Here is a 115,343-nt window from a genome sequence, read left to right on the forward strand (position 1 = left end):
CCGGGTCCTCGGCGTAGCGGAACTGGGTGTACAGGTCGTTGGAGGAGGCGAAGAACAACTCGCCGCGCACATGGTAGGTGGCCATGGCGTTGTCGTCGGCAGAGTGACCGGAAGCCGGGATATCGGATCCGTACGGGTCGGACGGGCCAGCCGCTACAGCACTGCCTCCGCGCGAACCCGTCGAGGACTCCACGGTGCGCTCCACCGTGACCACATGAGCTACGCGGCGTGCGAAGCCGATCATCGCCGCCAGGACACCCGCACCCACGCCGAGCGCCAGGTTATGGGTGGCCACCGTGACGGCAACCGTCACGAGCATGACCACGGTTTCGGACAGCGGCATGCGGCGCAGCGTGGACGGGCGGATGGAGTGCCAGTCGAAGGTTGCCCAGGCCACGAAGATCATGATGGCGGCCAGCGCGGCCATGGGAATGGTGCCCACGATCTCGCCCAGTAGCACCACCAGGAGCAGCAGGAACACTCCGGAGAGGAACGTGGAGATCCGAGTGCGCGCTCCCGAGGCCCGCACGTTGATCATCGTCTGCCCGATCATGCCGCAACCGCCCATGGTGCCGAACATGCCGCTGACCACGTTGCCCACACCCTGACCCCAAGTTTCGCGGGTCTTGCTGGAGGGGGTGTCGGTGATGTCGTCCACGAGCTTGGCGGTCATGAGCGATTCCATGATGCCCACCACCGCCATGGTCAGGGCGAACGGAGCGATGATTTGCAGTGTCTCCAGCGTGTAGGGCACGTCCGGGACGATCAGCTGGGGCCATGAGTCGGGGAGTTTGCCCTTGTCACTCACGGTGGGCACGTTCAATCCGAGCAGCACCACTACCGGGGTGAGCACCAGGATCGCCACGAGTGGTGCGGGCACGGCGGTGGTGAGCCGGGGCAGACCGAACACGATCAACAAGGCGACTGCCGCCACCGGGTACACCGCCCACGGCACGCCGATGAGTTCCTCGAGCTGCGGGATGAACAGCAGAATGCCCAGGGCATTCACGAAGCCCACCATGACCGAGCGCGGCACGAACCGCATGATCCGTGCGAAACCTACCGCGCCCAGCACGATCTGGAAAACGCCCGCCAGAATCACCGCGGCAATTAGATAGTTCACACCGTGCGATGCGACCAAGGGGGCCATCACGAGTGCCGTGGCACCGGTGGCTGCCGAAATCATGGCGGGGCGCCCACCCGCCAGAGCCAAGGTCATGGCCATGAGTGCGGCGGCGAACAGCCCCACCTGTGGGTCCACGCCGGCGATCACGGAGAAGGCAATGGCCTCGGGAATCAGGGCCAGCCCCACCACCAGGGCGCCCAGGACTTCGGTCTTGAGCCACGAAGGGGTGCGCAGGGCGCGTGTAACGGACTGGCGTTGGAGCGGTGTGACGTGGTTGGTGTGCACGGAGGAGGACACAGAACTCCCGGGTGAGATCAAGGGCGAGGAACAAGGGTGGAATCGGCGAGCGGTCGGAACCGAGCACTGCGCAGAACACGGCCCGAGCGTGCCGCGGCGACCCCCAATAGGGTAGCGCCCCGGTCACAGGTGGTCTTTACCGCGCTCACCCCCTACCTTGAGAAGAAGGTTCTTCAACCATTCAATCCACACACGCAAGGGGCGATATACCGCTGCACTGACCGGAAGGAGCATTCTCATGCTGAGAGGTGTCCTGGCCTCCGTTTTGGCCTCCGTATTCTTCGGGGTTCTGTATCTCTATCCGGTGCTGTTGCAGCCGATGAACGCCAATCAGATTCTGGCGTTCCGTATGCTCCTCACCTTTCCCGCGGTCACACTGATCCTGTTAATGACCGGCAGGCGCTGGGCCATTCAACGGGTGCTGGTGCTGGCGGGGGAGAAACCTCTGGTGGGCCTGTCCCTGCTGGTCACCGCCGGGATTCTGGCCATGCAGATGTGGTTGTTCGCGTGGGCCCCCTTGAACGGCTACGCCCTGGACACCTCCCTCGGCTACTTCCTCCTGCCGCTGGTCATGGTCGTGATCGGGCGGGTGCTCTACCAGGAACCAATGTCCTGGTGGAAGATCGCCGGTGCCGCGCTGGCCACGATCGGGGTGATCCACGAAGTCTGGCGGGCAGGCGGCATGTCCTGGCCCACCGTGGCGGTGGCCGGCGGTTACGCCGTGTACTTCGTGGTGCGTCACCAGGCCGGCACCTCGTTCTCGGGCGGCTTGTGGGCGGAGATGGCGCTCATGCTCCCCATTGCCGCGTTCCTGCTGGGCGCGGAGGACGGTCTGACCGCCATTGACGACCAGAGCTTGTTGATCGCCGCGATCCTCGGACTGGGTGCGCTCAGCGCCGGCGCCCTGGTCGCGTACACAGTGGCCAGCAAGCTCCTGCCGTTCAACGTGTTCGGCCTGCTCGGCTACCTGGAGCCGGTGCTACTCGTGTTCGTTTCGCTCGCGATCGGCGAGACCCTGGCCCCGGGTCAGATCTTCACCTACCTGCCGATCTGGCTGGCACTGGGAGTGCTTGTGGTTGAGTCGGCCGTGGACATCGTCCGCCGACGCCGCTCGGTCACCACCCCTGCCGAAGATTACGAATCCGAGCGGGAACCGGTCACCGCGGGCATCCCCATCGTGGACCAGCCACTCGCGGAAATGACCGCCGGTTCCCACCCGGTGACCGCGGGGATTCCCCTCGTGGACCGACACGAGCGTCACGACTGACGCGGCGTCGTCGGCTAGGACAGCTCCTCCAGGTATGCCGCATTCTGATCGACGGTAACGCCCGGGTGCGGAGCCGGGCGCAGAGTGATCGACGTTAAGTCCAGGAATCGGCTTGTTCCTGGTTACAAAGTCGATCAGATTGAAGGGTGCGTGGGCACTGGGCGCTACTACGGCAGCGGCACCGGGCCCTCGGAACCGGCGGGGTACTCGAGCAGGGGTGCGTCCGTGGCGTAGGCGTGCTTGATGAGGTCGATGATCCGCCAGCCCTCCTCGGTTGCATCCGCGCGCACGGTGAAGGTGGGGTCCCCGTCCAAGATCCACCGCATCACGGAGCCGTAGGCGGTGAGCCCCGGGGTGGGCGTGCCGCTGGACAGTGTCAACCGGTTCATGCCTCGTGAGTCATATGGGCTGCCCACGTTGAGTTCGATCTGCACGTTTTCGTCCTCGAATCCCACCGAGATGGCGTTGGGAGCCAGCGGGTGCGGCCAGCCTTCGTAGCCGTGCGGCGGTTGGCGGAAGGTCACGCGGATGTGCTGGACCGGATTGCCAATGGCCTTGCCCGAGCGCAACGTCACGGGCACGCCGTTCCACCGCCAGGTGTCCACCTCGAGGGTGACCTGCGCGAACGTTTCCGTCTCGCGCGAAGGATCCACGCCCTCCTCGGAGGTGTAATCGGGGAGCTCGTGAGCGTCCACTGTGCCCGCGGTGTACCGGCCGCGGACCACGGGCGTGATCTTGCGGTACTGGGGAGAGCGGGTCGAAGAATCCTCACTCCACAGGCGCGTGGCGCGGAGAATGTGCGCGGTGTTGGCCGGCACCTCCACGGGGTCGAAGCGGGAGGGCGGTTCCATCATGACCAACGCCATGACCTGCAGCAGGTGGGACTGGATCATGTCTTCCGCAGCACCCGTGGAATCGTAGAAACCGGCGCGGCCTTCCAACGCCAGCGTTTCATCAAAGACGATCTCGATGGATTCCACGTGCTCGCGGCTCCACACCGGCTCGAACATGCGGTTGCCAAAGCGCAGGCCGCTCACGTCCAGCACGCCGGGCATGCCCAGGAAGTGGTCCACGCGGAAGGTGTGATCCTCGTCGACCAGCTCACCCACCAGTGCGTTGAGCTCTCGCGCCGAGTCGAGGTCCGTGCCCACGGGCTTTTCGAGTGCGAGGCAGAGGTCGTCGGGCAAAGAGTCGAGGCTCTTCAAGGCCTCGCAGGCCTTGCGCGTGACGGCCGGTGCCAACGCGAAGTACAGGCAGACGGGCCCCTCCACGTCGTCGAGCAGTGCGGCCAGTTGGTCTGCCTCGGCCACGTCGCACTCGATCCAGCGGGTGGAGTCTTTGACCCGCTCGACCGAAGGCCCGGTCGCACCCACGGAATCGAAGGCTTTGGCAACCGTTTGGGGCCAATCGGCGCCCCGAACGTCGTCGTCGGGTCCCGAGGGGCCTGGGAAGTCGTCGCGAGCGGAACCAATCACCGTGATCTCCCGGTCCGGCTGTTCGTTGAGCAGCGTGCCCAGTCCGGGAAGGAGAAGACGAGCGGTGAGGTCCCCGGAGGCACCCAGGATGACCAGTGTCCTGATGTTCTGCATACCTCTACGTTAGATCAGGCGTCTGAATCCTCGATGAGGCTCGCTTCCAGGCGTTTGCAGGGTGCTGATGATTGAATTCTGCCTATGAGTACCCCTCTTGAGGACTATGCGCTGTTGGCCGATCTCCACACCGGACCGTTGGTGTCACGGGAGGGGAGTGTGGACTGGTTGTGCTTCCCGCGCTTCGACTCTCCGGCCGTGTTCTGCTCGATCCTGGGGGATGAGAGTAACGGGCGGTGGAAGCTCAGTGCCGTGGACGGGGAAGTGGTCTCACGGCGTTACGTCCCCCAAACATTCATCGTGGAGACGGAGTGGTGCACGCCCACGGGCAGAGCCGTGGTCACGGACTTCCTCCCGCCCAGCGATGACACCGCCAACCTGATCCGTCGCGTGAAGTGCCTGGAGGGCACCGTGAAGGTCGAGCACGACCTGCGCATGCGATTCGATTACGGCAGCGTTACGCCGTGGGTGCGTCGTGTGGACCTGGGCCCGGAGGACGACGGCGCGCAAGACGGCCCCACCGCGGACTTGGGTGATGACCCTTCGGATCCGCATCCGGTGGGTACCTCCGAGGATGTGGGTCGCCGGCCCGAAGACTCGGGTGAGGATCACGGAGCACGCAGCCATGCCGGCTCCTACAAGAAGTTCCGAGAGAGAGTGCGCGAGGCGGCGTCGCAGTGCAGTTCACAGGTCACCGTGGACCGGGGGTTGCTGGCTGTGGCCGGTCCGGACGCGTTGCTGCTGACGGGTCCTTCCTTGGAGCCGTACGAGACCAGCGTGGACGGTAAGACCAAGGAGCTCACTGACGGGGACACGCACGGACCCGATGCGGACATATGCGCAGCGGAGGAGGTGCAACGTGGCCACGGTGGACAATTCACTGTTCGCGAGGGCGAGGAGCTCGCCTGGGTCCTCACCTGGTGCCACGCCTATGAAAACCTCCCGGCCCCCGCGGACCCGCAGTCTGCCCAGCAGGCCACGGAGAAGTTCTGGCGCGAGTGGGCCTCGGACGTTTCCTGGGACGGGGGTAGGGACTACGAATACGCCGTGGGCCGGTCCTTACTGGTGCTGCGTGCGCTCACCCACTCCAACACCGGGGGAATCGTGGCGGCCCCCACCGCGGGCCTGCCGGAGGACTTCGGTGGGGAACGCAACTGGGACTATCGGTACACGTGGCTGAGGGATGCCGCGCTGACCATTGAAGTGCTGGTCCAACACGGGCACACGGACGGTGCATTGTTGTGGCGTGACTGGCTGTTGCGCGCGGTGGCCGGGGACCCGGAGCAGCTGCAGATCATGTACGGCATTGACGGTCGCCGTAATCTCATGGAATACGAGCTGGACCATCTGACGGGCTACGAGAACTCCACCCCGGTGCGCGTGGGCAACGGGGCCGCGGGCCAATTCCAGGCGGATGTCACCGGTGAGGTGATGATGGCGCTTGCCGAGCTGCGTGCCGCGGGGATCGAGGAAAACGATTACTCGTGGGGTTTGCAGATGAACCTCATGAAGTACTGCGAGATTCACATGGAGGACCCGGATCACGGGATCTGGGAAATGCGCGGTGACAAGCACTTCTTCACCCACGGTCGGGTCATGATGTGGGCCACGTTCAACGAGGGAATCCGCGCCGCAGAGCAGTTCGGGCTGCAGGGAGACGTGGAGCGGTGGCGCCACCAGCGAGACCGTCTGCACGACGAGATCTGGGAGAAGGGCTACAACGAGGAACTCGGCATTTTCACCCAGACCTACGACAACACCGAGGTGGACGCCTCCCTCCTGCAGTTACCGCACACCGGGTTCATCGAACCGGACCACCCGGCCATGCTGCGCACAGTCGCGCGGATTGAAGAGGACCTGCAGGGCGATTACGGGCAGGTTTGGCGTTACCGCACCTCCGATTCCGGTGAGTCCATGGACGGCCTGGAAGGGCACGAATACCCGTTCGTGATCTGCACGTTCTGGCTGGTCGAACAGTACGCACGCTCCGGTCGCGTGGACGATGCACGGGAACTCATGGACACCACCGTGGGCTTCTCGTCCGACCTCGGCCTGCTGGCTGAAGAGTACGACGTCGCCCAGCACAGGATGGCGGGCAACTTCCCTCAGGCGTTCAGTCACCTGGGCTTGATTCGAGCGGCGGACGCGCTACGGGAGGCGCAAGGGTGAGGCCGTGCGCCTCCCTGACTACGACAGGTGTCTTGCTCACTATGTGAGACACGCGTAGCTTTGGCCATACCCCGGCGGATCGAAGCAGGTCAGGGAAAATTCGTGAATCTGGAGGAAGTGTCGTGGCACTGAGCGCATTGGATCTGTTCTCGGTCGGAATCGGCCCGTCCTCATCGCACACCGTGGGACCCATGCGGGCTGCACGGTTGTTCGTCGAGGGGCTCGAGGAAGACGGCTTGCTGGAATCCGTGGCGCGCGTGCACTCTCAGCTGTTCGGTTCTCTGGGAGCCACGGGTTGGGGCCACGGATCGGACAAGGCAGTGATCCTGGGCCTGATGGGCGAGGATCCCGAGACCGTGGATACGGACTCCGCAGACGATCAAGTACGCCAGGCCACCGACGATCAGAAGCTGATGCTCGGCGGTCGGCAGGGGATCGGCTTCGACCGCTCTCACGATGTGATCATGCACCGTCGCAAGTCTCTGCCCACTCACCCCAACGGGATGAGCTTCGAAGCCTACGACGCCGCTGGCGACCTGGTGCGCGAACGGATCTACTATTCGGTGGGCGGCGGTTTCGTGGTGGACGAGTCGGCCTCCGGCTCGGACAAGATCGTCGCGGACACCACCCCGGTGAAGTACCCGTTCAACACCGGCGACGAGTTGCTGGCCGTGTGTGAGACCGAGGGGCTGTCCATTGCAGAGGTCATGATCGCCAACGAGGAGTCCTGGCGGCCCGCCGAGGACACCCGGGCTCAACTACTGCATATCTGGGACGTGATGCAGGAGTGTGTGGAGAACGGGTGCATGCGCGAAGAGAAAACGCTGCCCGGGGGACTGAAAGTGCGGCGTCGGGCGCCGGAACTGCGACGTCGTCTACGCGCCAAGGAAGCCGACAACGACCCCATGCGAGGCATGGACTGGGTCAACCTGTGGGCGCTCGCGGTCAATGAGGAGAACGCCTCCGGTGGCCGTATCGTCACGGCACCCACCAACGGTGCAGCGGGCATCATCCCGGCGGTGCTGCATTTCTACACGCGCTTCATGGAAGATGCCAACGATGACCAGGTGCTCAACTACCTGATGACCGCCGCCGCGATCGGCATCATCATCAAGGAGAACGCGTCCATCTCCGGCGCCGAGGTCGGCTGTCAGGGTGAGGTGGGATCGGCGTGCGCGATGGCCGCGGCCGGATTGTGCGCCGTGATCGGCGGGTCTCCCCGTCAGGTGGAGAACGCCGCCGAACTGGGGATCGAGCACAACCTGGGTCTCACGTGTGATCCCGTGGGTGGCCTCGTTCAGATTCCCTGCATCGAGCGCAATGCGATTGCCAGCGTCAAGGCCATTAACTCGGCCCGACTGTGCATGCATGGCGACGGCGAACACAAGGTCTCGTTCGATCAGGTCGTGAAGACCATGCGCGAAACCGGCGCGGACATGAAGGTCAAGTACAAGGAAACATCCCGCGGTGGCCTGGCGGTCAACGTGATTGAGTGCTGACCGGGACAATAGGACCGTGAGCACATCCATTCTTCTCATTGCCGATACGCACCTTCCCAAGCGCGCAAAAGCCCTGCCTGACCAGGTGTGGGAGCAGGTCGACTCCGCAGATGTGGTGATCCACGCTGGGGACTGGGTGGATCTGGACACCTATGAAGCTCTCAAGAGCAGGTCCAAGCGGTTGATCGCCGTGTGGGGCAATAACGACGGTCCCGAGCTGCGCGAGCTTATGCCCGAAACCATCCACTGGGAGATGGAGGGTCTGCGGTTCGCCATGACGCACGAATCCGGTGCGGCCACCGGACGCGAGAAGCGTATGGACAAGGCCTTCCCGGACACTGACGTGCTGATCTTCGGGCACAGCCACATTCCGTGGGATTCGGTGTCTCCCGCAGGCATGCGGTTGCTCAACCCGGGGTCGCCCACGGATCGGCGCCGCCAGCCGCACTGCACGTACATGCGGGTCACCGCCGACGACGGCGCGCTCGCCTCGGTCGAGCTCATCAAGTTGCCACCGCGAACCTAGCCTGTTCAAGGCGCGCGTTTCTGGATTGATGTTTGTCTATACGACCATTACGCTCACGTATAGACAAATATCAATCCGAAGGATTAGTTGCCCCATGACCGACACCGTTAAGGACCGTCCCGCCACACAGCACGGGGTGGTCAAGGACATGTCCTTCCTGGACCGCTGGCTTCCCGTGTGGATCATCGCGGCCATGGTGCTGGGCCTTCTGCTGGGTCGGCTGGTTCCCGGCCTGGACACCGCCCTGGAAGCGGTGAAGATCGGCGAGGTCTCGCTCCCCATCGCCATCGGGCTGCTGGTCATGATGTACCCGGTGCTGGCCAAGGTCCGCTACAACGAGACCCACCGGGTCACCGGCGACCGCAAGCTGCTGGGGCTCTCGCTGGTGCTCAACTGGCTCGTGGGCCCCGCGTTGATGTTCGCGCTGGCCTGGATCTTCCTACCGGATCTACCCGAATACCGCACTGGGTTGATCATCGTGGGCCTGGCCCGTTGCATCGCCATGGTACTGATCTGGAACGACCTGGCCTGCGGTGATCGTGAGGCCGCGGCGGTTCTGGTGGCCATCAACTCGGTGTTCCAGGTGATCGCGTTCGGCCTGCTGGGCTGGTTCTACCTGCAGCTCTTGCCGTCCTGGCTGGGTCTGCCCACCACGAGTGCCGAGTTCAGCATCGGCGCCATTGTGCTGTCCGTCCTGGTGTTCCTGGGGATCCCGCTGCTGGCCGGATTCCTCACGCGCACCTTGGGCGAACGCGCCAAGGGCCGTGACTGGTACGAAAACACGTTCCTGCCCAAGATCGGCCCGTTCGCTCTCTACGGTTTGCTGTTCACCATTGTTCTGCTGTTCGCACTCCAGGGCGATGCCATCACGTCCAACCCGTGGGACGTCGCTCGGATCGCGCTGCCGCTGCTGGTGTACTTCTTCGTGATGTTCGGGATCGGCCTGCTGGCCTCGCGCGGCATGGGCCTGAACTATGCCAAGTCCACCACCGTGGCGTTCACTGCCGCGGGCAACAACTTTGAACTCGCCATTGCGGTGGCCATCGGTACGTTCGGGGTGACCTCGGGCCAAGCGCTCGCAGGCGTGGTGGGTCCGCTCATCGAGGTGCCCGTTCTCGTGGCACTGGTCTACGTTTCACTCTGGGCCGGCCGCAAGCTGTTCCCCGGCGACCGCACCGTTCCCACTCGCTGACACATCAAGACATCGATTCAGGAGACCCCATGGCCGATCACAAACCGTCCGTCTTGTTCGTGTGCGTCAAGAATGGCGGAAAGTCTCAGATGGCTGCCGCGCTGATGGAGCTGAAGGTCCGCGGCGCCGTCGACGTCTATTCGGCCGGTACCAAGCCCGGCAGTGTGATCAACGCGCAATCAGCCGAGGCTGTGGCCGAGGTGGGTGCGGACATGTCCGCCGGGACCCCCAAGGCCATTGATCCGGACCTGTTGCGACGCGTCGATCGCGTGGTGCTCGTGGGCGGGGAAGCCCAGGTCGAGCCGGTGGAAGGCATGGCCGGGGCCATTGAAACGTGGCTCACGGACGAGCCGTCCGAACGCGGCATCGAGGGCATGGAGCGGATGCGGTTGGTGCGCGACGACATTGCGGCTCGCGTGGACAACCTTCTCGCCGAGCTCACCCGGTAGCCGCCGCCCACCATTTAGGGTGGGTCCATGAGGCTGTTCGCCGCTGTTTATCCCACGCGAGCCGCACGCGAGCACTTGGTGAGTGCATTGCGTGAGGTCCGCGAGCTCACGGGTACGGCCCTGCGCTGGGGAGATCCCGAGCAATGGCATGTCACGCTCGGCTTCTACGGTGACCAGCCGGAAGGTGCGGTGCCGGACCTCAAGGAGCATCTGAGCAGCGTCGCCGGCGAGACCGCACCGTTCATCTCGTGCTTGCGTGGGGCCGGCTCGTTCTCCGGGACCACACTGTGGATGGGGCTGGGCGGTCAGTCCGAGTGCATGGTCGATCTCATGCGGGCGTGTTCACTTGACGTGGCCGAGCGCGCCCGGCAGCGGGCCCACCTCACGGTCGCGCGGATGTCTCGTGCGGAGCGGACTCGAAAGGCCCGCGAACAACGACGCCGTTCGCGAACCATTGCGCGCCCCGCACCCGAACTGTCGGACGTCGTCCACGCCCTGTCCGTGTACAAGGGCCCCGAATGGACCGTCAGCGAGATCAGGTTGGTGGCCTCGGTGCTGGGTGAGGGCCGGGGCGGGGGTGCGCTGCATCAGGAGGTGGAACGCTTTCCCCTGCGGGGGCGGTGAACCAGCAGGCTGAGGCCCCGGTCAGGGGCGGGTAGCGTCGGGATGACCACGGGTGCCTCGCGGTCAGCGAACAGCCCTCGGGTTATAACCCCGTAGGGTGGGTATGAAGAGGCGGCCTAAGCTGCCATCCTGGTTGAATGGCACGAACCTGGTTATCACTCACGGTGGAGTTGCTCGGCGGGCGCGGCGAGGTGCTGTGGCCACCGCCGGGGCGGATTTTTGCTGTGGGGCCCCGGCATACTTTTGCGGATTTCGAGCAGTCGATCAATGACGCCTTTAGTCGCTGGGATCGCTCGCACCTGTCGATGTTCACACTCGCCGATGGGCGGGTGGTCACGGACTCGATGACTGGTGAGGAGATGGCTGGTTCGATCAGAGGCCCTATCGTCGCGCCCGTTGACATTGCCACGGCCAAGGTGACCCGCACAGTGAAGCCTGGGGACGAGTTCCAATTCACTTTCGACTTCGGTGACGACTGGACGCATCGGTGCGTGGTCGGAGATCAAAAGGTCGATCCGCTGGACGTGCTGGGTATTCAACCCGCAGCACCCCTGCCGTACTGGGGTTGGGGCAGCGTCCCCGATCAGTACGGGCGCAGATGGAGCGATGATGACGGAGAAAGTCCTGCGCCCGAGATGCCCGGGCAGCCGAATTCCATGCTGACCCATGAGTGGCCTCCGCATGATCAGGTGCCCGCCCTCGACAAAGTCCGGGTCCGTGAGGCTATCGCGGCTCAGGACGCCAATGGTTTTATTGTCGCGGTGACGGGATGTGAGATCGACGATGCGCTGGAAATTGTTGCGGAGGGTATCCCCATGGCGCTGGCGAAACATCATCAATTGGCCGAGCCAGTGGCACTGTCCGTCATTAACAGGCTGACCTGGCGCAGCGCACCGGGTGATGAGCAATTGGCCGAAAAATTGTTGACCGCCCTACGCGGCGGATAGCCAACAGCCATCGCCCCAGCGCGGTGTCGCGCTCGAAGACGAGCATCCTGAGCAGGACGTCCGAGTCAGGGGGCGCGAGTAAGCTGGAGGCGTGAGCATTTCACCCGACCCCGCCATTGTCCTCGATGACCGGTTCGCCCGGGAACTCAACGAGATGGCCGTCCCCTGGCACGGCCAGGAGGTGCCCGATGCGCGCCTGCTCGTGCTCAACGAACCCCTGGCCGCTGACCTGGGCCTGGACCCGGCATGGCTGCGCACCTCCGACGGGCTGCGCCTGCTGGTCGGGAACCTTATCCCGCCGGGTGCCGCCCCGGTGGCGCAGGCGTACTCCGGGCACCAGTTCGGCGGGTTCTCCCCGCGCCTCGGTGACGGGCGCGCATTGCTGCTGGGCGAGATCACCGATACCGCCGGCCGGCTGAGGGACATCCACCTCAAGGGCTCCGGTCCCACGCCGTTCTCGCGCGGCGGTGACGGGCTGGCGGCCGTGGGGCCGATGCTGCGTGAATACATCGTCAGCGAGGCCATGCACGCGCTGGGGATTCCCACGACCCGTTCCCTGGCCGTCGTCGGCACCGGGCGACAGGTGCGCCGGGACACCATGCTGCCCGGGGCCGTGCTGTCGCGGGTCGCGAGCAGCCACCTGCGGGTGGGTAGCTTCCAGTACGCCCGGGCCACGGGCAATGTCAATCTGCTGCGCCGGCTCGCGGACCATGCGATCGACCGGCACTACCCCGACGCCGCCGATGCGGAGCGGCCCTACCTCGCGTTGTTCGAGGCGGTGGTCGCAGCGCAGGCGGAGCTGGTTGCGCAGTGGATGCTTGTGGGTTTCGTCCACGGGGTGATGAATACCGACAACATGACCATTTCGGGGGAAACCATTGACTACGGGCCGTGCGCCTTCATGGACGCCTTCGACCCGCGGGCGGTGTACAGCTCCATTGATGCGGCCGGCCGGTACGCGTACGGCAACCAGCCGTTCGTCGCGGAGTGGAACCTCGCGCGTTTCGGCGAGACCCTCCTGCCCCTCATGGGTGATGACCAGGACGACGCGGTGTCCCGGGTGAGCGAGGCGCTCGGGGCGTTCCGGGCGCAATACAGTGACGCGTGGTCGGCGGGTATGCGGGACAAACTCGGCCTGCCCGAGGATCTGGACCGCGAGGTCACCGCGCCCCTGATTGACGAGATGATCGCCCTGCTGCGAGAGCACCGCGTGGACTACACCTCGTTCTTCCGGGGCCTCGGTGCGGCGGCCCGCGACACCTCCGGGTCCGCTCGCAACATGTTCACGGACCCGGCGGCCTTCGACGCTTGGGCCGAGCGCTGGCGCGCCCTGGGTCCGGACGCGGAGCGCATGGACCGGGTCAACCCCGTTTACATCCCTCGTAACCACTTGGTCGAAGAGGCCCTCACGGCCGCCGAGAAGGGTGACACGGGCCCCCTCGGCCGGCTCCTGGACGCCGTGACCCACCCCTATGACGACCGCCCCGACCTGCAACGCTACGCGGCACCCGCGCCCGAGGACTTCGGCCCCTACCGCACCTTCTGCGGGACCTGAGCCCCGGGGCGGCTCTGTAGTCGCGTCATCCCGCATCCGGCCGTAACTTCTTATTCCGGTTGATGCCTCGCGGTGTGTCTTCCAGCAAATGTCCTACGGGCGTGCCACCCTGATGGTCACGTGCTGTGTTGCTGCAAATTTATGTACTTGGTCGTCCCCCTCTTGCGGCCCGGGCATGGTGCGGAGGTGGTGGGCCATGGCACAAATGAGTTGGGTGCAGCTGTCTCATGCTTCCCGGTCGCTGTGGGCGAAGTCCGGGGACGAGAGCGGGTGGCTCAACTTGCCTCAGCATCTGCGAGACAGCGCTGGAGTTGCGCGGCAGCTTTGGGACGAGTGGCTCTCCACGGCCACGAAGCAGTGGATCTCTAATCAGGTTGGCCTGGATACCGAGGGCACCCGCGCCCTCGTGGCGTGGCTCGCCGGAACCCACGACATCGGCAAGGCCACCCACCCCTTCGCCGCCCAGTTGGAGAAGCGCCGCGAACTGTCCGACTTTGCTCGGCGGATCCGGGACGCGGGTCTTGACCTCCCCGCCTCGGTCCCCAAGCTCGATTGGTTTCCGCATTCCTGGGGCAGTGCGGTAATCATCGAGCAGTGGCTGTGCAATCGCTTCGAGGCAAAACCGCGGAATGCACGGACCGTCGCGGCTATCAGCGGAGCCCACCACGGCATCCCCATCATGAGCACGGACCATCGCCAGGTGGAGAGCAATCTTCCCACCCACGGGCCCGAGTGGGAATCCGTGTGGGCGGAGTTGTTGGAGCTCATCACCCAGGACACGGGCGCCGAACAGGCCCTCGCCGCCGTGCTCCGGCGCAAGCTGCCCGTCAAGACCCAGATGATCCTGACCGGCATCGTGATCGTCACCGACTGGATCGCCTCGAACCCCGATGCCTTCCCGATGGCCGTGGACCCGGATCAGGAGAACCGCCGACGGGAGGGGATGGCTGCCATCGACCTCAACCGCCCGTGGCAGACGGAGCAGCACGCGGCGGAGACGGCCGAGGAGGCCTACCGCCGCCGCTTCGGTTGGCCGCAGAGCACCGTGCCCCATCCCATGCAGGTCGTGGCCCTGGACGCCGCCCGCTCCATGAGCGGCCCGAGCCTCATGTGCATCGAGGCACCGATGGGCCAGGGCAAAACAGAGGCAGCCCTCCTCGCCGCCGAGGTCATGGCCGCCACCACCGGTAGGGGCGGCCTCATGGTGGCCGCTCCCACGATGGCCACGTCCGACGCCCTTTTCACCCGGGTCCAGCGCTGGGCACGTACTGCCGTGGGGGAGGGGCAGCTGGCCTCGATGTACTTGGGCCACTCCAAGAACACTCTCAATGAGTCCTTCACGCGCATGCCGCGCCGCGCGTGGATCCGGGGTATTGAGGAGAATGCGGGAGGCCGCGGCCAGGGGGATGTGATCGCCCACCAGTGGCTCTGGGGCCGGAAGAAGGGAATCCTGGCGAACTTCGTGGTGGGCACCGTGGACCAGGTTCTCTTCCTGGCCCTGCAGTCCAAGCACGCAATGCTGCGCCACCTGGGCCTGGCGGACAAAGTGGTGGTTGTGGACGAGGTCCACGCTTATGACGAGTACATGTCCTCCTACCTGGAGAGGGCCCTGGAATGGTTGGCCGCGTACGGCGCACCCGTGGTGCTGCTCTCGGCCACGCTTCCTCGGGGCACCCGGACGCGGCTGCTCGCTGCCTACCGGAGGGGGCTGGATCCGGCCGTCCCGCCCACGAAGATCGGTACGGGCGACGCTACGTATCCCCTCGTTACCACGGTCAGCGCAGCCGGAACACGGACCTGGGAGGTCGAGCCACCGTCCGCCCAGACCTCCGTTGAGTGCCGGGTGATCGATGACGACGGGCGTGCGCTACTCACCGCGTTGGCCCCCGTGGTTGCCGGGGGCGGCTGCGCGCTGGTCCTGTGCAACACCGTGGCGCGGGCCCAGTCCGCCTACGAATTGCTGCAGCCCGTTGTGGGCGAGGATCTCCGCTTACTTCACGCCCGCTTTATCGCCTCCGACCGCGTGGCCGCGGAGCAGGAACTCGTTAAACAGTTGGGGCCGAAAGCGCATCGGGATGACGGGCGGCCACGGCGGCGCGTGGTCGTGGCAACCCAGGTGGTGGAGCAGTCGTTGGATTTGGACTTCGATGTGGTCGTCACCGACGTGGCCCCCACCGACCTTTTCCTGCAACGCATCGGCCGTCTGCATCGTCACCGTCGACCGGCGTCGGACCGCCCGGACCACGCGCGGGTACCCCAAGTCATGGTCCGCGGAGTGATCTCCGAGGGGGACGAGCGGACGGCGCCGACGTTCGACGAGCACTGCACGCTGGTCTACACGGAAGCCGTGCTGCTCCGCAGCTGGGCGGCGCTGCGGCCGCACCTGAATGGGGAACTACTGGCTATCCCCGAGCGGATTCCGCACTTGGTCCAGCAGACGTATGTAGAGTCACCCATCGTGCCGGACGCGTGGACAGAGCGCCATGACGCGGCGTCGGCGGAGCTGGACGCGGCCCGCACGGAGGCACGCCGGCGCGCCGGGACCTTCCAGTTCCCCGGTCCGCACTCCGCCCACCGGGTGATGGGCGAGATCTTCGAGGAACAGGCGGCGGAGATCGACTCCGGCCCGTTGGCCGAGGTCAAGGGGGCGGCGCAGGTGCGCGACACCGATCCAACTTTGGAGGTCCTGCTCGTCCAGGGTGCGCCCGGCGGATACCGGCCGCTGCCCTGGCTGGGCGAAGAATCGGGGGATGTCGTTTTCTACCCCGACCAGTGCCCCGAGCCCGGAACGGCCCGGGTTCTCGCAACCTCCTCGGTGCGCCTCCCGCGGGCCTTCTCGAAACCGTGGGTTTTCGATCCTGCGCTCGAGCACTTGGAGCGCACCACGCCCGTGGGCTGGGCGCAGTCGCCGGTGCTGCGCGGTCAGCTGGGGTTGGTGCTGGACGAAGACCTGCGTGTCACCCTGGCCGGACGCGACCTGCAGTACACCCGTGAGCTCGGTCTTGTGGACTTGGGCCCTTCCCGGAAGGACAACGCATGACGACCGACTCGCCACCGCAGTTCGATCTTGTAGAGCAGCCGTGGCTCCCGTGCACGATGCTAGACGGCTCAGTGACGGAGCTTTCCCTGGGGGAAGTTTTCGAACGATCGCGTCAGATCCGGCGGATCTCCGGTGAGCTGCCCACCCAGGATTACGCGCTGCTGCGCGTGCTGCTGGTGATCTTCTGGCGCGCCCACCGCGATGACCCCGGTCTTGTCGGTCCCGGGGCGGACGTCGACGAGTGGTGGGAGGATGCCTTCGACGCCGCCGGCGGAGAGACCCAGGTCCAGCGGATCAGGGCCTATCTGGAGCAGTGGCGGCACCGGTTCGACCTGTTCGACGCCGCGGCGCCCTTCATGCAGGTGGCCGATCTGCACACCAAGAAAGGCGAGCACGGTGGCGTGCGCCGGTTGTTGACCGACGCCGAGTCCGACTACCTCTCGGTGCGAGCCGGAGTGTCCTTCGACGCGCTCGGGTTCGCTGAGGCGGCGCGCTGGCTCGTCCACGTGCAGGCGTGGGATTACTCGGGTATCAAGTCCGGTGCGGAGGGCGATCCCCGCGTCAAGGGCGGCAAGGGATACCCGATCGGCACTGGATGGGTCGGCTCGACCGGTGGTGTGGTGCTGCATGGGCGAACCCTCGCCGAGACCTTGGTTCTTAACACGGCACCTCATGCAGTGATTGCGGAGCGAGAGGAGGAAGACCTGCCCGCGTGGGAGCAGGAGCCGCATAACGCCGCCCCGCGCGGCGTCGAGTTCCCCACCGGTCCGTGCGATGTTCTCACCTGGCAGTCCCGCCGCGTGCGGCTCTTCCCGGACGATGACCGGGTCACGGGTGTCCTGGTCTCCAACGGGGACCGGATCGAGACGAAGAACCAGTTCGCCGATCCCATGACCGCCTATCGCTACAGCCGCAACCAGTCGAGCAAGGCACGTACCGTGCATATGCCGCAACAGCACGACGCGGCGAGGACCCTGTGGCGCGGTCTGACGCCACTGCTGGTCCGCGAGGGTGTGCTGCAGGAGGCTCCGCGGGAACTGCAGCCCAAACCGCCAGCAACGATCGCCTGGTTGCACACCGTGCGCCACGATCGAGCGCTCCCCCAGGATCACCTCGTGGGGGTCGAGCTGGTGGGGATGGTCTACGGCACACAGAGCTCGTCAGTTGCCGACACAGTGCATGAGACCCTCACCGTCCGTCTCGGAACCCTCATGAGTAAGGATTCCCGCACGGCCAAGGCCATCGTGGACGCCGGGCGCGCCACCACCGAGGCCGCCGTCGACCTCGGACGGTACGCCGGCCGCCTGCTGCAGGCCACAGGCGGGGAGTACGCATTCCAGCCACATCGGACGGAGGGCATCCTGCACCGGCTTGACGCCCCGTTCAAGGACTGGTTGTCCGAGATCGACGAGAACAGCGACCCGGTGGTGCAACGGGGACGGTGGTTCGGCCTGGTCGAACGCGTCGTCCTGGAAGAGGCGGCCGTCCTGCAAAAGGGAGCGGGCCCCAAGGCGGTCGTCGGACGGATGGTCCAAGACGCCAAGGGAAGGCCACATCTCATCTCCTCGGCAACCGCCGAAGGCGCCCTCCGCGCGGATCTCCGACAGCATCTCCCGGGCGAACCATTGCCGGATGCCACGGCCGCGACAGACACACCGACAGAAGGAGAGGACCAATGACCGACAACCCAATCCCACCGTTGATGGCCGTCGTGGGACGCGCCGCTCGGAGCCTAGAGAACGACCTCCTGGGACAGGACCACGGTAGGGCCGCGGCGGCTCGGAGGGACCTGGCCGTCCTGCGCCGCGCCGCCGGCGCTTCCCCGGAAAAGGACCCGCTGGCCTGGGGGCTCGTCCTCGAACGGGTCCTCCCCGACTTACCCGAGACGTATCTGGGGCGGGGGGATGCCCCCTCCCGATCGGAGTGGGCCGCGTTCACGGCGCTGACCCTCTTTGCCGTGCACCAGCAGTCACAGTCGAAGGCCATGCACGAGAACCGGATGGGAATCGGCTACGCGGTTGGGCGGCTGGCGCAGCGTCGGGACAGTGAGTCCATCAAGCCTCGCTTCGACGCTCTGCTTCTGACCCGGACCACCGGTGGGCTAATGCACAACCTCCGGTCGCTGGTCACCCTGCTCCGGGCCGAACAGATCCCGGCGGATTACGGGCGCCTGGCCCAGGACCTCGCCCGGACCCGGGACCGCGGCGGTTGGGATCGCGTTGCGCTCTCCTGGGGTCGAGAGTTCGCCCGCGGCCTCTCCTTGACCCGTTCCGAGTCCCAGTCCCAACCTGTCGCCTGACCTTTGCCCAGACCCCTCTCCGAAAGGATCATGACATGAGCCTGTTCATCGACGTTCACGCCCTGCACACCCTTCCCCCGAGCAACGTCAACCGGGACGACACGGGAGCTCCTAAGACCGCGACCTTCGGTGGGGTTCCTCGCCAACGGGTCTCCTCACAGGCCTGGAAACGGACCATCCGCCGGGACTTGGGCAAGCACCTTCCCGCCGACCAACTGGGGGTTCGCACCAAACGCGTGGTCGGGCAAGTAGTGGACGTGATCAAGCAGATTGCCCCGGACTGGGAACGGGACAGGGCCGTCACCGCCGTGGAGGCGGCGTTCTCCGCCGCTGGGATCAAGGTCGAGAAGAAGACGGTGAAGAAGGGCGAGGATCAGGTTCAGCGCGACCCCGAGGCGGGCTACCTGTTGTTCCTCAGCGCCCGGCAGATCCAACGCCTAGCCGAGGCCGTTGTGGCAAACGAGGGTGCCAAGCTGAGCAAGAGAGAGGCCGCGGCCCTGCTCGATTCAGAGCACAGTGTGGACATTGCCATGTTCGGGCGCATGGTGGCGGAGGCCCCCGACTACAATGTGGACGCCGCGGTGCAGGTGGCCCACGCCATTGGCGTTCACGCCTCGGAGCCGGAGTTCGATTACTTCACCGCCGTAGACGACGCTGCGGAGGCGGCAGAGGAGAGCGGCGCCGGGATGATCGGCACGATCCAGATGATGTCTTCGACCCTTTACCGCTATGCCACGGTGGATTTGCAGGCGCTCATTGAGAACCTGGGTGATATCCGCGCGGCCACGGAGGCCACCGTGGCGTTCGTGCGCAGCTTCGTAGAGTCCATGCCTACAGGCAAACAGAACACCTTTGCGAATCGCACACTTCCCGAGGTCGTGTTGGTCTCCGTGCGCGAGGACCGGCCCGTCTCCTACGTCAACGCCTTCGAGACTCCCGTGGTCACGGACGGCGAGCGTGGCCGCCGATACGATGCCGCCGCTCGCCTGGCCAGAGAGGCCACCGAGATTGACGCGGCCTACGACACCCGGCCGGTGGCCTCGTGGTTCGTGGCGGTCGGCGATCTGGCACAGTCCCTGTCCGAGGTGGGGGAGAAGGTCACCTTGAGTCGGCTCCTCGACGGTCTTCGCGCCACCCTGCCGGTGAACGATGAACGGGAGCGGGCATGACGATGTCGCTACTGCTCAAGTTCAAGGCTCCGATGCAGGCCTGGGGCGTGCAGAGTCGGTTCGCCACCAGGGCGACGCACCACGAGCCGACCAAGTCGGGCGTCGTCGGCCTATTGGCGGCGGCGCAAGGTCGTCGACGGTCGGATCCCGTCGAGGACTTGGCGGACCTCCAATTCGGGGTGCGCGTTGACCAACCGGGCACCCTGGTGCGCGACTTTCAGACCGCCATCGACTGGCGGACCGGTAAATCACAGGCATTGACCCATCGGTACTATCTCTCGGATGCGGTGTTCCTCGGAGCGGTGTCCGGTCCAAAACCTCTGCTCGCCGGCCTGGTCGACGCCGTACGACGGCCGACTTTCCCGCTGTTCCTCGGTCGACGCTCGTGCCCGGCCGGGCCCGATCTCCTCGTGGGACTGCGGGACGGGAACGTCGAAGAGTCGCTGCGGGTAGAACCCTGGCAGGCCGCGGACTGGTACCGCCGGACCAAGCCGCGGCTCGTGCGTCTGGCCCTGCTGCGAGACGCCACTCCCCACGAGGAGGGGGACAGCCTTCGGGACCACCCGGTCAGCTACGACCCCCAGCACCGGCAGTACTCCTGGCGGACCGTGCACGCCGCCGATCCTGTGGATATCGACAACCCCTGGGGCGTCGGTGAGGGAGATCCGTTCATGGAGGCGGTGATGACCTCGTGACCAGCTTCTCGCGTTTGTATCTCAACCCGCAGAAGCGTGGTGGTCGAAAGCTCCTGAGCAACCCCCAGGCCATGCACGCAGCGGTCATGGCCGCCTTTCCACCCGGAGGAGGAAATGAGGACGGGCGAGTGCTGTGGCGCCTAGATGCCCAGCACCCGCAGTACACGCTCTACGTGGTGAGCCCGCGCGAGCCTGACCTCACACACGTGGTCGAGCAGGCAGGATGGGCCACCAGCCCGTGGGAGAGCGCCGACTACGACAGGTTACTCGGGCGGCTGACGCTCGGGCAGGAGTGGGGCTTCCGCTTGCGGGCCAATCCGGTGAAGAACGCCCGCCGGAAAGGCGAGCGGGGTAAAGTGCTGCCGCACGTGACCGCAGACCAACAGACCGCTTGGCTGCTGGAGAAAGCGCCCCGGCACGGGTTTGAAATCCGGCACTCGGCCCTCGGTGCTCCCGCGGCGGACGTCGAAAAGCCGGTCCCCGAGGTTGCGGTGTCCCAGCGCGACGACGTCCGGTTCGGCCGGGCGGACCAGCACGCCGGGACGCGGCGGGCGGTGACGCTGCGGCAGGCCCAGTTCGACGGTGTCTTGCGTGTGACCAATGTGGAACTGTTGAGGTCAGCTATGACCGGCGGGATCGGTCGCGGCAAAGCCTATGGGTGTGGCTTGCTCACCCTCCAGCGCGTGGCGGGGTGAGACCGTGGGACGACCAAGAGGAACACCACCGCCGGATCTGACGGAGCTGCTGAGAGTGGAGGACCGGCTCTCCTTCGTCTACGTGGAACGCTGTACGGTGCACCGCGACGCCAACGCGATCACGGTCACCGACCAGGAGGGCACGGTGCACGTGCCCGCGGCGACACTCGGTGCGTTACTCCTGGGTCCGGGCACACGAGTGACTCATGCGGCGATATCCCTCCTGGGGGACTGCGGCGCCACGGCTGTGTGGGTGGGCGAGAACGGCGTGCGCTACTACGCCCACGGCCGGTCCCTCGCCCGCAGCTCGAGGTTGCTGGAGGCCCAAGCAAGGTTGGTCTCCAACCAAAGGACCCGGCTGGCCGTGGCCCGGGCAATGTACGAACAGCGGTTCCCCGGGGAAGATGTATCTTCATTGACCATGTCACAGCTCCGGGGCCGGGAGGGCGCTCGGATCCGCAAGGTCTACCGGGTGCACTCCGAGCGCACCGGAGTCCCGTGGACCAAGCGGGAGTACCGGCCGGGGGAAATGGAGCTTGATGACTTCATCAACCAGGCGTTGACCGCCGCTAACTCGTGCCTGTACGGAATTGTTCACTCCGTTGTTGTTGCATTGGGGTGCGCGCCGGGTCTTGGATTCATTCACACGGGCAACGACAGGTCTTTCGTCTATGACGTGGCTGACTTGTACAAGGCGGAGGTCGTGATCCCGGCCGCGTTCGACGTGGTGGCCGCGGGCGCGGCCGAGCCCGCTCAGGACGTCCGCCGAGCGGTGCGTGACGCGGTAGTCAAGCACCGCCTGCTGGAACGGGCCGCCCGCGATGTTTCTCGCTTACTGTTGCCGGTCCTTGATGAGGAGTGGTACCAGGAGGACCGAGTTTCTCTCTGGTCGGACAGCGGTGAAGTTCCGTCGGGTGCTAACTATGAGGGGGACGCGTCATGATCGTCATGGTGCTGTCCGCCTGCCCAGCCGGCCTGCGTGGGGACCTCACCAAGTGGCTGCTGGAAATCAGCCCCGGGGTGTTCGTGGGGCAGGGCAGCGCACGCGTCCGAGGGCTCCTCTGGGAGCGGGTGACGGAGCTGTCCAAGGACGGGCGAGCCATCATGGTTTATTCCTCAGATGGTGAACAGCGCCTACGCTTTAAAGTCCACCGACACGACTGGACCCCGATTGACTTGGACGGTCTCACCCTGATGAAGCGTCCGGCTACTCCGGGGTCGGGTCCTACTCGAAGACGAGGCTGGAGTGTCGCCAGCCGTCAGAAGTCCGCTCGACAACCGTCATGGCGGCGCCAATCTAGGAACGAATGAAGTGTTGGTAAGCTGCACGCGGAATGGCACATATCGCGGCATCGCCGCAGGTTAGCAAGTGTGCTCCCCGCGCTCGCGGGGATGAGCCCAGGGTGAGCACCTGGAACCATTTACCGATGGGGTGCTCCCCGCGCTCGCGGGGATGAGCCCGCGGCCGACGCCCTCGACCAAGCCGTAACCGAGTGCTCCCCGCGCTCGCGGGGATGAGCCGGCAAGGAGCTCTACCCAGCATCACAAATAGGTGTGCTCCCCGCGCTCGCGGGGATGAGCCCGTGTCAGTCTCGCGAGCGAAGTTGCCTTGAGAGTGCTCCCCGCGCTCGCGGGGATGAGCCCCACGCCTGCTTGTACTGGTTAGACGTAGGCAAGTGCTCCCCGCGCTCGCGGGGATGAGCCCCCGGAACTCTTTGCAGAACCAGATGACACCAGGTGCTCCCCGCGCTCGCGGGGATGAGCCCAGCTCGACAAGAAATGGGGGTCACGATGACCGGTGCTCCCCGCGCTCGCGGGGATGAGCCCAAACGATATGGGCACTACCTCGCGGGGTATCCGTGCTCCCCGCGCTCGCGGGGATGAGCCCGTCACGCGGGATGCCGTAATACGCGGCGATCTGTGCTCCCCGCGCTCGCGGGGATGAGCCCAGGTAGCCGCCCACCACGTGCGCCACGACGCCGTGCTCCCCGCGCTCGCGGGGATGAGCCCAACCTTCTTGCCGTCCTCAATAACACCCAAGAGTGCTCCCCGCGCTCGCGGGGATGAGCCCGAGTCGCACCTATGGCTGCATCAGCGGACCGTGTGCTCCCCGCGCTCGCGGGGATGAGCCCCAGTCCAAGGTGGTGTGGGCGATCATCTCCACGTGCTCCCCGCGCTCGCGGGGATGAGCCCGTCAGCGCGGTCTCGTCGTATCCAGGAACGTGGTGCTCCCCGCGCTCGCGGGGATGAGCCCAAGCCCAAGCGCATACCGCGCCCGGGTGTTGAGTGCTCCCCGCGCTCGCGGGGATGAGCCCACATATCCAGGTGGATCTGGGAGTGTCCCTCTGTGCTCCCCGCGCTCGCGGGGATGAGCCCCCGGTGGATTGGACGCGTACGGCGTTCAAGGAGTGCTCCCCGCGCTCGCGGGGATGAGCCCCACTCGCTGTCCGCGCCGGGATCGACGTAAACGTGCTCCCCGCGCTCGCGGGGATGAGCCCGTTGAGGTGTTACCAATCCGCGGTTGGTACACGTGCTCCCCGCGCTCGCGGGGATGAGCCCAATAGTGTCCGAGTGATCAGCGAGGAACCCGAGTGCTCCCCGCGCTCGCGGGGATGAGCCCGCACCCTGAAGCTGGGCCACACGGTTCTCGGTCGTGCTCCCCGCGCTCGCGGGGATGAGCCCCGTCAACGGGTCACCATCAGTGTCCAACACCGGTGCTCCCCGCGCTCGCGGGGATGAGCCCGCTAAATGGTTACCGGTCAACTACGACAAATCAGTGCTCCCCGCGCTCGCGGGGATGAGCCCCACAGCCACACGGTGGGCCACCGTCGCCGCCAGTGCTCCCCGCGCTCGCGGGGATGAGCCCGTCCTCACCCCCGCGCGCTCGCAGCCGGGGGAGTGCTCCCCGCGCTCGCGGGGATGAGCCCCCCGCACGTGGACGAACTTGGACGCTATTCCCGTGCTCCCCGCGCTCGCGGGGATGAGCCCGGGGAGATATCTACGAGCGAATCCTTACGGGAGTGCTCCCCGCGCTCGCGGGGATGAGCCCAACCAAGCCAATCAGCGTTGCGGGAACAAATGGTGCTCCCCGCGCTCGCGGGGATGAGCCCTCGCCGTCGACCTTTTCCGCGCCCATCGCCAGGTGCTCCCCGCGCTCGCGGGGATGAGCCCGGAACCAGCTCATCAATCGCTTCCCGGTAAATGTGCTCCCCGCGCTCGCGGGGATGAGCCCTGACAACTGAGGATCGTAAGGCGTTGCAGGACGTGCTCCCCGCGCTCGCGGGGATGAGCCCAGAACACCCCCGCCCCGGGCAAGCCCGGCCCCGTGCTCCCCGCGCTCGCGGGGATGAGCCCCATCTGAGCGACACGATCCGCCTGACCGACCCAGTGCTCCCCGCGCTCGCGGGGATGAGCCCACCAATCACGCAGAGAAGGATGAAGCTACCTCGTGCTCCCCGCGCTCGCGGGGATGAGCCCAAGCCCAAGCGCATACCGCGCCCGGGTGTTGAGTGCTCCCCGCGCTCGCGGGGATGAGCCCACATATCCAGGTGGATCTGGGAGTGTCCCTCTGTGCTCCCCGCGCTCGCGGGGATGAGCCCTGACAGCTGAGGATCGTAAGGCGTTGCAGAACGTGCTCCCCGCGCTCGCGGGGATGAGCCCGATAAGGTCACGATTGGTATTGGTCAGAACCTGTGCTCCCCGCGCTCGCGGGGATGAGCCCGGGTCTGAGGGTGGTGAGGCCGGTGTGCCGCAGGTGCTCCCCGCGCTCGCGGGGATGAGCCCGGCAAGACCTCCCGCTGGGACGGCAAGATCCCGTGCTCCCCGCGCTCGCGGGGATGAGCCCCGCAGCCTGGCGGGGTGAAGCTGGACAAGTCGGTGCTCCCCGCGCTCGCGGGGATGAGCCCCGCAGCCTGGCGGGGTGAAGCTGGACAAGTCGGTGCTCCCCGCGCTCGCGGGGATGAGCCCGTGCAACAAGCTCGGGCATAGCCTCCAACAGGGTGCTCCCCGCGCTCGCGGGGATGAGCCCGCTGGGTGACCCTGGTGTGTTGGACCTGCATGGTGCTCCCCGCGCTCGCGGGGATGAGCCCGTCTGCGCGGTCGAAAATGTATTGGCCGTTGTGTGCTCCCCGCGCTCGCGGGGATGAGCCTGTCAGCCCATGAGTCAGCCACGGCAGGGGTCAGTGCTCCCCGCGCTCGCGGGGATGAGCCCTGGCTCGTGTGGTCCAAGACTAAGGACGGCGAGTGCTCCCCGCGCTCGCGGGGATGAGCCGCCCTGCAGGCCGAGCATCGCGGCCGCCGACTCGTGCTCCCCGCGCTCGCGGGGATGAGCCCGGCAAAGACTTCCGCGAGATACCCGGACACCAGTGCTCCCCGCGCTCGCGGGGATGAGCCTTTTCGGGATCTCCGGCGCCGTCTCCGATACCCGTGCTCCCCGCGCTCGCGGGGATGAGCCCCCGCCGCTCTAGGTGAACCATCTCATAAGCCAGTGCTCCCCGCGCTCGCGGGGATGAGCCCGATAAGGTCACGATTGGTATTGGTCAGAACCTGTGCTCCCCGCGCTCGCGGGGATGAGCCCGGCAAGACCTCCCGCTGGGACGGCAAGATCCCGTGCTCCCCGCGCTCGCGGGGATGAGCCCGTGCAACAAGCTCGGGCATAGCCTCCAACAGGGTGCTCCCCGCGCTCGCGGGGATGAGCCCGCTGGGTGACCCTGGTGTGTTGGACCTGCATGGTGCTCCCCGCGCTCGCGGGGATGAGCCCTCATGGGCCAGTTCAAGGGCCTCGCCCAAGACGTGCTCCCCGCGCTCGCGGGGATGAGCCCTGGCTCGTGTGGTCCAAGACTAAGGACGGCGAGTGCTCCCCGCGCTCGCGGGGATGAGCCGCCCTGCAGGCCGAGCATCGCGGCCGCCGACTCGTGCTCCCCGCGCTCGCGGGGATGAGCCCTCCTGTGCCAACACGGGCACACGTAACAGTGCGTGCTCCCCGCGCTCGCGGGGATGAGCCCATGCGCCAAGTATGAGGCACGCGACGACTGGGGTGCTCCCCGCGCTCGCGGGGATGAGCCCCCCGAGGGCGTTCGCCAGCGACAAGAGTCCGTGTGCTCCCCGCGCTCGCGGGGATGAGCCCCCCTCACGGGACAACAACGAGAGCTTGTCAGCGTGCTCCCCGCGCTCGCGGGGATGAGCCCACTCAGGGCACTTGCCCGTAAGTCAGCCACGAGTGCTCCCCGCGCTCGCGGGGATGAGCCCTTGGACGCTATCCCCAGCACCGTGAAAGCGATGTGCTCCCCGCGCTCGCGGGGATGAGCCCGCGGCGTGGTCTGGCATCGTCACCGGGGCGCAGTGCTCCCCGCGCTCGCGGGGATGAGCCCACGTGAGGAGGAGCCGTGATGCTCTGGACTGAAGTGCTCCCCGCGCTCGCGGGGATGAGCCCATCCGCAATGCTGAACCGATGACCCCACCGACGTGCTCCCCGCGCTCGCGGGGATGAGCCCCGGGTCACCCTCAAACGTGGGTTCCGGGTTCTGTGCTCCCCGCGCTCGCGGGGATGAGCCCCGGGTCACCCTCAAACGTGGGTTCCGGGTTCTGTGCTCCCCGCGCTCGCGGGGATGAGCCCGGCATGGCTAGCCGGACGTTGCGTTTCATGGCGTGCTCCCCGCGCTCGCGGGGATGAGCCCGGCAGAGGCGGGGTCGGAAACACGACGACCGCCCCGACCTGCAACGCTACGCGGCACCCGCACCCGAGGACTTCGGGCCCTACCGCACCTTCTGCGGGACCTGAGCCCCGGAGCGGCCACGCTCGGAGTGGGGTCCATAGCGTCTAGACTCGGGTCGTTGTCCGCGGCCGCCCTCGGGCTCGCCGTGCCCGTACCCGATCCGTATCCCGGAGGAGCGACCGTGATCGACTCGCAGAACATCAGGGCCTACGTCGAGCGCATGGCCTCGGACGAGCCCGCCCCGGGCGGGGGAGCCGCCGCGGCCTTGCAACTCGCGCTGGGTGCGGCCCTGGTCGGCATGTCCGCCCGCTACACCACCGCCCCGGAGCATGCCGAGGATGCCCGGCACGCGGCCGGGCGCGCCGAGGAGCTCATCCCCGCGGCCCTGCACCTGGCCGACGCGGACGCCGATGCTTTCGGCGCTCTCTCCGCGGCGTACGCACTGCCCAAGGACTCGGACCAGGAACAGTCCGAGCGGTCCGGTGCGATCCAGGAGGCAACCGTGGGCGCCGCGCGGTCACCGCGGGATCTCGTGGACGTGGGCGCCGAGGTGCTCGAGCTGACCCGCGAGCTGGAGACGTGGGTCAACCCCAATGTTCTCAGCGACGTGGCCGCGGCCGCCGAGGCTATCCGGGCCGCCATTGCCACGGCCATGGCGACGATCGAGACCAACCTGGCCTCGCTCAAGGACCATGCGACGCGGGAGGAGCTGAACGCCGACGTCGAGCGCGCGGAGGAACTGGTCGACGGCGCCGTGCGGCTCGCACGTCGGATCAGGGAGCGGATCCGCGGTTGATCATGGCCGGGCCGGGTGTCGTGACCGGTAGGCGCAGGAAATGGGTGGGTACCGGTGATTGATTCCACCCGCGGTTCTGGTTCAGCGGTGTGGTTGTGGCTCTTGGTGGCCTGCGCGGTGCTCACCCAGTCCACGGTGAACCTGTTACGCCCGGTCACCTCCTACAAGCTGCTCGCGCTGCACGCGGACTCCGTGACCATTGGTCTCACCACGGCCGCCTACGCCCTGGTTCCGCTTTTCACCGCCGTGTGGCTCGGTCGGTACTCGGATCGGGCCCCGCAATTGAAACTCCTGACGCTGACCGGGGTGGGACTGCTGGTTGCCGGTGGGGCACTGTTGGCAGCTTCTCCCACGGTGTGGGCCATTGTGGCCGCCAGCGTGGTGCTGGGTATGGGCCACTTATGTTTCACTATTGGCGGGCAGGCGGCTATTGCCCGTTACGCCGCAGATCGTGATTTGGACAAGGGGTTCGGATGGTTCACCGCAGCCTTTTCCGCCGGGCAGATGATTGGGCCCCTCTTGGGTGGCTGGTTGGTGGGTCGGAGCACCGGGGTCGATTCCGCAGAACGCTTAGCTGATGTCAATCAGGCCCTGTCGATAGGCACCGCGCTGTCGCTTTTCGCCGTGCCGCTCCTGATCTTCCGGTTCACGCCACCCAGATCGACGACATCGCTCCCCGGCCAACCACGCACCGGCCAGATCGGCCAGGCCTCGGCGGAAAAGCCCACGGTGCTCGGAGTGCTCAAGGTTCCCCGCGTGGGTTCCCACATGCTCGCGGCACTGTCCTTGCTGGCCATGCTGGACATCCTCACGGCGTTCCTCCCGGTCATTGGCGAAGAAGCGGGTGTGGCACCCGTTGTGGTCGGTGTATTGCTGGGTGTCAGAGGGTTGGCGTCCATTGCCTCCCGAATACTTCTGCCGTGGTTAGCCGGGCGTTTCTCCCGACGCGCGCTCCTGCTGACATGCTTATTCGGTGCGGGCATCACCTTGATCATCCCGCCCTTGTTCTTTGAGCATTTCTGGATCACGGCCGCATTCTTGGCCATCGGCGGTTTCCTTCTGGGTTTGGGACAACCGTTGACGATGACCATGATCACCACGTCCGTGCCGTCCAATTGGCGTGGCTCCGCTCTGGCCGTGCGGCTCATGGGCAACAGGCTGGGACAGGTGGTGCTCCCGCTGCTCGCCGGTGTGGTCGCCGCTCCGTTGGGCCCTGCCGCCGCGGTGTGGATGTGCTGCGGTGTCCTGCTGGTGAGCGGTACCGAGAAGCTCTGGGGGGACAATCGTTCCGCTCGCTGAGCGCGTGCCGCCCCACGCGTACGATGACCGCAACTGGTTCCTATCCCGGGAGAGCTCATGTCCGCACTGCATCGGTCGTTCCTGCATGATTTTCAGCTCATGTCCCGCAATGGCGGGCTGGACTCCGGCGGTGTCGAACGCCAGGCCGCCACGGCCGCGGACGGTCTGAACCGTCAGTGGTTCGCCGGCTGGTTGGCGGCGCGCGGTGCCACGGTGCACTACGACGAGATCGGGAACCAGTTCGGCACGTTCGAAATCCACCCCGGCGCCCCCTACGTGCTGGTCGGATCGCACCTCGATTCCCAGCCCAGGGCCGGCCGGTTCGACGGCGCCTACGGCGTGCTCGCCGGGGCGAGCGTGTGCTCGGAACTGTACCGAGCGGCGTCGGCGGGGGAACTGGAGCTCACGTACAACCTGTGCGTCGTGAACTGGTTCAACGAGGAAGGCTGCCGGTTCAAGCCCTCCATGATGGGCAGCCTGGTGTACACGGGCAAACTCGAGCTGGAGACCGCGCTGGCCACCGAGGACGTTCACGGCGTGACCGTGCGGGACGCCCTCGACACCCTGGGTCAGCGTGGCACCGAGAGCATTCCCGAGGCGGCGGCGTACGTGGAGATCCACATCGAGCAGGGCAAGTCCATGGAGGAGAACGGGCAGACCATTGGCCTGGTGGAGGCCACGTGGGGTGCGCGCAAGTACGAATTCCGGGTGACCGGCGAGCAGTCCCACACCGGTGCCACGCTGATTGAGGATCGCAAGGACGCGCTGTTGGGTGCCTCGCTGCTCATTGCTGCGGCGCGCCGGATCGCGCTGGAGCACGACGTGATCACCTCATGCGGTGAGCTGCTGATCCTGCCCAATTCTCCCGTCGCGGTCGCTCGGGAGGCGCGCTTGTTGATCGACCTGCGCAGCCCGGATGCCGCCCGGCTCGACGCCGCAGACGCGGCCTTCGCGCAGGAGGTCACCAAAGCGGCGTCGGAGGCGAATGTGGAGATCGAAACTCTGAGCCGTAACGCCTGGGACGTGAAGAACTACGCGCCGGAGGGTGTGGAGCTCGCCGAGCAGGTTGTGCAGGAACTGGGTCTGCCGTACACGCGGATCATGACGCTGGCCGGCCATGATTCCACCAACGTCAAGGACGTGATGCCCGCGGTCATGCTGTTCGTGCCGTCCCACAAGGGCACCACGCACAACGAGTACGAATTCACCTCTGACCAGGACATGCTCTCCGGGCTGGACATGCTGATCGGCGTGATGACGCGGGTGGCGAAGGGCGAGCTGGCTTGAGTGCTGCGCACGAGCTTGCCGTGGGTTGGTAAAGCGGTTTATGCCTGTCCGCGCTGAGTCATAGAGTGTGTGGTGAAACACAACTCAATGAGGAGGCGCAGTGTCCCAACCCACGCAAGCTCAGGAAACCGCAATCCGTGAGGCGGTCGCGGAAGCGTTCGATCAGCAGGTCGAGTTCCTGCAGCGGTTGGTGTCCGAGCCCTCGCGGCGCACCGAGGAGCGCGCGGCTCAGGACATGATGGCGGCGGCCTTCCAGGACGCGGGCCTGAGCGTCGACCAGTGGACGCTGGACGCCGCCGAACTCGCGACCCACCCCGCCGCCGGTGCGGTCACCGTGGACTACTCGAACACTCCGGTGGTCGTGGGCACGTACGAACCTTCCGCCCCCGCCGACGGCGCTCGCAGCCTGATCCTCAACGGTCACGTTGACGTTGTACCCGAGGGTCGCGAGGACACGTGGACCACCAGCCCGTGGGACGGCCGGATCGAGGACGGCTGGATGTACGGCCGCGGTGCCGGCGATATGAAGGCCGGGTTGGTGGCCAACCTATTCGCGTTCAAGGCGCTGCAGGCTGCCGGGCTGGAACCCACCGGCCGCGTGCACCTGCAGTCCGTACCGGAAGAAGAATGCACCGGTAACGGCACCGTAGCCGCCATGCAGCGTGGCTACACCGCAGATGCTGTGCTGATTTCTGAGCCCATTGCCGAGACCTTGGTGCGCGCCAATCTGGGTGTGATCTGGTTCGACGTTGACGTCACCGGAACCGCCGCTCACGCGCACGAGATGGCCAAGGGATTCAATGCGCTGGATGCCGCGTACTCCCTGATCGGTGACCTGCGGGAGCTCGAGGACAGGTGGAACCAGATCACGGTGGGGGATCCGAACTTCGGGGACCTGGAGCACCCCATCAATCTCAACGTCGGCGTGCTGCAGGCGGGCGAGTGGCCGTCTTCGGTGCCCGACCGCTGCACGTTCACGGTGCGGGTCTCGGTTCCGCCGTCGCTGGGCTCTGCCGCGGCGTGGCAGGAGCTCGAGGAGTGCGTTGAACGCGCCGGCCGCGTGAACCCCGTGGTGTCCCAGGGCAAGGTGTCGGTGAGTAAGTCCGGCTTCTTCTCCGACCAGTACGTCCTGGAACCGGGCACGGAGGCAGAAGGGTTGCTGTCGGAGCTTCATGCGTCCGTGACCGGTGCGCCGCTGGAGTCCTACCCGTCGCCGGCGTACGTGGACTCCCGGGTCTACGGCACGTTCCAAGGCATCCCATCCATGGTCTACGGACCCCTCGCGGAAACCCTGCACGGCAAGGACGAACGCGTGAACCTGGAATCCGTGAAGCGCTGCACCGAGATCTACGCGCTCTACATCGCCCGCTGGTGCGGCGTGCGTGAGGCAGGTCAGAAGTGACCGCGCAGCCAGATCCATCGCGTACTGATCTCGGACAGGCTTCTCCGGAGCAGTCCGGCACGACAGCCGACGCCCAGGGCGAGAACCCGACCGGCACAACCCTCCCGCTCGACGGCGTTCTGGTCGCAGACTTCTCGCGAGTACTCGCGGGCCCGCTGGCCACCATGACGCTGGCGGATCTGGGCGCGCGAGTCATCAAGGTGGAACGCCCCGGTGCCGGCGACGACACCCGCAGCTGGGGGCCGCCGTGGTCCGACACCGGAGCCACATACTTCGAGTCCGCCAACCGCAACAAGGAGTCCGTAGCCCTGGACCTCACGGATCCGGAGGATCTGGCGCTCGCCAAGAAGCTGGCTCTCAAGGCCGATGTGTTGGTCGAGAACTTCAAACCCGGTGGGCTGGCCAAGCTGGGGTTGGGTTACGAGGACCTGCGGGATGAGAATCCGGGACTGATCTATGCTTCCATTTCCGGTTTCGGCTCCGCCGGCGGACGGAATCTGGCTGGTTATGACTTCCTGGTGCAGGCCGTGGGCGGGCTCATGAGTATCACCGGCCCAGCGGATGGCTCGCCGTATAAAGCCGGCGTGGCGTTGGTGGACGTGCTGTGTGCCAAGGACACGACCATTGGAGTGCTGTCCGCGTTGGAAGCTCGCCGGCGGAACAACGGTCGCGGATCCCACCTGGAGATCAACTTGCTCTCCAGCTTGCAGGGTGCGCTGGTCAACCAGGGGCAGGCCTACCTGGGGGCGGGCAAAGTCCCGTCACGCATGGGCAACGATCACCCCTCGATCGTCCCCTACCAGTTGCTGCAGTGCTCGGACGGCCCTCTTGCGGTGACCATTGGCAATGATGGTCAATTCGCCCGCATGGCCGGAGCTCTTGGCGTGCCAGACCTCGCTAAGGACGAGCGATTCGCCACCAATTCCGCCCGAGTGGCCCACCGCGAAATCCTGGTTCCTCTGCTCGAAGAAGCCCTCTCGGGTGATACCGCCCAGCACTGGGAGGACGTGCTCACGGGTGAGGGGCTGCCGGCGGGCAAGGTGGGCGGCATCGATGATGGGGTCGCACTGGCCGAAGACCTTGGACTAGAACCCACCGTTGATGTCCAGGACGCCTCCGGGCAGACCGTGGGCCGGCAATTCCGGCACCCCGTGACCTGGAACCCGCCGCTTGAATCACCCACCACGGCCCCGCCGCAGCTCGGGGAACACACCGAGTCGGTGATCGAATGGCTCAAGGGAACTTCTTAGGCGAGTGAAATAAAAAGGGGGCTGGCGCGGCGAGGTTTCGCGAGCGGCGTCGTCCCCGTAACGTGAGTCACAAATACACAATGGGTGCGGTGGCAGTCTGTCCCGGCCCCTGGCACTACCAGCACGAGCAATGATGCAAAGGAGCACCATGACCACCCCAGAGCTGTCCGCGGATCCCTCGGATCTGATCAGTTTCGATTCTCTGCTCACCCCCGAGGAACTCGAGCTGCGCGGAACCGTGCGCGAGTTCGTGAATGCGCAGATCAAGCCGAATATCGCCAAGTGGTTCGAGGCTGCCGAGTTCCCGCTGGAGATCGTGCCGGAGATGGCCAAGCTTGGTCTGCTGGGCATGCACCTCAAGGGTTACGGCTGCGCGGGTCGTTCGGCTGTGGAGTACGGTCTGGCCGGTGCTGAGCTGGAGGCCGGAGATTCGGGCCTGCGCACGTTCGTCTCCGTGCAGGGCTCGCTGGCCATGAGCGCCATTTACAAGTGGGGCTCCGAGGAGCAGAAGCAGGAGTGGCTGCCCCAGATGGCCGCCGGTGAAGCAATCGGTTGCTTCGGCTTGACCGAGCCGACCGCGGGTTCGGATCCGTCCTCGATGACCACCAACGCCAAGCGCGACGGTGACGACTGGGTGCTCAACGGCACCAAGCGGTGGATCGGCCTGGCCAACGTGGCCAAGGTGGCCGTGATCTGGGCGCAGACCGATGACGGGATCCGTGGCTTCGTGGTGCCCACCGACACCGCCGGTTACAAGGCCACACCCATCGAGCCCAAGCTGTCGATGCGCGCGTCCATCCAATGTGAGATCGAACTGACGGACGTTCGCCTGCCCGCCAGCGCGATGCTCCCCGAGGCCAAGGGCCTGCGCGGTCCCTTCTCGTGCCTCAATGAAGCCCGCTACGGCATCATCTGGGGCGCCATGGGCGCGGCTCGCGATTCGTTCGAGGCCGCCCTGGACTACTCCAAGCAACGCATGCAGTTCGACAAGCCCCTGGCCGGCTACCAGATGACCCAGCAGAAACTCGTGGACATGGCATTGGAGATCAACAAGGGCTTCCTGCTCGCCCTGCAGATCGGCCGCATGAAGGACGCCGGCACACTGCAGAATCACCAGATCTCGGTGGGCAAGCTCAACAACTGCCGCGAGGCCATCGCGATCGCCCGCGAGGCTCGAACCATCTTGGGTGGCAACGGCATCACGCTGGACTACTCACCGCTGCGTCACGCCAACAACTTGGAGTCCGTGCGCACCTACGAGGGCACCGACGAGGTCCACACCCTGATCCTCGGCCAGTACCTCACCGGTGAAGCGGCCTTCCGCTGATCGACACGTTCTACCTGGCGCTCGCGGCGGTTTTCGTCGCGGGCGCCCCCATTTCAGGACTGAGTTCGAATCCGATTCCGAATCCGAGTTCGAGGGAGACTTCCGCATGAGCACCACCATCGACAGCATCAAGAACATCACCGTGATCGGCGCCGGCGCCATGGGTCGCCAGATCGCGATGACCGCCGCGCTCGCCGGGTACCAGACCACAGTGCAGGACATCAGCCAGGACATGCTTGACGCCGCATCCGCCGAAATGAGCGGCTGGGCAGAATCCCGCGTGGCCAAGGGCAAGCTCGAGCAATCTGCCGCCGACGCCGCTCTGGGCAACTTGGCGTGGGAAACGGACCTCGAGCGTGCGGCAGCCAACGCTGACTTCGTGATCGAAGCCGCCACCGAGCGTCTGGACATCAAGCGTGGGATCTTCGAATCCCTGGGGTCCCTGGCGCCGTCGCACGCGATCCTGGCCACCAACTCCTCGACCCTCGGTTCGTCCAAGGTGGCCGAGGCCAGCGGGCGTGCGGAGCAGGTCTGCAACATGCACTTCTTCAACCCTGCCCTGGTCATGAAGTGCGTGGAAGTGGTCCGCCACGAGTCCACCAGCGACAACACCGTGGACGTCACCATGGAACTGGCTCGCCGCTTCGGCAAGGAACCGGTGCTCATCAACCGTGAGATCCCCGGGTTCATCGCCAACCGCGTGATGGGCGCGATCAACGACGAGTCCTTGTTCCTCTACGAGAACGGGTACGCCTCCAAGGAGGACATCGACGCCGCCATCCGCAACGGCCTGGGCCACCCCATGGGCCCGTTCGAGCTCATGGACATGGTGGGCCTGGACGTCATCGACTTCATCGCCCAGGCCACCTACGAGGAGACCGGCGCGGAAGAGGACAAGCCCAACGAGTCCATCTCCAAGCTCGTGGCCGAGGGCAAGTTCGGCCGCAAGTCCGGTGAAGGGTTCTACGAGTACAAGAAGTAGCCCCTCAACCCCATATCGCTCGGGCCAGGACCGGCGCGCCCAGCACCGGTTCCTGGTCCAGGGCAGTCACGTCCGTGAGGCCGGATTCAGCAAGTAGCCCTCGGAGGGTTTCGCCAACAATCGTTGGTGCCAGCCCACCTCCTAGCACCACGGGGAGGGGCCCGGTGAGCTGCTGGGCAACGGCGGTGGTGAGGGAGCGCAGTTCGGAAGCCGCGCGTTGCACCAACTCCTGTGCCACGGCGTCACCGTGCGCGGCGAACTTCACCACTGTGCGTGACAACCCTGCCCAGAACGAGCGGTCCGGTCGGTCGTGGAACGCTGCAATGAGCTCAACCGCGGAACTAACCTGAGACTGCTCCAGGATTGCCCGAGCAAACGCCGTGGGAGCAGCATCAGGGTCGCGCTGGTCGGCGCGTAGAACGGTGCGGACCGCTTCACGGCCCAGCCAGTAACCGCTGCCCTCATCACCGAGCAAGTATCCCCAGCCGCCGGAGCGGCGCTCGCGGCCGGTGGAATCGATGCCCCAGGCCACGGAACCGGTTCCTGCAATGACCGCGACTCCGGTGGTGTGACCGCCCGCGGCAAGAATTAAACGGGTGTCGTGCACCGCCGTGACTGGTACTTCAGGTGAGGCCCCGGAAACGGAGCGAATGAGGTGTTCGAGCCGAACGGCGTCGGCGGGAGTGTCCACACCACCGGCACCGGCGACCACCGGAACGCAAGGCCCAGCCCCCAGTTCGCCGAACACGTCGCGCAAGGCTGCAGCGGCGGCGTCGGTGGAGACGTTCTGAACGTTGGTGCTGGGGCCCCTGGCGTGGCGAACGGCCCGGCCATCGCGGAACAGCATCCCGCGAGTGGTGCTGCCGCCGATGTCCAGGCCGATCAGTTCGCCGGAGTGGGTCACCGGACCTTCAGCTCGCCCATTTCATCCCACCCGTCGCCGTCGATCTGGCGGGAAATGATGCGGGGAGTGGAGCCGAGGTACTGCGGAAGCTGCTCGGTCATCGCGGTGAAGTGGTCGGATTTCACGTGGGCCTCGGCGGCGTCGTCGTTGAAGGCCTCCACGAGCACGTACTCGTTGGGGTTGTCGATGCTGCGTGACCAGTCGAACCACTTGTTGCCGGCCTCGGCGCGGGTGGCCCGCGTGAACTCCTCGACCAGCTGCGGCCAGTTGTCCGCGTGCTCGGGCTTCACATCGAATTTCACAACGATAAAAATCATGGTGGGTGTGCCTCCTTGGGTTGCGGTTCTCCCCTCCAGCATATGGGCAGCAACTGGTGAAAATGTGAACAACGAGACTCTCCGAGCCCCTGAAAATACGCATATCATGGGCGAATAATGAGTGTGAACACCGCGGCTCCGAGGAGGACTTTCGTTGACTGAAACGCAACAGGCGCAGGATTGGGATCCGAGCGACCCGCGCGTGCGCGTGAATCAGACCGCCGCGTACGACCGCATGCGCGGCACGTGCCCCGTGGCGCATTCCGAGGCCCTGAACTGGTCCCTGTTCCGCCACGAGGACGTCTCGCGCGCTCTCCACGATCCCGAGACGTTTTCCAGCGCGGTTTCCCACCACGTTGCCGTGCCCAACGGCATGGACCCCCCGGAGCACACGGTCTTCCGAAAGGTGGTCGACCGCTATTACACGCCCGAGAAAATGGCCGAGTTCGAGCCCGCCCTCCAGGCACTCACGGCGCAGCTTCTTCAGGAGCTCACCGACGACGCCGTCCCGGTGACCTCGGGCGCGCGAGGCGAGGCGGCGGCGGCGGGCGCCGGGGGATCTGTGACCGTGGAGGTCATGTCCGAACTGGCGAACCCGTTCGCCCTGCGCTGCCAGTCCGCATTCATGGGCTGGCCACGTGAATTGGAGCCGGAGTTGGAGCGGTGGGTGCACCGTAACCACGAGGCCACTACGTCGCGGGATCGTTCGCGCACGGCCGAGGTGGCGCTCGAGTTCGACGGCTATATCCGGCAGCTGCTCGACGAGCGTCGTAACGCCCCGGCGGATCAGGACAACACCTCGCGGCTACTGCATGAAACGGTGTACGACCGGAAACTCACCGAGGACGAGATCGTGAGCATCGTGCGTAACTGGACGGTGGGTGAGCTGTCCACCATCGCGGGTGCGGTGGGGATCGTGCTGGGGTACTTGGCCGAGCATCAGGACGTGCAGCGCCAGTTACGGGAGAACCCGGAGCAGATTGTGGCCGCCACGGATGAGATCCAGCGCATTGAGGACCCGTTCGTGACTAACCGACGCGTGACCACCGAAGATGTGGAACTGTCCGGTCGGAAGATTCCCGCGGGATCCAAGATCACCCTGATGTGGAGCTCAGCCAACCGCGATGACACTGTGTTCAGCGATCCTGATGATTTCCGCCTAGATCGAGACCCTGAACAGAACCTCGTGTACGGGGCAGGTATTCACGTGTGCCCCGGGGCTCCCATGGCGCGGCTGGAATTAAAAGTGCTTTTGGAGCAGATCTTCGAACTGACCGAGCGAATCGAATCCGCGGGCAAGTCGGTTCGTGCCGAGCACCCCGCCGGAGGGTTCCACACCGTACCGGTGCGTTTGGTGCTGCGTTAGGGGTTTCACCCATGCGTAAGGCCCCCGCCAATGGCGAGGGCCTTACGGTCAAAAAATTGCGTGGTGCGGAACCTAGTTGAGTCCGTCCTTCAGGTTCTTGCCGGCGTCTTTGACGTTTTCCACGGACTGCTTGGCGCCACCAGAAGCCTTCTGGGATGCACCTTCAGCCTGCATATCGCGGTTTTCCGTGGCATCACCAAGCTTTTCCTTGGCGGATCCGGACGCTTTCTCCGCAGCATTACTGATTTTATCGCCGATTCCCATAGGCACTTCCTCTCGTAGAACGAACAGGTATCCATAATGTAAACGGACTTCCCTGGGAGGGGAAGAGGGGGAGCCTGGTATTTCGCCCAGAGCGTGCGCCCACCCCGCCTGTTCGGGCCATCAACCCAGGTCAGGGGTGGTTACTGGTAAGACACAAACCACGGCTTGGGTTCTAGGTTGTACGTCTGCTCCGGGGTGAACGTGGGGGTGTCCTCGTCGTAGAAGTTCTTCCACGCCATGTGGATCCCCTCGGGCAGGCCCTGCTGCAGTACGCCCCAGGTTTCCTTTTTCATTTCCGGAGTGCCGTGACCGTCAGCGTGGAGAATGATTTCCAGCTCGGGGTGGTCGGTCTTGATGTTCTCGCGGTTCTGAATCATGGCCATGGAGAACTGGTGCAGGATCACGGCCTTCTGGGGCAGGTTGTTCTCGGCAGTGAGCTCGGCCAACCACTCTGTGGTCTCGTTGATCTCTTCTGCGGAGACCGAGCCGATCTGCTGCAGGTGCACCTGTCCGGGAGCCAAGCGCCACTCGGGATCCAGGGCCAGACCAACGTTGGGGCGCTTGAGGAGCTCCTCGTACTGCTTGGCCTGACTCAAGAAGTCACTCTGACCTGGCTGCAGGTCCAGCACCACGTACACGCCGTTCTTCTCAGCGGCCTCGATGTAGGGGATGAAGTGGTCCACGGGGACTTCATTGGAGTAATTGCCGTCAGGACCGGGATCAGAAGATGCTGAGGTCACGATGATCTCGAACGACGGGATCACTTTTTCCTCGCTGTACGGCTGGTACTGCTTGGCCAGCTCGATGGCGCGTTGAGCCGATTCTTCCGGTCCCTGCTCACCCAGGACGCCCAATCCGGGGGTGCCCGGATGACCGTAGAGCGCGACGAAGCGCCGGTCCGGGAAGAGTTCGGTTCCGCCGCCGATCAGTTCGGGCGGTTCCGTGGGCGATGGCGTTGCCTCGGGCGCCGACGACGCTCCGGAGCCACTCTGAGTGGCCGCTGCCTGATCGGGGGTTTCGGTGGCGGCGTCACCACACCCTGTCAGCAAGAGGGCGGCGCAGGCAGCGGTGGCGATGGCGGTGGAGAGTCGGCGCATGGCGCAAATACCTCAGGGGGTCGGTCGGTCACGGGGTAACGCCCATGGTCAGCGTGCTGTCCAAGTGGCGGTACTGCCAGCCTATGCGCAAACGGTTAGTGGGCATGGCAACATGACAGTACCGACCCCCGGAGGTTCTCATGAGCTCGCCCTACACACCCCCAACGGGTCCATCGGGCCCTCACGAGCCCTCCGAGGACGGTTCACGCGTTGAAGGGCCGCAGGAGTATGCCCCGGCGTACGGTTCGGCCAAGCCTCGAGAAGGAACCTCGGTCAAGACGGCCATCCTGTTGATCGGCGTTGCCGCACTCATCGGCCTGCTCGTGCTGGGCGCCCTGCTCTGGGCAATCACCAGAACGGTTCCCACACTATTCGGCGGTGGTGAAGAAGATCCGCCCGCGCCGCCTCCCACTACGGCGGTCGCCCAACCAACTCAGGAACGCGAGCCGACGACGTCGCCGTCGGCCGCAGCGTCGAGCGCCCCGACCCGCGGGGAGACCACGGAACCCGAGCGTCCTGTGGCCCAGGGCGGAAGTTTGCAAGCGCCGACCGGGGACCCCTTGCTCAGCAAGGAAGGCGAGTTCACGGAGACGGTCCTGGAGGAAAGTGACGAGATCGCGATCGAGGTTCCGGATCATGACGGGCCGCTCCTGATCACGTGGTCCGTGACGAGTGACCGCGAAAGTGGCGGGGTTTTCCTCAACGCCCACGAGAGCAAGAGTGGGGAGATGACCGAGCACATGGGCTCCGTCAGTGACGGCCAAACGGGCATGTGGCTCATCGACGCGGATCCGGATGAGCCCAAGACCACGGTGATCTACCCCCAGGGCAACGGCGATACCCAGTGGAAGGTGCAAGGGTTCCCGGTCTCTGAGGTCCCCCGCGTGGAGCGGGGAGCCGAAGTGACCGGCAGTGGACCCGGAGTCTTCGCGGTTCCGGCCGGTGATGAACAGGATTACCGCTTCACGTCCGAGGAGGGTGTGCCGCGAGTCGAGGTCTACGACGCGGACGACCTGAGCTCATGGCATCAGTTTGAGTACGGAACCGGCCCCGTCGAGTTGGACGTCACGGCGGGTTCCAGCGACCAGATCCTGATGGTGCACGCGGACGGCGGATGGACGCTGGAGCCGCGCAACGGTTGGTTCTGAGGAGGGTCAGTCCAGCGAGATCTTCCGCAGCATGGCTAACAGGTTGGCGCGCTCCTCGTCGGAGAGGTTTGAGAGCGTCCGGTCCGAGGAAGACTCCACGGCGACCTTGGCCTTTTTGTAGAGCTTCTGGCCCTCGGTGGTCGGCACGATGATCTTGGAGCGACGGTCGTTGGGATCAGTCTGGCGCTGCACCAGCCCCCTCTTTTCCAGCGCGTCCACGATCAGCACGATCTGACTGGGGTCCAGCACCAAGTGGTAGCTCAGCTCACGCTGCGTGGGGTTCTTCTTGCCGCACACCAGGGACAACACCGAGTAGTGGCGTACCTTCAGCCCCAGGTCGGCCAGGGCACGGTTTGCCGTGGCGGAGCCCAGCGAACTGGCGCGCGCCATGAGAAACACGGGCTCTTGCGATAGGTCGGATTCTCTCAGTGTGTGCGGCATGGCTCCATCGTAACCGGAAATCACCATGTCATGGAGAATCTTAATCATTGACAATCTCAACGAAATGCGATGCCATGGTTTCAGCACATCGTGAACCGCATCACTTACTTGGGAGCAGACATGACTCAGACACCTCTCGCTGGCAAGGTCGCCATCATTACCGGCTCCGGCCAAGGCTTGGGCCTGGCCTACGCGCAGGAACTCGCCCGCCAGGGCGCGTCCGTCGTGATCAATGACGTCAACCAGGACACTGCAGACGCCGCCGTGGAATCCATCGTGGCCGAAGGCGGCAAGGCCGTGGCCGTCGTCGCCCCCGTGGGTGATACCGAGGCCGCAACCGCGCTGGTCAACGGGGCCGTGGAGGCTTTCGGCCGCCTGGACATCCTGGTCAACAACGCCGGCGTGCTGCGCGACAAGTCACTGTTGAAGATGACCGATGAGGACTTCGACCTGGTCATCAAGGTCCACCTGCGCGGCACCTTCACCTGCGTGCGCGAGACCTACCGCTACTTCAAGGAGAACGGCGTGGCCGGCCGCATCATTGCGATCGGCTCGCCCACCGGTCAGTACGGCAACTTTGGCCAGACCAACTACGCCGCCGCCAAGGCCGGCATCGTGGGCATGATCCGCACCTTCGCACTCGAGATGAAGAAGGCCGGCGTGACCGCCAACGCCGTGATCCCCGTGGCCGCCACGGCCATGACCAAGACCGTCCCCTTCTTCCAAAAGGCCGTCGAGGCCGATGAGCGCGGCGAGGCTATGCCCTCCTTCTTCCGTCACGACCTGGGCTTCGGCACCGCCGCTGACGTTGCAGGCTTGATCACGTGGTTGGCTTCCGACGACGCCGCTGACGTCACCGGCCAGGCCATCGGCGCCGGTGGCGATCGCCTCCAGCTGTTCAGCCACCCCACGCCCCTGGTCACCGAGTACCGCGAAGGCGGCTGGAACTACGATGCCCTGGCCGAGCAGGCTCACAGCCTGTTCGAGGGCAAGTTGCAGACCTGTGGCGAGAAGATGCCCCCGCTGCCCGAGGAACTCCAGCCCGCACAGGGCTGAGCCACGTTCCGAACCGGTAGAACTGAAGGGAAATCACCATGCCTTATGAATTCGGTACAGAGCTCGCCCAGCGCGACGGCATTGACATGCACGTGCACATCGAGTGCTCGGACCACGGCCACGCGTCCTTGCCGCAGGCCCTGACGGAGGCGTCCGCCAAGTACTTCAAGGCGGAGGACCGCTCCCCGTCGCTGGACACCATTGCCGAGCGCTACCGCGAGTGGAACCTGGCCGCGGTCGTGTTCACCGTGGACGCCACCACCGCCCTCGGTCACGAGCCCAACTCGATCGAGGAGATCGCGGAAGGCGCGGCGCGCAACAACGACGTGCTGATTCCCTTCGGTTCCGTGGACCCGCTCCAGGTTCCCCAGGCCGTGGAGCGCGCCAAGCAGCTGGTCGAGGAATTCGGGGTCAAGGGCTTCAAGTTCCACCCGTCGCTGCAGGGCTTCGACCCCTCGGACGAGAAGTACTACCCGATCTACGAGGCCATCCAGGAACTGGGTGTCCCCGCCCTGTTCCACACCGGTCAGAACGGCATGGGCGCGGGCCTCCCGGGTGGTTACGGCATCAAGCTGGGCTACTCCAACCCGTTGCTGCTGGACTCGGTGGCCGCTGACTTCCCGAACCTGCAGGTCATCATGGCCCACCCCTCGGTGCCGTGGCAGGAAGAGGCCAACTCGATCGCCACGCACAAGGCGAACGTGTGGATCGACCTGTCCGGCTGGTCGCCCAAGTACTTCCCGGAGCCCCTGGTGCGCGCCTCCAACTCGATGCTTCAGGACAAGGTGCTCTTCGGCACCGACTACCCGCTGATCACCCCGCAGAAGTGGCTGGGTGCTTTCGAGCAGCAGCGCTTCAAGGACGAGGTCAAGCCCAAGATCCTCAAGGGCAACGCCCTGCGGCTCTTCGGCCTCGGGGAACTCGAGGGGGCCTACGAACCCAGCGAGGGCGGCGTGGTCGTCGCGGCCAAGGAGTACGCCGCTGAGAAGGCGGCCCAGGCGCAGAAGGTGGAGCGGGCATGAGCGAGCTGTACCCGGACTGCGACCCGTACGGCATTGCCGACCGGCTGACCGAGGCCGAGCGCGCACCCATCCTGCGCTTGCGGACAGTGCTCGATAATGAGATCAAACCGCTCGTTGCCAAGTACTGGGAGAAGGGTGAGTTCCCCTACCAGATCGCGCCGTCCCTGCACGGGCTGAACCTGATGACCCCGGAGGAGATCGACGGTGAGCCGCGCTCGCTGTACCACGGGTTCCGGATCTTCGAACTGGCCCGCACGGATGCGTCGATGGCCACGTTCTACACGGCGCAGGCGGGCTTGTTCCGCACCTCGTGCCGCGTGGGTGCGTCCCCGGAACAGTTCGCCGAACTGGACCCCAAGATCACCTCGTTCGAGACCACCGGTGTGTTCTGCCTGACCGAACCGGACCACGGTTCGGACATCGCCGGCGGCCTGGCCGCGACGGCCGAGCGCCAGGGCGATGAGTGGGTCATCAACGGTGCCAAGCGCTGGATCGGTGGTGCATTCACCGCCGATTACCTGGCCGTGTTCGCCCGCGACGTGGCCGACGGCCAGGTCAAGGCGTTCCTCGTGGACCGCGAGGCGCCCGGCGTAACGCTCGAGAAGATCTACGGCAAAACCGCCCTGCGCATGATGCAGAACGCGGACATCTCGCTCGAGAACGTGCGCGTTCCCGAGGCGCAGCGACTGCAGAACTGCAACTCGTTCAAGGACGTTGCGGCCATGCTGCGCGTCATGCGCTCGGACGTCGCGTGGATCGCCACCGGCATTCAGGCCGGAGCGTACGAGGCCGCGCTGCGTTACGTGTGTTCCCGCGAACAGTTCGGCAAGTCGCTGGGCAGCTTCCAGCTCGTGCAGGAAAAGCTTGCGCGCATGCTGGGCAACGTCACGGCGAGCCTCTCGATGGTCTCCGACCTCGCCGCGAAACAGGACCGCGGCGAGTACCGGGACGAGGATTCCGCGCTCGCCAAAATGTGGATCTCACTGCACATGCGCGAGACCGTGGCCCTGGCCCGCGAAGTGGTCGGAGGCAACGGGATCACGCTCGCGACCGACGTCGCCCGCTTCCACGCGGACGCCGAGGCCGTCTATTCCTACGAAGGCACCCACGAGATCAACGCGCTCGTGGTCGGCCGATCCATCACGGGCAAGTCAGCTTTCGCCTGATTCGCCGACGACGCCGCGCGCCGTTGCGCTCTCTTTACTCATTACCCCAAGGAGAATTTCATGACCGCCAAGACCGTTGTTTCCTTTGACGAAGTTGCCGACCTCGCCGGTAAGGACCTGGGCTTTTCCGAGTGGCGCGAGATCACTCAGGACCAGGTGAACTTGTTCGCTGACGCCACCGACGATCACCAGTGGATCCACACCGATCCCGAGAAGGCCGCGTCCGGTCCGTTCGGTGCACCGATCGCCCACGGCTTCCTGACCCTGTCCTTGCTGATCCCCATGTGGGGCGAGCTCTTCGACGTGTCCGACGTGAAGACCAAGGTCAACTACGGCCTGGACAAGGTCCGCTTCACCTCACCCGTGAAGGTCGGTGCGCGAGTGCGCATGACCGTGACCATTACGGAAGTCTCCGAGGTCAAGGGCAACGGCCTGCACCTGGTGGCCGACGCGACCATCGAGATCGAGGGCGAAGAGCGCCCCGCAGTGGTGGCACGCTTCTTGAACCGCTTCTACAAGTAAGCGTTCTCTGCGGCTTTGCACCTCAGGGCCCGTTAGAATCCTCCGCTACATGTGACGGCTCGTAAGAGCCCTTGCGGCGTGGCTTGAAGGTTCTAATGAGCCCTGAGGTGTGTTCGAGGGTTCTAGCGGAACGTGGTGTGTGCGGCGCTCACAGTTTCTACTGCTCGGTGGCGTGTGACCCGTGGCGTGCGGCCCGTGTGCCCGGTACCTAATGAGCGCTAAGTCGTAGCGGCGCCATCAGTCCTTGGGCGTACCGCGCTCCGCAACCCACTTCTGGAACACTGCGGAGTCCTGTTCGCCCAGCCCCGCGTCGATGAGCTGCTCCGCGGCGCTCGCAATGGGTCCACCCAGTACCGACTTGGTTCCGGTGGCGCGGGCCGCGTCCAAGTAGGCGGAGACGTCCTTGTGGACGAACGCCGCCTGCGCGGACACCGAGTAGTCGTGGGCCACGAGCTTGGGCGTCTTATCGTTCATGATCACCGATCCCGCATAACCGCCCTGGAGCAGGTCCAGCAGCTTGGCCAGATCCAGCCCGGCGCGTTCGGCCACCACGCTGGCCTCGGAGATCGCCACGATCTCGGCCGCGCAGATCAACTGGTTGCACGCCTTGGCCACCTGCCCCGATCCCAACGGCCCCAGATGAACGGGGCGACCGCACGAGGACAGGACGTCCGAGACCAGGCCGACGGCGGCGTCGTCGCCACCCACCATGATGGACAGGTCCCCGCGGATCGCGCCGGCCTCCCCGCCGCTGATGGGAGCGTCCACGAACTTCACGCCCGAAGTGTCCCGGTGCCAGCGAGTGATATCAACGGGGGAGACCGTTGAGCTGATCGCCAGGATCAGGCGGTCGTGGTCGGCGTCGCGCTCGCGGGCGCCCTCGACGAGTTCATCGAGCACCCCGTCGATCTCCGGGGCGCCGGGTACAAGCAGGATGACGACGTCGCACTGGCGCGCCATGTGTCGCGGCGAATCCACCGCGCGTGCCCCCTCCGCCTTGTGGAGGCTGCGATGCAGGACCACCACGTCGTGCCCGGCGTCGATGATGTGCCCGGCCATGGGCTTGCCCATGGATCCGAGACCGATGATTCCCACGGTGTGCGGTGATGGGCTCATGCTGTGGCTCCTGGCGACGGTGACGGCTGGTTCCATCATGCCCTGAAGACCGCTGTCAGCGTCCAGGGGCGTGAGGGCCGGCGCCCCAACTTGGAGAATTTCGGAGCTCAACTTGGAGATTTTCGGAACCAAACTTGGAGGTTTTCGGATGATGAGAAGAGCAGCCTGCTGCGGTGAATCTGGCGATGCAAGGCTGTCCAGAGGGCTTATATGAGAATGATAATCACTTAAGATAAAGTGCTCGCATGCACAACATCGAACGCATTGCCCCCGAAGGGGCTCACTTGCCCATGTCCGGATCCACCAAGGGACGCCGTCGCGCGCCCATCACCATGGCTGCGATGGCTATCGGGGCACTTGCTCTCACCGCGTGTGGGGCGGGTGGCAATGGTGAGGCGGGAGCGACGTCGTCGTCCCCGAGCGCCAGCGAAACCGCGAGCGAGGCCGCCGCGAAGGAAGTCTCGAGCCTAACCCCGCGCGCCGTGGTGTCCTACGACGGCGGGCTGCTGACCGTAGACGCCGAATCCGGTGAGGTGGTGGATGACACCAAGAAGGACGGTTTCCTGCGACTCAACAACGCTGGCGACGGACGGCACGTGATGGTCAGCGACAGCGACGTGTTCCGGGTCCACGACACCGGACTGGACGCGCACAAGCACGGGGACCACTATCACTACCGCGAATCTGCGCCGCAGCTGACCGACGTGACCTTCGATGCCCCGCACGCCGGGCATGTGGTGGTTCACAACGGCAAGACCACGCTGTTCGGCGACGGTGACGGCTCCATCAAGACCTTCGACTCCGAGGCGCTCAAGGAGGGCAAGCCGGAGATGAAGGAAACCAAGACCGAGAGTCCGCACCACGGTGTGGCGCTCGAGCTGGCCGACGGCACGCTGTTCACCACGCAGGGCACCGAGGACGATCGCAACACCGTGCAGGTGCTCAACAAGGACGGCTCGGTCAAGGCCGAGACCCAGGACTGCCCGGGCGTGCACGGCGAGGCTGCTGCGGAACCGGGTAAGACCACCGACACCGTGGTGGTGGGCTGTGAGAACGGGCCCGTGATCTATCGCGATGGTGAGTTCCACAAGGTCGCTGTGGCTGACTCTTATGCGCGCTCGGGCAATCTGGCGGGTTCGGAAGAATCGCCGATCGTGCTGGGTGACTACAAGGTGGATGAGGACGCGGAGCAGGAGCGGCCCACCCGCGTTGCGCTCTTCGACACCCGTGATGACTCGCACCAGCTGGTCGACCTGGACTCCTCCTACTGGTTCCGTTCGCTGGCCCGCGGGCCCGAGGGTGAAGGTCTGGTCCTGACCTATGGCGGCAAGCTCAACGTGATCGACGAGGAGACCGGCAAGGTCACTCAGAAGATCGACGTAATCGAGCCGTGGGAGGAAAAGGAGGACTGGCAGGAGGCCGGTCCCGCAATCAAGGTGGCCGGTTCCAACGCGTACGTGACCGACGCGGAGAACAAGAAACTCCACGTGGTGGACCTGTCCAAGGGCGAGGTGACCAAGTCCATCGACCTGCCGGAAACCCCGGTGGAGATGGCCGTGGTGACGGGCAAACCGGAGGCGCCGGCGCATGACGAGGAGTCGGGCGACCACGGTTCGCACGAGGGCCATGATCACGCCCACGACGACGCCGCTCCCTCCGCGGGTGCCGAGGGTCATGAAGGGCACAATCACTGAATAGCCACTCCTCGAATGAGATAGCTCAGGCTCCAAGAGGCGCGTGCGATCGGTTCACCTTCCTAGGTGGCGGTCGTGCGCGTTTCTCTTGGGGGTTCAAAAATGAATGACGATCATTTAGAGTGATCCACACAACCCGACGGCTCGAAGCACAGATTTCCGTGCATCACGAGACGATGACGGCACGGGCAACGTGAGACGCACTCACAAGCAGGAGGATTTCCATGGCAGAGGTGCTGCAGAATTACATCAACGGCCAGTTCGTGAAAGCTCACGGGCAGGACACTATTGACATCGTGAACCCCATCGACGCGCAGACGGTCGCGGTGGCTCCCATCTCCGACGAGGACGACGTGAACGCAGCCTTTGAGGCGGCGGTGGCTGCGGCCAAGATCTGGAAGCGGTCGACTCCGGCCGAGCGCCAGGACGCACTGCTCAATCTTGCCGAGGGCCTCCGGGAACACCGTGACGAACTTGTGGAGGCTCAGCACCGCAACACCGGTCAGCCCAAGGAGCAGATCGGTGTGGAAGAAGTGGACGCGGGCATCGACAACCTCAAGTTCTTCGCCGGCGCGGCCCGAACTCTCGAGGGCAAAGCAGCCACCGAGTACATGAGCGAGCACACTTCCTACGTTCGCCGTGAACCGGTGGGTGTAGTCGCTCAGGTGACTCCGTGGAACTACCCACTGATGATGGCAATCTGGAAGATCGGCCCGGCGCTCGCCGCGGGTAACACGATCGTGTTGAAGCCCAGCGATACAACCCCGGAGTCCACTTTGTTGCTGGCCAAGATTGCTGGAGAGGTTCTCCCAGCCGGAGTGCTCAATGTGGTTCTGGGTGATGGCGGCACAGGGGCTCTGCTCACCGAACACCCTGTGCCAGCCATGGTGTCCATCACCGGATCGGTGCGTGCGGGGCAGGCGGTGGCCAAGAGTGCCGCTGCAGGAGTCAAACGCACCCACCTGGAGCTGGGAGGCAAGGCGCCGGCAGTTGTTTTCGCAGATGCGGATCTGGAGCGCGCGGCGGAACAGCTCATCGGCTTCGGTACTTTCAATGCGGGTCAGGATTGCACGGCCGTCACCCGGATCCTGGTGCAGGACAGTGTTCACGACAAGTTCGTGGAGTTGCTGGCCGCGGAGGCTAAGAAGGTTTCGACCGGCAGCGCGGACGACTCTGAGAACGATTACGGCCCGCTCAACAACAAACGTCACTACGCGGATGTGTGCAGCAAGCTGGAGAACATCCCGTCTCACGCCACTGTGGTGACTGGTGGGAAGCCGGTTGAAGGCTCAGAAGGTTTCTTCGTAGAGCCCACGGTCATTTCTGGCTTGCGTCAGGATGACGCGCTTGTTCAGGAGGAGACCTTCGGACCAGTACTTACCGTGCAGTCCTTCTCATCCGAAGAAGAGGCTGTCGAGCTCTCCAATGACGTTCCCTACGCTCTGGCTTCCAGTGTGTGGACCTCGGACCACGGCACAGCAATGCGCGTGAGCCGTGACCTGGACTTCGGTTGCGTGTGGGTCAACACCCACGTGCTCCTCGTGTCGGAGATGCCCCACGGCGGCTTCAAGTACTCCGGCTACGGCAAGGACCTGTCCCTCTACTCGGTCGAGGAATACACGCGCGTCAAGCACGTGATGCACTCGCTCGAGGTCTGACGGTCCAGATCTAGTCGGCCGTGGTGCCGTTCTGCAGGGCTTCCAGGGCCAGGCGAAATCCAGCCAGCAGGCTCCGCAGGCCCACATCGAAAGCGACATCAGCCGGTGACGGTGCCCGGGGCGCCTCGGCGGCGTCGTGGTTCAGCGCAGAATGCAGGAGGAGATCACGGTGAGCAACGGCTGCGGAAAAAACCGGGGCGATCTCGCTGAGTTCGCCGGGATCAAAGATATTCTCGGGCGCCACGGCGTCATAGGCAGCTCCGAAGACCAGGGACTCGACGGCCACGATCGTATTAACCACCCAGGACTCGGGCCAGCCGGCGCGGGTGAGTCCCGCGGCAACCTTCTCGTACATACGCAGCGTGTGTGGGGAGTTTGCCACGGGCAGTACGGCCATCACCGGAATCAGTGGGATGTTGCGAGCGTAGACGTCGCGGTAGGAGCGGGCCCATTGGTCCAGAGCCAGGTCCCAGGGCTCCGACTCAAAGGCGCTGCAGTCGATATCCTGGTTCACGCGGTCCTGGATCAGGATCATGATGTCCCGTTTGGAGCCCACATGGTTGTACAACGCAGACGCAGAGACACCCAATTGTTCAGCCATCGCGGACATGGTCAGGGCGCGGTAACCCCGGCTTTGGATCAAGGACACGGCTGCGGAAGCGATCTTGCGCTTGGTCAGCACTGGGCTCAGGGGCCTCCCTCGACCGCGTGCGCGACTGTCCTGACTCACTGATCCTCCTGATACCCCGGGCTCCACACACGGTGACCCGCGGGGATGGATAACAACAACAGTAAACATGACGTGCTGGAGTGCACGACTTCAATAAATGAATTTCATTCATAAAAGGTGAAAGGAACACACCATGTCTGAACAGCGAACCATAGGATCCCCCGATGCGATCGAGCGCGACGTTGTCATCGTCGGCGCTGGCCCCGCAGGACTCATGGCGGCCCGCCGCCTGTCGCAGGCTGGCAAGTCGGTGGCCGTGCTGGAAGCTCGTGATCGCGTGGGCGGTCGCACCTGGTCCGACGTGATCGACGGTGCCTTCTTGGAAATCGGTGGCCAGTGGATCTCCCCAGACCAGACCGAGTTACTGTCCCTCGTGGACGAGTTGGGCCTGTCGACCTTCGAGCGCTATCGCGAAGGCGATTCCGTGTACATCGCTCCGGACGGCATCCGCCATACCTACACCGGCCACATGTTCCCGGCCTCGGATACCACCAAGGCCGAGATGGAGAAGCTTATCGATCTCATGGACGGGCTCGCCGCAGAAATCGGCGCCAAAGAACCGTGGGCCCACGAGAGGGCTCGCGAGCTGGACACCGTCTCCTTCCAGGACTGGCTGCGTCAGAACAGCTCGGACGAGGAGGCGTGTAACAACATCGGCATTTTCATCGCCGGTGGCATGTTGACCAAGCCCTCGCACGCGTTCTCCGCGCTGCAGGCCATCCTCATGGCCGCCTCTGCAGGTTCGTTCTCGAACCTCGTGGATGAAGACTTCATCCTGGACCGCCGTGTGGTGGGTGGCATGCAGTCCGTGTCCATCACTATGGCCGAACAGCTGGGTGTGGATGACGGGACAGCGATCCTCACCGGACCTTCGGACGCCTCCGTGTTCCTCAACTCCCCGGTGCGCACCATTAATTGGGCTGGCGAAGGTGAGACCTATGACGAGCACGACCCGAACTACACTGTCACCGTCTTTTCGGACCGGGTGACCGTCCAGGCCAAGGATGTCGTGGTTGCCGTTCCTCCGAATCTGTACTCGCGTATCTCCTTCGAGCCGCCCCTGCCGCGATTCCAGCATCAGATGCACCAGCATCAGTCGCTGGGCATCGTGATCAAGGTCCACGCAGTGTACGAAACTCCGTTCTGGCGTGAGAAGGGTTTGTCCGGTACCGGATTCGGCGCCTACGAGCTCTCACAGGAGGTCTACGACAACAGCAATCACGGGGATACTCGTGGCACTTTGGTTGGTTTCGTGTCGGACGAGAAGGCTGATGAAGTCTTCCGTCTGCCCGCTGAAGAGCGCAAGCGCCAGATCCTTGAATCCCTTTCCCACTACTTGGGTGAGGAAGCCAAGAACCCGGTGGTCTACTACGAGTCCGATTTCGGATCCGAGGAATGGACCCGCGGTGCGTATGCAGCTTCCTACGATCTGGGTGGCCTGTCCCGTTACGGCGCCATTCAGTCCGAACCCGTTGGTCCCATCCGCTGGGCCTGCTCAGACCTTGCTGCTGAGGGCTACCAGCACGTGGACGGCGCCCTGCGGCAGGGCACACTCGTGGCCTCGCAGATTATCGAAGTGCGTGATCAGGCATGACAAGGCAGGACAACAGCTCCGGCGGCACATTGCCAGGCCCCGAGACGGGAGACAGGACGTCGCCGACGTTTCGTTACGTGGTGGGCTACGGCGGTGACAAGCGCAGTAAAGAGGCCGTAAAACTTGCCGTGGCCATGGCGCGAGCCTTCAACGCGCAGCTGGAAATCGTGTGCGTGCTACGCGCTGATGATCCCTATCAGCAGGTGTACCCGCCCGTGGGTGATATTTCCCCCATGCTGCGTCAGCAGGCCTCGGGGTGGCTCCAGGAGGGCCTCGAACTCGTTCCCGACGACGTCGCTGCGTGCACCCACATTCGCACCTCGCCTTCGATTGCAGGCGGCCTTCTGGATGCCGTGACTGAATTCGGCGCTGGACTGATTGTGGTTGGCGCCGCGAGCGGGAAGTACACGGCCAAGTTCTCCGTGGGGCCCGTGGCGGATACGTTGCTTCACCGCGCCTCCGTTCCCGTGGCTCTAACGCCCCGCGGTTTTAAGGGGACCGAGCCCATCACCCGCATGTACGCGGGAGTGGGGTTGCGCCACGGGGCCCAGCGGGTCATCGCCGAGACCAAGCGGGCGGTGGAACGCACCGGGTTGGAATTGGTGTTGGTGAGCTTCTTGCCGCTGGACCAAGTTCACGGCAAACCGCAACAGGCTGTTGATGCAGCGCGGGAAAAACTTCGCGAGGATGCCGCCGAAATCGGTGCCGACCACCCCGTGAGCGTGACCGTCGCTCAGGGAAAGAACCTGAAGAGGACCGTTGCCAGCATGGACTGGCATCCCGGTTCTGTGCTGTTTGTGGGGTCATCACGCCTTGCCGGAGATCGCCAGATCTTCCTGGGCAGTACCGCCGCACGCATTCTGCGGCATCTGCCTGTTCCCATGATTGTGCTCCCTCGCGGAGCAAATAATCCGAGCGCTCCCAATGTCGACGACTTTCACGAAGGTGGCCGTGGAATGGGCGGTGCCGGACTGGATGAAGAGGAGGTGCGCTGATGGCCGAGACGACCAACAGCGACACCAGCAAAGGACTGAGTTCGGGTTCCGTGGGTCTGCTGGGTGCTGTGGTGATCGGTATGTCCTGCATTGCCCCGGCCTACACACTATCCGGCGCACTGGGGCCGACCGCTGCTGCGGTCGGCACCCATTTGCCAGCTATCTTCTTGGTGGGTTTCATACCAATGCTGCTCGTGGCCGTGGGCTATCGGCAGCTCAACCGGGCCATGCCCGACTCCGGCACCACGTTCACCTGGACATCCAAGGCTTTCGGACCGTGGGTTGGGTGGATGGGCGGTTGGGGACTTCTGGCCGCCACCATTTTGGTGTTGTCCAACCTTGCGGGTATCGCGGTGGACTTTTTCTATCTGATGCTCTCGCAGCTCACCGGTGACCCTTCACTGGCTGATCTTGCGCGGAACGTACCCATTAACATCCTGACGTGTTTGGTGTTCATGGCGGGCGCGTGTTGGATCTCGTATCGCGGGATGGAGGCCACTAAGAAGGTCCAATACGTGCTGGTGGCTTTCCAAGTCATCGTGCTTCTGTGGTTTGCGATATCCGCTTACGTTCACGTGGCTAACGGTACGGCTTTCGGGGGCCTGCAGATCGAACCCGAGTGGTTCAACCCCTTCGGTGTCCCATCGTTCTCCGCCTTTGCCGCCGGCGTTTCCCTGTCCGTGTTCATTTACTGGGGCTGGGACGTGGTGCTGACCATTAATGAGGAAACGACCGGGTCGTCCACAACCCCGGGCAAAGCTGCGTTGGCCACGATCTTCTCCATCGTGGTGCTGTACATGATCATCGGGCTTGCGGTCCTTAGCTTCGCAGGCCTGTCAGACCAGGGAATCGGCCTTAACAACGCTGAGATTCAAGAAAACGTGTTTGCGGCACTGGCGGGGCCGGTCATGGGGCCCTTGGCGATCTTGTTATCGCTGGCGGTTCTTTCGTCCTCTGCGGCTTCTCTTCAGTCGACCTTCGTGTCCCCGGCTCGCACTTTATTGGCTATGGGCTACTACGGAGCCCTACCCAGGCCGTTTGCCCGAATCAACCCGCGGTTCCAATCTCCGGGTTTCGCGACAGTGGCCGCGGCCATTGTGTCATCGGCGTTCTATACGTTCATGCGGATTGTCAGCGAGGACGTTCTGTGGGACACCATCACAGCGCTGGGAATGATGGTGTGCTTCTACTACGGGGTCACCGCCCTAGCGTGTGTCTGGTACTTTCGCCGCTCGTGGTTCCGATCGCTCAAGAGCTTCTTCACTAATCTCTTGGCCCCCTTGCTTGGTGGTGTGCTGTTGTTGGTCTTCTTCGTGCAGACTTCTGTCGACTCCATGGATCCGGATTACGGATCCGGGTCGCAGATCGGCGGAGTGGGGCTCGTCTTTGTCCTGGGTGCGGGCATTCTGGTACTTGGGTTGATCGTGATGTTCACGCAGTACTTGCGCAATCGCTCCTTCTTCCAACAGAAATTTGAAACTACTGAATTGCCCGTGGTGGAGTAGACCCCTCTCCCTGCCGGAACTAATTTTCTAGTGAAGTCCGCCGTATCTCGTGTGGAGACACGGCGGACTTTGCGTGCCTTGTGTTCTCCGGCCATGTGGGTGTATCGGCCTGCAGGTTTGGGGTGCCGCATGGCCCGAATTTTCCGCCTCGAAGCGCCCCGAGTAGCGTTGGACCATGCCCGCGAATGCCAATGAACCGACCAGTGTGCGCCTGGATGTGTGGTTGTGGTCGGTCCGTCTGTTCAAGACCCGCTCCGCCGCGACCACTGCGTGCCGGGCCGGTCACGTGCGGCTTAATGCGGCGCCGGTCAAGGCGGCCCAGCCCGTTCGTGTGGGGGATCGAGTCACCGTTAGGCGCCCCGGGTGGCAGCAGGAATTCCAGGTCACCAAGTTGATCGTCAAGCGCGTGGGCGCCCCGGTGGCGGCGCAGTGCTACATCGACCATTCGCCGCCGCGGCCGGCTGAACTCAGCGTTCCCGTGGGTCGTCGAGATCGCGGTGCGGGTAGGCCCACCAAGAAGGATCGGCGCGAGATGGAGCGGCTGCGCGGCCTGGGTGGTTCGCGCTAGCTTGCTCAGGTCTTGTAGCCGATGTGGATTGGGTGCGGCGTGACTGCTGCGCTCGGGCGGGTGCAGTTACATCGACTGCAACACCCCGAACGCGTTGATGGCCAGCAGTACACCCACGATGCCGATGATCCATGCCGTGGTGGACCGCGCATTCTTCGTGAGCCAGCGGTCCAGCGCGGACAACGGGCGCTCCAGTGCGTTACGGGCAACCAGTCGTCCGAGCGTCAAGATCACCGCCGGTGCAATCATCACCAGGCAGTACCCGGCCAGCATGAGTAGCGATATCGCCAAGCTCGGGCTGGTGGATGAAATGATGCCGATGCCAGCCAAGTACGGGACCATGGTGGCCACCTCGAGCGAGACGCCCACCAGGGCAAGGCCTATCAGCGCGGCCAGTGAACCGGCGCCGGCGCGGGCATCGGTGGGAGCGCCGTCGGCACCCAGGATTCGAGCGCGCCAACGAGAGATGCGGCCCCCGGGCGACGACGCCGCGTCGCCGGCTGCCGCGCGCTCGGCGGCACGGCGTTTGGCCCGCTTGGTGCCCGGGTCCATGACGTAGCTCAGGATGACTAAGCCGATGCCCAGTACCAATTGAATGATGTATGCGGTGCGGGTTTCCAGGGCTTCGCCGAAAACGTCGAGGAAGGCCGTGGCACCCAGCATGATGACCACGCCGATAGCGAAGTATGCGGTTACCACGGTGGCCAAGTACACGAGTAGGCGGCCGAGCTTCAGCCGACCGGGCGCCATGAGCAACCAGATCGGGATGAGTAGGGTCCCGAAGCTGGTGGAATCGACCAGCGCGAGAACCGTGAGAACTCCGACGGTCTCCATGGGATGGCCCTTCCTAGGGGAATTAGCACGCTTGTGCCATTTAAAGCTAGCACAGTCGTGCTAATTTAAGGCCATGCCCTCCAGAATTGACCGCGAAGCTCGTAAGGCCGAACTTGCTGAGGCCGCGTGGCGCGTGATTCTCCGATCGGGCGTTTCCGCGGTCTCCGTGCGAACGGTTGCGGAAGAAGCGGGCCTGGCCGTGGGGTCCTTGCGGCACGTGTTCCCCACGCGCACCGAGCTCCTCGTGTATTCCGCGGAGCTCATGATGGAGCGTGTGTATGAACGCATCGTGAGCCTCCCCCGGGAAGGCATCACGGAGGCCTACGCCCTGGCCGTGATCAAGAATCTTGTGCCGTTCACTGAGCAGACGCGAGCCGAAATGGACGTCAACATCGCGCTGGTCGCAGAGGCCACCGCGGTTCCGGAGCTCAAAGTTTTGAGGGACTCCGCTCACGAACAGCTTGCTGCCGCCTGCATCCGGTTGGCTGCATTGCTGCGAGAAGAGAATTCCGAGACCCCCAGCGAAGGTGCAATTCGAAGTGGTCGGAGACTTCACGCCCTCGCGGACGGGTTGGCTCTGCACCTCATGCATCGGACCGAATCGGAGGACCTGGAGCGCGTCGCTGAGCTCCTGGAGGATGAAATTCAGAGCATCGCGGCAGGTCGCGCTTAGGGCGGGCGGCGCTCGGTCGAGATTAAGGGACTCTCACTCAATCCCCATCGTCATCTCATGCGGTCCATTCATCATGAATGTGTCAGCACAAATGGCAAGTAACACGTGTGTGGGACACGAGCCGCCCCGCGCTGTCGCCGTACGCGGCGGTAGAATGACAGTTGCTTTCCAGTGAAAATATCAGGACGATCCGGGGGTACCCATGAGCCGATCCACCACTCCTCGCCGCAACCGGCCCTTCTGGGTGGGTGCCCTGGTGGTCTCCGTCATCGTCTCTCTGATCATCACGCTGCTCAGTCTGTTCGCCGTGTGGTGGGCCCCCAACATGGGCATCTACCACTACCTCGAGGTGACGTCCGAGGTGAACCTGCCCATGTGGTGGAACGTGCTTCTCCTCATTGTGGCGGCCACCTTGATGTTCCTGGTGGCCGCAAACACCCCGAGCCGCAGTGCCCGCCTTGCCTGGCGAACGATGGCCGTTATTGCCCTGTTGATGTCCCTGGACGACGCCACCATGTTGCACGAGAAGCTGGGCATGATTGTCGAGCGATTCGCACCGGCCACCGGTATGACGTTCACCTGGGTGCTGTTGGGAGGCCCAATCGCACTGGCCGTGGTCATCGTGGCGATCATGGCCTCACGCAAAATGCACAAGACGCCCAGGCGCTTGCTCGTGAGCGGATTCGTGGTGTTCCTGGGCGCAGCGGTGGGTTTCGAGTTCATTGCCGACTACCTGATCCGGACCGAGGCGCACTGGTTCCTCTACCGCGTGACCTACCACCTGGAAGAGGGCTTAGAGATGGCGGGGGCGGCCCTGATCGCGGTCGCACCACTGTCCAATATTCAGCGCGTCCGACTCACCGGTCAGATCGACTCCGCGGGAGGCGGCACGGCACCGTGGGCCGGGACACCCGCCGGTCGCTAGTCGTTCGCGGACCCGTTGCGCTTGCTCTTCCAGCGCGTCATGGCATAGCCCAATAACGACGGCGCTTCTTCCGGTTCCTTGGCATTCGCATTGCGCAGCCGGTCCTGGCGCATGCGCTGGTGCTCGTCCAGGTGCTGCTCGTAGCGGCGTTGTTGTTGCCGCTGTTGTTCCTGCTCGGCTGCGCCGCCCTGATCGTCGCTGTCCGGGTGACGCTCCATGGAAGTGATGGTGTGCGGCGGCTGATCATCCGGGGACCGGCGGTTGCGGTTTCGCCGTTCCATGACCATGCGCTCCCGCTCGGCCCGTTCGGCCAATCGGCGCTGAGAGGCGCTCATCTTCTTGGGGTCCGAGTAGTTGTCCCGGATCCGTTCGATGACCGGTAGCTCATCCGTGTTCTCGTAGCCGACGTGATCGTCATCGGCGCGATGCGTCGTGTAGGTGGGCGGGGCGTCGTCGTACGTGGCGCGTTGCCGGGGGATCGGCTGGGTGGTTTCGCTCTCGTGCACCACGGTGACCGCGGGGATGGGGCCGGTGTCTGCGTCCTCGACGCGGGTGGGGGCCCAGTCGGCCTCCGAAAAGGACTGATAGCTGCTGAAACCGCGCCAGAGTTTCCAGCCAAGGTAGGCCACGCCCAACAGGATGACCGTGGCGGGTGCCCCGTAACCGGTTGCGTAGTAGATGGTGGCGGCCACGAGCAGGATCAGGCCCAGGCCCACCGGCGCGAGCGCCATGGGTGTGTGCACCGGCAGCGCGCCCAGCAGGGTGCGGGTGTAGCGGCTGGGTGCGTCCGAACCGTGCAGCGCGTGGGCGCGGATTTTCACGCCGGGCGGGGTGGTTTCGGCCAGTTTGTGGGCGACCACCGGGGGCTCGTCCGGCTGGGAGGCATTGAGGACGACGTCGCGCGCTCGTCCCGCAGCCAATGCCGCCCTGTTTCGCGCGGAGGCACCCGCGATCACGAGGTACACGCCCATGGACAGCAGGATCCCGGGGAGCATGACGGCGATGGCCAGGGCCAGAACGCGCCAGACCCAGGGGACCTCCGCGGCGGGGAAGTTCTCGAACTGCAGCACCCCGTGGGTGAACCATAGGATCAGGCTGCCTATGAGAACACCCGTGATGCCGTTGATGATGGCGAACACGCGTAAGCGAGGCCAGCCGCGCGCTGAACGGGCGGCCCAGCGTTGTTCGCGTGTGCGCATGAGAACTCCTGATGTCCCGGGGAAGTGGGCTCCCTTCAGCGTAAATGGTTCCGGGCGTTCTGGCTGCTCTCACTGTTCGATCGTGTGGGCCTAGGATCGTCCAGTGCCCCGTTTGCTGCTCGACCTCACTCCGTTGCGTGAGTCCCCGGCGTTCCGACGCCTGTGGATCGGCTCCACCATGTCCATGTTGGGGAACCAGTTCACGGTGGTGGCCATTAGCTTGGAGGTCTTCGAGCTCACCCGCTCCACGTTTGCCGTGGGCATGGTGGGTGTTGCGGCGTTGCTGCCGTTAATCGTTTCGGGGCTGTACGGCGGGTCGATGGGCGACGCGCACAACCGCCGAACCGTGGGGCTGTGGACCACGTTTGGTCTCTTCGCGGTGACGGTGGCCTTGGCCGTGCATTCGTGGGCGCACATTTCGTCCTTGGTGGTGCTGTACACACTGGTGGCGCTGCATTCGTTCGCGCAGGGGCTCAACCAGCCGGTGCGCGGGGCGATTGTTCCGCGGTTGGTGCCCACGCGGCAGTTGCCCGCAGCCAATGCGCTGTTCCAGCTGACCATGGGTTCCACCCTGATGGTGGGGCCGTTGTTGGGTGCGTTGACCGTGGCCGGGCTGGGTTTTCAATGGGCCTATACGGCCGACGCACTGACTTTCATGGTCAGCCTGTGGGCGATGTACAAGCTGCCATCTCTGCCGCCCGATGGCGCCCCCTCTCGTGCCGGTTTTCGTTCCGTGGTCGAGGGCTTCCGGTTCCTGGCTAATCGCCCCAACCTGCGCATGACGTTCCTGCTGGACATGGCCGCGATGTTCTTCGCGATGCCGCGTGCGTTGTTCCCGGTGCTTGGCGCGACCGTGTTGGGCGGGGATCAATTCACGGTGGGGCTGTTGACCGCGGCACTCGCAGCGGGGTCCGTGCTAGCGGGCTTGCTGTCCGGTCCGCTGGTGCGGCTCAACCGCCATGGCAAGGCGTGCGCGATGGCGGTGGCCGGTTGGTCCGTGTGCATCATGGCGTTCGGTGGCGTGGTGCTGCTGGCCTCCGGCGGTTGGGGACGTGAGACGGTGTGGCCGCTGGCGGCGTCGTGCGCGGTGCTCGTTGCGGCCGGTGCGATGGACGCGATCTCCATGCTGTTCCGCACCACCATCCTGCAGGCGGCGACTCCGGATGCGCTGCGCGGGCGGTTGCAGGGCATTTTCATCGTGGTGGTGGCCGGCGGGCCACGCCTGGGCGACGCCTACATGGGCACGGCGGGGGAGTTTGCCGGGCCCGGGTTAGCTGCGGTGGTGGGTGCTGCCGTGTGCCTGATACTTGTGGTGTTCCTGGTGCGGAAGTTCCCTGCGTTCAGCCGGTATGACGCGCGGGATCCGCAGCCGTAGCGTTCGGTCGTTGCCTGCATTGTGTGACTATTCGCGATCCGCGTGGGGAGTACTTCGAGCGGCATCTGTGTTTCGTGGGTCACAATGTGGGAAGAAATCGCGCGTTGTGCAGGGCCTTACGCACGGCGCTCGCCGATCCACTCGAAGGAGCGAACATGGCAATTCTCGACGACCAACGCTGGCACGGAAAGCTCTACGTCAATGAGTGGCGGGATGGATCCGGCGACCCCATCTCTGTTCAGAATCCCGCCTCGGAAGCTGTCCTGGGCTCGGTGGGTTCGGCATCTCCCGCCGATGTTTACGACGCCGCTCGGCAGGCTTCCGAGGCACAGGTCGCCTGGGCCGCGCTCAAGCCGACCGAGCGTGCGGCCGTGCTCCGCAAGGCGGGCCAGCTGTTCGAGGAGAACACCGAAGAGATCATCGACTGGGTAGTGCGTGAAACCGGCGCGATCCAGCCCAAGGCGGGGATGGAAGCAAACGTCGCGGCGCAGGAGTGCTACGAGGCGTCTGCCTTGCCTACGCACGCTCGAGGGGAGGTGTTGGCCTCCGACGATCCGCACTGGTCGTTTGCTCGGCGGGTGCCCGCCGGGGTGGTCACTGTGATTTCGCCGTTCAATTTCCCGTTGATCCTGTCGATCCGTTCGGTGGCGCCGGCATTGGCGCTGGGGAATGCGGTGTTGCTGAAGCCGGATCCCCGTACGCCCATCACCGGTGGAGTGTTAATCGCACGGATCTTTGAGGAGGCGGGGCTGCCCGCCGGGGTGCTGCAGCTCTTGCCGGGTGGCGGAGACGCCGGGGCGGCGGCTGTCGATGCGCCCGAGGTGCGGATCGTGTCCTTCACCGGGTCCACCGAGGCGGGGCGCCATGTGGGTGCCGCAGGTGCCAAGCACTTGAAGCGCACGCACCTGGAGTTGGGTGGCAATAACGCAATGGTGGTGTTGCCGTCTGCTGACCTGGATCTGGCCGTGGGGGTGGGCTCCATGGGGTCGTTCTTCCATCAGGGACAGGTGTGCATGACCACGGGTCGGCACATTGTTCATGAGGATGTGTACGAGTCATACGTTTCCAAGTTGGCTGAGCGGGCCGATGCCTTGGTGGTCGGTGATCCGTCCGAGGGACAGGTTCACCTGGGGCCAATCATCGACGAGAAGCAGCTGAAGGCCGTGGATTCCAAGGTCCAGGATTCGGTGATCGCGGGTGCGTCGATCCGTGCGGGTGCAACACACGATGGGCTGTTCTACCGGCCCACCGTGCTGGCTGATCTGACGGTGGACATGCCGGCGTGGAACGAGGAGATCTTCGGCCCGGTGGCTCCGGTCATCAAGGTGTCTTCTGTGGAAGAGGCAGTGAACCTGGCGAACAACTCGGAGTACGCGTTGTCCCTGTCGATCATCGGTGACGTGGGTGAGGCGCTCAAGGTCGCGGATCGCATCACCGCAGGCAAGATCCACATCAACGAGATGACCGTGATGGATGAGGCGACCGCCCCCATGGGCGGCATGAAGGCCTCCGGAACGGGTGCCCGATTCGGTGGTGCGGCCGCGAACATCGAGGCGTTCACCGAGAGCCAGTGGGTCACGATCAGCCCGGACATTCCGCAGTACCCGTTCTGAGTTAGCTGCGCGAGATAGCAAGGTGGCCGTGCAACAAACGGTCACCTTGCTATCTTGTAAGAGCATGTGAATGCTTTTGACTAGTAGTTATGCGTTTACATTTAAAAGTTATCCACAGAATCATTTTTGTGGTGGATAGTGCCAATTGAATTTCCGTAAGCTCGACCCACTGCCGCGGGGTGGCGGTGGCGGCCGGGCTTGATTGAGTTAGAGGGGACCATCCAATGGGGGATGCGCTGAAGCGTAGGAAGTTCGCGGCAAGTCTGGCCGCGCTGGCCTTGGGGTTGACGCTGGCCGGCTGTAATGACACGCCCGATCCCGAGCCGGAGGACACCGCGACGTCGGCGGGCGGCAGTTCATCGTCTTCGCCGGAGGCTTCCGATGGCGGGGCCTCTGACTCGCAGAGTTCATCCCCGGATCCATCTGCCAGTGGTGATTGGTGGCCGGAACAGCCGGAGAAGATGGCCACGGGGCAGGAGTTCCCGGACGACTATGAACCGGCGACCCTTGAGCACCCTGCCCGCAATGTGCCGAAGCCGGTGATGCCGGAGGAGGCCAAGCAGGAGACTGAAGCGGGGGCGCAGGCGTTTTTGGATTACCGCACGGACGCGCAGTGGTATCTCATGCAAACTGGGGACGCCTCCTTGGTCCGGAAGGTCACTAGCAATTCCTGCGAGGCTTGTGAGCGACAATTCACCCAAACTGAAGATGTGTACTCATCGGGGCATTGGGTTGCAGGGGGATTGGAAACCTATCAAGTCATTTCGGATTCTTTCTTGAAGAGTGAAAATGGAACCTATACGGTTCCCGTGGGTGTCAATAACCGTGGCGCAAAAATAATTGAAAATAACGATGTTGCTATCGAGCAGAAGCCGATTAGGTCAATGGATGATTTGGATGTGAGCCTTATTTTCGAGAATGGGGGTTGGTTGTACATAACTGCATCCCCTAGGGGCTCCTTATGATCGGCCTGAGAATAAATCAAAGGATGCTTGCATTATGTTGCGCAGTTTCTTTGATGGTCCTAGTAAGTCCGTTACTCAAACTACCTCCCGCTTTGGCTGCTGAGTCGGAGTGGACGGGATACGGGGGGTACGGGGAATCTGGTTCACTTAATAGTTCGGCTTCCGCTTCGAGAGATGTAATTTCAGTAGCTGTAAGAATGGGCTCAGGAGGCGGGATCTCCGTTTCAGTAGGTGAGCCTTCGAACAATGGTGGTGCCGGTGGTGGGTCCGCTGCGGAGTGGGACCCAGATGAAGACCCCGAGTATCAAAGGGCCTTGCGTCATGAGCTAATGAGCGACGACGATTCAATCTTCTTCGATCCGACCAAAATGGACACCGCACTGAATCGCAACACTTACAGTCTTCAGGATCCGTGCAACGGTGAAGACGGTGATGCCTTCGATGATTGCCGTGAGGAACAAGAATGCACAGTTGATGGTGGCGGAGAAGGCGTCAATATGGACGTGGTTGTGGGCGGCGCAGGAGACGAAGGTCGTGCATCACGTGGCACTCAAATGTGCGTGGCCAATGCTGAAGCCGCTGAGGCCGATGATGAAGGTGTCATTCCGCTTCCAGTATTCACACTGCAGGATTTCCAGCGTTTGAACGTGGCCCCTGCAGTATCAACTGTGGAGCCCGCGCCGGACACTCTCAAGAACATGAATACCAATGTGTTTGCGGTCGCGGATGCCCAGGCGTTCCAAACCGAATTGGGCGGGTTCCCTGTCGCAGTGCGTGCCTACCCGGTGCAGTACACCTGGAATTACGGTGACGGGGCTACCCTCGGCCCCACGCCCCTGACCGGCGCACCGTTGGCCGAAGGCGATTGGGATATCCCCACGGATACTTCCCACGTCTACTCGGAAACCGGTGACTACAGCGTCACGCTGACCACCTATTTCTATGGCGAGTACAACGTGGCGGGTACTGGCTGGCAGCCGGTCGCTGGATTCAATGAAGTGGCGTCGGCCCCTGTGCCGATCAGCGTGTGGAAAGCCACCGTCCGCAATGTCGCCGATGACTGCAACGAGAACCCGCGCAGCTTCGGCTGCCCAGGCACCAACTGACTCACTTAAGTTCTTGGCGTGATGGAGCCTTTGCAACAACCGCCTGAGTTCGAATCGCTGAAGTTTTAAGTGAGGAAACTGCAGCACCCAAGTCTCCGGTGAGGGAAGTGCGTTGAATTTGGCCAAATCCAGCACTTCCATCACATGAGACTGCGAAGCTGCAGTTTCCTCACACCAAGTTGACGTGTGGTGCCTTTACCTCACGTCCGCCCTGCGAGGTGGCAGGCCCCTACTACGTATCCCGCCTGGTCCGACTCGTGACCTTGCTGCGCAGGGTCAGCAGCAGCACGATCGCCAGCAAACCGTAAAGTGTCAGCACGATCGGACCTTGCACCAGCACGGAAGCGTCGCCATTAGCGCTGATCACGGCGTCTCGGAGACTTGTCTCGGCCAAGGGGCCCAACACCATCCCGATGATCAATGGCGCCAGCGGGTAATCATGCATACGCATCAGGAAGCCAACCACGCCCACGCCCAACAACATCAGCAGGTCGAACGTGGAGCCGGACGTCGCATAGATGCCCAATCCACAGAACACGGTGATTCCTGAGTACAGATAGTGATTGGGAATCAGCAGGAGTTTGGCCCAGACCATGGAGAACGGCAGGTTGATGATCAGCAGCACGATCATGGCGATGAAGAAGCTCGCCAGCAGCGCCCACACCAGGTCAGGTGCACGTTCGAACAGCAGTGGGCCCGGCTGCAGACCGTACTGGCGGAACGCCCCGAGCATAATGGCGGCGGTTGCGGAGATGGGTAGACCTAACGCAAGTAGCGCGCCCATGGCCATACCCGTGGTCGAATTACCGGCAGCCTCGGGAGCCGCCAGTCCACGGATGGCGCCCTTACCGAATTGCGGTTCGCGGCGGCGTCGGTCCAGCCGACGCTCGGCACCGTACGCGAGGAACGTGGGGATCTCCGAACCGCCGGCGGGGACGACGCCGAAGGGCAGCCCAATTGCCGTGCCTCGCCCCCATGCAGGTGCGGCCTCCTTGAATTCTTTCCAGCTCAGCCAGGAGCGTCCCTTGGACTGGATCAGTTCGCCCTTGCGATGGAAGCGCGCGATCGTCGCGAAGTAGATGACCTCGCCGAGCGCCAACACGGCCACGGTCACCGTGACCAGGGAGATCCCGTCGAAGAGATATGGCGAATCGAGGGTGAAACGGGGCACCCCGGTAACGGAGTCGATGCCCACCACCGCAATGCCCAACCCGAACGCCAGAGATAGCAGGCCCTTCACTGCAGAGTCCGTGACCACCGAGGACGTCGCCACGAACGCGAACAGCGCGAGGGCAAAGAACTCGGCCGGACCGAACTGTGTTGAGAATTCCGCGAGGAACGGTGCGAGGAACACCACCACGGCCGAGGCAATGAAACCGCCGATAAACGCACCTATGGCCGCGGTCGCCAGGGCCTGAGACGCACGTCCAGCCTTGGCCATCTTGTGGCCTTCGAAGGTTGAGGCGATGGCAGACGCCTGCCCAGGTGTGTTCATGAGGATGCCCATGGTGGAGTCACCGAACAAGCCACCGAAGTACACGCCGGAGAACATGATGAACGCGGCAGTGGGCTCAAGCGCAAACGTCACGGGCAGCAGCAGGGCCACGGCCATCGAGGAGCCAAGACCAGGCATGACGCCCACGGCAGTGCCCAGAAGGCAACCCAGGAATACCCAGAACAGGTTCTGCCAAGTGAGGGCTCCGGCAAAACCCTCCATCAGTAATGACAAGGATTCCATTTAGAAGCCACCCCCAAGGAGTCCGGAGGGCAACGAGAGCCCCAGTGCCATGTCGAACCCGATATAGGCCACCGAGCTGACAGTCAGTCCAACGATCAGGGAGAACAGCGGTCGTTTCGAGCCGAAGCCTCGGGCCACGCACCAGAAAAGCAGTGCGGCACCCAGGATCCAGCCCAGAAACTCGAGAAGCAACGTAAAGACCAAGAACCCGCCGACCACCCAAGCCAAGGACGACCAGGAAAAGTGAGAGGGAGCGCCGTCGGGGTCGGTGGTGGGCAAAGTGCCGCTGGACCACCGGCGGAAGACGCCGATGGTTTCAAGGGCCACCAGAAAGTAGATGACTCCGGCGATGATTGCCGGGAAGAACCTGGGGCCAGGGAAGGCTGCGGATTCCGGAACTTCCATCGTCAACATACCGATCAGGAGGTAGGTGGCGAACGCGGCCAGCACCAGAGGCATGATGAGCGCGCGGAACAGTGACCCCGCGGAACGTGGGTCCCGCTGGTGCGCGGGCTCAGAGTCTACCCAAGGTGTGACGTCCGAGGTTTCTGAAACCGATGGCTGACTCACAGTCCCAACTCCTCGTACAGTGCGGTGATCCGCTCGGTCTCGTCTTGGATGAACTGCTGCAGCTCATCCCCGGTGATGAGATTCTCGTTCCAGTTGTAACGGTCGACGGCTTCCTGCCATTCGGGCGTCTCAATGGTTTCGAGCACGATGCTTTCCAATTCCTGCTTTTCTTCCTCTGTGATTCCGCCGGGGGCCACGAGGATGCGCCAGTTGGCTAGGGTCACGTCGTATCCCTGGTCCACAGTGGTGGGAATGTCGATGCCCTCCACAGGCTCCTTGGCCACGAGGGCTAGGGCGCGGAGTCTTCCGGATTCGATCTGTCCTATGGAGTCCGGATAGCCGCTGGCCGCCGCAGCCACGGTGCCGTTGAGCAACGCCTGTGTGGACTCGCCACCGCCGTCCGAGGACACGTAAATCATGTCCGCCGGCTTGATGCCGCCAGCAATAGCCATCTCGGTGACCACCAGCTGATCGAAGGAGCCACCGCCGGTCCACGGGACATCGCCCGGGTTCTGCGACCAGGCCTTCATGAGGTCGGCCAGAGTCTTGTACGGGGAATCGCTCGGGACCACGATCACGTCGTACTCCTCGACCGTAACTGCCAGCGGGGAGACGTCCTTGTATGTGGTGGACGAGTCGTACTGAATAGTTGCGGCCAACTGCCCGGTGCCGCCCACCATCATGTTGTTCACCTCACCGCTCAGGACGCCCAGGTTCTCCAGCGCGATGGTGCCGCCCGCGCCGGGCACGTTGATGACCTGAGTGTTATTCACAATGCCATTGGCGCGTTGGGCTTGCTGCATCTCGCGCGCAACTGTGTCCCAGCCACCGCCGGCGGCAGCAGGGGCCATGATGGTGAGGCTTGATCGGATGTTGCTCCCACTCGACGCGGAGGTGATGGACCCGGTCACGGCCGTGCCGATGGCGCCTGCGGCAACCAGGCCTCCGATCCCGTAAGTAATGAATTGCCGACGATTCGGCGGACGCTTTTCGACCAAAATGGTCTCCTGAATCAAGTGCGCTGATGGATCACGATAAGCGAGCCATGGCAGGCTCGGATTGTGATCTAGAATACACATAAGCTCACCTGTGAGAATGAATAATCACAAGTGTCGCCAGTGCAGCCGATGCCGCGAGCCGGCCCGGATCGCGAGGGACACCGGGCCCCAGAATGAGGAGTACTTTTCATCCATGACCATCATCCTTGCCAGCGCAGATACCGCCGCCGGGCACGCCGCCCGTGACTTCGCGATCGAAGAAGCCCGACGCCGCGACGCCGACCTCATCGTGTTTCCCGTGGACGGTTCCACCCCGGACATCTCGGGTTTCGGCTATGACCGCGTCACTCTGGAAAACGCCGACGGTCGCAGCAAGGACGCCGTTGGAGACCTCATCGATGCCACCAACCGGTCCGAGGTTGAGGCCGTGGTCGTAGGGGTGAAGCGCCGCAGTCCCGCGGGCAAAATCTTCCTGGGCTCGTCCGCCCAGCAGATCATCCTGGAGGCCGCCGTTCCGGTGATCTCCGTCAAACCCGCCACCTGATCGTCGTGCTGCTCTACGGTGAGCGGTCGCAAGTGAGGGAACTGCAGCTCCGAAGTCTCATGTGATTAAAGTGCCCGAAATCGAGCCGGATACTGCATGTTCCTCCCCTGAGAGTCTGCAGCTGCAGTTTCCTCACATCAGGCTCTGCGGCTGCCGTTTCAACCCGTGAGTCTCCGCGGCCACGCCACCTCACCGCACCACCTACCCTGGACTGGTGCAGTCCGAACCCGAATCCCCAGCCGCAGAACCCCAAAACGCAGCAGCCCCCCGCGACACCCGGTCCCTCAACCGTCAGATCCTGGCGCTCGCAGTCCCCGCGTTCGGCGCGCTGATCGCGGAGCCGCTGTTCTTGCTGGCGGATTCGGCGATCATCGGTCACCTGGGCACCGCGCAGCTCGCCGGCGTGGGGATCTCCGCGACCGTGGTGCAGACCGTGGTCGGACTCATGGTCTTCCTGGCCTACTCGACCACCCCCGCCGTCGCCCGGCATCTCGGTGGCGGCCGACTCAAGCAGGCCCTTGAAGTCGGCCGTGACGGACTGTGGACCGCGGCCGGCCTCGGCTTAGTTCTTGCCACGGCAGGCATCATCGCCGGCAGGCCCCTGCTCCAAGCGTTGGGCGCGCAAGGCGAGGTACTGGAGCACGCGACGTCGTACTTCGTGTGGTCCATGCCCGGGCTGCTGGCCATGCTCGTGGTACTGGCCGCGATGGGCGTGCTGCGCGGACTGCAGGACACGAAAACCCCGCTGATCATCGCGGGGATTGGCGCGGCGGTAAATGCCGGGCTGAACTTCCTGCTCGTCTACGGTGCTGACCTCGGAGTGGCCGGTGCAGCGATGGGCACGAGCATCACCCAGTGGGGCATGGCGATTGCCTATCTCGTGCTCCTGGGCAAACAGTTCCGCAGAGAGAACGTTCGGCTGACCACCGGCTGGCGCGGCGTGCGGGAGCACCTCACGGTGGGCTCCTGGCTCATGCTCCGTACCCTGTCGCTGCGTGCGGCGATCCTCGCGACCGTCGTGGTCGCCACCGCCCAGGGCGCGGAAAATCTGGCGGCGTACCAACTGACCATGACGGTCTTCAACTTCCTGGCCTTCGCTCTCGACGCGCTCGCGATCGCTGCCCAAGCGTTGCTCGGCAAGGAGCTGGGTGCCCGGGATCTCGACCAGCAGGCCGAGCGCGATGGCGTACGACACCTCATGCACCGTCTCATCCGCTGGGGGCTGGGATTTGGAGTGGTGACCGGCCTGGTCGTGGGCTTCGCGGGCCCGCATCTGGGTTTCCTGTTCACTCAGTCGGAGAGCGTGCAGTACCTGTTCGGCATTGCGCTGATCGTGGTCGCGGTGGGGCAGCCGCTTGCCGCGTACGTATTCGTGCTGGACGGCGTGCTGATCGGCGCCGACGATGCCCGCTACCTCGCGCTCGCAGGCCTTATCAACATCGTGGTCTACGCGCCGCTGCTGTGGGCGGTCATGCACTTCGCCGGTGGTAGCACCGCTGGGATGGCGTGGCTGTGGGTCGCGTACGCGGGCGGGTACATCGGCGCGCGGGCGCTCACACTGGGTTGGCGGATTCGCAGCGACCGATGGATGTACGCCATGGCCTGACCACATTCCGGGTTTTATTGACGACGACGCCGCTCGCCTCCTCCGCGCGAGCGCCACGTGGCTGATTCGGCGGGCAAAACGAGTGGCGCACGTCTCTATTTATGCGGGCGAATCGACTATCCTTAAGGCATGAACAAAGACGTTCCCAACACCAAGTCAGCATCCGTCAACGGCCCCGTCTTGGTGGGCATTGATGGTTCCGAAATCGCACTGCGTGCCCTGGACCGCGCCATTGAGGAAGCGCGTGTTCGTAACGTGGGCGTGCGCCTCATGGGTGCATTCCCGGTGGTCGGTGTGGGAGATCCCGGCCTGGAGCGCCGCTTCCGTGAAGCGGTGACCAGCGAGAATGACCAGAACCTCAAGGCCGCTCAGGACCGTGTGGCTCAGGCCGACGTCAAGGTGGACACCGCCAGCGGCGAGGGCGATGCAGCCAAGGCCATCATTGAGGCCGCCAAGGAGTGCAGCCTGGTGGTCATGGGTAAGCGCGGTAAGGGTGGCGCGTTGCGCGGCCGCCTGGGTTCGGTGTCCGCGGCGGTTGCAGCGCACAGCCCGGTGCCCGTGATCGTGGTCCCGCCGCGCGAAGAGGATGACAGCTCCGATGTCGAGTCGGCTCGCGAATCCGCCCATCACAAGGACGTCCACGTTTCTGATAAGGAGTCCCAGGGCGATACCCGCACCCCTGCTTCGGAGATGGACTTCACCGGGTCCGTGGTGGTCGGTGTGGACGCTGCCGGTGAGAAGAACCCGGCCGTTGCGCAGGCCATCGAATACGCCAAGGCCCACGGCTCAACGTTGAGCCTGGTCTCCGTGAACGGCGCACTGTCCGGCACCCCGGACTGGTTCCAGGACCAGTACAACCAGACCTACTACTTCGACGAGTCTGTGCGGAAGCTCAACCAGATTGCCAAGGATCTCACGGAGCAGAACCCGGATCTGAAGGTCACCCGTCACGCGTTCCTGGGTCGCCCGGGTCGTGTGCTGGTGCAGGCAACCCGCACCGCAGATCTCGTGGTGGTCGGCTCCCGCGGCATCGGTGGCTTCACCGGTCTGCTGCTCGGCTCCGTGTCCCAGTCGGTACTCGGCGCAGCTGCCGGTCCCGTCATGGTGGTTCCCAGCGGCAAGTGAGCCCCAACAGCATCCATTCACTACACACAGAAACAGGTGCGAAACAGATGTCACAACGAATCGTGGCGGCATATGACGGCTCCGACTACAGCGAACGCGCGTTGGACTGGGCCATCCAGGAAGCAGCAGCTCAGGAGATCCCACTGAAGATCGTGGTCTCCACCGGTCGCCCCGTGGGTGTGGATCAGTCCCTGTACGGACCTTTCCTGGATGCAGTGCAGGAAGAATCCGAGAAGCTCGCCCGCGCGGCGGTGGCCAAGGCCAAGGATGCCGGTGTGCAGGTGCAGGGCATCATCGAGCGCGGTGACGCCGCCGGCGTGATCGTGTACGAAGCCAAGGATTCCTCCCTGGTGGTCATGGGTAAGCGTGGCCGCCACGGTGTACGTGGTCGCGTTGGTTCGGTGTCCGCCGCTACCGCCTCCCACTCGCCGGTGCCCGTGGTGATCCTGCCCGAGAGCTGGAACCCGGCTCAGCGCGAATCCCGCCCGGAGGATGAGTCCTTCGAAGGCACCGTGGTGGTTGGTGTGGACAAGCTCGGCGCCAAGAACCTGGCCGTGAAGGTCGCCGCCGATTACGCCCGCGCTCACGGGCTTACCCTCGCGGTGGTCAGCGTGGTTCCGACCACCAGCTACCTGCCCATGAACTCCTCCGAGTTGGAGCGTGCGGTGCAGGAGCAGCTGTTGGCCCCGGCCAAGGAACTCACCGAGCAGGTGGCCGAGGAACTGCGCGGCCACTACACCGACCTGAACATTGTGACCCGTGTGCTGCAGGGCCGCCCGGCCGATGCCCTGGTGGATGCTTCCCGCACCGCGGACCTGCTGGTCATGGGTTCGCGCGGCTACGGCGGTTTCCGCGGTCTACTCATGGGCTCGGTCTCCCAGTCGGTGCTGGCCGATACCGAATCCCCGTTGATGATCGTGCCCAACCGCGAAAGCTAGGCAACGTAGCGCGGGCTAGTCTCCGTGCGACGTCGGCGCCCTGTCTCCACCGTGAGGCGGGGCGCCGTTTTCATGCTCCGGGCTGATCCATGGTGGGGCACCGGATGCCTACGCTGGGATCAGTCGTACTCAAGGAGGCATCATGCGCACCCTGACGAGCCTGCGTTCCAGCCACCTCACGCGGTGGTTCGTACTCACTCTTTTCGCGTTCCTCGCTGCGGTATCCCTGGTAGTTTGGTCCGCCGACGCCGCTCGCGCCGCCCAAGTGCCACCGCGCCCGGACTCCGGAGCGGTATTGGACCAAGCCGACATCCTCTCCGACGGGGATGAGCAGCAGATCAACGAGCGGATCGGCCGCGGTAACGAGGAGAACGAGTACATCCGTGCGGCTGTGCTGACGGTCGACGGCGTCGACGGTAATTTCGAAGACTTCACCCGGCAGACTGCTCAGGAATGGGGTGTGGGTGAGGCCGGTCGGAACAATGGAGTGCTGATCGTCGCGGACATGGATGAGCGTCAGTTGCGCATCGAGGTCGCGGACGGTGCGCGGGAGGTGCTTTCAGACGACACCGCAGAAGTCATCATGGAGGACTACCTGGAACCCGGCTTCAAGGATGAGCAATACGGTCAGGCGTTCACGACGACCTTGGATTCGGTGTACGGCCAAGCCAACCCGGAGGCGGAGGCGCAGGCTGCCGCTGACCGCGAGCGGACGGGCAACATCGTCATGTGGGTGCTCCTCGGAATTGCGGGCCTGATCGTGGCCGTGGTGGCTGGATCCATCGCGTGGTGGAGCAAGGATCAGAAAAAGGTTCGTGAGCAAGCGGACCGCGAGATCGAGAGCTATCAGCGCGAGCACCCGGACGAGGAGATCTCGGATGAGGTGCGCAAGAAGTACTACAAGTACCGCTCCAATCACCGCAAGCCGCCCAAGGGCAGCAAGGAACCCCCCAAGGTGAAAGACCAGGACGGCGTGGAGCGGGACGTGCAGTACGCCCCCACGTTCCAGAGCTGGCTGCCGCTCTACGTGATGTACCCGGCCATCTACAGCGGCACGAACCACTCGATCTCGTCCAGCAGCACATCGGGCTCGTCCGGTTCAGCTGGCATGTCGTTCGGTGGCGGCGGAGGCTTCAGCGGCGGAGGCGCGTCGGGTAGTTTCTGACTCGGAACGCCGGGCCTGACGCGGTCCCGGGTGACATCTGGGGCACTGCTTCGCATGGCCGACATTTTTGGCAGAGGTCCGCAGAGATTCCATCGGAATCGCTGCGGACCTCTGCCACATATGTCAGGCGCCTCAAGCTTCCACGGGTGCCCGAGTCCGCACTAGTCCCAACAGCTCTTCGTGCACCGTGGTGTCCCCGGTGAGCTCCGGATGGAAGCTGATGGCCAGAATGTTGCCCTGCTGCACCGCCACTGCCTGGCCCTGATAACGGGCCAGCACCTCCACGCCGCCACCGGCTCGAGTCACAGCGGGTGCGCGGATGAAGGCCGCTCGGACGACGTCGCCCGGGGCCTTCCCGGCGTCGGTCGCCGCATCACGCGGACCGGTTGCCGCGTTTCGACTCGGATCGGCGTCAACAGGCGCGGCGCCGTCACTAGAGTCCAAAAGTGAGGAAGAACGGAACCCCGCCCACTCCAACGAAACCTCCGCTGAGTCGACCTGCGAACAAAACGCGTTCCGGGCCACCGTCACATCCAGAACGCCCAGAGATTGCTGGCCGGGTGCGGGATCCTCAATCCGCGTGGCCAGCAGGATGAGCCCGGCGCACGTACCCAGAACCGGCAACCCCGCCGCGATCACTTCCCGCAGCGGATCGAACAGCCCGAACGTCCGGCACAGTCGATCCGTGGTGGAGGACTCACCCCCGGGGAGGACGAGGGCGTCGATGACCGGAGCGCCGTCGTCCCCCACGAGATCGGAAGCGGACCGGACGCGCACCGCCCGAGCACCCAGCGACTCGAGCATCGCCAGGTGCTCGGCCACTCCGCCCTGTAGGGCGAGAACGCCGACGACCGGTTGGGTCACCAGCCGCGCTCCGCGAGACGGTGCGGCGCGGCCAAATCGGCCACGTTGATGCCGACCATGGCTTCGCCCAGGCCGCGGGAGGCCTCGGCGATGCGGGCGGGGTCGTCGTAGTAGGCGGTCGCGGCCACGATGGCACGGGCGCGCTCGGCAGGATTGCCGGACTTGAAGATGCCGGAGCCCACGAACACACCATCCGCGCCCAGCTGCATCATCATTGCGGCGTCCGCGGGAGTGGCGATGCCGCCGGCGGTGAACAGCACTACAGGCAGCTTGCCGGTGCGGGCGACCTCGACCACCAGTTCGTACGGAGCGGACAGTTCCTTGGCCTTCACGTAGAGGGCGTCCGGGGAGACGGTGTAGAGGCCCTGCAGCTCAGCGATCTGCGAGCGGATGGTGCGGATGTGGCGGGTGGCTTCGGAAACGTCGCCGGTGCCGGCCTCACCCTTGGAGCGAATCATGGCTGCGCCCTCGGTGATGCGGCGCAGCGCCTCGCCCAGGTTGGTGGCCCCGCACACGAATGGCACGGTGAAGCGGTGCTTGTCGATGTGATTGACGAAGTCAGCGGGGGAGAGCACCTCGGACTCGTCGATGTAGTCCACCTTCAGGTGCTCCAGAACTTGCGCCTCCACAAAGTGGCCAATGCGCGCCTTGGCCATCACCGGAATGGATACGGTGTCGATGATTTGCTCGATCAGGTCCGGGTCGCTCATCCGGGCCACGCCACCCTGGGCGCGGATATCGGCGGGCACACGCTCGAGCGCCATCACGGCAACGGCGCCGGAATCTTCGGCGATCTTGGCCTGCTCGGCGGTGACCACGTCCATGATCACACCGCCTTTGAGCATGTCGGCCAGTCCGCTCTTGACCAGCTTGGATCCGGTCACGGGGGTCTTGTTATCAGCGGGAGAGTGCACGGTTTGAGTCATGCTGACCATGCTGCGCGTGAAAGTGGCCCGGTAACAGATCCATAATTGAGTAATTTCACTAGTCCACTTAGGAGGAACACATGCGGCATGCGCGCGCGGTGGATGTGCCGCTGTCGGTCGACCGGGCTTCGGATGTCGCGCTCGGTGAGCAGCTCGTCGACCAGGTTCGTGACCTGGTTGCGCGCGGGGTTCTGTGCGCGGGGGATCCGCTACCTTCGTCACGGGCCTTGGCCGAACGGTTGGGGATCTCGCGTGGCACGGTGGTCACGACCTGGGACGTCCTGGCGGGCGAGGGGTATCTCACCGCCGACCGCGGAGCCACGCGCATCGCGCCGGACGTTCGCGTGGTCCCCGCGGCGAGCGAACTCCACATTTCGACGACGCCGCTCCATTCCACACGCACGCGACGTAGCGTTCCAGATACGGGTCAGATCGACCTGCGGCCCGGCAAAGCGGTCATTGCGGAACTGGATACCCCGGCCTGGCGGGGAGCCTGGCGTGACGCCGCGAGCGCCACTGCTGGAGCCGTTCCATTGCGGCAGCACCTGGCCGAGTATTTGCGATTGAACCGAGGGGTGGTGAGAGAACCGGACGACATTGTCATCACTGCGGGTGCCCGCGACGGACTTCAGCTGGTCCTGCGAGTCCTGGGCGCGCTGCGCGGGCGCCGTCTACGAGTGGCCGTGGAGGACCCCGGCTACTCCGCGCTGCGCAGGGTTGTTGAAGCAACGGGGCATATCGCCATACCGATTCCGGTGGACGAGTTCGGCCTGAACCCCGCCAGCTTGCCCACCGGCGAGTGGGCGGGAACCGGAACGTGGGATGTGGCCGAAACTCCGGATGCGGTGGTTGTGACGCCCGGACACCAATACCCGTTGGGCGGCACCATGCCCGTGAGTCGCAGGCTGGAACTGCTGCGGTGGGCGCGGCAACACAGAGCCGTAGTTATCGAGGACGACTACGACTCCGAGCTGCGCTACACCGGCCAACCCCTGCCCGCGCTCGCCGCCCTGGATACCAATCGGGACACCGTGGTCACCCTGGGCAGCTTCACCAAGGTGCTGGGCAACGGTGTGGGCGTGGGACACCTCGTGGCACCCGATGACCTGCTTCCGGGGCTGCACACCCTGCGTGCCGAGCTGGGATCACCAGTCTCCGCGGTGGCTCAGCGAGCGATCGCTCGGTTCATGGATTCGGGTCACTTGCAGCGCCACACCGCTCGGATGCGCCGCGCCTATCGCCGACGTCGCTCGCTCATCGCTCACGCGCTCGCGGACCTTCCCCGTGTGGCCGTGGTGCCCATGGCCGGTGGTTCGCACGCCGTGATCGAGGTGCCGGACGAGGCTGCGGCGGTCGCGGGGGCGGCCCAACGCGGAGTCCTGGTGAGCGGGTTGGGAGAGTACTGGGCGGCGTCGACGTCCCGAGCTGAAACGCGCACGATGATGTCCGCCAGAGATGCGGCGGAAGCGGTACGGGCCGAACCGCGCGCAGACCCGCGCGAGGGGCTGGTACTGGGGCTGACGGCGTCGGACGTGGAGCTGGAAAATGGAATGCGAGTACTGCGGAGAGTGCTCAGCCTCTGACCGTGCGGTCAGGGCATGTACAGCGGGGGCGTCATGGTGTCGTCGCCGTAGTCGCCCATGGCTCGGCGGGCGGAGGCTCGCATCACCAGGCAGGGAATCATGATGAGCACCGCCACCCCGATCTGCAGGCACGCCACCACGGCCACCCATGCGGAGCCGGAGGCTTGTGGGGCTCCCGCTTCGAAGAAGAAGCTGGCGAGACCCGCGACCGCACCGATCGACATGGCGACCAAACCCCACGTCCCGGCGGCGAGCTTCGCGGTGCAGCCTTCTCGCCCACGCTGATATTCGACAGCGCCACGATTGCTGCGACGATGACGCACGCGAAGGAGACCAAGACGCCTAGCGCGCTCAAGGTGCCCACCACAAGGATGAGCATGCCGACGAATATGCCCCCGGAGAGCAGCAAAAGCTTGGCCGTTGGTTTACGGGGTTCGGTTTGAGCGAGCTCCATGGGGCCAAGGCTAGACTGGCCCGGTCCCACCCCGCCAATGAGGAGTTTTTCGCGTGTCTCAGCAGATCCCGTCCCCACGCGGCGGAGCATCCGGCGGTCATCGCAACGGAACGGATGTGCGGCACGATCTGTGGGTGCCCACGCTGGTCCGGGCCTTGGTCGCGCTGGTGTTCGGCGCGGTCACGATCTTCTGGCAGGAACCCACCGAGAACGCCGCACCGTGGGCCCTCGGCCTGTTCCTGGTCGGCACCGGTGGCGCGTGGCTATTTCTGCACTTCCGCATGAAGGGCCGTGAGGACGTCGACCTCGGCTCTCTGACCAACATCCCTCAGCTCGCGGGAATCCTCTACATTCTGGGCGGCGCGCTTGTCGCGATCATGGCACCGCAGAACTGGCTGTTCGTGTTGCTGGCCACCATGGTGCTCGGTCTCTGCGGCATTCTCGAACTCGCCCTGGGCCTGCGATTCCGCCAGAGTTTCCCGCTCGGCAGGGACTGGACCCTCAGCGGTTTGGTGACCGTGGGTGCGGGTATGGGCATGATGCTCGTGGAGACCCTGGGCGCCAAGGCGGAGCTGGGCGTTGTGGGTGGAGCGGCCATCATCATCGGCGTTACCCAGTTCATTGCGGCCCTGAGTTTGCGGCACGATGCGCTCGCAGCGGACCGCGCGGGCTTCCCTGATAGTGACCGGATAAACGGCGTAGACTGATCAGTCGATCTCAACAATTTTTCGCAAGTTTCCGTAGGAGGATTCACGTGGCCCAGCGCACCGAGCACAACGGCCGTCGCAAGACTGATATCAAGGGTCCCCTTGTCATCTCAGCCGTGCTGGCAGTCGTCGCCTTCGTGGTGGTCTCGGTAGCAGCCGCGGGCGGCACCGACAACGCCGCACGTGTGGGGTTGGGCCTGATCGCCGCGGGCATTGCGTTCATCGCGTCCGTGGTCGTGTGCTCCACGCTGATGCTTCTGGAGAAGCCCAACGACCCCGAACTCGGTCAGGGCACCGGCGTGAACCGTTCCTCCGCCAAGCTGTTTGCAGAGAACAAGGCTCGCCGTCAGGCCGAGCAGGCGCGTGGCAAGGGTTCGGGGAGCGCGTCACCCCGCAAGACTTCCGGTGCTGCCGACTCCAAGAGCAACGGCGAACCCCAGTACGGCCAGCGCGTACGCCCCGACACCAAGGGCGAGGAACCGGGCTCGAGCGCTCGCTGATCAGCAATTCAGCAACGAAGAACGCCCTGGACTGTGAATCACAGTCCAGGGCGTTCATTCATGCTCTACCGACGAGCAGCATTTACCGCCCGAAGCGCTTCAACCGCAGAGAGTTCAGCACCACGAACACGGAGCTGAAGGCCATGGCACCGCCGGCGATCATGGGGTTCAAGAAGCCCAGTGCGGCCACTGGGATGGCCACCACGTTGTAGGCGAAGGCCCAGAACAGGTTGGACTTGATGGTCCCCAGGGTCTTCTGTGACAGCTTGATCGCGGTGGGGATGGCGGTCAATTCGCTGCGGACCACGGTGATGTCCGAGGCCTGCATGGCTGCGTCCGTACCGGAGCCCATGGCGATGCCCAGATCGGCTTGGGTGAGGGCGGGAGCATCATTGACGCCGTCGCCCACCATGGCCACCACGCGACCCTGCTTCTGCAGGTCGGTCACGGCCTGAACCTTGCCGTCCGGGGTGACGTCGGAAATGACGTCCTCCGGGGCAATGCCCACCTGTTCCGCCACGGAACGTGCCACGGCGGAGTGGTCACCGGTCAGCAGCACCGGGCGCAGACCCAGCTCCTTGAGCTGCGCAATCGCGCCGGCGGACTCGTCCTTGATGGTGTCCTGCAGGTCGATCAGGCCGGCCAAGTTGCCGTCCACGGCCACCAGGATGGTGGTGAAACCGTCCGCGCGAGCGTGCTCAAGGGCCTCACGGTCGGTCTCCGACAACCGGATACCGTTCTTGGCCAACCACTGTTCGCGACCCACCACCACGGAGCGGGACTGCATGCCGTCAGCGACATATGCCTTCACGCCGCCACCGGGAGCGGATTCGAAACGAGCCACCTGGAAGCGCTGCGACGATGCATCTGCAATGGCACGGGCAATCGGGTGCTCGGAGTAATCCTCCACCGCTGCGGCGAAGTCCAGCACCTGGTCCTTGGACCACTGGGACACCGAGTTCACGGCGGACACGGCCAGCTCACCACGGGTCACGGTGCCGGTCTTGTCCAGCAGGATGGTGTCCACATTGCGGGAGTCCTCGAGCACCTCCGCGGACGTGATGAGGATGCCCATTTGAGCGCCGCGACCCGTGCCGGTCAGCAGGGCGGTGGGAGTTGCCAGACCCAGGGCGCACGGGCACGCAATCACCAGCACGGAGACCGCGGCGACGAAGGCTTGATCCACGTTGCCGGTGACGAGCAGCCAGATCACCAGGGTCAGCAGTGCAATGCCGATGACCACGGGCACGAATACGGCCGAGATCTTGTCCGCCAGGCGCGCCACGGGAGCCTTGGTCGCCTGCGCGCGAGCCACGGTACGACCCATGGAGGCGAGCACCGTATCGGATCCCACACGAGTGGCTTCAGCGACCAGTCGCCCGGTGGTGTTCACGGTGGCGCCGGTCAGTTCGTCACCGGGGCTCACCTCCACGGGCATGGATTCGCCGGTCAGCATGGACGCGTCCACGGCGGATTCGCCGGTCACAACCACGGAGTCCGTGGCGATCTTCTCACCAGGACGGACTACGAAACGGTCACCGACCTTCAGTTGCTCCACGGGGACGGAGCGTTCGGTTCCATCGTCGTCGAGCACGGTCGCCTGTTGCGCGCCCAGGTTCAGCAGCGCCTTGAGCGCCTCGCCGGAGCGAGCCTTCGCACGGGCCTCGAGCCAGCGACCGAGCAGCAGGAACGTGGTGATGATGGCCGCGGTTTCGAAGTACAGCTGATGGCTGGACATGTCCATGGCCTGACCGGGGTGCGCGTGCGCGGTCATCCCCGGATCCACGAGCAGATGCCACAGCGAGAACAAGTAGGCGGCGGCCACACCCATCGACACCAGGGTGTCCATGGTGGAGGAGAAGTGCCGTGCGTTGATAGCGGTGGCCTTGTGGAACGGCCACGCACTCCACGTCACGACCGGCAGGGTCAGTGCGGCAACGACCCAGCCCCAGTGCGGGAACTGCGCGCCCGGAATCATGGAAATGATGAACACCGGCACGGAGAAAATCGCGGCCACGATCAGCCGGATCCCCAGATCCCGGCGGCGCTTGTCCGCGGGGGACATATCGGCGGCCGGGTCTGCCGAATCGGTGTTGCGTTCCAGCTCTCGTTCTGCGGGGGCCGACGACGCCGCTCGATCACCTTCCGCGGCGGGCGTCACGGAAGCCTCGGGGGCACTGGATGTTTCGGAAGTCTCCGAGTGTGTGGCGGTCGTTGAGCCCGCCTGTGCAGTGCGGCCGCCGCGGCTGGAAGGGGAGGCAGCGGCGTCATCGTTCGTGTTGTCAGAACCCTCGTGCGAGGAAGTACGGGAAGCCCCGCCTGTGATTTCCGCGCCGTAACCCGCCTTCTTGATGGTCTCGACGATCTGGTCGTCCGAGACGTTCTCCGGAACCTTCACGGAGGCGGACTCGAGAGCCAGGTTGACCGCGGGATCCACGCCGTCGATCTTGCGCAGCTTGCGCTCGATGCGACCCACGCACGAGGCACAGGTCATCCCGCTGATCTGAAGATCCAGGTCACGCAGCGGGCCGTGGACCTGGGTGTCTGTAACGGGGGATTGGGTGGATTGATTAGACAACTGTGTAACCGGCTTCTTCGACTGCTGCGGCGATCTCCTCGGAGGTCAGCTCGCGGGTGCTTTCAATGGTCACGGGGGATTCGCCGCCGGCGTTGAGTTCAACGGACACGGACTGCACGCCGTCGACCTCGGCGAGCTCTTCCTTGACGGAGGAAACGCAGTGGCCGCAGGTCATGCCGGAGACGGTAACGGTGGTGTTCATGGGGAGACTCCTTAGTCCTTGGGGTTGGGTTAGTTCTTGACCAGGCGAGCGATGGCGGCGTTCGCCTCCGCGAGCTTGGTGTCCATCTCGGTCGTATCACCCGTGTCATGGGCGTGCTCCACCGCGTGGCGCACACAGTGACCCAGGTGTTCCTCCATGAGCCCCAGGCTCACTGACTTGAGGGCGGACTGGATGGCAGATATTTGGGTGAGCACGTCAATGCAGTAGGTGTCCTCATCGATCATGCGCTGGATGCCGCGCACCTGACCCTCGATACGCTTGAGGCGCCGGCTGTACGCGGCCTTGTCCTGGGTGTATCCGTGAGTTGCTGCTTCTTCGGTGCTCATGCCTTCAACATATACCCCCAAGGGGTATATGGCAAGGCGTAAAAGAGCCCGCCCCGTGGACATCCGGGACGGGCTCCGAGAAGTGCTTCCAGGGCTGTTAGGGCAACCCTGTCCGCATCAGTTAGAAGCAACCACCAAAGGTGCGGAAGGTCGCGGGAAGGTGGAAAGCGGCGTCGTTGAAGGCGTACTGCGGGATGGCACGGAACAGGCCGCCGATGTTGCCGGAACGGAACGCTGCGGAAATGTCGTTGCCGTGATCACCGAAGTTGCCGGCCAGCCAAGAGGGCAGCAGCCACGGCTTGCAGAACGGAATCACAGCCAGGGACGGGTCGTGGTTGGGTGAGGTGGGAACCGAGTAGCTGACGTTGGACTGCACCACGGGCGCGGTGGCGGCGTTGGCTGCGGGCATGCCCGCGAAAGAAATGGCGGCCAGGGTGGTGGCTGCGGCAACCGTGGTCACGTGCTTCTTCATGTCTGTCTCCTGTGTCGAGTTGGTGCGGGTGTCCTCGCGGGCCGAACACCCGCGGAGGTTTGTGGCGGCTAGATCCCCATCGCGTCGTGCAGGGGCGCCGTGAAAATCCGGTGCGGGTCATACTTGTGGAACGTGGCCCTGGCGTGATCCCAGCCGGGCACGAGCGAGGGGATGAGCTCCTTGAGCTGGTACTCGTCCGTCCAGGCGCCGCGCTCGGTGTGCGCAAAGCGTTTGGCCCATTCGGGGCGGGCCACGCCGTAGCGGGTCAGTTCCAGGCCGATGAAGTGTTCGAGTTCCTGGAAGAACTTCTCCTGGCCGGGCGTGCCGGGCAGTGTGAGCACGTCCAGCCACACGGCGGTGTCCAGTTCGGGGCGCCCGGGTACCGGCGCGATTCCGGACAACGACGGCGTCACGGCGCCTTCCATGTCCACTTCGCCCGGGTCGTCGATGCCCGTGATGCGCAATTCCATGCACGAGTTGATGGGGAATTCCCCGCGGTCCTGGTACTCCTTGAGCTTGGCCGAGAAGAATTCCGTGAACTCGTGCACCACGCGCTGCAATTGATCTCTGCTGGTAAGGAGAACGTGGGATCCGGCGGATACACGCAGTGTGGTGGGTTTCACGAAGTGCTGGAAGTGGTGGGCCGGGCCCACATGTCTCGGGCGAGGGTGGTGGTGAGGCTCGTGGCGGTGGTCGCATAGACGGCCTTGCCGAAGGCCGGGGCGATGTGTTGATTGCCGGCCACCACCTGGCCCAGCAGCTCTGGAACGGGAGAGGGCAGGCGGTCCGCGAACGGGAAGTTGTACGGCGTGATGGTGGGCCGGCTGACAAGGGGTCTACGCCGCGCCACTTCCCACTGCTGGATCCATGGCTTGTCGGTGAACGTGTACCAGATCAATCCCACGCGACCTACGCGGTCGATCATCGAGGACAGCGACCAGTACCCGGCTTTCTCGGGTGCCGCGAACAAATCCCTGACGGAGATGTGCGTCCATGTGCGGCAGCGGTAATGCTCCATGGGGTTGGTCTGAAGCTGCACTTCGGTCAGGAAAGCCCGGCCCATCGAGGTGAGGAACGGGCCGATCTCCGGGTCGGTGCGCTGGAAAGTCTTGAGGGTGTATTTGCCGGAGGCCTCGTCCCACACCACGGCGGTCAGGGCGTGCACCGTGTTGGACAGGGAACCGTACGTGGCACACTGCTGGCGCTTCTCGCCCCTGGCCGGCAGGGCGGTGCCGTGACCGTTGACGGCAAGGACGCCTGCAACGGTCACGTCACCGGGAGCCGGCATGTTGGTGAACCCGTGCTTCCGGTCGGCGATGTGGCGCACCAGGGAGTTCATGGAAATTCCCGCCTGAGCAACCACCGTTGTGCCGTGCATGTAGCAGGAATCCATGTGTTTGGTGGTGTTGAGCAGTAAGACCTTGGCTGTTGCGGGGGTGCCTTCCGCGACCGTGAGCGGTGACCAACCGTGGCGATAGCCTCGCGCGCGAATGGTCCATCCGTTCGCGTGGGCCCAGTTGGCGAGGGTCACGACCTCCTGGGCATTGCGTACGTCGTAGGACCAGAGCTCGGCGGCCACAATGGCGCCGTCCCAGTTCTTGTACAGCTCCCGATAAGGGCGAATGCCCTGCGGCAGGCTCGGCGGCGCATCCGCGGCGTGGGCCGCCGATTGGTAGCCCACCAGCACCGCGCCTCCGGCCGCCGCTGTTCCCGCCCTAAAAAGTCCCCGTCGTGATATCCCCATGTGTCATGGGTACCAAGGGGTAGATTTCGCGGACAATCATCGCGTTGTCCCCAGTTACGCCCGGGTTGTATGGCAGACCATGAGAGTGTGCGGTTGCAAACTTCCCGACCTGCCCAAATGGTGTTGAACACCTGTTACCCAAACTGCGTGGACGTCCACCAAAGTGAATGGGGTCACCAGATCTCTGTGACCGAGTGAGTCCACCCCGGGAGTATGAAATTCTGGACCCATGGCTTCATGGATCGAGGATTACGCACTGCTGTCCAACATGCGCAGCGGCCCGTTGGTGTCCCGCACGGGCTCCGTTGACTGGTGGTGTGCACCCCGTTTTGATTCCCCGGCGATGTTCGCTTCCTTGCTGGGCACCCCGGACAACGGGCGGTGGCTACTGGCGCCCTCATGCGCGGTGGACGAGGACGGCGAGGTGGACCTGGACCGCCAGGGCGTCACGGATGTGGAGCGCTTCTACGCGGAGAACACCTTTGTGCTGCACACGGTGTGGACCACGGAGACCGGCACCGTGCGTGTCACGGATTTCATGCCGCTCTTGTCGCGCACCGCGCTGATCCGTCGCGTGGAAGGCCTGACCGGTGAGGTCGAGATCTTCCAGGACGTGCGACTGCGCTTCAACTTCGGTGCGTCGGTGCCGTGGTTGAGCCGTTTCGATGTGGAGGAAAGCGACGAATCCGGTGAGCACACGGAAGGTGTGCTGGTGGGCATGGCCGGGCCGGACGCCGTCGTTTTCCGCGGTGAACCGCTACCCGAAGCGGACGAGGACCGTAGCAAGCGCCGGCATACGGGCACTTTCACCGTGGCCGCCGGGCAGACCAAAGACTTCTCGCTCACGTGGTTCCCATCCCACAGCACGCCTCCGGAAGCCATGGACGTCAATGAGACGCTGACGTCCACCCTGAGCCAGTGGCAGGAATGGTCCGGCCTCTACGACCCCGCCGCGAGTGAGACCAAGCTGGCTGAGCACGCGCAGGTCAAGCGCGCGCCCACGGAGGCCGAACGAGCCGCCGAACTGACTGTCACCCAGGACGCTCGCGAGGACATCATCCACCGCAGCCTGCTGGTCGTGCGTGGCCTGATGCACCAGGCCACAGGCGGGCTCATCGCCTCGGACACCACCTCGCTGCCCGAGGTGCTGGGCGGGGATCGAACATGGGATCACCGCTTGTCGTGGCCCCGTGACGCTGCGCTCGCGTTGGAGGTCATGCTCGACCACGGTCACGATCGGGAGGCCGCGCAACTGCGTAACTGGTTGCTGCGCGCCGTCGCCGGGGATGTGGACCACCCATCTAATGTCTACGGGCTGGACGGTTCCGTGGTGGGCCGTGAGCGGCTCGTTGACCTGCCCGGCTACGAACGCGCCCGACCGGTGCGCGAGGGCAACACCGCCGGTTCGCAGTATCAGGCGGACGTGGCCGGTCACGTTCTGGTGGTCTTCGAGCGGCTACGACGCCGCGGGGTCCAGGAGGATCACCTGTCCTGGCCGTTGCAGCAGGGCCTGTTGCGCGCGGTGGTGGCCAACTACGAGGACAAGGACCAGGGTGTGTGGGAGATGCGCGGCGAGCCGCAGCATTACACCTACACGCGCGTGATGATGTGGGCCGCGCTGCAGGCCGGCGTGGACGCGGTACGCATCCACGGCCTTCCCGGTGACGTGGAGACCTGGGAGGAACACCGCGACCAATTGGCGCACGAGATCTGGACCAACGGCTATGACCCGGAGGCCGGCTCGTTCGTGCAGTACTACGGCTCCACCGCCGTGGACGCCTCGCTGTTGCAGCTGCCCAAGGTTGGTTTCGTCGCGTATGACGACGAGCGCATGCTGGGCACGGTGGCCCGGATCCAGAAGGAACTCACGGACCGTTCCGGCCTGCTGCACCGCTACCGCAACCTGCCGGAGCTCACGGACCTGGACGATGTCGAGGCGTTCGCATCCTCGATCGGCCAGGACGGTTTCGCGGGACAGGCCGCGCCGTCCGTCTCGGCAACGCTGCAGCTCGTGGACCAACTGGCCCGCTGTGAACGCGTGGAGGAGGCCGTGAAGCTCCTGGACACCGTGCTCGGAACCGCCAATGAGTTGGGATTGCTGTCCACCACGTATTCCACGTCCGAACGCCGGGCCACGGGTAACTTCCCGCAGTCCGAGTCGCACCTGAATCTGATCCGCGTGCTCGACACCCTGGAGGTCGTACAGGGTAGGAGAGCCGCGCAGTCGTGAGTGGTTCATCGGCAGTACCTGCAGGTTCTGAGCAGGTCATCCCGTGGCGGTCCTCGCCCGCGGTGCGCGTGGGGTTGTCCCTGGGCATCGCCACGGGGTTGTACGGCATCTCCTTCGGCGCACTCTCGATCGCGGCCGGCCTTACCTTCTGGCAGACGCAGGCGTTGTCCGCGCTGATGTTCACCGGTGGTTCGCAATTCGCGTTCATCGGTGTGCTCTCCGGTGGCGGCGGAGGAGCCGCAGCGTTGGGCGCGGCCTCGCTGTTGGGTGTACGTAACACCGTGTACGGCATGACCATGAACGCGCTGTTGCGGCCGCAGTCCTGGCGGAAGCTGGTCGCGGCCCAGGTCACCATCGACGAATCCAATGCCGCGGCCTCCGCGCAGCCCACGTTCCTGGAGCGCAAACGTGGATTCTGGGTGGCCGGCGTGAGTGTCTTCCTGTTGTGGAATCTCTTCACGGCCGTCGGTGCGTTGCTGGGCGATGCAGTCGGAGATCCGGGTCAGTGGGGGCTCGACGGCGCCGCAGTGGCCGCCTTCCTGGGCCTGCTCTGGCCGCGATTGCGCGAACGCGAACCACTGGCCGTCGCGGTGCTCTGCGGTGTGGTTACGGCCCTCTGCATCCCGCTGCTCCCCTCGGGCATTCCGGTGCTGGTTGCCGCGATCGTCGCCCTGGCCTGGGGTCTGATCGGTGCGCGTGCCACCCGGAAGCGAGCACGCTCATGAACATGTGGTTCTGGGTGCTCACCGCCGCCGCCATCGCCTACGTCACCAAGCTTGTGGGGTACCTGATTCCAGACGCCGTTCTGGACCACCCGCTCGTCCCACGCCTGGCCGGTCTGGTCACCGCAGGTCTGCTGGCATCCCTGGTGGTCATGAACACCTTTGCCAGCGGTACGGAGTTGGTCCTCGACGCCCGCGTGGGTGCGTTGATCGTGGCGGGTATCGCGCTGTGGTTACGCGCTCCGTTCCTTGCGGTGGTGATCCTCGGAGCCCTGGCCGCCGCACTGTTGCGGTGGGCAGGCTGGGCGGCGTGAGCGGCGGCGTCGGCAATGAGTGCCGTGGAAATCTGAGGCACTCATAGACCAGTACCTAGAGCCCAGGCATTCCCAAGCCACTGCGGGGGGCGATCCGTGGCTTGGGTGCGGCTCAGAAATGAGCGCTGGCGCAAACGCGCCTCAAATCTCCCGATCAGCCCATTTTCTGCAGGGTCCGTGGGGCCGCTGCCGGTTCCTCGGGTGAGAGGTTCGCTTGGCAGGTGCATGTTGGAGGGGCTGCGGGAGTGTGATGTGAGGAAACTGGCGGGTGCAGTCTGAGGGGAGGGAACCGCACGGAATCGCCGGAATCTATGCACTTGCCTCCCGCCAGATTGCGGAGCTGCATTTTCCTCCCCTGAGCTTCGGCCCAGGTGGCGGTCAGAACCGCTGGGCGGCGTGAGCGGCGGCGTCGGCGGCTGAAAAGCGATCGCTGAAGGCACCTAAAATGTTACTTTTTGTCATCCTGTGATCTCGACTACTCATCAGGGTGCTGAACACGATAGCGTTGATAGACCAGCCATGCAGGGCCCGGATCACCTCGGCTGGTGGCCGAGGGAATGCCTCGGCATCTCAGCCGGGCCAAGATCATGGAGGCGCTGCCTTGAACAGCATCAATACCGCAATGATCGATCCCCGCGAACTCGCAGACGAGTCCGTGGACCTGGTGCGCCAGTGGTTGGGTCGCGCCAAGGACAACAAAAAGCGTAGTTCTCAGAAGAACCCTGCTGAAGATCGCCTCTCCACCGTGCTCCAGGATCCGCACGGTTTGGAGTTCACCGTTGGCTTCGTGGACCGTGTGATCCGCACGGAAGACACCAAGGCTGCGGCCAAGGCGCTGCAGGACATTGCCAAGCTGACCCCGGAATCCATGTCCGCTGTGGACCGTGCCCAGATCAAGGCCGGTACCGCGCTCTCGGACAAGCTCTCGTCCATCGTGGTTCCGGCAGCGCGTACCCGCCTCCGTCAGATGGTGGGCCACATGGTGGTGGATGCCCGTCCGGGGCCCTTCGGCAAGTCCGTGAAGGCCATGAAGGAAAAGGGCCACCGCCTCAACATCAACCTCTTGGGCGAGGAGGTGCTCGGCGAGCACGAGGCCAAGAAGCACCTCAATGACGCCAAGGAACTTCTGCACCGCCCGGACGTGGACTACGTCTCGTTGAAGGTGTCCTCCGTGGTGCCGCAGCTGTCCCACTGGGGTTTCGACCGCACCGCGGACCGCGTGGTCGAGCGCTTGCTGCCGCTGTACGAGGCCGCCGCGTCCAAGGAGACCGGCACCATGTTCATCAACCTGGACATGGAGATCTACTCGGACCTGGAATTGACCATGGAGGTCTTCCAGCGTCTGCTCAACAAGCCCCAGTTGAAAAATCTGGAAGCCGGCATCGTGGTGCAGGCTTACCTCCCGGACGCCCTGGGTGCCGTGAAGCGGCTCTCCGAGTGGTCCGCCGAGCGCGTGGCCGATGGTGGCGCGGAGATCAAGGTTCGCCTGGTCAAGGGCGCCAACCTGGCCCTGGAGCGCGTGGACGCGGAGATGCACGGTTGGCCCATCGCCACCATGCCGTCCAAGCAGGCCACGGACACCAACTACAAGCGCGTGCTGAGCTGGTTGTTCACCCCGGAGCGCATGCGCGGCCTCAAGCTGGGCGTGGCCGGACACAACCTGTTCGACATTGCCCTCGCTCACCTGCTCGCTGACAAGCGCGGTGTGACGGACCGGATCGATTTCGAGATGCTCCAGGGCATGGCCACCGAGCAGAGTGAGGCCGTGTCCACGGACGTCGGCCAGCTGTTGCTGTACGTACCGGCCGTGCGCCCCACCGAGTTCGACGTCGCCGTGTCCTACCTGGTGCGCCGCCTCGAGGAGAACTCCGCGAGTGCGAACTTCATGTCCGGAATCTTTGATCTGGCCCCGGACAACCGCATCTTCAAGCGCGAGGAAAGTCGTTTCCGCGCGGCCCTCGAGGACCTGGAGCCGGACCCGGAGCCCCTGTCACCGAGCCGTACGCAGGACCGCGCCCAGGAGACCGCGGGCGATGAGCTCACCCAGCCCCTGGACGAGCCGTTCATGAACGAGCCGGATACGGACATCTCCACCCGCGCCAACCAGGCATGGGCCGAGAAGATCGCCGCGCACATCGCGGACAAGGAATGGTTCGAGAACTTGCCGGTTCCCGAGGTGCTCAAGGACGTCGAGGACGACTCGAGCGAGGCTGTCGAGGCCGTGAACGACGTCGTCGCGCGCGCTAAGGCTGCCGGCAAGACCTGGGCGGCCACCCCCGCCCGTGAACGCGCCGAAATCCTCAACCGCGCCGGCGACATCCTGGCTGCTCGCCGCGGGCACCTCTTGGCCGTGGCCGGCGCCGAGACCGGCAAGGTACTTGAGCAGGGTGACCCGGAGATTTCCGAGGCCGTGGACTTCTGCCGCTACTACGCACGGCGTGCGCTGGAGCTGGAGTTCGTGGACGGCGGTAAGTTCACCCCGCACCACATCACCGTGGTGACCCCGCCGTGGAACTTCCCGATCGCTATCCCCACCGGCACCACCGTGGCGCCGCTGGCCACCGGTTCGGCGGTGATTCACAAGCCGTCGCCGGAGACCCGCCGCTGCTCCGCGGCCATCTGTGACGCCCTGTGGGAGGCCGGTGTGCCCCGCGATGTGCTGCAGCTCGTGGACGCAGTGGAAGGTGACGCCGGTAAGACACTCATCTCCCACCCGGACGTTGAGCGCGTGGTGCTGACCGGCGCGTACGAAACCGCTCAGTTGTTCGCCAAGTGGTTCCCCGAGCGCCCGCTCACCGCGGAAACCTCCGGTAAGAACTCCCTGGTGATCACGCCCAGCTCGGACCGCGACCAGGCCGTGTGGGATCTGGTGTCCAGCGCGTTCGGTCACGCGGGCCAGAAGTGCTCGGCGGCTTCGCTGGGCATCCTGGTCGGTTCCGTTGCGACCTCCGATCGTTTCCGCCGCCAGCTCGTGGATGCCGCGTCCTCCATGGTGGTCGCATGGCCCGAGGATCTTCAGGCCTCAGTGGGCCCCACCGTTGAGAAGCCCGAGGGCAAGTTGCTCAAGGCACTCACCGAGCTGGAGCCCGGTGAGGAATGGCTGATCGAGCCCGAGCAGCTGGACGATACCGGCAAGCTGTGGCGCCCCGGCATCCGCACGGGTGTGAAGCCCGGTTCGTTCTTCCACCTGACCGAGTGCTTCGGCCCGGTGCTGGGTCTGATGCACGCGGAGGACTTGGACGAGGCCATCGAGCTGCAGAACGCCACGGATTACGGCCTGACCGCCGGCATCCACTCCCTGGATGCGGACGAAATCCTGTACTGGGTGGACCGTGTTCAGGCGGGCAACCTGTACGTGAACCGCGGTATCACCGGCGCGATCGTGCAGCGCCAGCCCTTCGGTGGTTGGAAGCGTTCCTCCGTGGGCCTGGGTGCCAAGGCCGGTGGCCCCAACTACCTGGCGTCGCTGGGTCGCTGGTGCCGCGAAGGCTTCACATCCTCGGGTTCGGACCGCAGCGCGGCCGGCGCTTGGGTTCTGGAGCCGCGCGTGCACCGTGGGCTGGACGCCGTCCTGCCCCTGGTGGACGAGGAAGCCCAGGTGTGGCTGCGCCGCGCCGCTATGTCCGATCAGTCGGAGTGGCAGCGTGAGTTCGGCCAGGTCAAGGACCCCACCGCCCTGGTCAGCGAGGCCAACCTGTTCCGCTACCGCCCCCGCACCGTGATCGTGCGTGCGGCAGAGGGAGCATCTCTGACCGACATCCTGCGTGTGGGTCTTGCGGCCTCGCGTTCGGGTTCGCACGTGGTCCTGAGCCCGTCGGAAGAGCTGCCCGAGCAGGTGGGTCAGCTGTTCACCACGGTGCTCTCACCCGCGACCGACCTGGACTTCGCCCACGCACTGGGCGCCGGTTCGCTGGGTGCGTTCGCGGAGCTGGCGGACAAGGAGATCATCAACGACACCGACCTCAACGTGGACCACGGCGCTCGCGTCCGTGTAATCCAGCCGTGGGAGGGCACTGACGATGACCTCAAGCCGCTCTACGAGGTTCGCGCCGAGCACCCGGATATCGCCCTCATCACGGACGACGTGGTGGGCACCGGGCGCATCGAGTTGATGTACATGCTCTCCGAGCAGGCCGTGTCCATCACCATGCACCGCTTCGGCAATCACAGCCCGTCCATGGACCGGGTCGTGAAGGAGATCCGGGCCAACAAGTAACCCGTTCTCTGAAGCACCGCTAGATCTGAGGCCGTTTCAAGCCAGTTTTTCCCGTTCGGGTGGCTTGGGGCGGTCTCAGTTCTTGGCCGAAACATGTGAGTCCGTAAAGCTGCCGTTTCGTTGAGCCGAGAGGCAGTTTTACGGACTCAGATGTTCACGCACTCAGATGTTTGCGCGACCAGACGCGGCTACAGCACCAGGGTCAGCACAAAGATGATCGCGATGATCACCAGGAACACGATGCCCCAGTTACGCAGCACGTGCTTGTCGCTGTCCCGGGTTTCCTGACTGTTGGGATCCCGGTCCGCATAGCGGTCACTGCCCACGCCGTAGTACAGCTCTGAGGTTGAGGGCTCACGGGGCGGAACCGGCTCGGCAGGCGGCTGATCCGCGGGAGGTGCGCCTGCGGCGTCGTCGGTCTTGCGAGGACCCATGGGCCAGAAGCGATCCGCGTCGAAAATCTTGTCCCGCTTGGACGGCTCATCGGTGCCCGTGTCCGGGCGCGGGCCGTTGAGCGAATCGCGCACGGGCACGCCGGTACCCGGGTACTCGCTGCCGCGGGGGTTCTTGTTCGAGGTGTCTTCCGCGAACGGATCCGGTTCGTCATCCCCGACCAGCTCCGACTCCGGAATGCCGCTCGTGGTGACGGTTGGCCCCGAGCTGCTCGCAGAGCTCAGGGGATCCTGCGGGGAAGGCCTTGAGGCAGGTTCGGCAACCGAGGACGTCGCTCCATCCGTGTCGCTGACGCGATCCGCTGCCTGCCGCAACACCTCGGAGACTCGTTCGAGCGGTCCGCGCTGATTGCGCTTGGCGCTCTGCTGGGCAACCTGCTCCGCGCGGCTGGCCACGGAACGCAGCACCGAGGCGTCCTTGAGCTCAAGGTCGCGGGCGGCCATGGCGAGTTCGAGCGGGGGATCGGCGGGGTCGGGTTTGGTGGCCCATTCCAGCAGGCCGGTCAGCACCGGGCTCGACAGCGACTTTTTGAGAGCGGGGCGCAGCGCCTCCACCTCGGAGAGGGCCACGAGTTCCCGCGGTGGGGTGGAACCGTAACCGCGGGCAGCTTGATCCAATGGGCCGCGGTCGTTGAACAACGCGGCGAGCATGGCGGCGGACGCGTACCGGTCTTCCGGGGTAGAGGCCTCGGAACTCTGCGTGAGTAACTGCCGCTGAGCCGGCGCTCCGGCATCGCGCACGACATCCAGGAGTGCGGGATCCGCCCGCACCAGTCGGGCAGGTTCGCTCAAAGCGCGGGCAAGGTCAGGGTCAAGCTCTTCACTCATGTCGATCGCCTCCGTAGTCCGTTCTACGAGCCTACGTGAGAGTGCGTGCGCCGTGCAGTAGCGGGGCCGGGCCAGGGCACTACCCCAGGGGCTGGGGCAAACGCGACTGAACCCCGCCCCGTCTCGCACTCCGGACCAGCACTGTCGCGAATCAGTTAGGCCCGCTAATGTGCTGTGAGTGACACGTCCCACATCTGATGCCTCGAGCCGCGCACCCGGAGTGCTGCTGGTCGTGTTGATGGGGGCCATGGCCATTGGGCCGGTGTTCAATTACGCGTTGGGCTCGTTGAGCGCGCTGATCGTGGACGAGTACGGCATCACCGAGGGCCAGTACGGGTTCATCCTGGCGGCTGTCTACATTTCCGCCGGCGTCACGGCCACGTTCCTCGGGGTGCTCGCGGACAAGCTCACCCCGCGCTTCCAGATCGCGTTGATCTTCTCGGGCATCGTGGTGGCGTTCCTGGTGAGCGCCATGTGGCAGTCCTTTGTGGTGTTGCTGGCCGCTGCTCTGATTGCCGGTGTCGCGCAGTCCTTTTCAAATCCCGCCACTAACCGCCTGATCGCCCAGCGCACGAGCTTCACTCAACGCGGCCGCTGGATGGGTTGGAAGCAGTCCGGCGTGCAGATGGGGCTGCTGATTTCGGGGCTCACGTTTCCGTTCCTGGGCGCTGCTTTCGGCTGGCAGACCTCCGCGCTGATCGGGGCGGCGGCCTGCGTTCCCGCGTTGGTGATCGCGTGGCTGATCATCACCAAGGTCGAGCGCGACATCGCCGCCCGCCCCCTTCCGCCCGCCCCCGCCAAACCGGCGGCGCCCGGTCGCGAAAAATTGCCGACGGCGGTCTGGTTGTTCTCCCTCGTGGCGTTCCTCAACGCCGTGGGAACCCAGGGTGTCACCGTCTACTCGTCGCTGTTCGCCGTGCGCGCCCTGGACTTTTCGCTGACCGTTGCGGGAATGATCATCGGCGTGATCGGTGTGTTCGGCATCTTGAGCCGCATCGGCTGGGGGCGCGTGGCCGGGCGGATGGCGCAACCGTCCGTGCTCATCCAGATCATGAGCCTGGGCGGCGTGATCGGGTTGCTCTTCCTGATCGCCGCCGAGATGTTCCAACAGGGATGGCTCATGTGGGTGGGCATCCTGTTCCACGCGACCCTGCCGCTGGCCGCCAACGTCATCATCAATTCCGGCACGGTGGCGGCCGCGCCGGCAGCCAAGGTGGGAGCGGCGTCGGGCCTGGTGGCGACCGGCATGTACTTGGGTTTCGGCGCGGGTCCACTGATTGTGGGGCAGCTCGTGGACCTCACCGGGAGTTTTACCGCGGGCTGGATCGCGGTGGCCGTCACGTATGTGGCCAGTGTGGTGGTCGCGATCATTCTGAGCCGACTGCAAAAACGTTCGAAGTGAGTCCCCCTCGTGTGGTCCCATGGAGACATGGGCACCCCACGCACTGACCTCGCACACGTTCTCAAACGCCTGGACGGCAACAGTTACGGCGCGTACAAGCAGCTCAAGGGCGGCTGGCGTGTTGGCGACGTCGAGCTGCTGGTCGATCGCGTGCAGTCGGATCCGTATGCCCCGCCGTCCATGGTGCGGCTTCGTGTGCCGCGGAAGGTCGCGGGTGTGCCGGAGCAGCTCGTTGAATCCGCAGCCAAGCGCATTGCCGCGGGCGATTTCCTTACACGGGCGTTCGGGGGAGCCGCACGAAACCTCAGCCCCGACGGCGGCAAGGGCTCCGGTGGGATCTTCATGGTGCGAGTGGGCCAGGAGATCCTGCAGCGCTCGTCGGTTCTCATTGACGAGGATGCCATCGAGGTGCGTTGCGAAATCGCCCTTCCCGCTGCGGGGCGTCGGATCAAGGGGCGCGCCGCGGAACGCTTGCTGACCGAGGTGCTGCCGAGCGTCGTCGACCGCTCCCTGATCTTCCGCAATCTGGACGCCGCGGCGTTCGAACTCCACGTGCGCAGCTACTTGGATGCGGAGCACGTGCGCTCGCAGCTCGCCTCTCGCGGTTTGGTGGCATTCGTTGCCGACGGCGCCGTGCTCCCTCGCGCCTCCGGCCACCGGGACGAGCCGCTCACCAGCCACGCCGTGCCGTTCCAGTCACCCGAGAACTTGCGGGTCACGCTGCCGCTCAGCGATGGCACGGAAGTCTCCGGCATGGGCATTCCCGAGGGCGTGACCGTGATCGTGGGCGGCGGCTATCACGGCAAGTCCACGCTGCTGCAGGCACTCGAGCGCGGGGTCTACGACCACGTGCCCCGGGACGGTCGCGAACTGGTCATCACCAGGGCGGACGCAATGGCCGTGCGCGCGGAAGATGGTCGCGCCGTCACGGGCACGGATGTCTCCCCGTTCATCAACAACCTCCCCACCGGCGCGGACACCAAGCGGTTCAGCACCACGAATGCATCGGGCTCCACATCCCAAGCCGCGTCGATCTCCGAGGCCGTGGAATCCGGCGCTGAGGTGCTGCTCCTGGACGAGGACACGTGCGCCACCAACCTCATGGTTCGCGATCAACGCATGCGCGCCCTGGTGCCGGGGGAGCGGGAGCCCATCACGCCGTTCGTCGACCGGGTGCAGGCGTTGTATCGGGACAACGGAGTGTCCACGGTGCTCGTCACGGGTGGTTCCGGGGCGTTCCTGGACGTCGCGGACCTGGTCATTGCGATGGATTCCTACCGGGCGTCCGACGTCACCGATCGCGCCCGCCAGGTGTCTGCCGAGTTCCCATCGGGGGAGCAGACGCAGCCCACCGAGAAGTTCGGTGAGTTGCGCGAACATGCCCCGGCTGCGGCGACGCCATCGAAGAACGACGGCGCTCGTGGCGGTCACGGGGGCGGCTCGCGTGACCCGGATCGCCGCGGTGGCGACCGAGGCGGGTTCCGGGAGAAGCCGGCCCGTGGGCGCGGTCTTGGCACCATCCAACGGGGCCGAGAAGATGTGGACGTGTCTTCCCTGCCCCAGCTCGTGGATCCGTCTCAGACCGAGGCCATCGCGCGGTTGTTGGACCAGATCGATCGTGAGGCGGACGGCCGTCAGAGCCTGAACCAGATAGTGGATCGCCTTATGACCCGCGTGGAGCGCGACGGCCTGGACGTACTCGCTCATCACCGCGGCCACCCAGGGCATTTGGCGCTGCCGCGCCGACAAGAGGTCCACGCCGCCTATCACCGGGAGCGTCGGTAACTGTCAGTGTGACTGTGAATCAGCAACCGGAGCGCAAGGGCAGCACGCCAGCCCGTTCTTCTCTTCCCATTAGTACTTCTTGACTGAGACTCCACTCCGTGTCCCATCCTTGCGCTCTTACCACCGCCACGGGCGTCGCCACTAGTCAGCCCGCAGTGGGTCGTCTGAGCCTCTCGGCGGGTTGTCGAGAGAGAAGTGACTCAAAAGTCACAAAGGGGATACATTCTGTCCTGTCGGCGTGACGTTCGACGCACTTAAGGGGAGACTGGAGCGTGTGCGCAACCCTGCAATCCGGGGGGAGAAACACGGTTGCGCCGTGAAATGGGGGAGGGGTATTTATGGTTTCTATCCGTGAGTTCGTGGCACATTTGCCGCCGGACAAGCGCGAACTTCTGGCTGCGCCAGCGCGGTTGCTACCGGTTAAGAGGCGTTACGGGCCGATCTACGAACGAACGATCCGCGAGATCGAGAAGGCGCGCACAACCCCGTCGTGGGTACGGGAGACCGTGGATGAGCGACTGGCCGAGACGTTTCGGGCGGCGCGTGAAGCGCCGTATTACGGACGCGGTGAGCACTATGACGTGTTGGACCGCGTGGCATCGGGGGAAATGAGCCCGCGCGAGGCATTGGCGCAGTTGCCGATCCTTACCCGTGAGGAACTCTCCGAGCACTACCGGGACATGCTCGCGGCCCCGGAAAAGACCGTGGAGCTGTCCGCGAGTTCGGGTACCTCGGGCGATCCCATCTTCTTCCTGCTGGACCGCAATCGCGGCGCGCGGGAATGGGCCTACGTGGTGGATTCATGGTCGCGCACAGGCTACCGGCTGGGCCAATGGCGTGTGTTCTTCCGCGGATTGGATTTGCCGCAGCATCGGCCGTACTTCGTGATGAACAGCACCGGCGAGATCGTGATCCGGATCCAGACCATCGGTCCGGACACCATTCGCGAGTACTGGGAGCTGATCGAGAAGCGGGGCATCGAGTTCCTGCACGGCTACCCATCCACGTTCATGTACGTGGCCAGGCTGCTCGATGAGGCGGACTTCGATACGTCCTGGCGCTTCAAGATCCGTGGTGTTCTGCCCGTCTCCGAGCAGTTCGGCCCGGAGCAGCGTGACGTCTTGCAGCGATTGTTCCCCAACGCGAAGCAGGCCGTGTTCTACGGGTTGAGCGAGAAATCGGTCTTTGCATGGCTCGACGACGACTTCGTCTACCACCCATACCCGCTGTACGGACACGTGGAACTCCTGCACCAGGACGGCAACCCGGTGGAGATGGGTGAGCGCGGGCGCATCGTGACCACCACCCTGGACGGACGAGGCATGCCGCTGGTCCGCTACGACACGGGTGACTCCGCGGAACTCGTCGGCCATGACGAGGTGGGCACGCCGCTGTTCAAGAACATCCTGGCGCGCAGAGGTCGCGAGGGTCTGGTCAAGGCAGACGGGCAGACCTTTTCCACCACTCCGTTCAACGTGCACGGTCACGAGTTCGAGTGCGTTCACCGGTTCAAGATCCGCCAGGACACCCCCGGTAAGGCGATATTGCTCGTGCAGCCTTCCAAGAAAGCGACCGCGGAAGAGTTGGAGCGGTTCCGGCAGCTCATGATCCGTCGCACTCAGAACCAGGTGGAGTTGGACTTCGAGCTCGTTGACGAGTTGCCGGCCACGTTGAACGGAAAGTTCACGCTGCTGGATCAGCGGATACCCAATGCACCCACGGTGTGGGCGTAGTCGGTTGATTTAGTTTTCGAGGGAGAGCTGCAAACGCTGTAGGCAGGTGTGCGAAAATTTCCTACGTCAATCAGCAGGCTTGGACGAAATATCGTATGTGCAAGCGGGCGGGGGCCTGGTTGTCAGGGAAGGAACGAAGTGTTTTCAGTCCGTGAGTTCGTAGGGCACTTATCGCCCGGCAAACGAGAGATCATCGCGGCGCCAGCGCGCTTCTTGCCGCCGAAATTTCGGTACGGCCCGGCCTACGAAAGAACCGAGCGAGAGATCAACAAAGCCCGCACGGTTCCTTCATGGTCACTGCAGGAGATAGATAAGCGCTTGATCGAGACCATGTTGATGGCGAAGGACGCTCCCTATTACTCACGGGCCGCTAGCTACAACATGCTCGACAAGGTGCTCGACGGATCGAGAAAGCCGGTTGAAGTACTGAAGGAGCTTCCGATTTTGAGCCGGGCTGATGTGTCTCAGAATTACCGGGAGATGCTTGCGGTCAATGAGGCGCAGGTCGAGGTATCGGGCAGTTCAGGCACATCCGGGGAGCCGATCTTGTTCTTCCTGGATCGAAATCGAGGGGCCCGAGAATGGGCATTCATCGTGGACGCTTGGTCGAAGACCGGGTATCAACTCGGGGACTGGCGTGCCTTCTTCCGCGGAACTGATCTGCCCAATAACCGCAGTCATTTCGCAATGCCCAGCATCGGTGAGCTGCTGATCCGAATCCAGTCTGTTGAGGCGGATACGATCGACTTCTTTTGGAATGAAATCAGTAGGCGGAAAATTCATTACCTTCACGGGTATGCATCTGCGCTGTTGTTCGTTGCGCGGGTCCTGGAGGAATCGACGCACGATACCTCGTGGCGGCATCAGATCCGGGGTATATTTCCCGCCTCGGAGCAATTCACCAAGGGACAGGAAGAAGTTCTTCGACGCGTCTTCCCCAACGCTAAGATCGCCGTATTTTACGGTCTGAGTGAAAAGACTGCCTGCGCCTGGATGGACGACGATCATGTGTATCACTCGTATCCAACTTATGGGTACGTGGAGCTGGTGAACCCCGATGGAAGTCACGTGAACCCGGGTGAACGCGGGAGAGTCGTGACTACGTCTCTTGACGGTCGCGGACAACCGATGCTGCGTTATGACACTGGGGATTCGGCGGAGTTCATTCGTGTGGACAAAAACGGATCGGTGGTATTCAGGGAGATCTTGTCGCGCAGGGGCAGGGAAGGACTCGTGAGAACTGACGGTGAGCTCTTTCCCACTACATCATTCTTGCTGCACAGCGAAGATTTTTCCTGTGTCTATCGGTTCCGAATCCGTCAGGAAGTTCCGGGTGAGGCCGTTCTTGTGGTGCAACCGTCAAAGACGGCTACTGAGGAGGCGGTGGAAAGCTTTTACCAGGCAATGGTGCGTAGGACCCAGAACCAAGTGAAGCTGGATCTTGAACTTGTAGATGACTTACCGGCCACCGTGAACGGAAAATCTACGTTGCTCGATCAGCGCATTCCGGACGCCCCGACTACCTGGGCGTAGAAACACTCGAACTCTTAGTCCATATTAAAATCTGAACCCCGGGTCCGAATAAACGGACCCGGGGTTCAGATTAACTCTTTTAGTCTCTACACGACGGCCACATTATCATCTGGTGAAGTGGCGTCGCGCAATTGCCACGAGAAGTCCCAAGAGAAGTCCAGCGAGGCCGCCAACCGCGATCAACATGCTCGACGAGACGGAGGATGGGTCCTGAGGCATGGATGCCTGACCCACGCGGGTGAGCTCCACGGTTGTGCCGTTCCCGTCTGCATTCTCGTCAAGCTCTTCAACCTGGGCGCTCAAGACATCGACCCATGTTTCGGCCAATCGCTGGGCCTCTTCCGGTGAGGGTGCTGTTGCAGCCACTCGAACTTCCGAAGTGTCCAGGGGCACGGTGGTCTTGACGTTCTGGAGAAGAGCCTCTGAGGTCTCGTTCAAACCCAGGTCGTCGATGACTGCTGATGCCGTGGACGTAGTTCCCGAAATACTGCCGAAAGTGACAGCCTTCGACTTAGCGAGATTTTCGCCGGCCAGCGCTTCAGTGGAGTTCGTGCCCCCATTTGCAACCACTACGCCGGATGCGGTGGAGGTGTACGTTGTGCCGAGGGCCATGGACGCGCCCCAGCCCAGGGCGGCACCCAATAATGTGGTGACGACGATGATCCACCAGCTTTGACGCAGCGCGCCCCAAAGCTGTGAAGAATGGATCTCGCCGCGTTCATACGCGCGGTTATTTCGGTTGGCAGTCTGGCTCATGATGAGTGTTGGTCCCCCCTGAACCTTGCAGTAACTGTTGCCTACAAGGTGTGTCCTGATCACGGTGTTGCTTTCCCCCACAGCACCGTGATTTCTTCCATGGTAAACACACGGCTACACCCGACGGGCATCAGAGATGTCCGCGCAATGGTGGACAGGCTCACGACATTGGGGCAACAGTGGGGACTGTGGATAAGCCAGGATTCGAAGGGACAGAGCCCGTTCGCGGTTACAGTGGTAGCTAGCTGAATTGCTGACATGTGCCGATGAGGCCAACGTATCCGGGGGGATGCGTAGTTGGTGGGGGAAGCAAATGTAGCGAGAAGCGGACTGTTGTGCCTGGTACGGGGCACCATTCCGCAAGGGGGGACTGGGCATGTTCATACGTACTGATTTCCGGTGGTCACGATGGTGATGGCTGCTGCGGCTGTGGCCGCGATACTCCTAGGGCTCTTTTTCAGTGTCCTCTTGGGCATGTGGCCCAAGATCGGCGCTGCCATTTTGGTAGTGGCAACCGTTGTTGCTCAGACGTTGCAAACGGTAGCCCAGAGTTCTCTTGCAGGTAATGTGGACGAGCTCGCTGTTGTGGCCGCGTTCGTAGTTTTCTCGGTACGGCGAATTCTTGTCCACGGCACCCTTCGTTTCGTCGGGGCCTATTGGTTTTTTGGTGCCTACGCCATCCTCGGGATGCTGTCGGCAGTGCTCAATAATGTCCCTCCCAACGAATGGGTTCTGAGCGGCTTCCTCTTCCTCAAGGGCCCGCTCTTGATGCTGGGTGTCTTACAGATCGACTGGCGCCGCGACGACATACCCAAGATCGTTAAGTTCGGAACCGCGGGGCTTCTGGTGGTTCTGTTATCTGCCCTAGTTAATGCCATGGCTCCTGAAGCGTGGAACGCCGTGGTGGGACGTCAGCCGGTGAGCTATCGGCTAGGTATCCCGAGTTTGACCGGAATTTTTGATCATCCCGTGGGACTCGGGTCGACCATGGGCATGGCGTTTCTCGCCATTCTGGCCTATCGACGCATAGTGGAGCGGTCAGTCGTATCTTTCGTCTTGCTGGTGACTACTGGTGTGGTGGGCATTCTTACCTTCCGGCGTAAGTCGATTGCCTCTGTGGCTATCGTGGCTATTGGTTCGAGGCTGGTTTTGCCTGGAATGCGTACTCGTTATGTGGCCTCGCTCCTGGTTCTCCTACCACTGGCGCTCATCATTGCGTGGCAACCTCTCGTCGAGGTCGTGACGAACACCTACAACGAGTACTTCAGCAATGTAGATACCACCGCCCGCACCACGATGACCATTGATTCGGTGATCCTGGCGGCGGCCGCGTTCCCCTTCGGGGTGGGTTTCGGTCGGTTCGGTTCAGCAGTGGCGTCGTCCAACTACAGCCCGCTGTACGACGAGCTCGGTTATACCCGCATCTACGGAATGGGTCCGGGCGAACGCGGTGGATATCTTACGGACACCTTTTGGCCTGCGATCTTGGCCGAAGCCGGCTTCATCGGGCTGCTTTGCTACATGATGGGGCTGCTCTTGATCATTCGACCGGCTTGGAAACTGATGAGGCATTCCAGCCAGCCATACGTGCAGTGGCTCGGCGCGGTGGTGGTCGCATGGATGGCACAGCTCTTGATCGAGTCCATTGCTGCTCCGGTATTTACCGGTCCTCCGATGTTCGGACCGGTGTTCATGTTGGCAGGTGTCGCTACCGCCGTTTATCTGAGGGAGAGTTCCTTCGGTCGGCCATATGAGGGTCACGCAGTGAATGAGCACGACCCTGATAGTCCAGGTCCTGACCGCTCTGGATCAACGACCTCTTGGAAGGTCCACGGACGACGTCGCTATCAGGAGGCTCAGTGAATCACGCCATAGTTCTCGGAGCGGTCCCGGATTCCCCAGGAGGAATCGGGGTGCTCATGGGTTATCTCTCCCGGACCCAATCGGATCGTACGAAGATTCGTTTCGTTGACTCGGGGGGAACACCGGGGCCCGTTCCAACACGACTCCGGAAATTTGCGCAAGCCTTGTTCGCGTGCCTCGGCCCGGTCCCGGACGACACGGTGTTCCACTTCAATCAAGCCTCGAAGATCAGTACCTGGCGCAAGTTGGTGCTGGTTTACGCCCTACGAATGCGTAGTCGGCCGTACGTTCTCCATGTTCATGGCGGACGGTTTGACGCTTTCCTTGAGGGTTTGAACCCGGTTGCTCGACGCGTGGTGAGTGACATGTTTAGTAAAGCCGCGGGAATTATTGTTCTTGGCGAGTACTGGCGGGACTACATCGCCGAGTTCTTGGGCGTTCCTCCGGAGAAGTTCTACGTGGTACCGAATGCCGTTCCCGGTCCACGCGAGGTTCCGGAGGATCGGGAGACTCCGGTGGTCTTGTTCAGTGGCCAGTTGACTCGCCGCAAAGGTGTGATCGAGCTACTTCGGGCGTGGGCCATGATTCCTGAGAATCTGAGGTCGCATTTAGTCCTAGCGGGCGATTTACACGATCCAGACGGAGAGATCTCCAGTCTGTTGGAGGTCACGCCCGCTATTGAAACAACCGGGTGGATCGGTCCGGAACAAATCATTGAACGACTGGCAGAGGCCAGCGTGCTGGTACTTCCGAGTTACGGAGAGAACCTCCCCATGTCACTGCTGGACGGTATGGCATGGGGTCTGGCACCAGTCGTGACCAACGTGGGCGCCGTTGGTGAGGTCATTGAGGACGGTAAGAACGGCTGGATCGTTCCCACCGGAGACGCGGAAACTCTCGCACGAGTCCTAGAAAGTTTGCTGCTCGATCCGGAACGCAGGCTTTCGCTGGGACAGGAGGCGCGGCGTCGTTGGGAAGAGGAATACCAAATCGACAGATACCGGCAGCGACTGGATCAGGTGTACGCGGATGTGCTGAATAAACAGCGGTAGCGAGACCAGACATTCAGCAGCAGGATTCGGGGGAATCCGTTGCTGAAGAAGCGTTTACAAGGGGGACCAATGAGCTTCAACGCTCGTGAGATTTTGTACAAGACGTTGGGGGACCAAGTCAGTTCCGCAGCGGAGGCGGCTTTGCGCTTCGCGCGGGACCGTGATTTCACCGGTACGGATCCGTATGACGGGTTGCTGTCACCGGCGGCTCCACTGCTGAAGGGCCGACTGCCACGGCAGGCGTGGGTGCAGGCCCACAAGCGGTTGGGTGACTCGCTGCGTTCGGTGACGCGGGTTCCCAAGGTCACGATGACCAAGGCAATGGCCCTGTTCGCCATGGCGGAACGGTGCGAGGGCAATCCTGAGCGAGCCAATGAGCTGATCACCCGAATCCTGTGCACTCGCGGTGCAGGCCCGTGGGGGTATGAGTTCGACGTTCAGACCCGCTGGGCGCATTACCTGGCCAACTCGCCCAACGTGGTGGCTACGGTCTTCGCCCTGCGCGCGTTCGCGGCCACTGACCGACTGGGGGAGGTCTCCGCGGGGACCACTACTTGGCTCGAAAGCCTGGCCCACCCGGACGGCTTCTTCCGCTACACGGAGGCCTCCGATCGTCTGGTGCACAACGGGTCGCTGCTGGCCGCGGAATCCCTGGCCATCCTGGGCGGGGACCGGAGTCTGATTCAGAGGGCCGTCACCCGCACCGTGGACGCGCAGGCCGCTGACGGTTCATGGCCCTACGGCGAAGGCAAGGGCCTGGAATGGATCGACAGCTTCCACACGATCTACGTGCTGGATTCCCTCTACTTCCTGCGGCAACAGGGCTTCGAGATCGGTGACTCCTACGAACGAGGCCTGGCCTACTGGTACGCCCATTGCCTCACCATCGACGGCCTGCCGGTGTACAACGCGGACGAGTCCAACGCGTCCCACGACGTCCACAACGTGGCCACCACCGTGGGGTTCCTCGCGGGACTGGCTCACCGAGGAGACTTGGAGATCGACCCGGAACCGGCCATCCGGCACCTCCTGGCTCATCAAGGCCCCGACGGCGGCTTTCGTAACGACCCCAAATCCCTACCTCACATGCGCTGGAACCAGGCCCACGCCAGCTGCGCGCTGAGTCGATGGGTGGATCTCCTGGGCAGCGAATGCAGGGGGCGCAGCGATCGTTCGGAGTCCGAGGGGGCACAGTCATGAGCCTGCTTCACCCTCACATCACCCGGCACAAGGTACGTGTCGCACCCCGTCGCACCAACCGTCTCCTGGGAGCTCGAGTGGACCCGTTGACCATGGACGAGACGGTGGAGACCATCGAGGACCTCATCGAGGAAGATTCGGGTCATTACAACCACTTGGCCATGAACGCCGCCAAGTTGGTGTCCGCCAGCCACGATCAAGAGCTGGTGGACAAATTCGCCTCCGCCACGTTGGTCACGGCCGACGGCCAATCACTCGTGTGGGCTTCCAAGCTGTTGGGTGCTCCGCTGCCCGAGCGGGTGGCCGGGATCGACTTGATGGATCGTCTGGTGGACGCCAGTGCCAAAAAGGGTTACCGGATCTACTTGCTGGGTGCCACCGACGCGGTGGTTCGTCAGGTGCGCTGGCGCTTCCTGGCGCGGGGGGCCAACGTGGTGGGATTCCACAACGGTTTCTGGCGCCGCGACGATATGACCGACCAGCAGATGGCGGATGAGATCGCCATCACCAATCCGGACATCGTGTTCGTGGGCGTACCGTCCCCGCTCAAGGAGGACTTCGTCTTCGCGCACAAGGACCGCACGGGCGCGGCCATCTGTGTGGGCGTGGGTGGGTCCTTCGACGTGGTCGCGGGCATCACCTCCCGCGCCCCCAAAATGGTGCAGCGCATGGGCATGGAGTGGTTCTGGCGCCTGGCACAGGAGCCGCGGCGCATGTTCAAGCGGTACCTGGTGGGTAACTCCAAGTTCGTGTGGCTCGTGGTGAGGGCGCGATTGAACCGTGACTGAGGCCCCCCCGGCTCGGGCGGCGCTGGGCAGCGCAGCCACGGGTCCCCCCACCACACCCCGTGAGGCACCTCGTCGGTCGGGATCTCCCCGGCGACCGGGTGCCCCGATGAGTGCCGCCAAACAGTCCATCCTGGTGCTCGGCATCCGCGTGGGTGGGGCCGTACTGCAGATGCTGCTGGTCGCCACGGTGGCCTTGCGCTTCTCGGTCACAGAGGTGGGTCTGAACGGCATCCTGTGGGCTGTCGCCTTGGTTGCACGCATGGCCGGCCCCCTGGGCCTGGATGTCATGGGCCTGCGCTCGCAGTCACCGCTGTGGGCCGAGGGGCGGGACACTCTCGCCGTGAGACTCGGTCGTCGCTACACCGGAGCGCTGGCACGCGTGTGGTCCGTGGCCTTCCTGCTGCTCGCCGCGGTGTGCGTGGCTTTGGCCGTTGGTGGGGGCCCGTGGGGTTGGGTCCTCGCGCTCGGGGTGGTCGCTACGGCGTCCGCGTTCCAGCGGTTGTTCGTGGTGCAACGTCAGGCGCGTAACTGGCCGCTACTGGGCCAGTTCATGGAGTCCGTCGTGCTCCCCGCGCTCGGCCTGGTGGGCGCGCTGGTTACATCGGTGCTCGCCCCGGACTGGCTGATCGCCTCGCAGGTCATGGCATTCGTGCTGGTCACGTTGTTTTTGTACGCGGCATCGCCGTCGGTTCAGGAGGGCCGCGCACGACGACGCCGCGCGGCGCGGTCGGCCCCGGACGTCCCGTTCACTGGGCGGCACGCGCGGACCGTCCCCGAGCCGGACCCCATATACGTTCCCCGGCATGCGTCCGGGACGTCCCACCCCGACGACGTCGCTTACGCACCCATTCCGTGGCGCCCCGCCCTGACCGTGGGAGCGGGCAACGCGCTGACATCGCTGTGCGTGCGCGGACCCATGTTCGTGATCGGCGGGCAGTCGCTGGCGGCCGCGGGCGTGTACGAGGTGGCGCAGAAGATTCAGTCCGGCGGCGCCATGGGAACCTCGGCCGTGGCCACGGTCTTCGCCCCGCGCATTGCCGTGGCGCTGCGTAAGCCTGCGGCGCTCATCAAGTTGTTGGTGCAGGCGGGGGGTAGTTCTCTGGTCGTCCCGCTGGGGCTGTTGGCGTTTTTGTTCGTGGTCGGCTCGGACGGGCTCGTGGCCGTGCTGGGTGATGAGTATCAGGGTGCGTGGGCGGCGTCCGTGGTGCTGGTGGTGTCCACGGTGATCAACGCGATCACCTCCGCCATGAGCAACGTGATGATGCTCGGCGGGCGCGAGCGGATGTTCGCTGTGATTGCGGCGGTTCAAATGTTGCTGGTGGTTGGCGGTGCATTGGTTTCCGGTGCGGATACCGCGGTGAGCATGGCCGTGTGGGTGCTCATCGGTGAGACATTCCGCTCCGCGTGCATGGCGGCGGGGTTGGTGCTGCACCTGCGGGCGGTGCGAACCTAGCCCCGATCAGCCTCGCGTTGCAGCAGGCTGGACATCCGCAGGGGCATGGCCTCGAGTAGCGAGATGGAGGTGGTGGTGCGCAGTAGGCCCGGAGTTTCAAGGATCAAATTGGTGATCCGATGCAGGTCTGCGGTGCCCTTGGCCACCAGGCGTACGCGAAGGTCCGAGTCCCCGGTGGTCGCGTAGATTTCGATGATCTCGGGGATTCTGAGCAGGGCCTTCTGCGCGTCCTCGCTGGTGCCCTGTCGAATGGACAGTTCCACGAAGGCCATGAGGTCATAGCCCAGCGCCCGCGGATTGAGCCGCTGACTGACGGGGCCCATGACCCCGCCTTCGGAGAGCCTGCGGAGTCGGGCATGCACGGTGTTGCGAGCGACGCCCAACGTTTGGGCCAGGGCCAAAATCGTGGCGTTCGGATCCTTGTCCAGTGCCATGAGAATGCGGGCATCCAGGGGATCGAGCTGATACATGGTGTGCATTGTGCCACTTTATCCAGATAGCACTGAGCATTTAACGCAGTTCAAAATTAAAGTATTGCGCACATCGCTCATGGGGGATCACCATCTTTCCAACGTGTCCTGGCTCACACATTGAGCCGACCTCGCGACGGCCGTCCGTAATCCGGACCCGTTGGTATGTGAAAGGCCCTTTGATGACCATCAGCTTGACCACCAGGTCCACCACCGACTCATCCACCACGCAGCCCGAGACTCACCAAGCCCCCGAGGCTCTTGGGCGTGGGAGCGAGGAACCGCGAGTGCGCGACGTCGTATCCCAGTTGCCCGGGTACGTTGCCGGCCGCCGCGCGACCGGTGATCTCACCGCGGCACTGGCGTCCAACGAAAGTCATTACCAGCCGCTGCCCGCCGTCCTGGAGACCGTGCAGCGGGCCGCCGAACGCATGAATCGCTATCCGGACATGGCCGCCACTGAGTTGCGGGAACGCCTGGCGACCTTCCTGGGCGTGGAGCCCCATGAAGTGTCCGTGGGTCCCGGCAGCGTGGGTGTTCTCCAGCAGATCCTGTCGGCAACGTGCGGTCCGGGTGACCAGGTTGTCTTCGCGTGGCGTTCCTTCGAGGCCTATCCGATCCTGGTGAGCCTGACCGGCGCGACTCCCGTGCCCGTGCCGCTAACCGCTGGTGAGAGCCATGACCTGGACGCCATGCTTGCCGCCATCACCGAACACACCCGCGTGGTCATGGTGTGCTCACCCAATAACCCGACCGGTGTGACACTGGATCACGATGCTTTGGCGGATTTCCTGGCCAAGGTTCCACCCCACGTGCTCGTGGTGATCGACGAGGCCTACACCGAATACCTCGACGCCACCGAGACCCTGGACGCGCTGGCCCTGTTCCGCGCCCACAACAATGTGTGCGTGCTGCGGACCTTCTCGAAGGCCTACGGGCTGGCCGGGTTGCGCGTGGGCTACGCGGTGGCCCACCCGAACCTGGCCGAGGCGTTGCGCCGAGTGGCGCTGCCCTTCGGCGTGAGCACGCTCGCGCAGCAAGCGGCCATCGCATCGCTCGAGGCCCAGGAACAGTTGCGCGAGCGCGTGGCTGCGGTGGTCTCCGAACGACGTCGTATTCTCGCCGCCCTTCGCCAGGCCGGCTGGGACGTCCCGGGCAGCCAAGCGAATTTCGTGTGGTTGCGGGCCGGCAATGAACTCCGGGACGAGCTGGTCGATGCCTTCGACCGTTCCGATGTGCTGGTTCGCGCCTATGCAGGGGACGGCGTGCGCATCACGTTGGCCGACCCCGCGACCAATGACCGGGTGCTGGAGGTCCTCAAGGACCGCTCCGCTTTCCCCGCTGCCTGACCCCCCTGATGTTTCCCACCCTCTGTGCCGGGTTCGCCCGGCTCCCTGGAATGCACCTGGTTCATACTGTTGGTGCAGGCCCGAAAGGAAATACCCGTGTCCTTACGCCATAAGTCGCCGCTCTCCGCAGCAGCGAGCGCCGCTCGAACTGATCGGGATGTCATGTCTCCAACACCGTCCACTCCGTGCCCGGACATCAAGAAATCCGATGCCACTCACATGAAGACCCGCCACCTGGTGATGATGGCGTTGGGTTCTGCCATCGGAACCGGGTTGTTCGTCGGCACGGGTAACGCGATCGCCGTGGCCGGACCCGGCGTGCTGATCTCGTTCCTGGTCGCGTGTGTGATCCTCGTGCTGGTCATGCGTGCAATGGGCGAGATGGCCGCAGCGGAGCCCGCTCGCGGTGCGTTCTCCTTATATGCCGAACAGGCCATGGGCCGCACTGCCGGGCAAACGCTGGGCTGGCTGTGGTGGGTGCAGCTGGTCATCGTGATCGCTGCCGAGGCCACCGCCGCCGCGCAGATCCTGAACGAGATGTGGCCCGTGGTCCCGCAGTGGCTCATGGCGCTCGTATTCATGGTGATTTTCACGGCGTTGAACCTCATTAGCGTCAAGGCGTTGGGTGAGTCCGAGTTCTGGTTCGCACTGCTCAAGGTGGGCGCCGTGGTCGTGTTCCTGCTGGTGGGTGCGGCCCTGCTGCTGGGACTGTTGCCGGCGCCGTCGCCGGGGCTGAGCAATCTGACCGAACACGGTGGTTTCATCCCCAATGGGTTCACGGGTGTGGCCGCAGCGCTGCTGATTGTGGTGTTCGCGTTCGGGGGCACGGAACTGGTGGTCGTGGCCGCCGCAGAGACCGAGAACCCCAAGGAGAATGTGGTCAGGGCGATCCGCACCATCGTGGTGCGTCTGCTCGTGTTCTACATCGGTGCGGTGACGTTGATGGTGATCATCCTGCCGTGGAACGACGAAACATTGTCCTCCAGCCCGTTCGTGGCCGTTCTCAGTGCCGCCGGATTGCCCGGCGCGCAGGCCGTGATGGCCATCGTGATCGCCCTAGCGCTACTGTCCGCGCTCAACGCGAACCTCTACGGTGCCTCGCGCATGCTGTACTCGCTGTCCTCGCGTGGTTACGCGCCGGCTCGCTACTCGAAGTTGAGCGCACAGGGTGTGCCGCGCGCAGCCGTTGTGGCGTCTGTGATCGTGGGCTTCCTGACCGTGGGCGCCAACTACCTGTGGCCGGAGCAGCTCCTCGGGTTCCTGCTGAACACCATCGGCTCCACCGTGCTCGTCGTGTGGACCCTGTCCTTGATCTCCCAGATCATTCTCCGACGCCGCTCGGACCGTGCCGGACGCCAGCTTTCCTTCCGCATGTGGGGTTACCCGTACCTCTCCTACTTGGCGCTAGGTCTGATTGCGATGATCTTCGTGCTCGGCTTCTCCGATCCCGTGGTGCGGACCCAGCTGCTGCTGACAGGCAGCTTGGTGTTGCTCATCGCGGTGGCGTGCAAGCTGCGGACGATGCAGAAGGCGCGGACGGCTTCCGCATCGGTCGACCAATGATCTAGGTGCCTAGGTGCCCACGTGCCCGGCGGCGGGTGCGTGGGCGCCGTCGTCGGGTGCGTGGGCGAATCGCGGACCGTGGCGGGACCGCGGCACAGACCGGGCGCCGTCGTGGAGGCGGGGGGCCTGCCCGATGGTGGCCCAGGCAGGGCTATTGGGCAGCTTTGAGCCGGAGCGACTAACCTGCGGACATGGCTTATCACGCTGACTCCGCGGACCTAGAGACCAAAGAAGTACTCACGTGGGAAGGTTTCGGCACCGCTAGCCGTGACCTTGCCCAGATGATTGTCGATTCGGATTTCACTCCGGACATCATCATCGCTGTAGCCCGAGGTGGGTTGTTGCCCGCCGGTGCCCTGTCCTACGCGATGGGCGTCAAGCTCTCGGACGCGGTGAACGTGGAGTTCTACACGGACGTCCACGAGACCCTGCCCGATCCCGTGTTGCTCGCGCCCATGCTGGACACCGAATCCATCAGTGGCAAGAAGGTGCTGGTCGTGGACGACGTGGTCGATTCCGGCCGCACCCTGGCCCTGGTTCTGGAACTGCTCAGCGGTTACGGGGCACAGTGCCGTTCCGCCGTGGTCTACGAGAAGCCTCAGTCGGTAGTGCGCCCTGACTACGCATGGAAGGCCACCGACGAGTGGATTGTGTTCCCCTGGTCCGATCAGGATCCGGTGACGCGGAGCAAGTAGTCATTCCAGTCTTCTTCACCAAACCTCGGCTGGAAACGATCAACTGGACTGACTGGCGGTCGCGCAGATCTGGGTCACTTTAGAACCACCGGGAAGATTCGGGTCATTTAGAAGCCGTGTTTGAGTACCGCGGGTGGCTTGAGAGTGGCTCAGATTTGCGGGTGGCGTAAAGATGCCCCAGATCTCCAGGGGAGCCGCAGCTCGAGAGGGATGAAATGCAGAGACGGGCTAAGTCACTTTCAGGCCGTATACGCGGAGCAAGAGTGGCCTGGGGATGACCGAGATCTTGCCATGGTCAAAGAATGACTAGTTTTGATGCCTGAGCTCGAGCGACTGACAGTTTTCGGTGCCATCAGGCCGACTTGAGCCTTGGCGTCCATCCACTCTTCTGACTGGTGTTGGCAAGTTCAGTGGCAAGCCACGTCAGCCAGAGCTGGCGGCGGTGCGGGTCAAGCAGGTCTTCCAACACCACGAAGCGAACCTTCCACCCATTGTCCTCAAGTCGCTGCTTTCGGAACAACTCGTTTCCGTACTTGCGACGGTCCACGTGGTCGGCGCCGTTGTACTCGACAGCCACTCTGGATTCGGGCCACGCGAGATCCAGGTTCCGGTCCGCGTGATCCACCACCACGTGAAAGTTCATGACTGGTGGCGGGAACCCATGGGCGAGGACTATGAGCCGGGTAAGAGTTTCTCTTGGTGACCATGTGTTCTCTACGGCATCAGACAGCGCGGCAAGTGTCCTCCGGGTGGCCGCGGACGTCGGGGGAAACCGGCGAAGCCGCTTCTCGATTAGCTTGCGACTGTACGGCGGGAAACTTCCACCATCGACCGCCACGAGGTTTCTCGACATGAGTGCGTCCAGGCAGGCTGTGATTCTCCACTGGGGAAGAAACGAGGCAGCGACTACTAGGGCCTCAATCGGATCAGCCAGCCAGGCGCCCCAGGGCCCGGGATAGCGGTCCAACCCAAATGCTTTGGTCACGACAACATCGGGCACCGGAGTTCTCAGGCGCTTACCGACCCAGGAGAAGTGCGGGGTGAAAAGCATCTTTGAATATTCAGGGCCCTTAGGCGGCGGAGCATGGCCGAGGAGCTCATCAATTCTCTCGTCGGGCTCTCCAATGGGTAGGCCGTACAACGCGAGAGCACTCAAACCTGTCACCCGGACTTCAGATTCCGGGGAGTCTAGAACGACCTGAAGGAGCGCCGCTCGTTGCAACGGGTCCATGGGTTCCGGCATTGATTCAGAGCACAGCGCCCAATGCCTATGAGTGACCCGCTTCATCGCTGGATCACGGTTCAAAGATCGCGCTCGTCGGCCCCATTGGGTGCTCGTCCGAACCACAGGACGCGGTCCTAGCTCAGGCATTCGGATCGGCTGCGGCATGACTGGAGGTTATGACGCAGGCTGACTTACTGCACCTGAATATTCGCCATGTGGAGCGCGGATGCTGATTACGTGCTGGAAGAGTCGGCCCGTATACGGTTGCGGAGGGGAACAAGGGGAGATCTGGTTGACCTTTTCATGGCCAGGACCACAAGCTGAGGTCGATCTTATGAGGGCTGCCCGAAAGCTGAGACACTTCCGCGCCAGTTTTATCCTTCAACTCTGGCTTGGGAATGCCTCAAATTTCGGAGGGGCTTTAAGGTGCCTCAAATCTCCAGCTGAGGCCCAGTGAGGCTGAGCTGTAAATGTGAGCAGATCTGAGTCACTCTCAAGCCGTCTACATGCCATGAAGGTGGCCTGAGAGTGCCTCAAATCTTCAAGATGGCGTGAGAAGGACTCAAGTGTCCGGCGCGGCCCGCCGAGCTACTTCTTCACTCGCTCCCGCACCAGCGAGGCCGTGGCGTCCGCGATGGCCCGCTCCTCGTCCGTGCCGATGACCAGCACCTCGATCGCTGACTCCGGCGTGCTGATGCGAGCTACCTCGCCCTCGGGGGAGGCATTCAACTCTGGATCCAGTGCAATGCCCAGCGCGCCCAGCTCATTGCACACCTGCTCGCGGAATTCGGGGGAGTTCTCACCGATGCCCGCAGTGAAGATCAGCGCTTGAGCGCCGCCCACGGCCACGTGGTAGCCGCCGACGTACTTGGCCAGGCGGTATGCCGCCATGTCCAGCGCCAATTGGGCCTTCTCGTCACCCTTCTCGGCACGCTGCTCCACGGCGCGCATGTCCGAGTCTCCGGAAATACCCTGCAGCCCGGACTCCTTGTTGAGCGTCGTATCGAGTTCCTTGGCTGTCATGGCGGGGTTGCGGTCCAGCATGGCGGTGACCACGGAGGGGTCCAGATCACCGGAACGCGTACCCATGATCAGACCCGCCAGTGGGGTGTACCCCATGGACGTGTCGAAGGATTTGCCGTTGCGGATGGCCGTCACGGACGCACCGTTGCCCAGGTGCGCCACGATCCCGTTGAACTGTTCGCGCGGAATCCCCAGGAAATCGCACGCCTTGCCGGTCACGTAGTCGTGCGAGGTGCCGTGGAACCCGTAGCGACGCATGCCGTGCATGACATACATCTCCTCGGGGATCGCGTAACGCCAGGCCTTTTCGGGCATCGTGCGGTGGAAGGCTGTGTCGAACACGCACACCTGCGGCATGTGCGGCCAGGTCTTCTGAATGGCGCGCAATCCCAATGCGTGAGCGGGGTTGTGCAGCGGAGCCAGGGGAGCGAGCCGCTCGATGGCTCGAATGATCTCGTTGTTGACCAGCACGGGGGCGGAGAACCGCTCGCCACCGTGGACCACGCGGTGTCCGGCGGCGTCAATGGTGCGCCCGCCCAGTTCCTCTTCCAGTCGTGAGGCCAGGATTTCCAGTGCCTGAGTGTGGTCTTTGACCTCGGACGTACCGATGTTCTGGATCAGGCCCTTGGTGATGATCTCGTCGCTCTCCACACCCTTGGTGGCCCGATCCAGCGGCACGTTCTCGTTGATGGCCGGCATGGATGAGGTGTACGGATCGACCTGATCATCCGCAGTGGTCACCTCGCGCACCTGGTACTTGATGGACGACGATCCGCAATTGACAACGAGCACGAGCATGGTTGGTCCTTCCGTGCGCCCGGTCTGCGGGCGTCTCTGGTGAGCTGGTCGAAGGGGCGACGCCGCTCGCGAACCTCGCGAGCGGCGTCGTACGTACTAGAGGCTCTGGGCCTGAATGGCGGTAATGGCCACCGTGTTGACGATGTCATCCACGGTGCAACCGCGGGACAGGTCGTTGACCGGCTTGCGCAGGCCCTGCAGGACCGGTCCAACGGCCACGGCGCCGGCGGACTGCTGGACCGCCTTGTACGTGTTGTTGCCGGTGTTGAGGTCCGGGAAGATGAACACGGTCGCCTGGCCGGCCACGTGGGACTCGGGCAGCTTGGACTTGGCGATGGAGGCGTCCACGGCGGCGTCGTACTGGATGGGGCCCTCGACCTCGAAGTCCGGGTCGGTGGAACGCACCAGCTCCGTGGCTGCCCGCACCCGCTCCACGTCCTCGCCGGAGCCGGAACCGCCGGTCGAGTAGGAGAGCATGGCCACCTTGGGGTCCACGCCGAACTGTTCGGCCGTCTGGGCGGAGGCCAGCGCGATGTCCGCCAGTGCCTGCTCGTCCGGGTTGGGGTTCACGGCGCAGTCACCGTAGACCAGCACGCGGTCGGCCAGCAGCATGAAGAAGACGGAGGACACGATCTTCACGCCTTCGCGCGTCTTCACGAACTCCAGGGCGGGGCGAATGGTGTTGGCGGTCGTGTGCACGGCGCCGGAGACCATGCCGTCCACGTCGCCCAGCTGCACCATCATGGTGCCGAAGTATGAACCGTCCGCCATACGTTCGAGTGCCTGTTCCTTGGTCACGCCCTTGTGGGAACGCAGCTTCACGTATTCGTCCGCGTAACGGTTGCGCAGTTCCTCGTCGTTCTGAAAATCGATCAGGTTGAGGCCCTCCGCCTCGAAATCCAGATCAATGCCCTCTGACTGTGCCATGGTCTTGATCTGCTCGGGATCGCCCAGGACGGTGAGGTCGCAGAAGTTGCGGCGGTGGATCATTTCCGCGGCACGCAGGATGCGCGGGTCCTCGCCCTCGGGCAGAACCACGTGCTTGCGATCGGCTCGCGCGGATTCCACGAGCTCGTGCAGGAACCGAAGCGGGGTGCGCTTCACGGGGCGCGGCAGGTTCATGCGCCCGGCCAGCTCGTCGCTGTCCACGTACTGTGACCATGCGCCGCGAGCCGCCGCGACCTTACGAGGATGGGCGCCACCCAGCGTGCCTCGCGTGGTGGCCACCGCGCTGGCTGCGTTGTACGTGTCACGATCGGTGGTCATCACCGGGAACGGGGCAGCCGCCAACAGGGAGGCCACGGCGCCTTCCGGGCGGAAACCACCGGTCAGCAGCATGCCCGAGGGCACCGGCAAAGACGCCGCGAACGACGACGCCAGGGTTGCCGACATCACGTCCGTCCGATCGCCCGGGGTGATCACCAGATCTCCGTCGGTCAGCTGGTCCAAGAAATGGCCCACGGTCATGGCCGCGATCTTTATGCCCTTCATGTCGCGGTCCAGGGAATTGTCGTTGAGGTCGGTGCCGAACTCCTGGGCATCCACCAGCTCGGCAATCGTCGGGTTGGAGATCGCAGTGACCTCGGGGATCACATAGACCGGCAGGTTGTGGGCTCCGGGCTTGGCACGGCGGGTCAGTTCCTCGACTTGATCGGGATCGGCGCGGTTGACGATCACCGCGTAGATGTCACAGCCGGCCTGACGCAGCTCGGTGCGGGTCACGTCCACGGCGTTGACGGTGTCCTCCACCGACTCCGCCTCGTGGGCGCTGATCACCGCAGCCACTGAGCAGCCCATGTTGTTGGCCAGTCGGGCGTTGAGATCGAACTCCGCGGTGGCTGCGTTGTGGGCTACCAGATCGGTGCCGTCCACCAGGATCACGTCGCATTCGCGGGCCATCTCGGAGTAAATGGAGACCGCGGCCGAATCCAGTTCGTCATGATCACCGGAGGCCAGGATCTCGCGCGTGCGCGCCAGCGAGACACCGCCGCGGCAACGGGAATCGGGCAGGTCGAAGGTGCGCTTCATGAGCTGCAAAGCGGAATCCTGCTCGGGGGAGTCGCCGTCGTGAACGGGGCGGAAGAACCCGAGCTTGTCCGTGTTGTTGAACAGTGTGTCCGCCAACCCCAACGCCACCAGCGTCTTGCCGGACTGCGGTGTCATTGCGGAAACGTAGATGCCCTGGGTCATGAAGATGGTCCCTTTCGGTTGGCGGTCTGCCGTTCCAGTTTAGAGACGTCACATGGGCGCCGCGGAAACATGGGCGTGAATAACGGGGGTTTCCCGGGTACTTCGGTGAGAGAAGTGCCACACTGGAAGTATGTTGGTCGCATTCTCAGTCTCTCCCAGCGGCGGGGACAACCCTGACGCCTCCGTACACGATGCCGTGGCTGCAGCCGTCCACGTGGTCCGCGAATCCGGGCTCCCCAACCGCACCGATTCCATGTTCACCACCATTGAGGGTGAATGGGACGAGTGCATGGAGGTGGTCCGTCAGGCCACCGCAGCCGTTGCCGAATACGGACCGCGCGTCTCCCTGGTGCTCAAGGCGGACATCCGCCCCGGTCACACCGGCGAACTCTCCGGCAAGGTGGAACGTCTGGAAGCCGCACTTCACAGCCATGAACTCAACCGCGCCGAGGAACGTCGCGGTATCACCTCCGGTTCCCCGGATCAGAAGTAACCGGGCGCTCCCGTTTCAGTGAGCAAGAAACGCAACCGTAAGAATCGGCGGGATCAAGCAGAACCGGTTGGACCGGCGTCGTCGGACGCCGGTGGCCTGGTCGAAGGTACCTGGCACACGGACACGGGAACCGTGCAGCTCGAGCATGATCAGTACGTGCCCGGCGCGTGGGTGCTGCGCGTGAACGGCGTGCCGTCATCGCACATCGTGCCCGACCGGCCGGATCAGCTCGAGTTCGAGTACATGCGTTGGTTCACCGCGCTCGCCGAAGAGCACATCGACCGACACTTGGACCCCACCACCCTGCGCATCCTGCACCTGGGTGGCGGTGCATGTTCGATGGCGCGTTATCTTGCGTGGCGCTACCCCGATGCGCGCCAGGTGGTCGTGGAACTCGACGCCGCTCTCACGCGTCTCGTGCGCGAATGGCTCGATCTTCCCCGCGCACCCCTCCTTCGTATCCGCGCGGGTGAAGCCCGTGAAGTCACGGAATCACTGCATGAGTCGTCCCGCGAGGTGATCCTGCGGGATGTGTTCGCCGGTGAGCAAACCCCCGGTCATTTGCGGACTGTGGAGTTCGCTCAGCACGTGGATCGGGTGTTGTCTCCTGACGGGATCTATCTGATGAACGTGGGTGACACCCGCAACCTCAAGGGCACCCGGGCGGAGCTGGCCGCGCTGCTGGAGGTGTTCGAGCACGTGGGTGCCGTGGCGGATGCCGCGATGCTCAAGGGCCGCCGCTACGGCAACGTGGTGCTGGCAGCCTCCCATGCGCCGCTGCCCGAACCTGGATCCGCGGCGAGTGCAGCACTGGCCAAGGTATTGCTGGGTGGCCCGCTTCCCGCGCAGTACAAGGACACCGAGTGGTGTCGCCAACTCGTGGCCGAAACTCAGCCCTGGAACGACAAACAGGCGGATCAGATGCCCGCGGTGGGGACCATTACCGGCGTGTGAGCGCTCAGCCCTCCCGCTCCCAGGTGTTGGGCCGTAGCGTGGGGGCATGACTAGCTTCGTGAGTTCAGTGGCCATCGACTCCCACGACCCCGCAGCCCTGGCACGTTTCTGGTGCGAGGTCCTCGACTACAGAGTGGACCACGTGCA

96 protein-coding genes, 1 pseudogene and 1 CRISPR repeat array (2 of these 98 only partly in view) are annotated in these 115,343 nt (G+C 64.3%); of the genes and pseudogenes, 69 read left to right on the forward strand and 28 right to left on the reverse strand.

Annotated features, from left to right (window positions below; genetic code table 11):
* Positions 1-1,423: the 5' portion of a SulP family inorganic anion transporter gene (locus ABD283_RS13250; RefSeq protein WP_344225446.1), read on the reverse strand. The gene continues 170 nt to the left of window position 1, outside the view; 1,423 of the gene's 1,593 nt are visible here — the first part of the coding sequence; its start codon is at positions 1,421-1,423; the stop codon falls past the left edge of the window.
* Between the two features lie 238 nt (positions 1,424-1,661).
* Between ABD283_RS13250 and rarD the strand changes: the two genes are divergently transcribed.
* On the forward strand, positions 1,662-2,690 hold the full coding sequence (gene rarD, locus ABD283_RS13255; RefSeq protein ID WP_344225447.1) for an EamA family transporter RarD: 1,029 nt from the start codon (positions 1,662-1,664) through the stop codon (positions 2,688-2,690).
* 167 nt (positions 2,691-2,857) lie between these two features.
* Here rarD and ABD283_RS13260 read toward each other — a convergent pair whose 3' ends face one another.
* A complete protein-coding gene (locus ABD283_RS13260; RefSeq protein ID WP_344225448.1) occupies positions 2,858-4,279 on the reverse strand; it encodes a glucose-6-phosphate dehydrogenase in 1,422 nt (473 codons plus the stop codon).
* A gap of 84 nt (positions 4,280-4,363) precedes the next feature.
* Here ABD283_RS13260 and ABD283_RS13265 point away from each other — a divergent pair, with 84 nt between their 5' ends.
* The 23 genes from ABD283_RS13265 (at position 4,364) to ABD283_RS13375 (ending at position 35,195) form a co-directional block, all read left to right on the forward strand.
* Complete coding sequence (locus tag ABD283_RS13265) at positions 4,364-6,448, forward strand: glycoside hydrolase family 15 protein (RefSeq protein WP_344225449.1); 2,085 nt, start codon at positions 4,364-4,366, stop codon at positions 6,446-6,448.
* A 122-nt stretch (positions 6,449-6,570) separates the two neighbouring features.
* Positions 6,571-7,947 carry an L-serine ammonia-lyase gene (locus ABD283_RS13270; RefSeq protein WP_344225450.1) on the forward strand — a complete coding sequence of 459 codons (1,377 nt, stop codon included), beginning with the start codon at positions 6,571-6,573 and terminating at the stop codon, positions 7,945-7,947.
* 16 nt (positions 7,948-7,963) lie between these two features.
* A complete protein-coding gene (locus ABD283_RS13275; protein WP_095798945.1) occupies positions 7,964-8,473 on the forward strand; it encodes a metallophosphoesterase family protein in 510 nt (169 codons plus the stop codon).
* A 94-nt stretch (positions 8,474-8,567) separates the two neighbouring features.
* Positions 8,568-9,665 (forward strand): ACR3 family arsenite efflux transporter, encoded by a 1,098-nt coding sequence (gene arsB, locus ABD283_RS13280; RefSeq protein ID WP_095798944.1) that lies wholly within the window; start codon positions 8,568-8,570, stop codon positions 9,663-9,665.
* A 29-nt stretch (positions 9,666-9,694) separates the two neighbouring features.
* Positions 9,695-10,114 (forward strand): arsenate-mycothiol transferase ArsC, encoded by a 420-nt coding sequence (locus ABD283_RS13285; RefSeq protein WP_344225451.1) that lies wholly within the window; start codon positions 9,695-9,697, stop codon positions 10,112-10,114.
* A 27-nt stretch (positions 10,115-10,141) separates the two neighbouring features.
* The gene (thpR, locus tag ABD283_RS13290; protein ID WP_344225452.1) at positions 10,142-10,738 is read left to right on the forward strand and encodes an RNA 2',3'-cyclic phosphodiesterase; all 597 of its coding nucleotides are present in this window, start codon (positions 10,142-10,144) and stop codon (positions 10,736-10,738) included.
* Between the two features lie 137 nt (positions 10,739-10,875).
* Positions 10,876-11,685 carry an IS1096 element passenger TnpR family protein gene (locus ABD283_RS13295; protein ID WP_315275815.1) on the forward strand — a complete coding sequence of 270 codons (810 nt, stop codon included), beginning with the start codon at positions 10,876-10,878 and terminating at the stop codon, positions 11,683-11,685.
* A gap of 91 nt (positions 11,686-11,776) precedes the next feature.
* Positions 11,777-13,240 (forward strand): protein adenylyltransferase SelO, encoded by a 1,464-nt coding sequence (locus tag ABD283_RS13300; RefSeq protein WP_344225453.1) that lies wholly within the window; start codon positions 11,777-11,779, stop codon positions 13,238-13,240.
* A gap of 196 nt (positions 13,241-13,436) precedes the next feature.
* A complete protein-coding gene (gene cas3 / locus ABD283_RS13305) occupies positions 13,437-16,280 on the forward strand; it encodes a CRISPR-associated helicase Cas3' (protein WP_315275820.1) in 2,844 nt (947 codons plus the stop codon).
* Positions 16,277-17,959 carry a type I-E CRISPR-associated protein Cse1/CasA gene (gene casA, locus ABD283_RS13310; RefSeq protein WP_315275822.1) on the forward strand — a complete coding sequence of 561 codons (1,683 nt, stop codon included), beginning with the start codon at positions 16,277-16,279 and terminating at the stop codon, positions 17,957-17,959. The genes cas3 and casA overlap by 4 nt, the downstream gene beginning before the upstream one ends.
* Positions 17,956-18,579 carry a type I-E CRISPR-associated protein Cse2/CasB gene (gene casB, locus ABD283_RS13315; protein ID WP_315275825.1) on the forward strand — a complete coding sequence of 208 codons (624 nt, stop codon included), beginning with the start codon at positions 17,956-17,958 and terminating at the stop codon, positions 18,577-18,579. Before casA ends, casB begins: the two co-directional genes overlap by 4 nt.
* A 35-nt stretch (positions 18,580-18,614) precedes the next feature.
* Entirely contained in the window at positions 18,615-19,748 is a 1,134-nt protein-coding gene (gene cas7e / locus ABD283_RS13320) for a type I-E CRISPR-associated protein Cas7/Cse4/CasC (protein ID WP_315275827.1), read from the forward strand.
* On the forward strand, positions 19,745-20,443 hold the full coding sequence (cas5e, locus tag ABD283_RS13325; RefSeq protein ID WP_315275830.1) for a type I-E CRISPR-associated protein Cas5/CasD: 699 nt from the start codon (positions 19,745-19,747) through the stop codon (positions 20,441-20,443). Before cas7e ends, cas5e begins: the two co-directional genes overlap by 4 nt.
* Entirely contained in the window at positions 20,440-21,138 is a 699-nt protein-coding gene (gene cas6e / locus ABD283_RS13330; RefSeq protein ID WP_315275832.1) for a type I-E CRISPR-associated protein Cas6/Cse3/CasE, read from the forward strand. The genes cas5e and cas6e overlap by 4 nt, the downstream gene beginning before the upstream one ends.
* Positions 21,098-22,081: a type I-E CRISPR-associated endonuclease Cas1e gene (cas1e, locus tag ABD283_RS13335; RefSeq protein ID WP_390883687.1), complete on the forward strand. Its 984-nt coding sequence runs from the start codon at positions 21,098-21,100 to the stop codon at positions 22,079-22,081. Before cas6e ends, cas1e begins: the two co-directional genes overlap by 41 nt.
* A gap of 5 nt (positions 22,082-22,086) precedes the next feature.
* Entirely contained in the window at positions 22,087-22,449 is a 363-nt protein-coding gene (cas2e, locus tag ABD283_RS13340; RefSeq protein ID WP_315276027.1) for a type I-E CRISPR-associated endoribonuclease Cas2e, read from the forward strand.
* Positions 22,450-22,509: 60 nt separating this feature from the next.
* A CRISPR array of direct repeats spans positions 22,510-26,813; the repeat unit is 29 nt; unit sequence GTGCTCCCCGCGCTCGCGGGGATGAGCCC.
* Positions 26,814-26,970: 157 nt separating this feature from the next.
* Positions 26,971-27,648: a cyclodeaminase/cyclohydrolase family protein gene (locus ABD283_RS13345; protein ID WP_344225454.1), complete on the forward strand. Its 678-nt coding sequence runs from the start codon at positions 26,971-26,973 to the stop codon at positions 27,646-27,648.
* A 54-nt stretch (positions 27,649-27,702) separates the two neighbouring features.
* Positions 27,703-28,947, forward strand: coding sequence for an MFS transporter (locus tag ABD283_RS13350; protein WP_315275838.1), 1,245 nt, complete (start codon positions 27,703-27,705; stop codon positions 28,945-28,947).
* A 57-nt stretch (positions 28,948-29,004) separates the two neighbouring features.
* Positions 29,005-30,234, forward strand: coding sequence for a M20 family metallo-hydrolase (locus ABD283_RS13355; protein ID WP_315275840.1), 1,230 nt, complete (start codon positions 29,005-29,007; stop codon positions 30,232-30,234).
* A 100-nt stretch (positions 30,235-30,334) separates the two neighbouring features.
* Positions 30,335-31,636: an ArgE/DapE family deacylase gene (locus ABD283_RS13360; RefSeq protein ID WP_344225455.1), complete on the forward strand. Its 1,302-nt coding sequence runs from the start codon at positions 30,335-30,337 to the stop codon at positions 31,634-31,636.
* A gap of 119 nt (positions 31,637-31,755) precedes the next feature.
* Positions 31,756-32,886 carry a CaiB/BaiF CoA transferase family protein gene (locus ABD283_RS13365; protein ID WP_344225527.1) on the forward strand — a complete coding sequence of 377 codons (1,131 nt, stop codon included), beginning with the start codon at positions 31,756-31,758 and terminating at the stop codon, positions 32,884-32,886.
* Between the two features lie 148 nt (positions 32,887-33,034).
* The gene (locus tag ABD283_RS13370) at positions 33,035-34,213 is read left to right on the forward strand and encodes an acyl-CoA dehydrogenase family protein (RefSeq protein ID WP_344225456.1); all 1,179 of its coding nucleotides are present in this window, start codon (positions 33,035-33,037) and stop codon (positions 34,211-34,213) included.
* 106 nt (positions 34,214-34,319) lie between these two features.
* Positions 34,320-35,195, forward strand: a complete 876-nt coding sequence (locus ABD283_RS13375) for a 3-hydroxyacyl-CoA dehydrogenase family protein (protein ID WP_344225457.1) — start codon at positions 34,320-34,322, stop codon at positions 35,193-35,195.
* Positions 35,196-35,199: 4 nt separating this feature from the next.
* On the opposite strand, the gene ABD283_RS13380 is transcribed toward ABD283_RS13375, so the two are convergent.
* Entirely contained in the window at positions 35,200-36,099 is a 900-nt protein-coding gene (locus ABD283_RS13380; protein ID WP_344225458.1) for an N-acetylglucosamine kinase, read from the reverse strand.
* Positions 36,096-36,416, reverse strand: a complete 321-nt coding sequence (locus ABD283_RS13385; RefSeq protein ID WP_344225459.1) for a putative quinol monooxygenase — start codon at positions 36,414-36,416, stop codon at positions 36,096-36,098. The genes ABD283_RS13380 and ABD283_RS13385 overlap by 4 nt, the downstream gene beginning before the upstream one ends.
* Before the next feature lie 154 nt (positions 36,417-36,570).
* Between ABD283_RS13385 and ABD283_RS13390 the strand changes: the two genes are divergently transcribed.
* The gene (locus tag ABD283_RS13390) at positions 36,571-37,782 is read left to right on the forward strand and encodes a cytochrome P450 (protein ID WP_344225460.1); all 1,212 of its coding nucleotides are present in this window, start codon (positions 36,571-36,573) and stop codon (positions 37,780-37,782) included.
* A 72-nt stretch (positions 37,783-37,854) separates the two neighbouring features.
* On the opposite strand, the gene ABD283_RS13395 is transcribed toward ABD283_RS13390, so the two are convergent.
* Together ABD283_RS13395 and ABD283_RS13400 are read right to left on the reverse strand one after the other, a co-directional pair.
* Positions 37,855-38,046 (reverse strand): CsbD family protein, encoded by a 192-nt coding sequence (locus tag ABD283_RS13395; RefSeq protein ID WP_129701999.1) that lies wholly within the window; start codon positions 38,044-38,046, stop codon positions 37,855-37,857.
* Between the two features lie 140 nt (positions 38,047-38,186).
* The gene (locus ABD283_RS13400; protein WP_259917049.1) at positions 38,187-39,143 is read right to left on the reverse strand and encodes a hypothetical protein; all 957 of its coding nucleotides are present in this window, start codon (positions 39,141-39,143) and stop codon (positions 38,187-38,189) included.
* A gap of 140 nt (positions 39,144-39,283) precedes the next feature.
* On the opposite strand from ABD283_RS13400, the gene ABD283_RS13405 reads away from it, so the two are divergent.
* Positions 39,284-40,291: a hypothetical protein gene (locus ABD283_RS13405; protein WP_344225461.1), complete on the forward strand. Its 1,008-nt coding sequence runs from the start codon at positions 39,284-39,286 to the stop codon at positions 40,289-40,291.
* A 6-nt stretch (positions 40,292-40,297) separates the two neighbouring features.
* Here the strand turns inward: ABD283_RS13405 and ABD283_RS13410 are convergent, their stop codons facing one another.
* Positions 40,298-40,780 carry a MarR family winged helix-turn-helix transcriptional regulator gene (locus ABD283_RS13410; RefSeq protein ID WP_344225462.1) on the reverse strand — a complete coding sequence of 161 codons (483 nt, stop codon included), beginning with the start codon at positions 40,778-40,780 and terminating at the stop codon, positions 40,298-40,300.
* 72 nt (positions 40,781-40,852) lie between these two features.
* Between ABD283_RS13410 and ABD283_RS13415 the strand changes: the two genes are divergently transcribed.
* From ABD283_RS13415 to ABD283_RS13430, 4 genes are read left to right on the forward strand one after another with little or no spacing between them, the layout of a single operon-like run.
* Positions 40,853-41,788, forward strand: coding sequence for an SDR family NAD(P)-dependent oxidoreductase (locus ABD283_RS13415; RefSeq protein WP_344225463.1), 936 nt, complete (start codon positions 40,853-40,855; stop codon positions 41,786-41,788).
* Between the two features lie 38 nt (positions 41,789-41,826).
* Positions 41,827-42,810 carry an amidohydrolase family protein gene (locus ABD283_RS13420; protein ID WP_344225464.1) on the forward strand — a complete coding sequence of 328 codons (984 nt, stop codon included), beginning with the start codon at positions 41,827-41,829 and terminating at the stop codon, positions 42,808-42,810.
* On the forward strand, positions 42,807-43,976 hold the full coding sequence (locus ABD283_RS13425) for an acyl-CoA dehydrogenase family protein (protein ID WP_344225465.1): 1,170 nt from the start codon (positions 42,807-42,809) through the stop codon (positions 43,974-43,976). The genes ABD283_RS13420 and ABD283_RS13425 overlap by 4 nt, the downstream gene beginning before the upstream one ends.
* 60 nt (positions 43,977-44,036) lie before the next feature.
* Positions 44,037-44,498 (forward strand): MaoC family dehydratase, encoded by a 462-nt coding sequence (locus ABD283_RS13430; protein ID WP_095798721.1) that lies wholly within the window; start codon positions 44,037-44,039, stop codon positions 44,496-44,498.
* Between the two features lie 237 nt (positions 44,499-44,735).
* On the opposite strand, the gene ABD283_RS13435 is transcribed toward ABD283_RS13430, so the two are convergent.
* Complete coding sequence (locus tag ABD283_RS13435; RefSeq protein WP_344225466.1) at positions 44,736-45,614, reverse strand: NAD(P)-dependent oxidoreductase; 879 nt, start codon at positions 45,612-45,614, stop codon at positions 44,736-44,738.
* A gap of 245 nt (positions 45,615-45,859) precedes the next feature.
* Here ABD283_RS13435 and ABD283_RS13440 point away from each other — a divergent pair, with 245 nt between their 5' ends.
* Together ABD283_RS13440 and ABD283_RS13445 are read left to right on the forward strand one after the other, a co-directional pair.
* The gene (locus ABD283_RS13440) at positions 45,860-47,308 is read left to right on the forward strand and encodes a hypothetical protein (RefSeq protein ID WP_344225467.1); all 1,449 of its coding nucleotides are present in this window, start codon (positions 45,860-45,862) and stop codon (positions 47,306-47,308) included.
* 224 nt (positions 47,309-47,532) lie between these two features.
* Positions 47,533-48,966 (forward strand): gamma-aminobutyraldehyde dehydrogenase, encoded by a 1,434-nt coding sequence (locus ABD283_RS13445; RefSeq protein WP_095798719.1) that lies wholly within the window; start codon positions 47,533-47,535, stop codon positions 48,964-48,966.
* Between the two features lie 10 nt (positions 48,967-48,976).
* On the opposite strand, the gene ABD283_RS13450 is transcribed toward ABD283_RS13445, so the two are convergent.
* Positions 48,977-49,696, reverse strand: a complete 720-nt coding sequence (locus tag ABD283_RS13450) for a TetR/AcrR family transcriptional regulator (RefSeq protein WP_254049436.1) — start codon at positions 49,694-49,696, stop codon at positions 48,977-48,979.
* Between the two features lie 133 nt (positions 49,697-49,829).
* On the opposite strand from ABD283_RS13450, the gene ABD283_RS13455 reads away from it, so the two are divergent.
* From ABD283_RS13455 to ABD283_RS13470, 4 genes are all read left to right on the forward strand, one after another.
* Positions 49,830-51,290 carry a flavin monoamine oxidase family protein gene (locus ABD283_RS13455; protein WP_095798717.1) on the forward strand — a complete coding sequence of 487 codons (1,461 nt, stop codon included), beginning with the start codon at positions 49,830-49,832 and terminating at the stop codon, positions 51,288-51,290.
* Positions 51,287-52,285 (forward strand): universal stress protein, encoded by a 999-nt coding sequence (locus tag ABD283_RS13460; protein WP_344225468.1) that lies wholly within the window; start codon positions 51,287-51,289, stop codon positions 52,283-52,285. Before ABD283_RS13455 ends, ABD283_RS13460 begins: the two co-directional genes overlap by 4 nt.
* Positions 52,285-53,790 (forward strand): APC family permease, encoded by a 1,506-nt coding sequence (locus tag ABD283_RS13465; RefSeq protein WP_095798715.1) that lies wholly within the window; start codon positions 52,285-52,287, stop codon positions 53,788-53,790. Before ABD283_RS13460 ends, ABD283_RS13465 begins: the two co-directional genes overlap by 1 nt.
* A 175-nt stretch (positions 53,791-53,965) precedes the next feature.
* A complete protein-coding gene (locus tag ABD283_RS13470) occupies positions 53,966-54,358 on the forward strand; it encodes an RNA-binding S4 domain-containing protein (RefSeq protein ID WP_344225469.1) in 393 nt (130 codons plus the stop codon).
* A gap of 66 nt (positions 54,359-54,424) precedes the next feature.
* Here the strand turns inward: ABD283_RS13470 and ABD283_RS13475 are convergent, their stop codons facing one another.
* Positions 54,425-55,192, reverse strand: coding sequence for a GAP family protein (locus ABD283_RS13475; RefSeq protein ID WP_344225470.1), 768 nt, complete (start codon positions 55,190-55,192; stop codon positions 54,425-54,427).
* A gap of 73 nt (positions 55,193-55,265) precedes the next feature.
* Here ABD283_RS13475 and ABD283_RS13480 point away from each other — a divergent pair, with 73 nt between their 5' ends.
* Together ABD283_RS13480 and ABD283_RS13485 are read left to right on the forward strand one after the other, a co-directional pair.
* Positions 55,266-55,865 (forward strand): TetR/AcrR family transcriptional regulator, encoded by a 600-nt coding sequence (locus ABD283_RS13480; protein ID WP_344225471.1) that lies wholly within the window; start codon positions 55,266-55,268, stop codon positions 55,863-55,865.
* 202 nt (positions 55,866-56,067) lie between these two features.
* Positions 56,068-56,790, forward strand: a complete 723-nt coding sequence (locus ABD283_RS13485; RefSeq protein WP_344225472.1) for a hypothetical protein — start codon at positions 56,068-56,070, stop codon at positions 56,788-56,790.
* Here ABD283_RS13485 and ABD283_RS13490 read toward each other — a convergent pair.
* Positions 56,787-57,989 carry a hypothetical protein gene (locus ABD283_RS13490; RefSeq protein WP_095798712.1) on the reverse strand — a complete coding sequence of 401 codons (1,203 nt, stop codon included), beginning with the start codon at positions 57,987-57,989 and terminating at the stop codon, positions 56,787-56,789. The genes ABD283_RS13485 and ABD283_RS13490 overlap by 4 nt on opposite strands.
* A 103-nt stretch (positions 57,990-58,092) precedes the next feature.
* Between ABD283_RS13490 and ABD283_RS13495 the strand changes: the two genes are divergently transcribed.
* The 4 genes from ABD283_RS13495 (at position 58,093) to ABD283_RS13510 (ending at position 63,048) form a co-directional block, all read left to right on the forward strand.
* A complete protein-coding gene (locus tag ABD283_RS13495) occupies positions 58,093-59,364 on the forward strand; it encodes an MFS transporter (protein WP_344225473.1) in 1,272 nt (423 codons plus the stop codon).
* A gap of 155 nt (positions 59,365-59,519) precedes the next feature.
* Positions 59,520-60,977 carry a benzaldehyde dehydrogenase gene (locus ABD283_RS13500; protein ID WP_344225474.1) on the forward strand — a complete coding sequence of 486 codons (1,458 nt, stop codon included), beginning with the start codon at positions 59,520-59,522 and terminating at the stop codon, positions 60,975-60,977.
* A 224-nt stretch (positions 60,978-61,201) separates the two neighbouring features.
* Positions 61,202-61,942: a DUF6318 family protein gene (locus ABD283_RS13505; RefSeq protein ID WP_344225475.1), complete on the forward strand. Its 741-nt coding sequence runs from the start codon at positions 61,202-61,204 to the stop codon at positions 61,940-61,942.
* 329 nt (positions 61,943-62,271) lie between these two features.
* The gene (locus ABD283_RS13510) at positions 62,272-63,048 is read left to right on the forward strand and encodes a PKD domain-containing protein (protein ID WP_344225476.1); all 777 of its coding nucleotides are present in this window, start codon (positions 62,272-62,274) and stop codon (positions 63,046-63,048) included.
* A 232-nt stretch (positions 63,049-63,280) separates the two neighbouring features.
* Here ABD283_RS13510 and ABD283_RS13515 read toward each other — a convergent pair whose 3' ends face one another.
* The 3 genes from ABD283_RS13515 to ABD283_RS13525 are packed head-to-tail and all read right to left on the reverse strand — an operon-like array spanning position 63,281 to position 66,207.
* Positions 63,281-64,786: a tripartite tricarboxylate transporter permease gene (locus ABD283_RS13515; RefSeq protein ID WP_344225477.1), complete on the reverse strand. Its 1,506-nt coding sequence runs from the start codon at positions 64,784-64,786 to the stop codon at positions 63,281-63,283.
* A complete protein-coding gene (locus ABD283_RS13520) occupies positions 64,787-65,356 on the reverse strand; it encodes a tripartite tricarboxylate transporter TctB family protein (RefSeq protein ID WP_344225478.1) in 570 nt (189 codons plus the stop codon).
* On the reverse strand, positions 65,353-66,207 hold the full coding sequence (locus tag ABD283_RS13525; RefSeq protein WP_344225479.1) for a tripartite tricarboxylate transporter substrate binding protein: 855 nt from the start codon (positions 66,205-66,207) through the stop codon (positions 65,353-65,355). The genes ABD283_RS13520 and ABD283_RS13525 overlap by 4 nt, the downstream gene beginning before the upstream one ends.
* 340 nt (positions 66,208-66,547) lie before the next feature.
* Between ABD283_RS13525 and ABD283_RS13530 the strand changes: the two genes are divergently transcribed.
* From ABD283_RS13530 to ABD283_RS13550, 5 genes are all read left to right on the forward strand, one after another.
* Positions 66,548-66,898: a universal stress protein gene (locus tag ABD283_RS13530; protein ID WP_344225480.1), complete on the forward strand. Its 351-nt coding sequence runs from the start codon at positions 66,548-66,550 to the stop codon at positions 66,896-66,898.
* Between the two features lie 295 nt (positions 66,899-67,193).
* On the forward strand, positions 67,194-68,504 hold the full coding sequence (locus tag ABD283_RS13535; protein WP_344225528.1) for an MATE family efflux transporter: 1,311 nt from the start codon (positions 67,194-67,196) through the stop codon (positions 68,502-68,504).
* 129 nt (positions 68,505-68,633) lie between these two features.
* Positions 68,634-69,629: a universal stress protein gene (locus ABD283_RS13540; protein WP_344225481.1), complete on the forward strand. Its 996-nt coding sequence runs from the start codon at positions 68,634-68,636 to the stop codon at positions 69,627-69,629.
* A 47-nt stretch (positions 69,630-69,676) separates the two neighbouring features.
* The gene (locus ABD283_RS13545; RefSeq protein ID WP_344225482.1) at positions 69,677-70,567 is read left to right on the forward strand and encodes a universal stress protein; all 891 of its coding nucleotides are present in this window, start codon (positions 69,677-69,679) and stop codon (positions 70,565-70,567) included.
* 142 nt (positions 70,568-70,709) lie between these two features.
* Positions 70,710-71,732, forward strand: coding sequence for a TPM domain-containing protein (locus ABD283_RS13550; protein WP_344225483.1), 1,023 nt, complete (start codon positions 70,710-70,712; stop codon positions 71,730-71,732).
* Positions 71,733-71,864: 132 nt separating this feature from the next.
* Here ABD283_RS13550 and pdxT read toward each other — a convergent pair whose 3' ends face one another.
* Together pdxT and pdxS are read right to left on the reverse strand one after the other, a co-directional pair.
* Positions 71,865-72,596: a pyridoxal 5'-phosphate synthase glutaminase subunit PdxT gene (gene pdxT / locus ABD283_RS13555; protein ID WP_344225484.1), complete on the reverse strand. Its 732-nt coding sequence runs from the start codon at positions 72,594-72,596 to the stop codon at positions 71,865-71,867.
* On the reverse strand, positions 72,593-73,531 hold the full coding sequence (pdxS, locus tag ABD283_RS13560) for a pyridoxal 5'-phosphate synthase lyase subunit PdxS (RefSeq protein WP_425552840.1): 939 nt from the start codon (positions 73,529-73,531) through the stop codon (positions 72,593-72,595). Before pdxS ends, pdxT begins: the two co-directional genes overlap by 4 nt.
* 71 nt (positions 73,532-73,602) lie before the next feature.
* Here pdxS and pdxR point away from each other — a divergent pair, with 71 nt between their 5' ends.
* Positions 73,603-75,105 carry a MocR-like pyridoxine biosynthesis transcription factor PdxR gene (pdxR, locus tag ABD283_RS13565; protein WP_344225486.1) on the forward strand — a complete coding sequence of 501 codons (1,503 nt, stop codon included), beginning with the start codon at positions 73,603-73,605 and terminating at the stop codon, positions 75,103-75,105.
* 8 nt (positions 75,106-75,113) lie between these two features.
* Here the strand turns inward: pdxR and ABD283_RS13570 are convergent, their stop codons facing one another.
* Positions 75,114-75,428, reverse strand: a complete 315-nt coding sequence (locus ABD283_RS13570; RefSeq protein WP_344225487.1) for a hypothetical protein — start codon at positions 75,426-75,428, stop codon at positions 75,114-75,116.
* 184 nt (positions 75,429-75,612) lie between these two features.
* On the opposite strand from ABD283_RS13570, the gene ABD283_RS13575 reads away from it, so the two are divergent.
* Both ABD283_RS13575 and ABD283_RS13580 read left to right on the forward strand, forming a co-directional pair.
* Entirely contained in the window at positions 75,613-76,266 is a 654-nt protein-coding gene (locus tag ABD283_RS13575; RefSeq protein ID WP_344225488.1) for a DUF308 domain-containing protein, read from the forward strand.
* Positions 76,267-76,313: 47 nt separating this feature from the next.
* Positions 76,314-76,766, forward strand: coding sequence for a hypothetical protein (locus tag ABD283_RS13580; RefSeq protein WP_344225489.1), 453 nt, complete (start codon positions 76,314-76,316; stop codon positions 76,764-76,766).
* A gap of 82 nt (positions 76,767-76,848) precedes the next feature.
* Here the strand turns inward: ABD283_RS13580 and ABD283_RS13585 are convergent, their stop codons facing one another.
* The 5 genes and pseudogenes from ABD283_RS13585 to ABD283_RS13610 form a co-directional block, all read right to left on the reverse strand.
* Positions 76,849-79,344, reverse strand: a complete 2,496-nt coding sequence (locus tag ABD283_RS13585; protein ID WP_344225490.1) for a heavy metal translocating P-type ATPase — start codon at positions 79,342-79,344, stop codon at positions 76,849-76,851.
* Positions 79,337-79,546 carry a heavy-metal-associated domain-containing protein gene (locus tag ABD283_RS13590; RefSeq protein ID WP_344225491.1) on the reverse strand — a complete coding sequence of 70 codons (210 nt, stop codon included), beginning with the start codon at positions 79,544-79,546 and terminating at the stop codon, positions 79,337-79,339. Before ABD283_RS13590 ends, ABD283_RS13585 begins: the two co-directional genes overlap by 8 nt.
* Before the next feature lie 29 nt (positions 79,547-79,575).
* Positions 79,576-79,893, reverse strand: coding sequence for a metal-sensitive transcriptional regulator (locus ABD283_RS13595; protein WP_344225492.1), 318 nt, complete (start codon positions 79,891-79,893; stop codon positions 79,576-79,578).
* Between the two features lie 121 nt (positions 79,894-80,014).
* Complete coding sequence (locus ABD283_RS13600; protein WP_344225493.1) at positions 80,015-80,365, reverse strand: hypothetical protein; 351 nt, start codon at positions 80,363-80,365, stop codon at positions 80,015-80,017.
* Between the two features lie 68 nt (positions 80,366-80,433).
* A pseudogene (locus tag ABD283_RS13610) lies at positions 80,434-82,109 on the reverse strand (cholesterol oxidase substrate-binding domain-containing protein).
* 229 nt (positions 82,110-82,338) lie between these two features.
* Between ABD283_RS13610 and ABD283_RS13615 the strand changes: the two are divergent.
* The 4 genes from ABD283_RS13615 (at position 82,339) to ABD283_RS13630 (ending at position 89,591) form a co-directional block, all read left to right on the forward strand.
* Complete coding sequence (locus ABD283_RS13615; RefSeq protein ID WP_344225496.1) at positions 82,339-84,339, forward strand: glycoside hydrolase family 15 protein; 2,001 nt, start codon at positions 82,339-82,341, stop codon at positions 84,337-84,339.
* Complete coding sequence (locus ABD283_RS13620; protein ID WP_344225497.1) at positions 84,336-85,064, forward strand: AzlC family ABC transporter permease; 729 nt, start codon at positions 84,336-84,338, stop codon at positions 85,062-85,064. The genes ABD283_RS13615 and ABD283_RS13620 overlap by 4 nt, the downstream gene beginning before the upstream one ends.
* Positions 85,061-85,375, forward strand: coding sequence for an AzlD domain-containing protein (locus tag ABD283_RS13625; protein ID WP_344225498.1), 315 nt, complete (start codon positions 85,061-85,063; stop codon positions 85,373-85,375). The genes ABD283_RS13620 and ABD283_RS13625 overlap by 4 nt, the downstream gene beginning before the upstream one ends.
* 622 nt (positions 85,376-85,997) lie before the next feature.
* Positions 85,998-89,591 carry a proline dehydrogenase family protein gene (locus ABD283_RS13630; protein ID WP_344225529.1) on the forward strand — a complete coding sequence of 1,198 codons (3,594 nt, stop codon included), beginning with the start codon at positions 85,998-86,000 and terminating at the stop codon, positions 89,589-89,591.
* A 188-nt stretch (positions 89,592-89,779) separates the two neighbouring features.
* Here the strand turns inward: ABD283_RS13630 and ABD283_RS13635 are convergent, their stop codons facing one another.
* Complete coding sequence (locus ABD283_RS13635; RefSeq protein ID WP_344225499.1) at positions 89,780-90,871, reverse strand: hypothetical protein; 1,092 nt, start codon at positions 90,869-90,871, stop codon at positions 89,780-89,782.
* 178 nt (positions 90,872-91,049) lie between these two features.
* On the opposite strand from ABD283_RS13635, the gene ABD283_RS13640 reads away from it, so the two are divergent.
* From ABD283_RS13640 to ABD283_RS13655, 4 genes are all read left to right on the forward strand, one after another.
* Positions 91,050-92,273 (forward strand): MFS transporter, encoded by a 1,224-nt coding sequence (locus ABD283_RS13640; RefSeq protein WP_344225500.1) that lies wholly within the window; start codon positions 91,050-91,052, stop codon positions 92,271-92,273.
* A gap of 27 nt (positions 92,274-92,300) precedes the next feature.
* Positions 92,301-94,058 carry an ABC-ATPase domain-containing protein gene (locus tag ABD283_RS13645; protein ID WP_344225501.1) on the forward strand — a complete coding sequence of 586 codons (1,758 nt, stop codon included), beginning with the start codon at positions 92,301-92,303 and terminating at the stop codon, positions 94,056-94,058.
* 338 nt (positions 94,059-94,396) lie between these two features.
* On the forward strand, positions 94,397-95,791 hold the full coding sequence (locus ABD283_RS13650; RefSeq protein WP_344225502.1) for a phenylacetate--CoA ligase family protein: 1,395 nt from the start codon (positions 94,397-94,399) through the stop codon (positions 95,789-95,791).
* 138 nt (positions 95,792-95,929) lie between these two features.
* Complete coding sequence (locus ABD283_RS13655) at positions 95,930-97,324, forward strand: phenylacetate--CoA ligase family protein (RefSeq protein ID WP_344225503.1); 1,395 nt, start codon at positions 95,930-95,932, stop codon at positions 97,322-97,324.
* Positions 97,325-97,429: 105 nt separating this feature from the next.
* On the opposite strand, the gene ABD283_RS13660 is transcribed toward ABD283_RS13655, so the two are convergent.
* Positions 97,430-98,080, reverse strand: a complete 651-nt coding sequence (locus ABD283_RS13660) for a YveK family protein (RefSeq protein WP_344225504.1) — start codon at positions 98,078-98,080, stop codon at positions 97,430-97,432.
* 399 nt (positions 98,081-98,479) lie between these two features.
* On the opposite strand from ABD283_RS13660, the gene ABD283_RS13665 reads away from it, so the two are divergent.
* The 5 genes from ABD283_RS13665 (at position 98,480) to ABD283_RS13685 (ending at position 104,436) form a co-directional block, all read left to right on the forward strand.
* Positions 98,480-99,943: a hypothetical protein gene (locus tag ABD283_RS13665; protein ID WP_344225505.1), complete on the forward strand. Its 1,464-nt coding sequence runs from the start codon at positions 98,480-98,482 to the stop codon at positions 99,941-99,943.
* A gap of 56 nt (positions 99,944-99,999) precedes the next feature.
* On the forward strand, positions 100,000-100,995 hold the full coding sequence (locus ABD283_RS13670; protein WP_344225530.1) for a glycosyltransferase family 4 protein: 996 nt from the start codon (positions 100,000-100,002) through the stop codon (positions 100,993-100,995).
* A 69-nt stretch (positions 100,996-101,064) separates the two neighbouring features.
* Entirely contained in the window at positions 101,065-102,195 is a 1,131-nt protein-coding gene (locus ABD283_RS13675; protein WP_344225506.1) for a prenyltransferase/squalene oxidase repeat-containing protein, read from the forward strand.
* Positions 102,192-102,983, forward strand: coding sequence for a WecB/TagA/CpsF family glycosyltransferase (locus ABD283_RS13680; protein ID WP_344225507.1), 792 nt, complete (start codon positions 102,192-102,194; stop codon positions 102,981-102,983). The genes ABD283_RS13675 and ABD283_RS13680 overlap by 4 nt, the downstream gene beginning before the upstream one ends.
* Before the next feature lie 106 nt (positions 102,984-103,089).
* On the forward strand, positions 103,090-104,436 hold the full coding sequence (locus ABD283_RS13685) for a lipopolysaccharide biosynthesis protein (RefSeq protein WP_344225508.1): 1,347 nt from the start codon (positions 103,090-103,092) through the stop codon (positions 104,434-104,436).
* Here ABD283_RS13685 and ABD283_RS13690 read toward each other — a convergent pair.
* Entirely contained in the window at positions 104,433-104,915 is a 483-nt protein-coding gene (locus ABD283_RS13690; protein WP_344225509.1) for an Lrp/AsnC family transcriptional regulator, read from the reverse strand. The genes ABD283_RS13685 and ABD283_RS13690 overlap by 4 nt on opposite strands.
* A 173-nt stretch (positions 104,916-105,088) precedes the next feature.
* Between ABD283_RS13690 and hisC the strand changes: the two genes are divergently transcribed.
* The 3 genes from hisC to ABD283_RS13705 all read left to right on the forward strand — a co-directional run bounded on the left by hisC (position 105,089) and on the right by ABD283_RS13705 (position 108,513).
* Positions 105,089-106,255, forward strand: a complete 1,167-nt coding sequence (gene hisC / locus ABD283_RS13695) for a histidinol-phosphate transaminase (RefSeq protein WP_344225510.1) — start codon at positions 105,089-105,091, stop codon at positions 106,253-106,255.
* Positions 106,256-106,474: 219 nt separating this feature from the next.
* On the forward strand, positions 106,475-107,818 hold the full coding sequence (locus tag ABD283_RS13700; RefSeq protein WP_409339827.1) for an amino acid permease: 1,344 nt from the start codon (positions 106,475-106,477) through the stop codon (positions 107,816-107,818).
* Positions 107,819-108,009: 191 nt separating this feature from the next.
* Positions 108,010-108,513, forward strand: coding sequence for a phosphoribosyltransferase (locus tag ABD283_RS13705; protein WP_344225511.1), 504 nt, complete (start codon positions 108,010-108,012; stop codon positions 108,511-108,513).
* Positions 108,514-108,865: 352 nt separating this feature from the next.
* Here the strand turns inward: ABD283_RS13705 and ABD283_RS13710 are convergent, their stop codons facing one another.
* From ABD283_RS13710 to pta, 3 genes are all read right to left on the reverse strand, one after another.
* Complete coding sequence (locus ABD283_RS13710) at positions 108,866-109,744, reverse strand: hypothetical protein (RefSeq protein WP_344225512.1); 879 nt, start codon at positions 109,742-109,744, stop codon at positions 108,866-108,868.
* A 582-nt stretch (positions 109,745-110,326) separates the two neighbouring features.
* A complete protein-coding gene (locus ABD283_RS13715) occupies positions 110,327-111,559 on the reverse strand; it encodes an acetate/propionate family kinase (RefSeq protein ID WP_344225513.1) in 1,233 nt (410 codons plus the stop codon).
* A 96-nt stretch (positions 111,560-111,655) separates the two neighbouring features.
* Complete coding sequence (gene pta, locus ABD283_RS13720) at positions 111,656-113,749, reverse strand: phosphate acetyltransferase (protein ID WP_344225514.1); 2,094 nt, start codon at positions 113,747-113,749, stop codon at positions 111,656-111,658.
* Between the two features lie 130 nt (positions 113,750-113,879).
* Between pta and ABD283_RS13725 the strand changes: the two genes are divergently transcribed.
* The 3 genes in view from ABD283_RS13725 to ABD283_RS13735 are tightly spaced (at most 46 nt apart) and all read left to right on the forward strand, a layout consistent with a single transcriptional unit that may run on beyond the window.
* On the forward strand, positions 113,880-114,242 hold the full coding sequence (locus tag ABD283_RS13725) for a thiamine-binding protein (RefSeq protein ID WP_312397849.1): 363 nt from the start codon (positions 113,880-113,882) through the stop codon (positions 114,240-114,242).
* A gap of 18 nt (positions 114,243-114,260) precedes the next feature.
* Complete coding sequence (locus ABD283_RS13730; RefSeq protein WP_344225515.1) at positions 114,261-115,196, forward strand: spermidine synthase; 936 nt, start codon at positions 114,261-114,263, stop codon at positions 115,194-115,196.
* Positions 115,197-115,242: 46 nt separating this feature from the next.
* A protein-coding gene (locus ABD283_RS13735; RefSeq protein ID WP_344225516.1) for a VOC family protein crosses the window boundary here: on the forward strand, positions 115,243-115,343 show its 5' portion. It continues 265 nt past the right edge of the window; only the first 101 of its 366 coding nucleotides appear in the window; it begins with the start codon at positions 115,243-115,245; its stop codon lies off the right edge, out of view.

The organism is Kocuria atrinae (genome assembly GCF_039531425.1).
Lineage (GTDB): Bacteria > Actinomycetota > Actinomycetes > Actinomycetales > Micrococcaceae > Kocuria > Kocuria atrinae.

What these genes read in the sequence shown, in the direction of transcription:
- ABD283_RS13440 (WP_344225467.1), top strand. Translation starts at nt 45,860, where the DNA reads ATGCACAACATCGAACGCATTGCCCCCGAAGGGGCTCACTTGCCCATG.
- ABD283_RS13260 (WP_344225448.1), bottom strand. Translation starts at nt 4,279, where the DNA reads ATGCAGAACATCAGGACACTGGTCATCCTGGGTGCCTCCGGGGACCTC.
- ABD283_RS13485 (WP_344225472.1), top strand. Translation starts at nt 56,068, where the DNA reads ATGAGCCGATCCACCACTCCTCGCCGCAACCGGCCCTTCTGGGTGGGT.
- ABD283_RS13500 (WP_344225474.1), top strand. Translation starts at nt 59,520, where the DNA reads ATGGCAATTCTCGACGACCAACGCTGGCACGGAAAGCTCTACGTCAAT.
- cas2e (WP_315276027.1), top strand. Translation starts at nt 22,087, where the DNA reads ATGGTGCTGTCCGCCTGCCCAGCCGGCCTGCGTGGGGACCTCACCAAG.
- rarD (WP_344225447.1), top strand. Translation starts at nt 1,662, where the DNA reads ATGCTGAGAGGTGTCCTGGCCTCCGTTTTGGCCTCCGTATTCTTCGGG.
- hisC (WP_344225510.1), top strand. Translation starts at nt 105,089, where the DNA reads ATGACCATCAGCTTGACCACCAGGTCCACCACCGACTCATCCACCACG.
- cas7e (WP_315275827.1), top strand. Translation starts at nt 18,615, where the DNA reads ATGAGCCTGTTCATCGACGTTCACGCCCTGCACACCCTTCCCCCGAGC.
- pdxS (WP_425552840.1), bottom strand. Translation starts at nt 73,531, where the DNA reads ATGGTCAGCATGACTCAAACCGTGCACTCTCCCGCTGATAACAAGACC.
- casA (WP_315275822.1), top strand. Translation starts at nt 16,277, where the DNA reads ATGACGACCGACTCGCCACCGCAGTTCGATCTTGTAGAGCAGCCGTGG.
- ABD283_RS13515 (WP_344225477.1), bottom strand. Translation starts at nt 64,786, where the DNA reads ATGGAATCCTTGTCATTACTGATGGAGGGTTTTGCCGGAGCCCTCACT.
- ABD283_RS13445 (WP_095798719.1), top strand. Translation starts at nt 47,533, where the DNA reads ATGGCAGAGGTGCTGCAGAATTACATCAACGGCCAGTTCGTGAAAGCT.
- ABD283_RS13400 (WP_259917049.1), bottom strand. Translation starts at nt 39,143, where the DNA reads ATGCGCCGACTCTCCACCGCCATCGCCACCGCTGCCTGCGCCGCCCTC.
- ABD283_RS13455 (WP_095798717.1), top strand. Translation starts at nt 49,830, where the DNA reads ATGTCTGAACAGCGAACCATAGGATCCCCCGATGCGATCGAGCGCGAC.
- ABD283_RS13405 (WP_344225461.1), top strand. Translation starts at nt 39,284, where the DNA reads ATGAGCTCGCCCTACACACCCCCAACGGGTCCATCGGGCCCTCACGAG.
- ABD283_RS13650 (WP_344225502.1), top strand. Translation starts at nt 94,397, where the DNA reads ATGGTTTCTATCCGTGAGTTCGTGGCACATTTGCCGCCGGACAAGCGC.
- ABD283_RS13505 (WP_344225475.1), top strand. Translation starts at nt 61,202, where the DNA reads ATGGGGGATGCGCTGAAGCGTAGGAAGTTCGCGGCAAGTCTGGCCGCG.
- ABD283_RS13705 (WP_344225511.1), top strand. Translation starts at nt 108,010, where the DNA reads ATGGCTTATCACGCTGACTCCGCGGACCTAGAGACCAAAGAAGTACTC.
- ABD283_RS13550 (WP_344225483.1), top strand. Translation starts at nt 70,710, where the DNA reads ATGCGCACCCTGACGAGCCTGCGTTCCAGCCACCTCACGCGGTGGTTC.
- ABD283_RS13435 (WP_344225466.1), bottom strand. Translation starts at nt 45,614, where the DNA reads ATGAGCCCATCACCGCACACCGTGGGAATCATCGGTCTCGGATCCATG.
- ABD283_RS13710 (WP_344225512.1), bottom strand. Translation starts at nt 109,744, where the DNA reads ATGGACCCGTTGCAACGAGCGGCGCTCCTTCAGGTCGTTCTAGACTCC.
- ABD283_RS13635 (WP_344225499.1), bottom strand. Translation starts at nt 90,871, where the DNA reads ATGAGTGAAGAGCTTGACCCTGACCTTGCCCGCGCTTTGAGCGAACCT.
- ABD283_RS13615 (WP_344225496.1), top strand. Translation starts at nt 82,339, where the DNA reads ATGGCTTCATGGATCGAGGATTACGCACTGCTGTCCAACATGCGCAGC.
- ABD283_RS13685 (WP_344225508.1), top strand. Translation starts at nt 103,090, where the DNA reads ATGAGTGCCGCCAAACAGTCCATCCTGGTGCTCGGCATCCGCGTGGGT.
- ABD283_RS13595 (WP_344225492.1), bottom strand. Translation starts at nt 79,893, where the DNA reads ATGAGCACCGAAGAAGCAGCAACTCACGGATACACCCAGGACAAGGCC.
- ABD283_RS13540 (WP_344225481.1), top strand. Translation starts at nt 68,634, where the DNA reads ATGAACAAAGACGTTCCCAACACCAAGTCAGCATCCGTCAACGGCCCC.
- cas3 (WP_315275820.1), top strand. Translation starts at nt 13,437, where the DNA reads ATGGCACAAATGAGTTGGGTGCAGCTGTCTCATGCTTCCCGGTCGCTG.
- ABD283_RS13725 (WP_312397849.1), top strand. Translation starts at nt 113,880, where the DNA reads ATGTTGGTCGCATTCTCAGTCTCTCCCAGCGGCGGGGACAACCCTGAC.
- ABD283_RS13715 (WP_344225513.1), bottom strand. Translation starts at nt 111,559, where the DNA reads ATGCTCGTGCTCGTTGTCAATTGCGGATCGTCGTCCATCAAGTACCAG.
- ABD283_RS13645 (WP_344225501.1), top strand. Translation starts at nt 92,301, where the DNA reads ATGGGCACCCCACGCACTGACCTCGCACACGTTCTCAAACGCCTGGAC.
- ABD283_RS13475 (WP_344225470.1), bottom strand. Translation starts at nt 55,192, where the DNA reads ATGGAGACCGTCGGAGTTCTCACGGTTCTCGCGCTGGTCGATTCCACC.
- arsB (WP_095798944.1), top strand. Translation starts at nt 8,568, where the DNA reads ATGACCGACACCGTTAAGGACCGTCCCGCCACACAGCACGGGGTGGTC.
- ABD283_RS13680 (WP_344225507.1), top strand. Translation starts at nt 102,192, where the DNA reads ATGAGCCTGCTTCACCCTCACATCACCCGGCACAAGGTACGTGTCGCA.
- pta (WP_344225514.1), bottom strand. Translation starts at nt 113,749, where the DNA reads ATGACCCAGGGCATCTACGTTTCCGCAATGACACCGCAGTCCGGCAAG.
- ABD283_RS13370 (WP_344225456.1), top strand. Translation starts at nt 33,035, where the DNA reads ATGACCACCCCAGAGCTGTCCGCGGATCCCTCGGATCTGATCAGTTTC.
- ABD283_RS13415 (WP_344225463.1), top strand. Translation starts at nt 40,853, where the DNA reads ATGACTCAGACACCTCTCGCTGGCAAGGTCGCCATCATTACCGGCTCC.
- ABD283_RS13530 (WP_344225480.1), top strand. Translation starts at nt 66,548, where the DNA reads ATGACCATCATCCTTGCCAGCGCAGATACCGCCGCCGGGCACGCCGCC.
- ABD283_RS13660 (WP_344225504.1), bottom strand. Translation starts at nt 98,080, where the DNA reads ATGAGCCAGACTGCCAACCGAAATAACCGCGCGTATGAACGCGGCGAG.
- ABD283_RS13670 (WP_344225530.1), top strand. Translation starts at nt 100,000, where the DNA reads ATGGGTTATCTCTCCCGGACCCAATCGGATCGTACGAAGATTCGTTTC.
- ABD283_RS13625 (WP_344225498.1), top strand. Translation starts at nt 85,061, where the DNA reads ATGAACATGTGGTTCTGGGTGCTCACCGCCGCCGCCATCGCCTACGTC.
- thpR (WP_344225452.1), top strand. Translation starts at nt 10,142, where the DNA reads ATGAGGCTGTTCGCCGCTGTTTATCCCACGCGAGCCGCACGCGAGCAC.
- ABD283_RS13525 (WP_344225479.1), bottom strand. Translation starts at nt 66,207, where the DNA reads ATGGCCCCTGCTGCCGCCGGCGGTGGCTGGGACACAGTTGCGCGCGAG.
- ABD283_RS13480 (WP_344225471.1), top strand. Translation starts at nt 55,266, where the DNA reads ATGCCCTCCAGAATTGACCGCGAAGCTCGTAAGGCCGAACTTGCTGAG.
- ABD283_RS13385 (WP_344225459.1), bottom strand. Translation starts at nt 36,416, where the DNA reads ATGATTTTTATCGTTGTGAAATTCGATGTGAAGCCCGAGCACGCGGAC.
- ABD283_RS13490 (WP_095798712.1), bottom strand. Translation starts at nt 57,989, where the DNA reads ATGCGCACACGCGAACAACGCTGGGCCGCCCGTTCAGCGCGCGGCTGG.
- cas1e (WP_390883687.1), top strand. Translation starts at nt 21,098, where the DNA reads ATGGGTGTGGCTTGCTCACCCTCCAGCGCGTGGCGGGGTGAGACCGTG.
- ABD283_RS13395 (WP_129701999.1), bottom strand. Translation starts at nt 38,046, where the DNA reads ATGGGAATCGGCGATAAAATCAGTAATGCTGCGGAGAAAGCGTCCGGA.
- ABD283_RS13675 (WP_344225506.1), top strand. Translation starts at nt 101,065, where the DNA reads ATGAGCTTCAACGCTCGTGAGATTTTGTACAAGACGTTGGGGGACCAA.
- ABD283_RS13600 (WP_344225493.1), bottom strand. Translation starts at nt 80,365, where the DNA reads ATGAAGAAGCACGTGACCACGGTTGCCGCAGCCACCACCCTGGCCGCC.
- cas5e (WP_315275830.1), top strand. Translation starts at nt 19,745, where the DNA reads ATGACGATGTCGCTACTGCTCAAGTTCAAGGCTCCGATGCAGGCCTGG.
- ABD283_RS13410 (WP_344225462.1), bottom strand. Translation starts at nt 40,780, where the DNA reads ATGATTAAGATTCTCCATGACATGGTGATTTCCGGTTACGATGGAGCC.
- ABD283_RS13690 (WP_344225509.1), bottom strand. Translation starts at nt 104,915, where the DNA reads ATGCACACCATGTATCAGCTCGATCCCCTGGATGCCCGCATTCTCATG.
- casB (WP_315275825.1), top strand. Translation starts at nt 17,956, where the DNA reads ATGACCGACAACCCAATCCCACCGTTGATGGCCGTCGTGGGACGCGCC.
- ABD283_RS13285 (WP_344225451.1), top strand. Translation starts at nt 9,695, where the DNA reads ATGGCCGATCACAAACCGTCCGTCTTGTTCGTGTGCGTCAAGAATGGC.
- ABD283_RS13545 (WP_344225482.1), top strand. Translation starts at nt 69,677, where the DNA reads ATGTCACAACGAATCGTGGCGGCATATGACGGCTCCGACTACAGCGAA.
- ABD283_RS13295 (WP_315275815.1), top strand. Translation starts at nt 10,876, where the DNA reads ATGGCACGAACCTGGTTATCACTCACGGTGGAGTTGCTCGGCGGGCGC.
- ABD283_RS13355 (WP_315275840.1), top strand. Translation starts at nt 29,005, where the DNA reads ATGTCCGCACTGCATCGGTCGTTCCTGCATGATTTTCAGCTCATGTCC.
- ABD283_RS13470 (WP_344225469.1), top strand. Translation starts at nt 53,966, where the DNA reads ATGCCCGCGAATGCCAATGAACCGACCAGTGTGCGCCTGGATGTGTGG.
- ABD283_RS13630 (WP_344225529.1), top strand. Translation starts at nt 85,998, where the DNA reads ATGATCGATCCCCGCGAACTCGCAGACGAGTCCGTGGACCTGGTGCGC.
- ABD283_RS13420 (WP_344225464.1), top strand. Translation starts at nt 41,827, where the DNA reads ATGCCTTATGAATTCGGTACAGAGCTCGCCCAGCGCGACGGCATTGAC.
- ABD283_RS13590 (WP_344225491.1), bottom strand. Translation starts at nt 79,546, where the DNA reads ATGAACACCACCGTTACCGTCTCCGGCATGACCTGCGGCCACTGCGTT.
- pdxR (WP_344225486.1), top strand. Translation starts at nt 73,603, where the DNA reads ATGCGGCATGCGCGCGCGGTGGATGTGCCGCTGTCGGTCGACCGGGCT.
- ABD283_RS13460 (WP_344225468.1), top strand. Translation starts at nt 51,287, where the DNA reads ATGACAAGGCAGGACAACAGCTCCGGCGGCACATTGCCAGGCCCCGAG.
- ABD283_RS13425 (WP_344225465.1), top strand. Translation starts at nt 42,807, where the DNA reads ATGAGCGAGCTGTACCCGGACTGCGACCCGTACGGCATTGCCGACCGG.
- ABD283_RS13375 (WP_344225457.1), top strand. Translation starts at nt 34,320, where the DNA reads ATGAGCACCACCATCGACAGCATCAAGAACATCACCGTGATCGGCGCC.
- ABD283_RS13700 (WP_409339827.1), top strand. Translation starts at nt 106,475, where the DNA reads ATGAAGACCCGCCACCTGGTGATGATGGCGTTGGGTTCTGCCATCGGA.
- ABD283_RS13430 (WP_095798721.1), top strand. Translation starts at nt 44,037, where the DNA reads ATGACCGCCAAGACCGTTGTTTCCTTTGACGAAGTTGCCGACCTCGCC.
- ABD283_RS13465 (WP_095798715.1), top strand. Translation starts at nt 52,285, where the DNA reads ATGGCCGAGACGACCAACAGCGACACCAGCAAAGGACTGAGTTCGGGT.
- ABD283_RS13265 (WP_344225449.1), top strand. Translation starts at nt 4,364, where the DNA reads ATGAGTACCCCTCTTGAGGACTATGCGCTGTTGGCCGATCTCCACACC.
- ABD283_RS13510 (WP_344225476.1), top strand. Translation starts at nt 62,272, where the DNA reads ATGAGCGACGACGATTCAATCTTCTTCGATCCGACCAAAATGGACACC.